The sequence below is a fragment of the Bradyrhizobium sp. 197 genome, from assembly GCF_023073375.1.
Lineage (GTDB): Bacteria > Pseudomonadota > Alphaproteobacteria > Rhizobiales > Xanthobacteraceae > Bradyrhizobium.
In genome coordinates, this window is the sequence record NZ_JADPJJ010000162.1 from 1 (window position 1) to 113,814 (window position 113,814).

Annotated in this window: 107 protein-coding genes, 1 tRNA gene and 1 pseudogene (1 of these 109 only partly in view); 81 read left to right on the plus strand and 28 right to left on the minus strand. The window is 63.4% G+C overall.

Annotated elements, in window-relative coordinates; all coding sequences use genetic code 11:
* Positions 1 to 176 precede the first annotated feature (176 nt).
* Together pepT and IVB27_RS35330 are read right to left on the minus strand one after the other, a co-directional pair.
* Complete coding sequence (pepT, locus tag IVB27_RS35325) at positions 177 to 1,427, minus strand: peptidase T (RefSeq protein WP_247447322.1); 1,251 nt, start codon at positions 1,425 to 1,427, stop codon at positions 177 to 179.
* A gap of 102 nt (positions 1,428 to 1,529) precedes the next feature.
* Complete coding sequence (locus IVB27_RS35330; RefSeq protein WP_247447323.1) at positions 1,530 to 1,844, minus strand: HU family DNA-binding protein; 315 nt, start codon at positions 1,842 to 1,844, stop codon at positions 1,530 to 1,532.
* Positions 1,845 to 2,094: 250 nt separating this feature from the next.
* On the opposite strand from IVB27_RS35330, the gene IVB27_RS35335 reads away from it, so the two are divergent.
* Positions 2,095 to 2,171 (plus strand) — tRNA-Asp (locus IVB27_RS35335).
* Between the two features lie 265 nt (positions 2,172 to 2,436).
* Here IVB27_RS35335 and IVB27_RS35340 read toward each other — a convergent pair.
* From IVB27_RS35340 to IVB27_RS35350, 3 genes are all read right to left on the minus strand, one after another.
* Positions 2,437 to 2,640, minus strand: coding sequence for a hypothetical protein (locus IVB27_RS35340; RefSeq protein ID WP_247447324.1), 204 nt, complete (start codon positions 2,638 to 2,640; stop codon positions 2,437 to 2,439).
* A gap of 144 nt (positions 2,641 to 2,784) precedes the next feature.
* Positions 2,785 to 4,080: a spinster family MFS transporter gene (locus IVB27_RS35345; protein ID WP_345946959.1), complete on the minus strand. Its 1,296-nt coding sequence runs from the start codon at positions 4,078 to 4,080 to the stop codon at positions 2,785 to 2,787.
* Between the two features lie 61 nt (positions 4,081 to 4,141).
* Positions 4,142 to 5,332 (minus strand): aromatic ring-hydroxylating dioxygenase subunit alpha, encoded by a 1,191-nt coding sequence (locus IVB27_RS35350; protein WP_247447327.1) that lies wholly within the window; start codon positions 5,330 to 5,332, stop codon positions 4,142 to 4,144.
* A 180-nt stretch (positions 5,333 to 5,512) separates the two neighbouring features.
* Here IVB27_RS35350 and IVB27_RS35355 point away from each other — a divergent pair, with 180 nt between their 5' ends.
* The 31 genes from IVB27_RS35355 (at position 5,513) to IVB27_RS35505 (ending at position 36,681) form a co-directional block, all read left to right on the plus strand.
* Entirely contained in the window at positions 5,513 to 6,028 is a 516-nt protein-coding gene (locus tag IVB27_RS35355) for a MarR family winged helix-turn-helix transcriptional regulator (protein WP_247447328.1), read from the plus strand.
* A gap of 222 nt (positions 6,029 to 6,250) precedes the next feature.
* Positions 6,251 to 8,500: a TonB-dependent siderophore receptor gene (locus tag IVB27_RS35360; protein WP_247447416.1), complete on the plus strand. Its 2,250-nt coding sequence runs from the start codon at positions 6,251 to 6,253 to the stop codon at positions 8,498 to 8,500.
* Between the two features lie 22 nt (positions 8,501 to 8,522).
* Positions 8,523 to 9,659 carry a PepSY-associated TM helix domain-containing protein gene (locus IVB27_RS35365; RefSeq protein WP_247447329.1) on the plus strand — a complete coding sequence of 379 codons (1,137 nt, stop codon included), beginning with the start codon at positions 8,523 to 8,525 and terminating at the stop codon, positions 9,657 to 9,659.
* 486 nt (positions 9,660 to 10,145) lie between these two features.
* Positions 10,146 to 10,511, plus strand: coding sequence for an NADH-quinone oxidoreductase subunit A (locus IVB27_RS35370; protein WP_247349320.1), 366 nt, complete (start codon positions 10,146 to 10,148; stop codon positions 10,509 to 10,511).
* A complete protein-coding gene (locus tag IVB27_RS35375; RefSeq protein WP_247349482.1) occupies positions 10,508 to 11,089 on the plus strand; it encodes a NuoB/complex I 20 kDa subunit family protein in 582 nt (193 codons plus the stop codon). The genes IVB27_RS35370 and IVB27_RS35375 overlap by 4 nt, the downstream gene beginning before the upstream one ends.
* A gap of 11 nt (positions 11,090 to 11,100) precedes the next feature.
* Positions 11,101 to 11,715, plus strand: a complete 615-nt coding sequence (locus IVB27_RS35380; protein WP_247349319.1) for an NADH-quinone oxidoreductase subunit C — start codon at positions 11,101 to 11,103, stop codon at positions 11,713 to 11,715.
* 2 nt (positions 11,716 to 11,717) lie between these two features.
* Positions 11,718 to 12,914 (plus strand): NADH-quinone oxidoreductase subunit D, encoded by a 1,197-nt coding sequence (locus IVB27_RS35385; protein WP_247349318.1) that lies wholly within the window; start codon positions 11,718 to 11,720, stop codon positions 12,912 to 12,914.
* Positions 12,914 to 13,876, plus strand: a complete 963-nt coding sequence (locus IVB27_RS35390) for an FkbM family methyltransferase (protein WP_247447330.1) — start codon at positions 12,914 to 12,916, stop codon at positions 13,874 to 13,876. The genes IVB27_RS35385 and IVB27_RS35390 overlap by 1 nt, the downstream gene beginning before the upstream one ends.
* Before the next feature lie 12 nt (positions 13,877 to 13,888).
* Positions 13,889 to 14,500 (plus strand): NADH-quinone oxidoreductase subunit NuoE, encoded by a 612-nt coding sequence (nuoE, locus tag IVB27_RS35395; protein WP_247349315.1) that lies wholly within the window; start codon positions 13,889 to 13,891, stop codon positions 14,498 to 14,500.
* Entirely contained in the window at positions 14,500 to 14,706 is a 207-nt protein-coding gene (locus tag IVB27_RS35400; protein ID WP_247447331.1) for a hypothetical protein, read from the plus strand. Before nuoE ends, IVB27_RS35400 begins: the two co-directional genes overlap by 1 nt.
* A gap of 15 nt (positions 14,707 to 14,721) precedes the next feature.
* Positions 14,722 to 16,047, plus strand: coding sequence for an NADH-quinone oxidoreductase subunit NuoF (gene nuoF, locus IVB27_RS35405; RefSeq protein WP_247447332.1), 1,326 nt, complete (start codon positions 14,722 to 14,724; stop codon positions 16,045 to 16,047).
* Positions 16,048 to 16,052: 5 nt separating this feature from the next.
* Positions 16,053 to 18,128, plus strand: a complete 2,076-nt coding sequence (nuoG, locus tag IVB27_RS35410) for an NADH-quinone oxidoreductase subunit NuoG (RefSeq protein WP_247447333.1) — start codon at positions 16,053 to 16,055, stop codon at positions 18,126 to 18,128.
* 4 nt (positions 18,129 to 18,132) lie between these two features.
* Positions 18,133 to 19,200 carry an NADH-quinone oxidoreductase subunit NuoH gene (nuoH, locus tag IVB27_RS35415; protein WP_007603555.1) on the plus strand — a complete coding sequence of 356 codons (1,068 nt, stop codon included), beginning with the start codon at positions 18,133 to 18,135 and terminating at the stop codon, positions 19,198 to 19,200.
* Between the two features lie 14 nt (positions 19,201 to 19,214).
* Complete coding sequence (gene nuoI / locus IVB27_RS35420) at positions 19,215 to 19,703, plus strand: NADH-quinone oxidoreductase subunit NuoI (protein ID WP_247349480.1); 489 nt, start codon at positions 19,215 to 19,217, stop codon at positions 19,701 to 19,703.
* A gap of 9 nt (positions 19,704 to 19,712) precedes the next feature.
* Complete coding sequence (locus IVB27_RS35425) at positions 19,713 to 20,351, plus strand: NADH-quinone oxidoreductase subunit J (RefSeq protein WP_007610978.1); 639 nt, start codon at positions 19,713 to 19,715, stop codon at positions 20,349 to 20,351.
* Positions 20,348 to 20,656, plus strand: a complete 309-nt coding sequence (nuoK, locus tag IVB27_RS35430; protein WP_015685769.1) for an NADH-quinone oxidoreductase subunit NuoK — start codon at positions 20,348 to 20,350, stop codon at positions 20,654 to 20,656. Before IVB27_RS35425 ends, nuoK begins: the two co-directional genes overlap by 4 nt.
* 65 nt (positions 20,657 to 20,721) lie before the next feature.
* Positions 20,722 to 22,821 (plus strand): NADH-quinone oxidoreductase subunit L, encoded by a 2,100-nt coding sequence (gene nuoL / locus IVB27_RS35435; RefSeq protein WP_247447334.1) that lies wholly within the window; start codon positions 20,722 to 20,724, stop codon positions 22,819 to 22,821.
* Positions 22,822 to 24,330 (plus strand): NADH-quinone oxidoreductase subunit M, encoded by a 1,509-nt coding sequence (locus tag IVB27_RS35440; protein ID WP_247447335.1) that lies wholly within the window; start codon positions 22,822 to 22,824, stop codon positions 24,328 to 24,330.
* A 22-nt stretch (positions 24,331 to 24,352) separates the two neighbouring features.
* On the plus strand, positions 24,353 to 25,789 hold the full coding sequence (nuoN, locus tag IVB27_RS35445) for an NADH-quinone oxidoreductase subunit NuoN (RefSeq protein ID WP_247447336.1): 1,437 nt from the start codon (positions 24,353 to 24,355) through the stop codon (positions 25,787 to 25,789).
* A gap of 1 nt (position 25,790) precedes the next feature.
* On the plus strand, positions 25,791 to 26,597 hold the full coding sequence (locus IVB27_RS35450; RefSeq protein ID WP_247447337.1) for a biotin--[acetyl-CoA-carboxylase] ligase: 807 nt from the start codon (positions 25,791 to 25,793) through the stop codon (positions 26,595 to 26,597).
* Positions 26,597 to 28,267 carry a ribonuclease J gene (locus tag IVB27_RS35455; protein WP_247447338.1) on the plus strand — a complete coding sequence of 557 codons (1,671 nt, stop codon included), beginning with the start codon at positions 26,597 to 26,599 and terminating at the stop codon, positions 28,265 to 28,267. Before IVB27_RS35450 ends, IVB27_RS35455 begins: the two co-directional genes overlap by 1 nt.
* A 69-nt stretch (positions 28,268 to 28,336) precedes the next feature.
* Positions 28,337 to 28,741 (plus strand): methylmalonyl-CoA epimerase, encoded by a 405-nt coding sequence (gene mce, locus IVB27_RS35460; RefSeq protein WP_007603572.1) that lies wholly within the window; start codon positions 28,337 to 28,339, stop codon positions 28,739 to 28,741.
* Positions 28,742 to 28,751: 10 nt separating this feature from the next.
* A complete protein-coding gene (locus IVB27_RS35465; protein ID WP_247349302.1) occupies positions 28,752 to 29,027 on the plus strand; it encodes a DUF1467 family protein in 276 nt (91 codons plus the stop codon).
* 32 nt (positions 29,028 to 29,059) lie between these two features.
* Positions 29,060 to 29,407, plus strand: coding sequence for a hypothetical protein (locus IVB27_RS35470; RefSeq protein ID WP_247349301.1), 348 nt, complete (start codon positions 29,060 to 29,062; stop codon positions 29,405 to 29,407).
* Between the two features lie 35 nt (positions 29,408 to 29,442).
* The gene (mtnK, locus tag IVB27_RS35475; protein ID WP_247447339.1) at positions 29,443 to 30,729 is read left to right on the plus strand and encodes an S-methyl-5-thioribose kinase; all 1,287 of its coding nucleotides are present in this window, start codon (positions 29,443 to 29,445) and stop codon (positions 30,727 to 30,729) included.
* Positions 30,730 to 30,858: 129 nt separating this feature from the next.
* Positions 30,859 to 32,448, plus strand: coding sequence for an ABC transporter substrate-binding protein (locus IVB27_RS35480; protein ID WP_247447340.1), 1,590 nt, complete (start codon positions 30,859 to 30,861; stop codon positions 32,446 to 32,448).
* Between the two features lie 60 nt (positions 32,449 to 32,508).
* Positions 32,509 to 33,432 carry an ABC transporter permease gene (locus tag IVB27_RS35485; protein ID WP_247447417.1) on the plus strand — a complete coding sequence of 308 codons (924 nt, stop codon included), beginning with the start codon at positions 32,509 to 32,511 and terminating at the stop codon, positions 33,430 to 33,432.
* Entirely contained in the window at positions 33,429 to 34,250 is an 822-nt protein-coding gene (locus IVB27_RS35490; protein ID WP_247349296.1) for an ABC transporter permease, read from the plus strand. Before IVB27_RS35485 ends, IVB27_RS35490 begins: the two co-directional genes overlap by 4 nt.
* Positions 34,247 to 35,227: an ABC transporter ATP-binding protein gene (locus tag IVB27_RS35495; protein WP_247447341.1), complete on the plus strand. Its 981-nt coding sequence runs from the start codon at positions 34,247 to 34,249 to the stop codon at positions 35,225 to 35,227. The genes IVB27_RS35490 and IVB27_RS35495 overlap by 4 nt, the downstream gene beginning before the upstream one ends.
* Positions 35,220 to 36,257 carry an ABC transporter ATP-binding protein gene (locus IVB27_RS35500; protein WP_247447342.1) on the plus strand — a complete coding sequence of 346 codons (1,038 nt, stop codon included), beginning with the start codon at positions 35,220 to 35,222 and terminating at the stop codon, positions 36,255 to 36,257. Before IVB27_RS35495 ends, IVB27_RS35500 begins: the two co-directional genes overlap by 8 nt.
* Before the next feature lie 205 nt (positions 36,258 to 36,462).
* The gene (locus tag IVB27_RS35505) at positions 36,463 to 36,681 is read left to right on the plus strand and encodes a hypothetical protein (RefSeq protein ID WP_247349293.1); all 219 of its coding nucleotides are present in this window, start codon (positions 36,463 to 36,465) and stop codon (positions 36,679 to 36,681) included.
* 111 nt (positions 36,682 to 36,792) lie between these two features.
* Here IVB27_RS35505 and IVB27_RS35510 read toward each other — a convergent pair whose 3' ends face one another.
* The 3 genes from IVB27_RS35510 to IVB27_RS35520 all read right to left on the minus strand — a co-directional run bounded on the left by IVB27_RS35510 (position 36,793) and on the right by IVB27_RS35520 (position 40,111).
* A complete protein-coding gene (locus tag IVB27_RS35510; protein ID WP_247447343.1) occupies positions 36,793 to 37,374 on the minus strand; it encodes a TetR/AcrR family transcriptional regulator in 582 nt (193 codons plus the stop codon).
* Between the two features lie 74 nt (positions 37,375 to 37,448).
* The gene (locus IVB27_RS35515) at positions 37,449 to 38,906 is read right to left on the minus strand and encodes an amidase family protein (RefSeq protein WP_247447344.1); all 1,458 of its coding nucleotides are present in this window, start codon (positions 38,904 to 38,906) and stop codon (positions 37,449 to 37,451) included.
* A gap of 581 nt (positions 38,907 to 39,487) precedes the next feature.
* Positions 39,488 to 40,111 carry a LysR family transcriptional regulator gene (locus tag IVB27_RS35520; RefSeq protein WP_247447345.1) on the minus strand — a complete coding sequence of 208 codons (624 nt, stop codon included), beginning with the start codon at positions 40,109 to 40,111 and terminating at the stop codon, positions 39,488 to 39,490.
* 128 nt (positions 40,112 to 40,239) lie between these two features.
* Between IVB27_RS35520 and IVB27_RS35525 the strand changes: the two genes are divergently transcribed.
* Both IVB27_RS35525 and IVB27_RS35530 read left to right on the plus strand, forming a co-directional pair.
* Positions 40,240 to 40,632 carry a RidA family protein gene (locus IVB27_RS35525; protein ID WP_247447346.1) on the plus strand — a complete coding sequence of 131 codons (393 nt, stop codon included), beginning with the start codon at positions 40,240 to 40,242 and terminating at the stop codon, positions 40,630 to 40,632.
* A gap of 39 nt (positions 40,633 to 40,671) precedes the next feature.
* Positions 40,672 to 41,376, plus strand: a complete 705-nt coding sequence (locus IVB27_RS35530) for an L-2-amino-thiazoline-4-carboxylic acid hydrolase (RefSeq protein WP_247447347.1) — start codon at positions 40,672 to 40,674, stop codon at positions 41,374 to 41,376.
* A gap of 322 nt (positions 41,377 to 41,698) precedes the next feature.
* Here the strand turns inward: IVB27_RS35530 and IVB27_RS35535 are convergent, their stop codons facing one another.
* From IVB27_RS35535 to IVB27_RS35550, 4 genes are all read right to left on the minus strand, one after another.
* Positions 41,699 to 42,727 (minus strand): ABC transporter permease, encoded by a 1,029-nt coding sequence (locus tag IVB27_RS35535; RefSeq protein ID WP_247447348.1) that lies wholly within the window; start codon positions 42,725 to 42,727, stop codon positions 41,699 to 41,701.
* Between the two features lie 12 nt (positions 42,728 to 42,739).
* Positions 42,740 to 44,242, minus strand: coding sequence for a sugar ABC transporter ATP-binding protein (locus tag IVB27_RS35540; protein WP_247447349.1), 1,503 nt, complete (start codon positions 44,240 to 44,242; stop codon positions 42,740 to 42,742).
* A 6-nt stretch (positions 44,243 to 44,248) separates the two neighbouring features.
* Positions 44,249 to 45,271 (minus strand): sugar ABC transporter substrate-binding protein, encoded by a 1,023-nt coding sequence (locus IVB27_RS35545; RefSeq protein WP_247349284.1) that lies wholly within the window; start codon positions 45,269 to 45,271, stop codon positions 44,249 to 44,251.
* Positions 45,272 to 45,406: 135 nt separating this feature from the next.
* A complete protein-coding gene (locus IVB27_RS35550) occupies positions 45,407 to 45,811 on the minus strand; it encodes a globin (protein WP_247447350.1) in 405 nt (134 codons plus the stop codon).
* 481 nt (positions 45,812 to 46,292) lie between these two features.
* Here IVB27_RS35550 and IVB27_RS35555 point away from each other — a divergent pair, with 481 nt between their 5' ends.
* The 10 genes from IVB27_RS35555 to IVB27_RS35600 all read left to right on the plus strand — a co-directional run bounded on the left by IVB27_RS35555 (position 46,293) and on the right by IVB27_RS35600 (position 57,085).
* Positions 46,293 to 46,667 carry a DUF2946 domain-containing protein gene (locus IVB27_RS35555; RefSeq protein ID WP_247447351.1) on the plus strand — a complete coding sequence of 125 codons (375 nt, stop codon included), beginning with the start codon at positions 46,293 to 46,295 and terminating at the stop codon, positions 46,665 to 46,667.
* Positions 46,668 to 46,751: 84 nt separating this feature from the next.
* Complete coding sequence (locus IVB27_RS35560; RefSeq protein ID WP_247447352.1) at positions 46,752 to 49,163, plus strand: TonB-dependent receptor family protein; 2,412 nt, start codon at positions 46,752 to 46,754, stop codon at positions 49,161 to 49,163.
* Positions 49,164 to 49,189: 26 nt separating this feature from the next.
* Positions 49,190 to 50,401 (plus strand): sialidase family protein, encoded by a 1,212-nt coding sequence (locus tag IVB27_RS35565; protein ID WP_247447353.1) that lies wholly within the window; start codon positions 49,190 to 49,192, stop codon positions 50,399 to 50,401.
* Entirely contained in the window at positions 50,398 to 50,895 is a 498-nt protein-coding gene (locus IVB27_RS35570; protein ID WP_247447354.1) for a TlpA family protein disulfide reductase, read from the plus strand. Before IVB27_RS35565 ends, IVB27_RS35570 begins: the two co-directional genes overlap by 4 nt.
* 28 nt (positions 50,896 to 50,923) lie before the next feature.
* Positions 50,924 to 51,445: a copper chaperone PCu(A)C gene (locus tag IVB27_RS35575; RefSeq protein WP_247447355.1), complete on the plus strand. Its 522-nt coding sequence runs from the start codon at positions 50,924 to 50,926 to the stop codon at positions 51,443 to 51,445.
* A 32-nt stretch (positions 51,446 to 51,477) separates the two neighbouring features.
* Complete coding sequence (locus IVB27_RS35580; RefSeq protein WP_247447356.1) at positions 51,478 to 51,996, plus strand: YcnI family copper-binding membrane protein; 519 nt, start codon at positions 51,478 to 51,480, stop codon at positions 51,994 to 51,996.
* Positions 51,996 to 53,549 carry a copper resistance CopC/CopD family protein gene (locus IVB27_RS35585; RefSeq protein ID WP_247447357.1) on the plus strand — a complete coding sequence of 518 codons (1,554 nt, stop codon included), beginning with the start codon at positions 51,996 to 51,998 and terminating at the stop codon, positions 53,547 to 53,549. The genes IVB27_RS35580 and IVB27_RS35585 overlap by 1 nt, the downstream gene beginning before the upstream one ends.
* 154 nt (positions 53,550 to 53,703) lie before the next feature.
* Positions 53,704 to 55,023 carry a proline--tRNA ligase gene (proS, locus tag IVB27_RS35590; RefSeq protein WP_247349275.1) on the plus strand — a complete coding sequence of 440 codons (1,320 nt, stop codon included), beginning with the start codon at positions 53,704 to 53,706 and terminating at the stop codon, positions 55,021 to 55,023.
* Between the two features lie 84 nt (positions 55,024 to 55,107).
* Positions 55,108 to 56,376 carry a lipoprotein-releasing ABC transporter permease subunit gene (locus IVB27_RS35595; RefSeq protein ID WP_524536539.1) on the plus strand — a complete coding sequence of 423 codons (1,269 nt, stop codon included), beginning with the start codon at positions 55,108 to 55,110 and terminating at the stop codon, positions 56,374 to 56,376.
* Between the two features lie 7 nt (positions 56,377 to 56,383).
* Positions 56,384 to 57,085 (plus strand): ABC transporter ATP-binding protein, encoded by a 702-nt coding sequence (locus IVB27_RS35600; protein ID WP_211398118.1) that lies wholly within the window; start codon positions 56,384 to 56,386, stop codon positions 57,083 to 57,085.
* Between the two features lie 141 nt (positions 57,086 to 57,226).
* Here the strand turns inward: IVB27_RS35600 and IVB27_RS35605 are convergent, their stop codons facing one another.
* Complete coding sequence (locus IVB27_RS35605; RefSeq protein WP_247447359.1) at positions 57,227 to 58,306, minus strand: alcohol dehydrogenase catalytic domain-containing protein; 1,080 nt, start codon at positions 58,304 to 58,306, stop codon at positions 57,227 to 57,229.
* Positions 58,307 to 58,413: 107 nt separating this feature from the next.
* On the opposite strand from IVB27_RS35605, the gene IVB27_RS35610 reads away from it, so the two are divergent.
* Positions 58,414 to 59,208 carry a helix-turn-helix transcriptional regulator gene (locus IVB27_RS35610; protein WP_247447360.1) on the plus strand — a complete coding sequence of 265 codons (795 nt, stop codon included), beginning with the start codon at positions 58,414 to 58,416 and terminating at the stop codon, positions 59,206 to 59,208.
* A 342-nt stretch (positions 59,209 to 59,550) separates the two neighbouring features.
* On the opposite strand, the gene IVB27_RS35615 is transcribed toward IVB27_RS35610, so the two are convergent.
* Positions 59,551 to 59,850, minus strand: coding sequence for a hypothetical protein (locus IVB27_RS35615; protein WP_247447361.1), 300 nt, complete (start codon positions 59,848 to 59,850; stop codon positions 59,551 to 59,553).
* A 577-nt stretch (positions 59,851 to 60,427) separates the two neighbouring features.
* Here IVB27_RS35615 and IVB27_RS35620 point away from each other — a divergent pair.
* From IVB27_RS35620 to IVB27_RS35630, 3 genes are all read left to right on the plus strand, one after another.
* A complete protein-coding gene (locus tag IVB27_RS35620; RefSeq protein WP_247447362.1) occupies positions 60,428 to 61,177 on the plus strand; it encodes a hypothetical protein in 750 nt (249 codons plus the stop codon).
* 84 nt (positions 61,178 to 61,261) lie between these two features.
* Positions 61,262 to 61,723: a YybH family protein gene (locus IVB27_RS35625; RefSeq protein WP_247447363.1), complete on the plus strand. Its 462-nt coding sequence runs from the start codon at positions 61,262 to 61,264 to the stop codon at positions 61,721 to 61,723.
* A 66-nt stretch (positions 61,724 to 61,789) separates the two neighbouring features.
* Complete coding sequence (locus IVB27_RS35630) at positions 61,790 to 62,305, plus strand: hypothetical protein (RefSeq protein ID WP_247447364.1); 516 nt, start codon at positions 61,790 to 61,792, stop codon at positions 62,303 to 62,305.
* 431 nt (positions 62,306 to 62,736) lie between these two features.
* On the opposite strand, the gene IVB27_RS35635 is transcribed toward IVB27_RS35630, so the two are convergent.
* Positions 62,737 to 64,056, minus strand: a complete 1,320-nt coding sequence (locus IVB27_RS35635; RefSeq protein WP_247447365.1) for an epoxide hydrolase family protein — start codon at positions 64,054 to 64,056, stop codon at positions 62,737 to 62,739.
* Positions 64,057 to 64,283: 227 nt separating this feature from the next.
* Here IVB27_RS35635 and map point away from each other — a divergent pair, with 227 nt between their 5' ends.
* Positions 64,284 to 65,033, plus strand: coding sequence for a type I methionyl aminopeptidase (gene map, locus IVB27_RS35640; RefSeq protein WP_247447366.1), 750 nt, complete (start codon positions 64,284 to 64,286; stop codon positions 65,031 to 65,033).
* A 10-nt stretch (positions 65,034 to 65,043) separates the two neighbouring features.
* Here map and IVB27_RS35645 read toward each other — a convergent pair whose 3' ends face one another.
* Positions 65,044 to 66,378, minus strand: a complete 1,335-nt coding sequence (locus tag IVB27_RS35645; protein ID WP_247447367.1) for an MFS transporter — start codon at positions 66,376 to 66,378, stop codon at positions 65,044 to 65,046.
* Between the two features lie 296 nt (positions 66,379 to 66,674).
* Positions 66,675 to 66,992 carry a DUF3551 domain-containing protein gene (locus IVB27_RS35650; protein ID WP_247447368.1) on the minus strand — a complete coding sequence of 106 codons (318 nt, stop codon included), beginning with the start codon at positions 66,990 to 66,992 and terminating at the stop codon, positions 66,675 to 66,677.
* Positions 66,993 to 67,246: 254 nt separating this feature from the next.
* Here IVB27_RS35650 and IVB27_RS35655 point away from each other — a divergent pair, with 254 nt between their 5' ends.
* The 16 genes from IVB27_RS35655 (at position 67,247) to fabZ (ending at position 88,312) form a co-directional block, all read left to right on the plus strand.
* Entirely contained in the window at positions 67,247 to 67,972 is a 726-nt protein-coding gene (locus IVB27_RS35655) for an outer membrane protein (protein ID WP_247447369.1), read from the plus strand.
* 469 nt (positions 67,973 to 68,441) lie between these two features.
* Entirely contained in the window at positions 68,442 to 71,945 is a 3,504-nt protein-coding gene (dnaE, locus tag IVB27_RS35660; RefSeq protein ID WP_247447370.1) for a DNA polymerase III subunit alpha, read from the plus strand.
* 114 nt (positions 71,946 to 72,059) lie between these two features.
* Positions 72,060 to 72,578, plus strand: coding sequence for a DUF2846 domain-containing protein (locus IVB27_RS35665; RefSeq protein ID WP_247447418.1), 519 nt, complete (start codon positions 72,060 to 72,062; stop codon positions 72,576 to 72,578).
* Between the two features lie 112 nt (positions 72,579 to 72,690).
* Positions 72,691 to 73,431 carry a carbonic anhydrase gene (locus tag IVB27_RS35670; RefSeq protein WP_247447371.1) on the plus strand — a complete coding sequence of 247 codons (741 nt, stop codon included), beginning with the start codon at positions 72,691 to 72,693 and terminating at the stop codon, positions 73,429 to 73,431.
* A 200-nt stretch (positions 73,432 to 73,631) separates the two neighbouring features.
* Complete coding sequence (locus tag IVB27_RS35675; protein ID WP_247447372.1) at positions 73,632 to 76,133, plus strand: caspase family protein; 2,502 nt, start codon at positions 73,632 to 73,634, stop codon at positions 76,131 to 76,133.
* Between the two features lie 222 nt (positions 76,134 to 76,355).
* Positions 76,356 to 77,345, plus strand: coding sequence for a 30S ribosomal protein S2 (locus tag IVB27_RS35680; protein ID WP_247349258.1), 990 nt, complete (start codon positions 76,356 to 76,358; stop codon positions 77,343 to 77,345).
* A 132-nt stretch (positions 77,346 to 77,477) separates the two neighbouring features.
* Positions 77,478 to 78,401, plus strand: coding sequence for a translation elongation factor Ts (tsf, locus tag IVB27_RS35685; RefSeq protein WP_247447373.1), 924 nt, complete (start codon positions 77,478 to 77,480; stop codon positions 78,399 to 78,401).
* A 60-nt stretch (positions 78,402 to 78,461) separates the two neighbouring features.
* Positions 78,462 to 79,178, plus strand: coding sequence for a UMP kinase (gene pyrH, locus IVB27_RS35690; RefSeq protein WP_247349256.1), 717 nt, complete (start codon positions 78,462 to 78,464; stop codon positions 79,176 to 79,178).
* A 66-nt stretch (positions 79,179 to 79,244) separates the two neighbouring features.
* Positions 79,245 to 79,808: a ribosome recycling factor gene (gene frr / locus IVB27_RS35695; protein WP_247349255.1), complete on the plus strand. Its 564-nt coding sequence runs from the start codon at positions 79,245 to 79,247 to the stop codon at positions 79,806 to 79,808.
* A gap of 93 nt (positions 79,809 to 79,901) precedes the next feature.
* Complete coding sequence (locus tag IVB27_RS35700; protein ID WP_247349253.1) at positions 79,902 to 80,660, plus strand: isoprenyl transferase; 759 nt, start codon at positions 79,902 to 79,904, stop codon at positions 80,658 to 80,660.
* Positions 80,657 to 81,499 (plus strand): phosphatidate cytidylyltransferase, encoded by an 843-nt coding sequence (locus IVB27_RS35705; RefSeq protein WP_247447374.1) that lies wholly within the window; start codon positions 80,657 to 80,659, stop codon positions 81,497 to 81,499. The genes IVB27_RS35700 and IVB27_RS35705 overlap by 4 nt, the downstream gene beginning before the upstream one ends.
* 4 nt (positions 81,500 to 81,503) lie before the next feature.
* Positions 81,504 to 82,727, plus strand: coding sequence for a 1-deoxy-D-xylulose-5-phosphate reductoisomerase (gene dxr, locus IVB27_RS35710; RefSeq protein WP_247349251.1), 1,224 nt, complete (start codon positions 81,504 to 81,506; stop codon positions 82,725 to 82,727).
* A gap of 44 nt (positions 82,728 to 82,771) precedes the next feature.
* Positions 82,772 to 83,923, plus strand: coding sequence for an RIP metalloprotease RseP (gene rseP / locus IVB27_RS35715; RefSeq protein WP_247349250.1), 1,152 nt, complete (start codon positions 82,772 to 82,774; stop codon positions 83,921 to 83,923).
* Between the two features lie 185 nt (positions 83,924 to 84,108).
* Positions 84,109 to 86,661, plus strand: a complete 2,553-nt coding sequence (gene bamA, locus IVB27_RS35720; RefSeq protein WP_247349249.1) for an outer membrane protein assembly factor BamA — start codon at positions 84,109 to 84,111, stop codon at positions 86,659 to 86,661.
* A 125-nt stretch (positions 86,662 to 86,786) separates the two neighbouring features.
* Entirely contained in the window at positions 86,787 to 87,854 is a 1,068-nt protein-coding gene (gene lpxD, locus IVB27_RS35725; protein ID WP_247349248.1) for a UDP-3-O-(3-hydroxymyristoyl)glucosamine N-acyltransferase, read from the plus strand.
* 41 nt (positions 87,855 to 87,895) lie between these two features.
* Positions 87,896 to 88,312, plus strand: a complete 417-nt coding sequence (gene fabZ, locus IVB27_RS35730; protein ID WP_249803886.1) for a 3-hydroxyacyl-ACP dehydratase FabZ — start codon at positions 87,896 to 87,898, stop codon at positions 88,310 to 88,312.
* A 10-nt stretch (positions 88,313 to 88,322) separates the two neighbouring features.
* Here the strand turns inward: fabZ and IVB27_RS35735 are convergent, their stop codons facing one another.
* Positions 88,323 to 88,646 (minus strand): KTSC domain-containing protein, encoded by a 324-nt coding sequence (locus IVB27_RS35735; RefSeq protein WP_247447375.1) that lies wholly within the window; start codon positions 88,644 to 88,646, stop codon positions 88,323 to 88,325.
* A 177-nt stretch (positions 88,647 to 88,823) separates the two neighbouring features.
* On the opposite strand from IVB27_RS35735, the gene lpxA reads away from it, so the two are divergent.
* The 3 genes from lpxA to lpxB are packed head-to-tail and all read left to right on the plus strand — an operon-like array spanning position 88,824 to position 91,677.
* A complete protein-coding gene (gene lpxA / locus IVB27_RS35740) occupies positions 88,824 to 89,618 on the plus strand; it encodes an acyl-ACP--UDP-N-acetylglucosamine O-acyltransferase (RefSeq protein ID WP_247447376.1) in 795 nt (264 codons plus the stop codon).
* A gap of 20 nt (positions 89,619 to 89,638) precedes the next feature.
* Entirely contained in the window at positions 89,639 to 90,496 is an 858-nt protein-coding gene (gene lpxI / locus IVB27_RS35745; RefSeq protein ID WP_247447419.1) for an LpxI family protein, read from the plus strand.
* Positions 90,493 to 91,677 (plus strand): lipid-A-disaccharide synthase, encoded by a 1,185-nt coding sequence (lpxB, locus tag IVB27_RS35750; RefSeq protein ID WP_247447377.1) that lies wholly within the window; start codon positions 90,493 to 90,495, stop codon positions 91,675 to 91,677. Before lpxI ends, lpxB begins: the two co-directional genes overlap by 4 nt.
* Here the strand turns inward: lpxB and IVB27_RS35755 are convergent.
* From IVB27_RS35755 to gltX, 10 genes are all read right to left on the minus strand, one after another.
* Complete coding sequence (locus tag IVB27_RS35755; RefSeq protein WP_247447378.1) at positions 91,674 to 93,959, minus strand: tetratricopeptide repeat protein; 2,286 nt, start codon at positions 93,957 to 93,959, stop codon at positions 91,674 to 91,676. The genes lpxB and IVB27_RS35755 overlap by 4 nt on opposite strands.
* Before the next feature lie 7 nt (positions 93,960 to 93,966).
* Complete coding sequence (locus IVB27_RS35760; RefSeq protein ID WP_247447379.1) at positions 93,967 to 94,215, minus strand: hypothetical protein; 249 nt, start codon at positions 94,213 to 94,215, stop codon at positions 93,967 to 93,969.
* Between the two features lie 264 nt (positions 94,216 to 94,479).
* Positions 94,480 to 95,247, minus strand: a complete 768-nt coding sequence (locus IVB27_RS35765) for an SDR family NAD(P)-dependent oxidoreductase (protein WP_247447380.1) — start codon at positions 95,245 to 95,247, stop codon at positions 94,480 to 94,482.
* Entirely contained in the window at positions 95,244 to 96,353 is a 1,110-nt protein-coding gene (locus tag IVB27_RS35770; RefSeq protein ID WP_247447381.1) for an ABC transporter ATP-binding protein, read from the minus strand. Before IVB27_RS35770 ends, IVB27_RS35765 begins: the two co-directional genes overlap by 4 nt.
* Before the next feature lie 10 nt (positions 96,354 to 96,363).
* Positions 96,364 to 97,221, minus strand: a complete 858-nt coding sequence (locus IVB27_RS35775) for a carbohydrate ABC transporter permease (RefSeq protein ID WP_247349472.1) — start codon at positions 97,219 to 97,221, stop codon at positions 96,364 to 96,366.
* Positions 97,214 to 98,062 (minus strand): carbohydrate ABC transporter permease, encoded by an 849-nt coding sequence (locus IVB27_RS35780; RefSeq protein ID WP_456652016.1) that lies wholly within the window; start codon positions 98,060 to 98,062, stop codon positions 97,214 to 97,216. Before IVB27_RS35780 ends, IVB27_RS35775 begins: the two co-directional genes overlap by 8 nt.
* Before the next feature lie 77 nt (positions 98,063 to 98,139).
* The gene (locus tag IVB27_RS35785) at positions 98,140 to 99,426 is read right to left on the minus strand and encodes an ABC transporter substrate-binding protein (protein WP_247447383.1); all 1,287 of its coding nucleotides are present in this window, start codon (positions 99,424 to 99,426) and stop codon (positions 98,140 to 98,142) included.
* A gap of 57 nt (positions 99,427 to 99,483) precedes the next feature.
* Positions 99,484 to 100,662, minus strand: a complete 1,179-nt coding sequence (locus IVB27_RS35790; protein WP_247447384.1) for an ROK family transcriptional regulator — start codon at positions 100,660 to 100,662, stop codon at positions 99,484 to 99,486.
* 284 nt (positions 100,663 to 100,946) lie between these two features.
* Complete coding sequence (gene gltA, locus IVB27_RS35795; protein ID WP_247349235.1) at positions 100,947 to 102,251, minus strand: citrate synthase; 1,305 nt, start codon at positions 102,249 to 102,251, stop codon at positions 100,947 to 100,949.
* A 158-nt stretch (positions 102,252 to 102,409) separates the two neighbouring features.
* Positions 102,410 to 103,837, minus strand: a complete 1,428-nt coding sequence (gene gltX, locus IVB27_RS35800; RefSeq protein WP_247447385.1) for a glutamate--tRNA ligase — start codon at positions 103,835 to 103,837, stop codon at positions 102,410 to 102,412.
* A 145-nt stretch (positions 103,838 to 103,982) separates the two neighbouring features.
* On the opposite strand from gltX, the gene IVB27_RS35805 reads away from it, so the two are divergent.
* The 13 genes and pseudogenes from IVB27_RS35805 to IVB27_RS35865 all read left to right on the plus strand — a co-directional run.
* The gene (locus IVB27_RS35805; RefSeq protein ID WP_247349233.1) at positions 103,983 to 105,659 is read left to right on the plus strand and encodes a glutamine--tRNA ligase/YqeY domain fusion protein; all 1,677 of its coding nucleotides are present in this window, start codon (positions 103,983 to 103,985) and stop codon (positions 105,657 to 105,659) included.
* A gap of 19 nt (positions 105,660 to 105,678) precedes the next feature.
* Complete coding sequence (locus tag IVB27_RS35810) at positions 105,679 to 106,065, plus strand: nuclear transport factor 2 family protein (RefSeq protein WP_247349232.1); 387 nt, start codon at positions 105,679 to 105,681, stop codon at positions 106,063 to 106,065.
* An 87-nt stretch (positions 106,066 to 106,152) separates the two neighbouring features.
* Positions 106,153 to 106,386, plus strand: coding sequence for a DUF2171 domain-containing protein (locus IVB27_RS35815; RefSeq protein ID WP_148753702.1), 234 nt, complete (start codon positions 106,153 to 106,155; stop codon positions 106,384 to 106,386).
* 95 nt (positions 106,387 to 106,481) lie between these two features.
* Positions 106,482 to 107,723, plus strand: a pseudogene (locus IVB27_RS35820) (ComEC/Rec2 family competence protein); the annotation flags it as partial.
* A gap of 362 nt (positions 107,724 to 108,085) precedes the next feature.
* Positions 108,086 to 108,271 carry a hypothetical protein gene (locus IVB27_RS35825; protein ID WP_247447386.1) on the plus strand — a complete coding sequence of 62 codons (186 nt, stop codon included), beginning with the start codon at positions 108,086 to 108,088 and terminating at the stop codon, positions 108,269 to 108,271.
* 253 nt (positions 108,272 to 108,524) lie between these two features.
* Positions 108,525 to 109,847, plus strand: coding sequence for a hypothetical protein (locus tag IVB27_RS35830; RefSeq protein ID WP_247447387.1), 1,323 nt, complete (start codon positions 108,525 to 108,527; stop codon positions 109,845 to 109,847).
* Positions 109,848 to 110,111: 264 nt separating this feature from the next.
* Entirely contained in the window at positions 110,112 to 110,672 is a 561-nt protein-coding gene (locus IVB27_RS35835) for a hypothetical protein (protein ID WP_247447388.1), read from the plus strand.
* A gap of 482 nt (positions 110,673 to 111,154) precedes the next feature.
* Entirely contained in the window at positions 111,155 to 111,490 is a 336-nt protein-coding gene (locus tag IVB27_RS35840) for a P27 family phage terminase small subunit (RefSeq protein ID WP_247447389.1), read from the plus strand.
* Positions 111,491 to 111,754, plus strand: a complete 264-nt coding sequence (locus tag IVB27_RS35845) for a hypothetical protein (protein WP_247447390.1) — start codon at positions 111,491 to 111,493, stop codon at positions 111,752 to 111,754. It abuts the gene before it with no gap.
* 262 nt (positions 111,755 to 112,016) lie between these two features.
* Positions 112,017 to 112,505: a hypothetical protein gene (locus tag IVB27_RS35850; RefSeq protein WP_247447391.1), complete on the plus strand. Its 489-nt coding sequence runs from the start codon at positions 112,017 to 112,019 to the stop codon at positions 112,503 to 112,505.
* Positions 112,505 to 113,179, plus strand: coding sequence for a hypothetical protein (locus IVB27_RS35855; RefSeq protein WP_247447392.1), 675 nt, complete (start codon positions 112,505 to 112,507; stop codon positions 113,177 to 113,179). Before IVB27_RS35850 ends, IVB27_RS35855 begins: the two co-directional genes overlap by 1 nt.
* Positions 113,180 to 113,250: 71 nt before the next feature.
* On the plus strand, positions 113,251 to 113,427 hold the full coding sequence (locus IVB27_RS35860) for a hypothetical protein (RefSeq protein WP_247447393.1): 177 nt from the start codon (positions 113,251 to 113,253) through the stop codon (positions 113,425 to 113,427).
* A protein-coding gene (locus IVB27_RS35865) for a hypothetical protein (RefSeq protein ID WP_247447394.1) crosses the window boundary here: on the plus strand, positions 113,424 to 113,814 show its 5' portion. 1,388 nt of this gene lie beyond the right edge of the window; 391 of the gene's 1,779 nt are visible here — the first part of the coding sequence; the start codon lies at positions 113,424 to 113,426; its stop codon lies off the right edge, out of view. Before IVB27_RS35860 ends, IVB27_RS35865 begins: the two co-directional genes overlap by 4 nt.

The following is a 113,814-nucleotide window of genomic DNA, read 5'->3' on the forward strand; positions in this document are numbered from 1 at the left end:
GAATCCCCTTCGTTGCACCCGATTCCCGGCAAGCTCAATTAGCCCAGTGCGCCGTTTCCAGATTCTAAATCAACGACTTGGGAATTCTTCACGGACGACGCGCGAAGCCGGTGCCGTAAAGGCTGCGGCCTGCGCTTGTGGCCGGGAGCAAGCCCGGCCACGGCGTCTGCGCGTATCTACGCTTTCTCCTCCCAGATCATCGCGAGATGCACGATGGTCTGCACGGCTTTCTCCATGTCCTGCCGGCTGACCCATTCGAGCCGCGAGTGAAACGCGTGCTCGCCGGCAAAGATGTTGGGGCAGGGCAGGCCCATGAAGGAGAGCCTAGAGCCGTCGGTGCCGCCGCGGATCGCGGTGCGCATCGGGCGCAGGCCGGCGCGGCGGATCGCTTCGATGGCGTATTCGAGGATGTGCGGGTGACGATCGATCACCTGCTTCATGTTGCGGTACTGCTCTCGCACCTCGAACCTGTAGGTCGAGCGCGGATAGTCCTTCATCACGTCCTTGACGATGTTATCGAGCAGGACTTCCTTCTCCTTGAGCCCTTCCTCGGTGAAGTCGCGCACGATGAAGGAGAGCGTTGCCTGCTCCAGTGCGCCCTCGATGCCGATCGGATGCAGAAAGCCCTGCTTGCCTGAGGTCGTCTCGGGCGAGCAGCCTTCCTTCGGGAGCCGCTCGACGATGGCCGCCGCGATCTTGATCGCGTGCTCCATCTTGCCCTTGGCATAGCCGGGATGGGCGCTGACGCCGTTGATGGTGATGACGGCGCCGTCGGCGGAAAAGGTCTCGTCCTCGACGCAGCCCGCGCTCTCGCCGTCCATGGTGTAGCCGAACTCGGCGCCGAGCTTCGTCAGGTCGACATTGTCGACGCCGCGGCCGATCTCCTCGTCGGGCGTGAACAGGATCTTGATGGTGCCGTGCTTCACGTCGCGGTTGTTGATGAAGAAATGCGCGGCATCCATGATCTCGGCGACGCCGGCCTTGTTGTCGGCCCCGAGCAGCGTGGTGCCGTCGGTGGTGATGATGTCGTTGCCGATCTGGTTCTTCAGCGCTGGATGCTCGGCGAAGCGGATCACCTGGCTGGTGTCGCCGGATAGAGTGATATCGCCGCCGCGATAGTTGTTGACCACCTGCGGCTTGACGCCCTTGCCGGTAACGTCGGGCGAGGTGTCCATGTGCGAGCAGAAGCAGATCACGGGCACCTTCTTGTCGGTGTTCGCCGGGATCGTTCCGTAGACGTAGCCGTAATCGTCGAGATGGGCATCGGCAACGCCCATGTCTCTAAGCTCGGCGGCGAGCACACGGCCGAGGTCTTTCTGCTTCTCGGTCGACGGCGAGGCCGGGGATTCCGGATCGGACTGGGTGTCGATGAGGACGTAGCGCAGGAAGCGCTCGGTCACGGTATGCGAAAAGGTGAGGGAGGACATTTCTGGTCAAACCGCCGGGTCAGGGGAGAGAGGCGGTATACCAGAAAAGTGGGCCGCGTTGCGGCGGGACGACGCTGCTCAGGCTTAACGAAAGGTGAGTGGTTAGATCGCCTCTTTCAGTTCCTTGACCGGGCGGAAGGCGACCTTCTTGCTGGCCTTGATATGGATCGGCTCGCCAGTCGCGGGATTACGGCCGGTGCGGGCGGCGCGCTTGCGGACCTGGAGGATGCCGAGCCCGACGATGCGGACGCGGTCGCCCTTCTTGAGGTGCTTGGTGATCAGGTCGACCATGTCGGTTAGGACCGCCTCGGCGTGCTTTTTCGACAGGTCCTGGCTCTCCGCAATGTCGGCGGCGAGGTGCTTGAGCGTGATGGTGGCGGGAGCAGCAGCCTTCTTCGTCGAGTCCTTCTTAGCCATGTCTGGCCTCCTCGATGTCTAGCCTCCTCGATTCCTGCCGGTGGTCGGGAAGACGGCCCCTGAACCCGCAAGTTCCCGGAGGCGTAGACGATTCGGGATCGGACTGACTACGCCGGCCCTCGCGGCCGAGGGTCACGTTCGTGCGCGCCCTCGACGGAAATCCGCTCGTTCAGGCTGCGGATGCAACGTCCTTGACTTCAACAGGTCCGGCCTTTAAGTCCCCCTCGTTCCGCAGACATTTGCGTGTCACGCGGGAGTAGCTCAGTTGGTTAGAGCGCCGGCCTGTCACGCCGGAGGTCGCGGGTTCGAGCCCCGTCTCTCGCGCCATTTTTTGGCAATCCTTTCATACCCTTACCTCCGAATCCTCTTCTTGCTTCGATGCCCGGTCGCTCGCGGCACGACTCCTGCGTGCTTTTTGGCCTTCGACCGGCGTAAAACTCCCGCGCTCGCGCGGCGCCCTGTTGCGGTTCAGGCGAGAAATTCAAGCACAGATGCGGCAGCTATTGACCCGATCCATGTCGGCGTCCTCACCCGTCGCCTGAATCAAAAAGGCCGCCCGGAGGCGGCCACTGGTCTGTCCGTAAGCCTCGCGTCAGCGGATATCTGACGTCCCGGCGCTCGTCACCACGACCGGTTTGCCGGCTTTGATCACGTGGGTGGACTGGGCGGTCTGGCTGTGATCGGCATTGGTGCGGGCTGCGATCCCGAAGCCGGCCACAGTGATGCCGGCCACCAGCGCCACCACCACGATCTTCATGTGGGTCGCACGATCAGCAGAGTGAATGGAGTGGTTCATCTGAGCCTCCCGACGGGCTTTGCCGCCGTCTATGGCTCTCCTTGTAGGGACCGTCTGTTTCCGGATGGTTTCGCGGGTTCCGCAAAATGGTTTCATCTAGCCACCCGGCGGGTTTCACCGGGCGGAGGTGTTCCAGGGCCTGCCTCAGGCTGCGGCCCGGCCGATATCGTCCCGGATGGTGTGGGCCGCCCAGACGAACAGGATCGCCCCCAGCGTGGTCGTGACCGCAGCCGAAAGCAGGGAATAGCGCACGGCGTCCGCGCCATAGCTGCCTTTGAGGGCGTCGTTGACCATGCCCACAGCGAGCGGGCCGACGCCCTGGCCGAAGCAGGTGGCGGTGAGCGCGATCAGGGCGGAGGCGAGTGCCCGCATGCTCGGCTTGGCCACCGTCTGTGCGATCGCGAAGATCGGCCCGAGATGGAAGCCGACCAGGAACGAGGTCAGCGCCAGCATGGCCACCATCATCGCAAAGTCCTGCGTCAGCATGCATACCGCGAACACGGGGCCGGCGAGGCCAGAGGTGATCGCGGGCGCCCACAGCTTCCAGCGATCGTCGCGGCGGCTGATGTTGGCCACCACGAAGCCGCCGAGCAGGGTGCCGGCCATGCCGGCGAGCCCCTTGAAGGTGCCGGCATAGGTGCCGATCTCGGCGCTCGACAGATGGTGCACGCGGGCCAGGAACGGCGGGATCCACGCCGCGGTCGCGTAGTTCGTGTAAGTGGTGAGACAGAAACCGATCAGCACGATGATGAAGCTTCGCTGGGATGCGAGGAAGCGCAGCGTCGGGCCGAGCGGCTCGGGCACGAAGCTCTCCTGCATGGCGCCGCGCTTCGGCTCGGAGATCGTCAGCCACAGGATCAATGCAAGCAGAATGCCGGGCACGCCCGCGGCGTAGAACGCCATCCGCCAGCCATAGTGCTGGTTGACGTAGCCGCCGACGAAATAGCCGAGGAAGACGCCGAGATAGGTGCCGACGGCGTAGATGCCGAGCGCGCGCGGACGCTCGTTCTTGGCGAAGAGATCGGCGACGATGGATTGCGAGGCGGGCGAGCCCGCGGATTCGCCGATGCCGACGCCGATCCTCGCCAGCGCCAGCGAGGTGACGCTCGAAGCCGCGCCGCACAGTGCCGTCATCGCGCTCCAGAACGCGAAGGCGGCGGCGACGATGTTGCGCCGGTTGAGCCGGTCGGCGACGCGCGCGATGGGAATGCCGAGCAGGGAGTAGAACAGCGCGAAGCCGAAGCCCGCGAGCAGGCCCATCATGGTGTCGCTGAGCTGAAACTCCTTCTTGATCGGCTCGATCAGGACGTTGAAGATCGTGCGGTCGAGGAAATTCAGCGCATAGATGATGGTGAGCAGGCCCAGCACGTAATAGCGCCGCGCCGAAGGCTTTGCCGCGGCGGCCGTTTGCACCGACATTTGTGACGTCACATCGACCATCGCTTCCCCCAATTAGTCTTTGTTATCGTTGTCGGTCCAGCTCCTATTTGGAGCCGGATAGTCAGCCTTCGCGGATGTAATTCCCCGCTTCGAATTCGACGGGATGCGCGCTTGTGTCGAAGGACGTTCCGATCGGATCGCGGCCTGCTTCCATCGCTTCGAGCTGGTCGCTCAGCATGCGTCGGATCATGAGGATGCCGCGGTCGCTCTGGCCGAAATGCTCCTCGGAATGGATGGTCTGCGGGCCCTGGCCGACCTGGGCCTCGTAATCGCCGGGGAACTGCTGGTGCTCGGTCTCGGTCATGTCCCACCAGAACTTTCCGTTGAATTTCGAGCGCATGCGGCCGATGTCGCCGGAGTTCTTGACGCGGCCGGCGACGTAGATGCGGAACGAGGTGTCGTCGATCGGCAGCGTCCAGCCGATCGATTCAACGCGGGCGAATTGCGCGACGCGCGGGTTCGGCACGACGCGCAAGGTAGGCAGCGCGGCCTCGGTAACGCGGTAAAAAACCTTGCCGTCATCCTGCTTGCGGATCGAGCGCACGGCGATGCCGCGCGGCGTCTTGTCGAATTTCACCTCCGGCATCGACGCCATCATGTTGGTGAATTGCGGCCCCGAGAACGAGCCGTGCAGCACCGGCACGTGGTAGGGATCGACCACGTTCTCGAAATGCTGGAGCCAGTTGCAGGGGATGATCGCAGGACCACCGCCGCCGATCGAGGAATCGTCGGCTTCGACGAACTCGCCGTCATCCATGGTCTCCAGGCATTCGTAAGCCGGCAGCACCGGGCGTTTCTCGGCCGGACCCATATAGGCGAAGATCAGCCCGTAGCGCTCCTCGACCGGATACCAGGGCTGGCGCACCTTGTCCTTGTACAGGCCGCCGTCGGGCTCGCAGGGCTGCTCCAGGCAGTGACCGTCGGTGTCGAACTTCCAGCCATGATAGCAGCAGCGGATGCCGTCCTCCTCGACCTTGCCGTAATAGAGCGTGGTGCCGCGGTGGCAGCAGCGGGCGTGCAGGAGGCCGACGCGGCCGTGCTTGTCGCGGAACAGCACCAGATCTTCGCCGAGGGCACGCACTTTCTTCGGCGTGTCGGTGGCATCACTGACAAGTCCGACCGGATGCCAGTAGCGGCGGAGCAGTTCGCCCATCGGCGTGCCGCGCACGACCGAGGTGAGCTCGGTACGTGTGAGCGCCGGCTTCATCGCATAGGCGGTGCCGAGATCGCGATCCCGCTGGGTGATGGTCATGCTGATCCTCCCGCTGTCGGCCGTGCTGGCCCGGCTTTTGACGCCTTGAACACCAGTGAAGGGCCGATCGATGACAATGTCAACGAATTTCCAAATGCCTCTTAGTCGCATTCGGATCAGGCTGGGGAGCTAGCGCTACCAACCCTTGGCACGCCGCGGCTTTCTTGGCAGAGGTGGATCATGAGCCAGACACCAGGCAGGGACGGGCGCACATCGTCCGATGCGGACGAAAGTCACTCGCCGGCGCCGATCACCGCGATGCTGTCGTCACGGCTGATGGTGCTGGCCAATCTGCTCAAGCGCGGTGCGATGCTGCGCTACAAGCGCCTAGCCGGATTGTCCTCCGTCGAGTTCGGCCTCGTCGCCTCGCTCGGGCGCCGGCCGCCGATGAGCGTGGCGCGGCTCGCCGAAGCCGTCGGGCAGGACAAGGGGCAGATCAGTCGCGCACTCGCGGAACTCGTCTCGCGCAAGCTGATCGCGAAGTCGGCAAACCCGAAGGACAGCCGCGAGGTGCTGGTCTCGCTCACACCGGCAGGGCTCGCCGCGCATGATGCGATCGTCGAAGGCGCGCAGGACCGTAATCGAAAATTGCTGGAACAGTTGAGCAAGGACGAGTTCGAGACGCTGTTGGCGCAGATCGACCGTCTCACGGCGACGGCAGAAAAGCTGCTCGAAGCCGAGAAAGTTTCGCGCTGATTGCGCGGCAATCTCCGGAATGCTGATTGCGCGGCAATCTCCGGAGATATTGGATCGCTTCTAAGAAATTTTCTAAGAATCCTTCTTTTCTAAGAATCGTTCTAAGAACTTTTCAATTAGGGATTTCGCGCGCGCTCACTTAAGCGTCGCCGCAGTGCCGTCACGTGGCTGACGGCATGACGCATGCAGATACGTTTGGGGTGGCGCGTGAACAGTCTTGGAATGCTGCGGTCGGCCGTATTGGCGACCGCATCCGCTTGGGTTTTGGTACCGCAGGCATCGCTTGCACAATCTTCTGCGCAGAGCGGCGCGCAGAACATTCCGTCGGTGACCGTCGCCGCGCCGGAAGGGCGCCGCCGTGCTGCCGCCGCCCAGCGTCGCGCGCCGCGATCATCCCAGCAGACTGCTGACCGAAGCAAGCCGCAGCCGCAGCGCAATATCGGTTTCGTCGAGACCCCGCTCGGCCCGGTGCACGGCTACGTCGCCGGTCGCAGTTCGTCGGGCACCAAGACCAACACGCCGATCATGGAGACGCCGCAGTCGGTCTCGGTGATCGGCGCCGAGCAGATCCGCGACCAGAAGCCGAACAAGCTCGACGAAGTGCTGCGCTACACCGCCGGCGTGCGCGCCGGAACCTTCGGTGCCGACACCCGCAACGATTGGTGGCTGATCCGCGGCTTCAAGTCCGACGATGTCGGACTGTTTCTCGACGGCATGCAGCTGTTCTACACGTCCTATGCGAGCTGGAAGCTGCAGCCGTCGAACATGGAGCGCGTCGAGGTGCTGCGTGGTCCGTCGGCCGTGCTCTATGGCGGGTCGAGCCCGAGCGGCATCGTCAACGTCATCAGCAAGATGCCGCCGACCGAGCCGGTCCGTTACATCGAGACCGGCGTCAACAATTTCGGTAATGCCTATGTCGGCTTCGATGTCGGCGGTCCTGTCGCGACGCAGTCCCAGGATGGCAAACTGTTCTACCGCGTCGTCGGCCAGGTCCAGAACGGCAATACGCAGGTCAATTTCACGCCCGACAACAACTACTTCATCGCGCCGTCGTTCACCTGGAAGCCGGATGCCGACACCACTTTCACGGTGCTGGCCTCGGCCTCGAAGCAGGACACCCGCGGCATCAACTTCCTGCCCTACCAGGGCACGGTGACCAACGCGCCGTTCGGCAAGATTCCGACCAGCTTCTTCGTGGACGATCCCAGCGTCGACAAGTTCACGCGCGAGCAGGAGATGCTCGGCTACCAGTTCGAGCGCAATCTCACCGACGATTTGACGTTCCGGCAGAACGCGCGATTTGCACATATCGACCTGACCTATCGCGGCTACATCGGTAATGGCTGGGACAATATCAATACGGCTACGATGGGTCGCTACAATTGGTATGCAAAGAACACCGCCAATCAGGCCAATCTCGACAACCAGCTCGAGTATCGCTTCAACAGCGGCCCGGTCAGGCACACGATGCTGTTCGGTGTCGATCTGAAGGGCTATCAGATCGATGACTATCAGGCCTTCAACTTCGGCACGGTTCCTCCGATCAACGTCTTCAATCCGGCCTATGGTATCGACATCCCGCTCGCGGGCGCGCCGTTCCGCAACTTCCTGCTCACGCAGAAGCAGGCCGGCACCTACGTTCAGGACCAGATGAAGCTCGGCAACTTCACGCTGGTGCTGAGCGGCCGCAATGACTGGGTCGAGACGACGCAGGCCGCCCGCGACACGGGCGCAAATATCGCCCAACGCGATGACAGCAGATTCAGCGGGCGCGCGGGGCTGATCTACAATTTCGACAACGGCATCGCGCCCTACGTCTCCTATTCGACGAGCTACAATCCGATTATCGGCCTCAACGCACAAAACCAGCTGTTCCTGCCGGAGACCGCCAAGCAGGCCGAGATCGGCGTCAAGGTCGCGCCGAAGGGATTCGACGGCTATTTCACCGCTTCGGTGTTCGACCTGAAGCGCCAGAACGTGGCTACCACCGATCCGTTGAATGTGCTGCTGCAAAACCAGACCGGAGAGGTGACCTCGCGCGGCATCGAGCTCGAAGCCGTGGCCAATGCCACGAAGGAGCTGAAGCTGATCGGCGCGTTCACGGCCTATCACCTGTTCAACAGCAGGGATCTCGACCCGTCGCTGGTCGGCAAGACGCCGACCAACACGCCTGAGTTGCTGGTATCGGGCTGGGCGGACTACACTTTCAAGGACGGACCGCTTGAGGGCGTCGGCTTCGGTGGCGGTGTGCGCTATGTCGGGTCTTCCTGGGCCGACGCCGCCAACACCCTCGAGGTTCCCGCGGTTGTGCTCGGCGATCTCGCAGTCCATTACGAATGGCAGAACTGGCGCACGGCTATCAACGTGATCAATCTGACCGACAAGATCTATGTCGCGAGCTGTGCCTCGGCGACGTCGTGCTTCTACGGCGACCGCCGGCGCGTCACCGCCAGCGTTTCCTACAAATGGTAGGCGCAGGCGAGGGGAGGGCTTCGTGAAGGCGCGCACGGTCAGGCTCTGGTCCGTGGTCCACACCTGGACCAGCCTGATCTCGACCGTCTTTCTGCTGCTGCTCTGCCTGACCGGCCTGCCGCTGATCTTTCATCACGAGATCGATGAGCTCCTGGGCTATGCCCCCCAGCCCGAAGCTCATGCGAGCGCGGCGCGTGCGACGACCCAGGCTGTCGCAGACGCCGCGCTCGCCGCCGATCCCGGCCGCGTGCTGCAATATATCTCCTGGGACAAGGACGAGCCCGGGATCGTCACGGCTTTCACCAACAGTGCCGTCGACGGGCTGCCCGATAATACCACCGTGCGCGCCTTCGATGCGGTCTCGACCAAGCTGCTCGGCCCGGTCGGCGTCGGGCCGATGCTGATCGTTCTGAAGCTGCACACCGACATGTTCGCGGGCCAGCCCGGAAAGCTGTTTCTGGGCGGGATGGGTCTGCTGTTCGCAATCGCCATCATCTCCGGCGTGGTGCTGTACTGGCCGTTCACTCGCCGTCTGCGCTTTGCCACTATTCGCGACCGCGCCTCAACTCGCGTGCGCTGGCTCGACTGGCACAATTTGATCGGCGTGGTGACGGTGGCCTGGGCGCTGGTGGTGGGCCTGACCGGCGTCGTCAACACCTGGGCCGAGCTGATGCTCAACCAGTGGAAGGCGACCGAACTCGCCAGCATGGTCGCGCCATATGCCGGCAAGCCGCCACCATCGCATCTGGCCTCGCTCGACGACGTCGTCGCACGCGCCAGACAGACCGCGCCCGGCATGGAGGTCGCCTTCATCGCCTTTCCAGGGACGCCCTTCACCTCGTCGCATCACTTCGCCGCCTTCATGCGCGGCGACACGGCGTTGACGGCGCGGCTGCTCAAGCCGGTGCTGCTCGACGGAGAGACGGGGCAGGTCGCCGACAGCCGCGCGTTGCCGGTCTATCTCCAGGCGCTCCTGATCTCGCAGCCGCTGCATTTCGGCGACTATGGCGGGATGCCGCTCAAGGTGATCTGGGCCGCGCTCGACCTGCTCACGATCGTTATGATCGGCAGCGGCCTCTATCTCTGGCTGGCGCGGCGGCGCAAGCGCGCGCCTGCCAAAACTGACGCATTCGCCAGACGAGCCCCGGTCCCGTCGTGATGCATGGCTCCCCTGACCGTACGCGCCGGTGGATACGTGTCTTTGCCGCACCTGTCCTGCTTGCGGCTGCGACCATCACCGGTCTGCTCGCTGCGCTGCTCTGGGGGACCGTCGGCCAGTACGTCGCCTGGGTGACCGTGGGAGCGCCTGTGCTGGTCATCGCCTGGGTTTGGGTGCGCCGCGGCAGCCAAAAACCCCGGCATTTTGACCGGATGTTGCGAGGCAAATAGCTGCCTCGGCCCGTGCGCGCAATCTCAGAACCGCTGCCCTGCAAAACCGTGGGCGCCCTTGCCCAACCCTTGCCGGGTTTTCTGATCTGCTCCATACCAGCGCGGGGTGATTCCGGAATTTCATCGTTCCGGGAGCGGGAAAGGGCCTAAAAAGAGCGTGTCTTGCGCCCATTGGTGCACTGCGCTAAGGCTCAGAACAATTCCAAACTGGACGAATCCGTGGCTGTCCCGAGGCTGCGGGAAAAAGGGCTCGTCGATGAGCGGCATTCTTCAGAACTATCTTCCACTCGTGGTATTCATAGGGGTAGCGGCCCTTATTGGCCTTGTGCTGTTGATCGCGCCCTTCATCGTCGCGTTCCAGCAGCCGGATCCGGAAAAGCTGTCGGCGTATGAGTGCGGTTTCAACGCCTTCGACGACGCCCGCATGAAGTTCGACGTCCGCTTCTATCTGGTCGCCATCCTCTTCATCATCTTCGACCTCGAGGTGGCGTTCCTGTTTCCCTGGGCGGTGGCGTTCGGCAAGCTTGGCGCGACCGGCTTCTGGTCCATGGTGGTGTTCCTCGGCGTGCTGACGGTCGGGTTCGCCTATGAATGGAAGAAAGGGGCACTCGAATGGGATTGAACCCTGCACCGTCCTCCGGTCCGGTCGTAGCGCCGGCCCCCAAGGGCATTCTGGATCCGTCGACCGGCAAGCCGATCGGGGCCCGTGATCCGTTCTTCCTCGAGGTCAATTCGGAGCTGTCCGACAAGGGCTTCTTCGTGGCCGCGACCGACGACCTCATCACCTGGGCGCGTACCGGCTCGCTGATGTGGATGACCTTCGGTCTCGCCTGCTGCGCGGTCGAGATGATGCAGGTTTCGATGCCGCGCTACGACATCGAGCGCTTCGGCTTCGCCCCGCGTGCCTCGCCGCGCCAGTCCGACGTAATGATCGTCGCGGGCACCCTGACCAACAAGATGGCGCCTGCGCTGCGCAAGGTCTACGACCAGATGCCCGAGCCGCGCTACGTCATCTCGATGGGCTCCTGCGCCAATGGTGGCGGCTATTATCACTATTCCTACTCGGTCGTGCGCGGTTGCGACCGTATCGTGCCGATCGACATCTACGTGCCGGGCTGCCCACCGACGGCGGAAGCGCTGCTTTACGGGGTGCTGCTGCTGCAGAAGAAGATCCGCCGCACCGGTACCATCGAACGCTAAGGTTTTACGTCATGGACGACGCCAAGCTCGACGCCCTGGGGCAGACGATCGTTAGCGCGCTTCCGGGCGCTGCCATCGGTCATTCGGTGGCCTTCAACCAGCTCACGGTCGATGTCGAAGCCAGCAAGATCGTCGAGGTGGTCAAGTACCTCCGCGACGATCCGAACTGCCGGTTCATCAACTTCACCGACATCACGGCGGTGGACTATCCTTCGCGTGAAAAACGCTTCGACGTGATCTATCACTTCCTGTCACCGGCCCTGAATGCGCGGATCCGGCTCAAGGCCCAGGCCGACGAGACCACGCAGGTGCCGTCGCTGATCGAGGTGTTCCCGGGCGCCGACTGGTTCGAGCGCGAAGCCTACGACCTCTATGGCGTGTTCTTCGTCGGACACCCCGACATGCGCCGCCTCCTGACCGACTATGGCTTCGAGGGCCATCCGCTGCGCAAGGACTTCCCGACCACCGGTTTCGTCGAGGTCCGCTACGACGACCAGGAGAAGCGGGTGGTGTACGAGCCGGTCAGGCTCAACCAGGAATTCCGCAAGTTCGACTTTTTGTCTCCGTGGGAGGGCGCCGACTATCCGGTCCTTCCGGGCGATGAAAAAGCAGGGCCGAAGGTCTGAACATGAACGAGCAACCCGAAAACCTTCGCAACTTTACGATCAACTTCGGTCCGCAGCATCCGGCGGCGCATGGTGTGCTGCGTCTGGTGCTGGAGCTTGACGGCGAAGTCGTCGCCCGCGTCGACCCGCATATCGGCCTGCTTCACCGCGGCACCGAAAAACTGATCGAGCAGAAGACCTATCTCCAGGCGATCCCCTATTTCGACCGCCTCGACTACGTCGCGCCGATGAACCAGGAGCACGCCTTCTGCATGGCGGCTGAAAAGCTGCTCGGCATCGAGGTGCCGCGCCGCGCTCAGTTGATCCGCGTGCTCTATTGCGAGATCGGCCGCATTCTGTCGCATTTGCTCAACGTCACCACGCAGGCGATGGACGTCGGCGCGCTGACCCCGCCGCTATGGGGTTTTGAAGAGCGCGAGAAGCTGATGGTGTTCTACGAGCGCGCTTCCGGCAGCCGCATGCACGCAGCCTACTTCCGCGTCGGCGGCGTGCATCAGGACCTGCCGCAGAAGCTGGTCGACGACATCGACACCTGGTGCGATCCGTTCCTGAAGGTGGTCGAAGATCTCGACCGGCTGCTCACCGCCAATCGCATCTTCAAGCAGCGCAACGTCGACATCGGCGTGGTGTCGCTGAAGGAAGCCTGGGAATGGGGCTTCTCGGGCGTGATGGTGCGCGGCTCGGGCGCCGCCTGGGATCTGCGCAAGTCGCAGCCCTATGAGTGCTACGCCGAGATGGATTTCGACATTCCGATCGGCAAGAACGGCGACTGCTACGACCGCTATCTGATCCGCATGGAAGAGATGCGCCAGTCCGTACGCATCATGAAGCAGTGCATCCAGAAGCTGAACGCAGCCGAAGGAAAAGGCCCGGTCGTCGTCGAAGACAACAAGGTTGCTCCGCCGCGCCGGGGCGAGATGAAGCGCTCGATGGAAGCGCTGATCCATCACTTCAAGCTCTACACCGAAGGCGTCCACGTGCCGGCCGGTGAGATCTATGCCGCGGTCGAGGCGCCCAAGGGCGAGTTCGGCGTCTATCTCGTCTCCGATGGCTCCAACAAGCCTTACAAGTGCAAGATCCGCGCGCCGGGCTTTGCGCATCTCCAGGCCATGGACCACATCTGCCGCGGCCATCTGCTCGCCGACGTCTCGGCCATCCTCGGCTCGCTCGACATCGTGTTCGGAGAGGTCGATCGGTGATGGCGCAGGCGCCAATCCAGTTTGACCGTGCCTCGGGGGCCCTTGAAGGGGCCAACCTGTGGGAGCGGACGGCTGCCTTGGCGCTGGTGACGGGATCGAAGATCTCGTCGCACTTCTCGCATATGGGCTACATCGCCTGCGCGAACCTGCTGCGGAAGACGCTGACCGAGCGCAATATCGCGATCAAGCTCAACCCCGACGCCGTGTTCGAATTCCCTTACGGCGACGGTTATTGGAGCAAGCTGCTCAATCGCTCCTACAATTACGAGGACGAACTGCAGCTGTTGTTCGCCGACTCCATCGACGTCGACTACACGCTGCTCGATTGCGGCGCCAATTACGGCTATTGGTCGGTGCTGGTGTCGAGCAAGCCGTTCGGCTCGCACAAGGCGATCGCGATCGAGCCGTCGGGCCAGAACTATCCGAAGCTCGCCAACAACGCCCGCGTCAACGGCAATCGCTTCGAGACCATGAAATGCGCGATCGGCGCGGCCCGCGGCACCGCGCGGCTGTCCGGCACCAAGCACGAGGCCTTCAGCATTGCCGGCGGTGCGTCGGCGGGCGGCGAGGATGTGCCTGTGATCGCGCTCGACAATCTCATCGACGACGGCAAGGTTGCCGCCAGCGGCAAGTACCTGATCAAGCTTGACGTCGAGGGCGTCGAGATCGAGGCGATCAAGGGCGGCGCCCGGCTGCTCCAGGCCGACAGCGTCATCATGTGCGAAGAGCACGGCAGCGACCGCTCGCATGCGGTGTCGCGCTACATCCTTGAACACACCCCGCTGAAGCTGATCGTGTTCGATCCGCGCAGCAACCGGATGGAGACCGTGACCGAACTGTCGATCCTCGATCGCATCAAGGTCTCGACCCACGTCGGCTACAACGTTTTCGGCACCGCAAGCGCATTCTGGCAGGACAGGATCGAAGCCCTGAACGCCAAAACCGCGCGCCGCATGCAGTGAGAGATTGAAGAGATGTCCGTTCGCCGATTAGCACCGAAGGAAGTCCAGCCCGCGAGCTTTGCGTTGACGGAGGAGAACCTCGCGTTTGCCAAGCAGCAGATCGCGAAATATCCGGCCGGACGCCAGGCTTCGGCGGTCATCGCCATCCTCTGGCGGGCGCAGGAGCAGCACGATGGCTGGGTCTCGGAAGCCGCGATCCGCGTCGTCGCCGACATGCTCGACATGCCCTATATCCGCGTGCTCGAGGTCGCGACCTTCTACACGATGTTCCAGCTGGCCCCCGTCGGCAAGAAGGCCCACGTCCAGGTCTGCGGCACCACGCCGTGCCGCCTGCGCGGCGCCGAGGATCTGATCCACGTCTGCGAGCACCGCATCCATCACGAGCCCTTCCATCTCTCCAAGGACGGCAATTTCAGCTGGGAAGAGGTGGAGTGCCTCGGTGCCTGCGTGAACGCGCCGATGGTGCTGATCGGCAAGGATACCTATGAGGATTTGACCAAGGAAAGCTTCGGCAAGGTGCTCGACGGCTTTGCTTCGGGCAATCCGCCCAAGCCCGGCCCGCAGAACGGCCGCCAGTTCTCGGCGCCGACGGGCGGGCCGACCACACTTAAGGAGGTCACCTGATGCGTGATCTCTCGTCGCCAGTCGTTGAAGGGAGCAGTGTTGTGAAGAAGTGGGGCTTCATCGCAATGCATTCCGCCGCGGCGGCCACATTCATTTTCCTGCTTCAGCGCTTCGCCCTGAACGCGCCGCTGGAATCCAGTCTGCTCTGGGCGTTGACCTTCGCCGTCTGCGCCGCCGGGCTTGCCTACAAGCAAGCCAACCGTTGATCGGAAAGCACTGACATGCTCGAGGACAAGGACCGCATCTTCAAGAACCTCTACGGCCTCCATGATTGGGGGCTCGAGGGCGCGCGGCGCCGCGGCGCCTGGGATGGTACGAAGAACATCATCGACAAGGGCCGTGACTGGATCATCAACGAGATGAAGGCGTCGGGGCTGCGCGGCCGCGGTGGCGCCGGCTTCCCGACCGGCCTGAAATGGTCGTTCATGCCGAAGGAATCGACCGACGGCCGGCCGAGCTATCTCGTCGTCAACGCCGACGAATCCGAGCCCGGTACCTGCAAGGACCGCGAGATCATGCGGCACGATCCGCATCTCCTGATCGAGGGCTGCCTGATCGCGAGCTGCGCGATGAACGCGCATGCCTGCTACATCTATGTCCGCGGCGAGTTCATCCGCGAGCGCGAGCATCTCCAGGCGGCGATCGACCAGGCCTACGAGGCCAAGCTGGTCGGCAAGGACAACGTCAACGGCTGGCCGTTCGACATCTACGTCGCCCACGGCGCCGGCGCTTATATCTGCGGCGAGGAAACCGCGCTGCTCGAGAGCCTCGAAGGCAAGAAGGGCCAGCCGCGTCTGAAGCCGCCGTTCCCGGCGAACGTCGGCCTGTACGGCTGCCCGACCACCGTCAACAACGTCGAGTCGATCGCGGTCGCGCCGGACATTCTGCGTCGGGGTGCGGCGTGGTTCGCCGGCATCGGCCGTCCGAACAACGTCGGCACGAAGCTGTTCTGCATCTCCGGCCATGTCGAGCGGCCCTGCAACGTCGAAGAGGCCATGGGCATTCCGTTCCGTGAGCTGATCGAGAAGCATTGCGGCGGCATCCGCGGCGGCTGGGACAACCTCAAGGCCGTGATCCCCGGCGGCTCCTCGGTGCGCATGGTGCCGGCCGAGCAGATCATCGACACGCCGATGGATTTCGACTCCTTGAGCAAGCTGCGCTCGGGCCTCGGCACCGCGGCCGTGATCGTGATGGACAAGTCGACCGATTTGATCCGCGCCATCGCCCGCATCTCCTATTTCTACAAGCATGAGAGCTGCGGCCAGTGCACGCCGTGCCGCGAGGGCACCGGCTGGATGTGGCGCGTCTTGAGCCGCATGGCCGACGGCCGCGCCCACAAGCGCGAAATCGACATGCTGCTGGAGGTTACCAAGCAGGTCGAAGGCCACACCATCTGCGCGCTCGGCGACGCGGCGGCGTGGCCGATCCAGGGCCTGATCGCGCATTTCCGTCATGAGATCGAAGCGCGCATCGACCAGTATTCGCATAAGGCCGACATCGACGATGCCGGCGTCCGCGATCCCGTGAACATGGTCGCGGCGGAGTAGAGAGAATGACCAAGCTCATCATCGACGGCAAAGAGATCGATGTCCCCGCCGAATACACGCTGCTTCAGGCGTGCGAGGCGGCCGGCGCCGAGATTCCGCGCTTCTGCTATCACGAGCGGCTGTCGATCGCCGGCAATTGCCGGATGTGCCTCGTCGAGGTGAAGGGCGGCCCGAAGCCGGTCGCAAGCTGCGCCTGGGGTGTGCGCGATTGCCGTCCGGGTCCCAAGGGCGAACCGCCGGAAATTTCCACGCGTTCGCCGATGGTGAAGAAGGCGCGCGAAGGCGTGATGGAATTCCTTCTCATCAACCATCCGCTGGACTGCCCGATCTGCGACCAGGGTGGCGAGTGCGATCTGCAGGACCAGGCGATGGGCTATGGTGTCGACACCAGCCGCTTCGCCGAGAACAAGCGCGCGGTCGAGGACAAATATCTCGGCGCGCTGGTCAAGACCTCGATGAACCGCTGCATCCAGTGCACCCGCTGCGTCCGCTTCTCGGCGGAAGTGGCCGGCGCCCCTGAAATGGGCGCGACCGGCCGCGGCGAGGACATGGAGATCACGACCTATCTCGAGCACGCGCTGACGTCGGAGTTGCAGGGCAATCTGGTTGACATCTGCCCGGTCGGTGCGCTGACCTCGAAGCCTTATGCTTTCGCCGCACGCCCGTGGGAGCTCGGCAAGACCCAGTCGATCGACGTGACGGACGGCATCGGATCCGCGATCCGCGTCGACACCCGCGGCCGCGAAGTGATGCGTATCCTGCCGCGCATCAACGAGGCCGTAAACGAGGAGTGGATCTCGGACAAGACCCGCCACGTCGTCGATGGTCTGCGCACCCAGCGCCTTGACCGGCCGTATATCCGCGAAGCCGGCAAGCTGCGGGCGGCGAGCTGGCCCGAAGCCTTTGCCGCGATCGCCGCGAAGGCGGCGCGCACCGACGGCAAGCGCATCGGCGCGATCGCGGGCGACCTCGCCGGCATCGAGGAGATGTTCGCGCTGAAGGATCTGCTGGCCAAATACGGCTCGGGCAATCTGGCGGTGCAGGGCGGCGACGCCTTCGACCCCGCGCTCGGCCGCGGCTCCTACATCTTCAATCCGACGCTGCTGGGCGTCGAGCAGGCCGACGCGCTGCTGATCATCGGCGCCAATCCGCGGAAAGAGGCGGCCGTGTTCAACGCCCGCATCCGCAAGCGCTGGCGCGCCGGCGGCTTCAAGGTCGGCGTGATCGGCGCCAAGGACGACCTGACCTACGATTATGACCATCTCGGCGCGGGCACCGAGACGCTCGGTGAACTCGCGGCTGGCAAGCACTCCTTCATGGACGTGCTGAAGAACGCCAAGAACCCGATCATCCTGGTCGGTGCGGGCGCGGCCTCGCGCCACGACGGCGCTGCCATTCTCGCCGCCGCCGCGAAGCTTGCGCTCGACGTCGGCGCGCTCAAGGACGGCTGGAACGGCTTTGGCGTGCTGCATGAGAGCGCTTCGCGCGTTGGTGCGCTGGATATCGGCTTTGTCGCCGGTCAGGGCGGGCTTAACGCGGCGCAGATGACGACGTTCGGGACGCTCGACCTGCTGTTTCTGCTCGGCGCCGACGAGATCAAGCCGTCGGACGGCACCTTCGTCGTCTATATCGGCACCCACGGCGATCGCGGCGCGCATCGCGCCGACGTGATCCTGCCGGCAGCCGCCTATACCGAGAAGTCCGCGATCTACGTCAACACCGAAGGCCGCGTGCAGATGACCGGCCGCGCCGCGTTCCCGCCGGGCGAGGCCCGCGAGGACTGGGCGATTGTCCGCGCGCTGTCGGAGGCGCTCGGCAAGAAGCTCGGCTACGACTCGCTTTCGGCCCTGCGCCAGGCGATCTTCAAGGCCGTGCCGCATCTAATCCGTCTCGACCAGATCGAGGCCGGCTCCGCCGACCAGATCAAGAAACTCGCGGGCAAGGGCGGCACGATGGAGAAGGCGCCGTTCAAGCCGCTGGTCGAGGACTTCTATTTGACCAACCCAATCGCGCGTGCGTCCGCCGTGATGGCGGAGTGTTCGCGGCTTGCCTCCGGGCAGATGCTGACCGCAGCGGAGTGAGCTGATGGAATTCTTCGAAAGCGCATTCTGGACCGGGTTCCTCTGGCCGCTGATCATCATGATCGCGGAGAGCGTCCTGGTGCTGGTCGTCCTGCTGGTGGCGATCGCCTACATCCTGCTCGCCGACCGCAAGATCTGGGCGGCGGTGCAGATACGCCGCGGTCCGAACGTGGTCGGTCCCTGGGGTCTGCTGCAGTCCTTCGCCGATCTCCTGAAGTTCGTGCTGAAGGAGCCGATCATTCCGTCCGGCGCCAACAAGGGCGTGTTCCTTCTTGCTCCCTTGGTGTCGTGCGTGCTCGCGCTCGCCGCGTGGGCGGTGATCCCGACCAATCTCGGCTGGGTGATTTCCGACATCAATGTCGGCGTCCTCTTTATCTTCGCGATCTCGTCGCTGTCGATCTACGGCATCATCATGGCGGGCTGGTCGTCGAACTCGAAGTACCCGTTCCTGGCGGCGTTGCGCTCGGCGGCGCAGATGGTGTCGTATGAAGTCTCGATCGGCTTCGTCATCATCACGGTGCTGCTCTGCGCCGGCACGCTGAACCTCTCGGCCGTGGTCGAGGCCCAGCATGTCCGCGGCCTCGCCAGCCTGATCGGGTTGCCGCAGCTCACCATCCTGAACTGGTATGTCTGGCCGCTGTTCCCGATGTTCGTGATCTTCTACGTCTCGGCGCTGGCGGAAACCAACCGTCCGCCGTTCGACCTGGTCGAAGCGGAATCCGAGCTCGTGGCCGGCTTCATGGTCGAATACGGCTCGACGCCGTATCTGCTGTTCATGCTCGGCGAGTATGTCGCGATTGCCACGATGTGCGCGATGGCGACGATCCTGTTCCTCGGAGGCTGGCTGCCGCCGGTGGACCTCCCGCCCTTCAACTGGGTGCCGGGGATCATCTGGTTCTCGCTAAAACTGTTTTTCATGTTCTTCCTGTTCGCGATGGCCAAGGCGATCGTGCCGCGCTACCGCTACGATCAACTGATGCGCCTCGGCTGGAAAGTGTTCCTGCCGCTGTCGCTGGCGATGGTGATCGTGGTGGCCGGAGTGCTGCATTTCGCCGGCATCGCGCCGAAGTGAGGGCCGTCATGGGTATCAACATCAACGCCACTGCACGGTCGCTTCTGCTGTCGGAATTCGTCTCGGCGTTCTTCCTCGCCATGCGCTATTTTTTCCAGCCGAAGCCGACACTGAACTATCCGTTCGAGAAGGGCCCGATCTCGCCGCGCTTCCGCGGCGAGCACGTGCTGCGCCGCTATCCGAATGGTGAAGAGCGCTGCATCGCCTGCAAGCTCTGCGAAGCGGTGTGCCCGGCACAGGCCATCACCATCGAGGCCGGCCCGCGCCGCAACGACGGCACCCGCCGTACCGTGCGCTACGACATCGACATGGTGAAGTGCATCTATTGCGGCCTCTGCCAGGAGTCCTGTCCGGTCGATGCGATCGTCGAAGGCCCGAATTTCGAGTTCGCGACCGAGACCCGCGAGGAACTATTCTATGACAAGGCCAAGCTGCTCGCCAACGGCGACCGCTGGGAACGCGAGATCGCAAAAGCGATCGAGCTCGACGCGCCGTACCGGTGAGATGAGAGCATGATCCTTCCCGCGCTGTTCTTCTATCTCTTCGCCGGCGTCTGTGTCGCCTCGGCGGTGATGGTGATTGTCTCGCGCAATCCCGTGCACTCCGTGCTGTACCTGATCCTGGCCTTCGTCAACGCCTCCGGCCTGTTCGTGCTGATGGGCGCCGAATTCCTGGCGATGATCTTGATCGTCGTCTACGTCGGCGCCGTCGCCGTGCTGTTCCTGTTCGTGATCATGATGCTCGACGTCGATTTCCTCGAGCTGCGCGAGGGCTTCATCGAGTACCTGCCGGTCGGCCTCGTGATCGGCGGCATCTTCCTGTTCGAGCTGCTGCTCACGGTCGGCTTCTGGGTCATCAACCCCGGCGTTGCCAAGACGATCACGGCGGCGATCCCGACCAATGTCTCGAACACCGAGGCGCTCGGCCTGGTGCTTTATACGAAGTACATCCACTACTTCCAGCTCTCGGGCATGGTGCTGCTGGTTGCCATGATCGGTGCCATCGTGCTGACGCTGCGGCACAAGGCGAGCGTCAAGCGGCAGGACATCAACGTTCAGAACGCCCGCACGCCCGAAATTGCGATGGCGATACGCAAGGTGGCGCCGGGGCAGGGGCTCCAGGACTCTGACGCGGCGGAGTGGGTGAAATGACGATCGGGCTCGGACACTATCTTGCGGTCGGCGCGATCCTGTTCACGCTCGGGATTCTCGGCATCTTCCTGAACCGCAAGAACATCATCGTCATCCTGATGTCGATCGAGCTGATCCTGCTCGCGGTCAACATCAACCTCGTGGCGTTCTCGACCTTCCTCGGCGATATCGTCGGGCAGGTCTTCGCGCTTCTTGTGCTCACCGTCGCGGCCGCCGAAGCCGCGATCGGTCTCGCCATCCTGGTGGTCTATTTCCGCAACCGCGGCTCGATCGCGGTTGAGGACGTCAATCTGATGAAGGGCTAACGCGCATGATCCGGAAAAGTGGATACCGGTTTTCCGGTCAGATCATGCGCAAAGAGAAATAAGTCATGGTCCAGGCTATCGTCTTTCTGCCTCTGCTGGGGGCCATTCTGGCTGGCCTGATCGCGCTGTTCGGCGCGCATGCCCGCAACCCCTCGGGCGACACGGTCGAGCACCACGATGATCACGGACACGGCGCACAGGCGCATGCGTCCGATACGATCAACGAGGATGCGTCGGTCATCCAGGAGTCCCATCACGAGCCCGGCGACGGTCACGACGACCATCACGGCTCCGAGCCGCCCGCGGCGGGCTCGCGCGGCGCCGAGCTGATCACCACGGCGTTCCTGTTCGTGTCGGCGGCGCTGTCCTGGATGACGCTGGTCGACGTCGGCTTCATGCACCACGACATGCGCATTCCGCTGTTGCCGTGGATTCTCTCCGGCGATCTCCAGGTCTACTGGACGCTGCGGGTCGACACGCTCACCGCGGTGATGCTGGTGGTGGTCACCACCGTGTCCTCGCTCGTGCACCTCTATTCCATCGGCTACATGGACGAGGACCCGAACCGGCCGCGCTTCTTCGGCTATCTCAGCCTGTTCACCTTCGCCATGCTGATGCTGGTGACCGCGGACAACCTCGTGCAGCTGTTCTTCGGCTGGGAAGGCGTGGGTCTGGCGAGCTATCTCCTGATCGGCTTCTGGTACCAGAAGCCGTCGGCGAACGCGGCCGCCATCAAGGCCTTCGTGGTCAACCGCGTCGGCGATTTCGGCTTCGCGCTCGGCATTTTCGCGATCTTCCTGCTGGTCGGCTCGACCGATTTCGAGACCATCTTCCATGCAGCTCCGAGCCTGACCGGCAAGACCATCGACTTCCTCGGCTGGCACGCCGATGCGCTGACCCTGACCTGCCTGCTGCTGTTCATGGGCGCGATGGGCAAATCGGCGCAGTTCCTTCTGCACACCTGGTTGCCGGACGCGATGGAGGGCCCGACCCCGGTGTCGGCGCTGATCCACGCGGCGACCATGGTCACCGCCGGTGTGTTCATGGTGGCGCGCCTGTCGCCGCTGTTCGAGCTCGCGCCGAACGCGCAGGCCGTCGTGATGTTCTTCGGCGCCACCACGGCGTTCTTCGCGGCGACCATCGGCCTCGTCCAGAACGACATCAAGCGCATCGTCGCTTACTCGACCTGTTCGCAGCTCGGCTACATGTTCGTGGCGATGGGAGCAGGGGCCTATTCGGTCGGCATGTTCCATTTGTTCACGCATGCCTTCTTCAAGGCGCTCTTGTTCTTGGGCTCCGGCTCGGTGATCTACGCGATGCATCACGAGCAGGACATCCGCAACATGGGCGGCCTCTGGCGCAAGATCCCCTACACCTACGCGGTGATGGTGGTCGGCACGCTCGCGCTCACCGGCTTCCCGCTGACCGCCGGCTATTTCTCCAAGGACGCGATCATCGAGTCCGCCTACGCCTCGCACAATCCGTTCGCGATGTACGGCTTCGTGATGACGGTCGTCGCGGCCGGCCTGACCTCGTTCTATTCGTGGCGCCTGATCTTCAAGACCTTCCACGGCGAGCCCCAGGACGAGCATCACTATGAGGCTGCGCATGAAGCGCCGATCTGGATGCTGATCCCGATCGGCGTGCTCGCGGTCGGCTCTATCTTGGCCGGCTTCCCGTTCAAGGAGCTGTTTGCCGGTCACGGCATCGAGGAGTTCTTCCGCGAGTCCGTGAAGATGAATCCGCACATCATCGAGGGGATGCACCACACCCCCGAGACCATCGCCTTCCTGCCGACGGTGATGATGGTGCTGGGCTTCCTGGTGTCGTACCTGTTCTACATCCGCCGGCCCTATCTGCCGGTCGAGCTCGCGAACACGCAGCCGATGCTGTACAAGTTCCTGCTCAACAAATGGTACTTCGACGAGCTCTACGATCTCATCTTTGTCCGTCCGGCGAAGTGGATCGGCTATCAGCTCTGGAAGAAGGGCGACGGCTTCATCATCGACGGCCTCGGCCCCGACGGCATCTCGGCCCGCGTGCTGGATGTCACCCGCAACGTCGTGAAGATCCAGACCGGCTATCTCTACCACTACGCGTTCGCCATGCTGATCGGTGCCGCCGGCCTGATCACCTGGTTCATGTTCGGCTTTGGAGGCCAGTAAATGACGACCTGGCCAATTCTATCCGTCACGACGTTCCTGCCGCTGGTCGGCGCGCTGATCGTCTATCTCAGCCGCGGCGATGACGAGGCGGCCCGGCGCAACTCGCGCTGGATCGCGCTCTGGACCACGCTGATCACCTTCGCGGTATCGGTGATCCTGGTCATGCGGTTCGACGCGTCGAACGCCGACTTCCAGTTCGTCGAGAAGGCGAACTGGCTCGCCACCGGCATCACCTATCACATGGGCGTGGACGGCATTTCGCTGCCGCTGGTGATCCTGACCACCGCCATCATGCCGTTCTGCATCATCGCGAGCTGGAAGGCGATCACCAACCGCGTCCGCGAATACATGATGGCGTTCCTGATCCTGGAAACGCTGATGATCGGCACCTTCTCGGCGCTCGATCTCGTGCTGTTCTACCTGTTCTTCGAAGGCGGCCTGATCCCGATGTTCCTGATCATCGGGGTCTGGGGCGGTCCGCGCCGGGTCTACGCGTCCTTCAAGTTCTTCCTCTACACGCTGCTCGGCTCGGTCCTGATGCTGCTCGCCATCATGGCGCTGTACTGGAACGGCGGCACCACCGACATCCCGACCCTGATGCACACGGCCGTGCCGCGCTCGTTGCAGACCTGGGCCTGGCTGGCCTTCTTCGCCTCGTTCGCGGTGAAGATGCCGATGTGGCCGGTACACACCTGGCTCCCCGACGCGCACGTCGAGGCGCCGACCGCAGGCTCCGTGGTCCTCGCCGCGATCCTGCTGAAGATGGGCGGCTATGGCTTCCTGCGCTTCTCGCTGCCGATGTTCCCCTTGGCGTCGCATGATTTCGCGCCGCTTGTGTTCACGCTCTCGGCCATCGCCATCATCTACACCTCGCTGGTGGCGCTGATGCAGGAGGACATGAAGAAGCTGATTGCGTACTCCTCAGTGGCGCATATGGGCTTCGTTACCATGGGCATCTTTGCCGGCACGATGCAGGGCGTCGCCGGTGGCGTGTTCCAGATGATCTCGCACGGCATCGTCTCCGGCGCGCTGTTCCTCTGCGTCGGCATCGTCTACGACCGCATGCATACCCGCGATATCGCGGCCTATGGCGGCCTCGTCAACCGGATGCCGCTCTACGCGCTGACCTTCATGGTCTTCACCATGGCCAATGTCGGTCTGCCCGGCACTTCCGGCTTCGTCGGCGAGTTCATGACGCTGCTCGGCACCTTCAAGGTCTCGATCCCGACCGCGTTCTTCGCCACCTTCGGCGTGATCCTGTCGGCCTGCTACGCGCTCTGGCTTTACCGCAAGGTGGTGTTCGGAGCGCTGGTCAAGCCGTCGCTGATGAGCATGAAGGATCTCACCTTCCGGGAGTGCCTGATGCTGTTCCCGCTGATCGCGCTGACGATCCTGTTCGGCATCTACCCGAAGCCGGTGCTCGACATGTCGGCGGCCTCGGTCCAGCAACTCGTCAACAATTACAACACCGCTGTGACGGCCGTGAAGGCCGCCGCACTGCTCCAGTGAGCGGGCAGGTCAGGATATCGCCATGAGCTTTGAGACTGCAGGTTATCAACTGGCGCCGGTGCTGCCCGAGCTCGTGCTTGCGATCGGGGCCATGGCGCTGCTGATGCTGGGCGCCTATCGAGGGCAGGAGACGACCAAGACGGTCACGACGCTTGCGGTGCTGCTCCTGATCGTGGTCGGCGTGCTCGAATACATGCTGCCCGCGGGCAAGCAGGTGACATTCGGCGGCAGCTTCATCGTCGACGATTTTGCCCGCTTCATGAAGATACTGGCCCTGATCGGCTCGGCGGTGACGCTGGTGCTGTCGACCGAGTTCCTGTCCGACCCGTCGCGCCGCATCTTCGAATACGCGATCCTGGTGCTGCTCTCGACTCTCGGCATGATGGTGCTGATCTCGGCCGGCGATCTGATCTCGCTCTATCTCGGCCTCGAATTGATGTCGCTCGCGCTCTACGTCGTGGCGGCCTCGAACCGCGACAACGCCAAGTCGACCGAAGCCGGCCTGAAGTACTTCGTGCTCGGCGCGCTATCCTCGGGCATGCTGCTGTACGGTTCCTCTCTGATCTATGGCTTCACCGGTACTGTGACCTTCACCGGCATCGCGGCGGCTGCGACCGTCTCGAATGTCGGCCTGGTGTTCGGCCTGGTGTTCCTGCTCGCCGGCCTCTGCTTCAAGGTCTCGGCGGTGCCGTTCCACATGTGGACGCCTGATGTTTACGAGGGCGCGCCGACCCCGGTCACCGCCTTCTTCGCCTCGGCGCCGAAGGTCGCAGCACTCGCGGTCTTCACCCGCGTCACGCTCACCGCATTCCCGGGCATCGTCTCGCAGTGGCAGCAGATCCTGGTGTTCGTGGCAATCGCCTCGATGGCGCTGGGCTCGTTCGCCGCGATCGGCCAGAGCAACATCAAGCGCCTGATGGCCTATTCCTCGATCGGCCATATGGGCTTTGCCCTGGTCGGTCTTGCCGCAGGCACGGTCGAGGGCGCGCAGGGCGTCTTGATGTACATCGTTATCTATGTCGCGATGACGCTCGGTTCGTTCTCGGTCATCCTCGCCATGAAGCGCAACGGCCAGCCCGTCGAGCAAATCAGCGATTTCGCCGGTCTGTCGCGGACCAATCCGCTGCTCGCCTTCATGTTCGCGATGCTGCTGTTCTCGCTCGCCGGCATCCCGCCGCTCGCCGGCTTCTTTGCCAAATGGTACGTCTTCGTCGCCGCCATCAAGGCGAATTTGTTCACGCTCGCTGTCGTCGGCGTGCTGACCAGCGTGGTGGGCGCCTACTACTATCTCAGCATCGTCAAGACGATGTATTTCGACGAGCCGGCCGGGCAGGTCGATCCTGTCAGGGTCGAAGTGCGGACGGTGCTGGCGGTCGCGGGCCTGTTCAACATTCTCTTCGCGCTGTTCGCGGGCCCGGTGGTGAGCGTCGCCTCCGCCGCGGCAAAGTCGCTGTTCTAGGATGGCATTCGCGCTCGGTCCCAGCGCTCTGTCGGCGGGCTACAAGCTCGCGGCTTTCGAACGGACCGGCTCGACCAATACCGAGGCGATCGAGCACGCGAGGGGCGGCGAACGTGGCCCGATGTGGTTCGTCACGTCGGAGCAGACCGCCGGCCGCGGCCGACGCCAGCGTGCCTGGATCGCGCCAAAGGGTAACCTCGCCGCCAGCGTCCTCGAAGTCCTGGACGTCGCCCCTTCCGTCGGGGCGACGATCGGCTTTGCGGCCGGGCTGGCCGAGGAGGCCGCCCTGGAAAAGGTGAGCCTGGAGGCTGCACTGCGCCTCGGCGAGGGTCGTCCCCGCTACACACTGAAATGGCCTAACGACGTGCTTGCCGGCGGCAAGAAGCTGGTCGGTATCGGCCTTGAGGCCGAAGTCGTCGGTGAACGCCTTGCCATCGTCGTCGGCATCGGCACCAACGTCGTCGCCGCGCCCGAGGGCACGCCGACGCCGGCGGTGTCGCTCGCCGCGCTCGGCGTCCAGATCAGTGCGGAGGAGCTGTTCTCGGCACTCTCTGACGCCTGGGTGGAGTTCCGCGGCATCTGGGACAATGGTCGCGGCTTTGCCGAGATCCGCAAACTATGGTTGGAGCGCGCCGCCGGCCTCGGCGAGCGGGTTGCGATCCACACGGGAGTGATGACGCTGGAAGGCATTTTTGACACGATCGACGACGCCGGCTGCCTGATCGTCCGCACCGCGGAGGGCCGGCGCGTGCCGGTGGCCGCGGGCGAGGTGTTCTTTGGCTCGGCCGCCTCCGTGGGAGCTGCGTGATGGCGAAGCCTGAAGAACTGGTATTTGCACCGCTCGGCGGTGTCGGCGAGATCGGCATGAATTTGTCGATCTACGGCCTCGGCAACCGCCAGCAGCGCGCCTGGCTGGCGATCGATCTCGGCGTCTCCTTCGGCGACGAGGAGCATCTGCCGGGCATCGACCTGATCATGCCCGACATCAGCTTTCTGGAGAAGGAGCGCAAGAACCTGATGGGCCTGGTGCTGACCCACGCCCATGAGGACCATTTCGGCGCCATCATCGACCTGTGGCCGAGGCTGAAATGCCCGATCTATGCGACGCAGTTCAGCGCCGCGCTGTTCGAAGCCAAATGCGCCGCCGAGCGCAATGCGCCGAAGATCCCGGTGACGGTGGTGCCGTCCGGCGGGCGCGTCGATATCGGTCCGTTCAACGTCGAGTTCATCCCCGTCGCGCACTCGATTCCGGAGTCGCATGCGCTGGCGATTCACACCGAAGTCGGCACGGTGCTGCACACCGGCGACTGGAAGATCGATCCGACCCCGATCATCGGCCGCCCGACCGACGAAAAGCGGCTGCGCGAGCTGGGCGATCAGGGCCTGCTCGCCTTGATCGGCGATTCCACCAACGCCGTGCGCGACGGCCGCTCACCCTCGGAAGCCGAGGTTGCGAGATCCATCACCGAGCTCGTCAAGGCCGCCAAGGGCCGCGTCGCAGTCACGACCTTTGCTTCCAATGTCGCGCGCCTCAAGGCGGTCGCCATCGCTGCGAAGGCCGCCGATCGTGAGGTCGTCGTGGTCGGCCGCGCCATGGAGCGCGTGGTGCAGGTCGCGCGCGAGACCGGCTATCTCGACGGCGTGCAGAGTTTCCGCTCCCCCGAGGTCTACGGTCATCTGCCGCAGGACAAGGTGCTGGCGCTCTGCACCGGCAGCCAGGGCGAGCCCCGTGCCGCGCTGGCGCGCATCGCCAATGACGACCATCCCGAGATCACGCTCAACCGCGGCGATAGCGTGATCTTCTCCTCGCGCACCATTCCCGGCAACGAGAAGGCGGTCGGCGCCATCATCAACGGCCTGGTTTTGCAGGGCGTGGAGGTCATCACCGACCGCGACCAGCTGGTCCATGTCTCCGGTCATCCCCGCCGCGACGAATTGCGCGACATGATCGCCTGGACCAGGCCGCAGCTCCTGATCCCCGTCCATGGCGAGGCCCTGCACCTGAACGAGCACGCCAAGCTCGCGCGCGCCGCCGGCGTGCCGCGCGTGCTGGTCTGCCGTAACGGCGATCTCGTCAAGCTCGGCCCCGGCGATCCCGGCATCATCGGGCAAGTGCCTGCGGGCCGTCTCTACAAGGACGGCACGATTCTGGAGGACTCCAAGTCCCGCGCGGTGGTCGAGCGGCGCCGCTTGGCCTTCTCCGGCTGCGCCTTTGTGGCTATCGCCATGACGCAGCAAGGCGAGCTCGTCGACGATCCCGAGGTCGATCTGATCGGCATCCCCGAGAAGAACAAAGCGGGCGAGCCCTTCGACGACATCGTCTTCGATGCCGTGGTCTCCACCATCGAAGGCCTGCCGAAGGCGCGCCGCCGCGACGCGGATGCGCTGGCGGAGTCGGTGCGACGCGCTGTCCGCTCCGTGATCAACGAACATTGGGGCAAAAAGCCCCCCTGTCTGGTACATGTGCTGACAGTATAAAGTTTGAGCATGATCTCATCGGAAAACCGCTTCACACTTTTCCGGATCATGCTCTGAGGGAGAAGAAACATGCTGGGCCGGCTCAACCATGTCGCGATCGCGACCAAGGACGCCGTCAAGGCCGCCAAAATCTATGGCGCCGCATTCGGGGCCCAGATATCGGAGGCCGTCGCGCTGCCCGAGCATGGCGTCACCACCGTGTTCGCGACCCTGCCCAACACCAAGATCGAGTTCATCGAGCCGCTCGGCGAGGCCTCGCCGATCGCAAAATTCCTGGACCGCAACGCCGACGGCGGCATCCATCATGTCTGCTACGAGGTGGTGGACATCATCGCCTCGCGCGACACGCTGGTGAAAGAGGGCGCACGCGTGCTTGGCGACGGCGTGCCGAAGATCGGCGCCCACGGCAAGCCGGTGCTGTTCCTGCATCCGAAGGATTTTTCCGGCGCGCTGGTCGAAATCGAGCAGGCGTAAGGCCGAAGCCATGGCGATCCAGCTCTCAACCGCGCTCGCGATCTACTTCGTCATCTGGTGGATTGCACTGTTTCTGACGCTGCCGTTCGGCGTACGCAGCCAGCACGAGGACGGCGTGGGCACGCCAGGCACCGATCCCGGCGCACCGATCCTGACCGGCATGCGGCGCAAGCTGATCTGGACCACGATCATCTCGGCCATCATCTACGGGATCGGCATAGCGGCCTATCACGCCGGCTATCTCTCGATCGAACGTCTGTCGAAATTGATGGGAATGCCGTTTTAGAATTTTCCGGTTGCGTGGGTTTGGGGGGACGAATGATTTTTCAGAGGATCGTCATCGCGCTGTTGGTGCTGATCGTCGCCGGTCTCGGTGCGATCGGCTATTTCGAGTGGAAGATGGCCGCGCAGGTGCGCACCCTGAAGGCGTTTGTCGAGGGCTACGTCTTCAACGACGCGGTGATGGCCTGCGAGCAGGCCAAGAGCTCGACGCCGTTCAAATGGAACGGGGGCAAGAGCACCTCGGTCATCGGCCTGAACTCGGTCAAGCTCGACAAATACAATGTCAGCGCCAGCTACACGCTGGTGGCGGACAACGTCTATTGCGATTACGATCCGGTCAAAAGAAAGGCCGAGATCGGCTCAAGCTTCCTGGAGCGGGAGTAGCGATCCGGCCATGACAAGCATGGGATGGGATCGTCATGGCGCAGGCGGAGGGGTACCGGATTCTGCATGAGGCTGACTTGCGGGACTATCTCGCAGGCGTTCCGGACCTCAAGGCGCTTCTCGGCGGCGAGGCTGCCTCCTGGTCGATCACCGAAGTCGGCGACGGCAATCTCAATCTCGTCTTTATCGTCAAGGGCGGCCGCAGCGGTGTCGCCGTGAAGCAGGCGCTGCCCTATGTCCGCCTCGTCGGCGAGAGCTGGCCGCTGCCGCTGTCCCGGGCCCATTACGAATATCTCGCTCTGTCCCGGCAGGCCCAGCTCGCGCCCGGCCTCGTGCCGGCATTGCTGCATCACGACGAGGCGCTGGCGCTGACGGTGATGGAGCTGCTCGAGCCCCACATCATCATGCGCAAGGGGATGGTCGCGGGAACGCAATATCCGGGCTTCGCCAATGACATCACCACCTTCATGGCCCGGACCTTGTTCTTCACCTCCGACCTCGCGCTGTCGGCGGCCGACAAGAAGGAGGCCATCGCGGACTTCGCCGGCAACCATGCGCTGTGCAAGATCACCGAGGATTTGATCTTCACCGACCCGTACCGCGTGGCCGTACAGAACCACTGGACCGTGCCCTACCTCAACACACTAGCCGCGAGCCTGCGTGCTGATTTGGAATTGCATGTCGCGATCTCCCGGCTGAAGCTGAAATTCATGGCGAGCCCCGAGGCGCTGATCCACGGGGACCTTCACACCGGCTCGGTCATGGTGACGGAGGGCCAAACGCGGGTGATCGATCCCGAGTTCGCGTTCTATGGTCCGATGGGGTTTGATGTCGGCGCTGTGCTGGCAAACCTGCTGATGGCCTATTTCGCGTCATCAGGCCACGAGCGCTCGCCGGGGGACCGCCGCGCCTTTGAAGGCTGGGTGCTCGAGACCGTCGAGCAGGTCTGGAACGAGTTCGCCCGCAAATTCCTCGACCTCTGGCGCGCTGGCGCGGCAGGAGATGCCTATCCGGCCTCGCTCTTCGCAGGAGAGAAGGGCGCCGCGCGGCTTGAGGCCGAGCGGCAGGCCTACATGCAGCGGCTGTTCGCCGACACGGTCGGCTTCGCCGCGGCAAAAACCATCCGCCGCATCTTCGGTCTCGCCCACAATATCGATTTCGAGCTGATCGAGGATCCGCGCAGGCGCGCGATCAGCGAAGCACGCGCCGTGAGGCTGGCAAGGACGATGATGCTCGAGGCGGGGGCATTTCCGACCATTGTGGACGTCACTGCTGCAGCGCGAAAATTGCGCGACTGGCAGCCGGAGCTCGCGACTGGCTAGGGCGCGTACTCACAAATCGGGGCCCGAGCTCTGCGCCCGCATACGTCAACCCCTTCAAGGCGCTTGCGCTCGACGTGCCGCGGATGGTCAACTCTCGAACCGGAGCACGCCTGCGTTGTTGGGGGACACATGATCTTCAGGATAGTGGCAATCGTCGCTGGTTTTGGACTGGCGCTCGTCGCCTCGGCGGAGGCCCAGACACCGCGAAAGGGCGGAACAATCCGCATGACCGCGCCTTATGGTTCGAGCTTCACAAGCCTGGACATTCATACGACGCAGCGCGCCCAGGACGAAATCTACGCCAAGGCTCTGCATCGGTCGCTCTACATCTGGAATTCCACGGAAGGCAAGCCGGTTCTGGAGCTTGCCAAGGAGGACGTCGTCTCGGGCGGAGGTCTCGTTCACACCTTCAAGCTGCGCGACGACGCCTATTTCCACAACGGCCGCAAGATGACGGCCGACGACGTCATCTGGACCTACAACCGCATCATGGACGGCACCAAGGCCTATCCCGGCGCGCGCTATGTCCGCGTGATCGAGGGCGCGGCCGCGGTCGAGAAGGGCCAGGCCAAGGAAATCTCCGGCCTGAAGAAAATCGACGACTTCACACTTGAGATGAAGCTGACCGAGAAAGTCGATCCAGGCTTCTACTTCTGGAACGCGATAACTTCGATCTATCCCGCCGACGAAGCCGCCAAGGAGAGCTTTCTCCAGAAGCCGATCGGTCTTGGGCCCTTCAAGTTCGTCGAGCACGTGCCGGGATCGCGCATCGTTCTGGAGCGGTGGGACCGGTTCTACAAGCCCGGCAAACCCTATGCTGACAAGATCATCGTGTCGGTCATGGGCGAGGCCGCGGCACGCGATGTCGCCTTCCGAAACAAGGAGATCGACACCTCGGTGCTGGGACCTGCGCAATATGTGGCCTATCAGAACGACGCCGACCTCAAGGGCACCGTCGTCGAGGTCGCCGAGGTCTTCACCCGCTACATGGGGATGAACCCCGCGTTCAAGCCGTTCGCCGACAAGCGGGTCCGGCAGGCGATCAACTATGCGATCGACACCGACCTGATCATCAACAAGCTGGTCAAGGGCAAGGCCTATCGCGCCACCAGCTGGCTGCCGCTGACCTCGCCCGCCTACGACAAGGCCATGAAGCCCTACGCCTTCGATCCCGCCAAGGCCAAGCAGCTGCTCGCTGACGCCGGCTATCCCTCGGGCTTCGAATTCGAATGGACCACCAGCCAGAATGAAAGCTGGGGTCTGCCGATCGTCTCGGCCGTCATCCCGATGCTGGACAAGGTCGGCATCAAGGTGAAAGTCAAGCAGGTCGAGACCGCGGTACTGGCGGAGGTGGTTCGCAGCGGCGATTACCAGGCCTTCATCTATTCCCAGGCGAGCGGCCCGGATCCGCAGGCCGCCCTCAAATGCTTCCACTCGGCGACGCCGCAACCAGCCTGCAACTACATGAACTTCAAAAATGCCGACTTCGACAAGATGGTCGATGAGGCCGGACAGGCCGACGATCCCGCCAAGCGCGCCCAGCTGCTGCAAAAGGCCAACGCCCTGCTCTACGAAGAGGCGCCGGTCTGGTTCTTCAACTACAACAAGGCGGTCATGGCGGTGCAGCCGTGGCTCAAGGGGATTCAGCTGAACGCGACGGAGCTGACCCATCAGAACGTCGAAGACCTCTGGGTCGACGAGACCTCGCCCGCGAAGTGACACGCGCTCTCGGGCTCCCTCCATCGCAACGAACGATGGAGGGAGAGAGGAAAAGTGCCGATGCTCCCCTTCCTGTTCCGTCGTCTCCTGCAAACCATTCCGACCGTGCTCGCCGTCGTGCTGCTGGTCTTCGTGCTGTTCAGCGTCGTTCCCGGCAGCATCGTCTCGTCCATGAGCGACGACAGCGATCCACAGGTCGAGCTGCGCATGAAGAAGCAGCTCGGCCTCGACGATCCCGTCTATGTGCGGTTCGGCGCCTACATCGCCAAGCTCGCGACAGGTGATTTCGGAACATCGTTCCGGACCCGCGAACCTGTCACGACCATGATCGCCAAACGGATGTGGCCGACGCTGCAACTTATCTTCGCCGCCATGGCACTTGCCGTGGTGATCGGCGTGCCGCTGGGCTTCATCGCAGCGCTGAAGCCTGGCGGCATCGTCGACACGCTCGCAATGGTCGTGGCGGTCTCGGGCCTTTCGATCGCCAAATTCTGGCTCGGACTGGTGCTGATGTACTTCTTTGCGTTGAAGCTCGGCTGGCTGCCGAGTTTCGGCTATGGTGATGGCGGACTGAAATATCTGATCCTTCCTGCCGTGACGCTCGGCGTCTCGCCGATGGCGCTGTTCGCCCGGACGACGCGCGCTGCGGTCCTCGAGATCATGACCGCAGATTTCGTGCGCACTGCGCGCTCGAAGGGCATGAGCGAGACACGGGTCGTGAAGTGGCACGTGATGCGCAATGCGCTTGTCATCATTCTCACCACCGTCGGCCTGCAGTTCGGCGCGTTGATGGGGCAGGCGGTGGTCGTCGAGAAATTGTACTCCTGGCCCGGCATCGGCTCGCTGCTGGTCGACAGTGTCCTGCAGCGCGACATTCCGGCCGTCCAAGGATCCATTCTCGTGGTGGTATTGGCCTTTCTCGCGATCAATCTGCTGATCGACCTGCTCTACGGCGTGATCGATCCCAGGATCAGATACGCATGAAGCTGCGCGCCAATCTCATCATCGGCGGCGCGCTGTTCGCGCTCGCCATCCTGGTCGGCCTGCTCGCGCCCTGGCTGGCCCATACCGATCCCGTCATGGACGCCAATTTGTTGAATGCGGAAGAGCCCCCGAGCTGGACCTGGTGGTTCGGCACCGACGACCAGGGCCGCGACATCTATTCCCGCGTCGTCTACGGCGCGCGCGTCTCGCTGACGGTCGGCATCGTCTCGCAGCTCATCAACAGCGTCATCGGCGTCGCGCTGGGCCTGAGCGCCGGCTATTGGGGCGGCTGGTGGGACGATGTCGTCAACGGCCTGACCAATGTCATGCTCGCGATCCCATCGCTGATCTTCGCGCTGGCCATCATGGCGGTGCTTGGTCCCGGCCTGACCAGCCTGCTGATCGCACTCGGCTTGACCAACTGGTCTTTCACGTGCCGGATCGCACGGGCCTCGGCGCTGTCGCTCAGGAGCCAGGGCTATGTGCAGGCCGCGACCGTGCTCGGCTACGGTGATTTGCGCATCATGACCACGCAGCTGCTGCCGAACATGCTCGGACCGATCGTCGTCATCGGCACGCTCGGCATGGGCAGCGCGGTCCTGTCCGAAGCCGCATTGTCGTTCCTCGGCCTCGGCGTGCGCCCGCCGTTTCCGAGCTGGGGCAGCATGTTGTCGGATGCCCGCGACCAGATCACGACGGCGCCGTGGCTATCGGTCTTTCCCGGTCTTGCCATCTTCCTGACGGTGCTCGGCCTCAACCTGCTCGGCGACGGCCTGCGCGACATTCTCGATCCACAATCGCGGAGCCGGCGCACATGACCGGGGTGCCGCTGATCGAGGTTGAGGATTTGCGTATCGATCTCAACGATGGATCGAGGCGCGTTGCGGCGGTCGAGGGCATTTCATTCCGCATCGATCGCGGCGAGACGTTCGGCCTTGTCGGCGAATCCGGCTGCGGCAAGAGCATCACGGCGCTCGCTTTGATCGGCCTGTTGCGGCAGCCGTTGTCGATCGGCGGCGGCGCCATCCGGTTCGAGGGCAGGGAGATCCAGCAACTTTCAGCCGGCAGGCAACGGGAGCTGCGCGGCAATCGCATCGCCATGATCTTCCAGGAGCCGATGACGGCGCTGAACCCGGTCTCGCCGGTGGGCCGGCAGATCGCCGAGATGTTCGTGCTGCACAAGGGCAAGAGCTGGCGGGAAGCCAACCAGCTGGCCGTCGAGGCGCTGGCGAGCGTCCGCGTTCCCGCGCCGGAACGACGCGTGAAGGATTACCCGCACCAGCTGTCGGGCGGCATGCGTCAGCGCGTGATGATCGCCATTGCGCTCGCATGCGGTCCGGATCTGCTGATCGCCGACGAGCCGACCACCGCGCTCGACGTCACCGTGCAAGCCGAAATCATCGAGCTGATGCGGAATTTGTGTGCCGAGAGAGGAACGGCAATCCTGATGATCAGCCACGATCTCGGCCTGGTCGCCAATGTCTGTCGCCGCGTGGCCGTGATGTATGCCGGCCGCATCGTCGAGGAGCGCGGCTCGGCCGATATCTTCCGGGCGCCCTCGCACCCCTATACGCGAGGCCTGGTGGCCTCGCTGCCGCGGCTCGGCAGCCGCGCCGCGCTTGGCCGCACCAGGCTGAAGGAGATCGCGGGCGTCGTCCCGGCCATCACGAATTTCCCGCATGGCTGCCGGTTCAATCCGCGCTGCGCGCATGCGACCGATATTTGCCGGACCACCGTGCCGGGAACGGATTTGCTGGAGGCCGGCGGTCTGGTCAGGTGTCATCACCATGCATGAGCCGCAGGGAAGGCCAGACGACGATGTCATTCTCAGCGTCGAGGATCTTGCGGTCCATTTTCCGCTCGGAGGCGGCCTGCTGGGGCGCGGCCGTCGGCTGCTCCGCGCCGTCGACGGTGTCGATCTCAGGCTGAAGCGGGGCGAATGCCTCGGCCTCGTCGGCGAGTCCGGCTCCGGCAAGTCGACGGTCGCATTGTCGATCCTTGGTCTCCAGACCCCGACGCGCGGCCGCATCGTGGTGGACGGGCAGGTCGTGACGGGCCGGCCATCCGGCGATCGAAAGGCGCTGGCCCGCATCGTGCAAATGGTGTTTCAGGACCCCTACGCCTCGCTCAATCCACGCCAGACCGTTCGTCGCACGCTTGAAGATCCCCTGCGCGTGCATGGCGTGACCGCCGCAAGCGAGATCGGGGACCGCGTTGCGATCATGCTGCGGCATGTGGGCCTGCGGCCCGAACAGGCCGACCGCTACCCGCATGAATTCTCCGGCGGCCAGCGCCAGCGCATCGGCATTGCGCGCGCCCTGATCCTCAATCCCAAAATCGTCATCTGCGACGAGCCCGTGTCGGCGCTGGATGTCTCGATCCGTGCGCAGATCATCAATCTGCTGCTGGAACTGAAGGAAACGCTCGGCTTGTCGTTCATCATGATCAGCCACGACCTCGGCGTGGTCGAACACATGAGCGACAGGGTCGCCGTCATGTATCTCGGCCGCATCGTCGAGAACGGCGACTGGCGCGAAATCTTCGAACGGCCCGCGCACCCCTATACGCAAGCCCTGATCGCCGCCATTCCCGATCCGCTGCGCCATGCACCGCTGGCAACGACAGGCGGGGATCTTCCCAATCCCCTCAATCCGCCGAACGGATGCGCGTTTAGTCCGCGTTGTCGCTACGCCGAGGACGTATGTCGGAGCGAACCCGGTCCGGTGCTGGAAACGCGAGCCGACGGGCATGAGGTCCGGTGCTGGCGTGCTGACGAGATTGTTGGTCAGACGCAATTGGCTTCGACCGAGGGCGGGCATCCCTAAGGATGAAAGGCGCGTCCGTCGTGCTCAAAAGGGTCGCTCTAGTGGCCCGCTAGTTACTTCCGGTCTGTCCTGACAGCCTGACGCTTTGGGGCCCGCCCATGGGCAATCGCGTGGGGTTGATTCTTGGGGCGGTCCAATCGCATATCGCCCTATTTTCATGTGTGCTACCAGATTGGATAGCAAAATGTAGCAGGAAAGGCAGATCATGACTGATGATCAGGTCAATCTCGTCGTTCAGCACCTTTGCGAGCAATTGCACTTGGCGTTCCGATTGAAGGGCAGCGAAGCACATCCACCAAACGCCAAGGATATTGGATTCGATCCGGCCTCTGTGAGAACCGTATTGCTGACCGGCTTGCGCTCGGCGGGTGTCACGACCCACCACGAGGCGGTCGGGAAGAGCGAAGAGCCGCCATGGTCCTAAACACAAAACGCGGGACAGAAGCCTCGCGCCAATGTCTCAGTTGGGTCAGGAGCGGACCTCGGGGATTTGAGGGATAACAATGGAAAAGCTAAGCCGTTCCGGCCTTCTAATTTATGAAGACGGAGTTCGTGCCAAGTGCAACGCGGCCTCAACGCCGCCTTCCAGGATCTGCTCCGCCCGGGCACCATCCGGCACGGCCCGCGCGAACTGGAGGGTGCCGACCATGAGGCCGAAGATGGCCGTCGCGCGGCGGCCACTCGCTGCAGAACCGGCGTCAGGAAGCAGTGCCGCGAGAGTCGAAACGTAGCTTCGCAGTCCTTTCTCGTAGTCTCGCCGCGTGGACAGGGGCTGGCGGGAGATTTCGGGGAGCAACGCCGCTGAGGGGCACCCACCCGCCGGGTCATCGAGGTGAGCGCGGTTCAGGTACCTCCGGATCGCGCCCTCAAGGTCCAGGCCATTCCGCTGATCCTCATCGAGGCGATGTTGCTGGTCGGCGAGCGCGCTCCCCAGCGCCTCGCGAACGAGCGCGTCTTTGGATTCGAAGTGAGGAGAGAATGCCCCTTTGGTCAGGGCGGCTTCGCCCATGATCCCGGCGATCCCGGCGGCGGAGATGCCGTCTCGGCGCACACACTTCGACGCCACATCGACGATGTGCCGTCGCGTCGCTGCCTTATGACCTTTCTCGAAACGCATCTTCTCTCCACTCCACTATATCCCGCAACCGTTAGGCAGCAGCTTCGCCAAGCGAGGGGGCCACGGCCACGGCGTCAGATCGCAGTCGACTTGGCGCCCAAGACGCCTTCGATGCCGCGGGCAAGGTTCAGAAGCGCCCGGTCGCTCCCAAAGGGAGCGTCCAGTTCAAGACCAATCGGTAGCCCAGCGCGAGACAAGCCGACGGGAAGGCTGATACCCGGTAGCCCCACGCTGCTCGCCGACACGGTGTGGTTCGCCAAAGCGAGGTAGCTGACTTCCTGCCCCGCGATATGGACGGTCGACTGCTCCTCGATCAAAGGCGCCGTGCAGGGCGTGGTCGGTTGCAAAATGACCAGCGCCCCATGAGAGACGAACGCCGTGTTGAGGCGGCGCTGGATTTCCGGCCGGCTCACGTCGAGCGCCGTCCGATAGGCCTCTGCCGATGTAGAACCTGCACCACCCGGCAGTACGATGTGCCCCCACGCCTGCCGAAGTTGGGGCTTAAGGCCGTCGTAAATGGCCTCGAACGTGGTCGGAATGTCATGGCGGCGAAGAAACTCCGAAATTGCGCCCATCGTCTCATGAGCGAAGATGCCCCATGTCGCGATTTGGACGAGGGAGTTGAAATCGTCGCCAAGGTCTACTTCAATGACCTCGGCGCCGGCGTCCTGCAGTTGCTGAACCACCTCGCGGAAGCGGGTCTCGACTTCCGAATCCACCAGATCCAGGAACTGTCGCGGCGCGAAGGCCAGCCGGACTCCATTCAGGCCATAGCCGCCGTCGGAGGACTCGTCACCAGTCACGACCTGATCCACCAGAATGCAGTCCTCAACGCTTCGGGTGAATACCCCCGTCGTGTCGAGCGTATGGGAGATTGGCGCAACGCCGTAGCGCGGCCAACGCCCGGTGGTTGGCTTGAATCCCACGACGCCACAGAACGATGCGGGCACCCGAATTGACCCAACGGTGTCACCGCCCAAGGACGCGGGAACGAGGCCGGCGGCCACCGATGCGGCAGAGCCGCTCGAGGAGCCGCCGGACACGCGATCTCGTGCATGCGGATTATTCACCTGGCCGTAACGTGCGTTGTGACCGGTCAAACCGTAAGACATTTCGACGAGGTTATTCTTGCCGAAGATCAAGGCGCCCGCACCCTTAATGGCTCGTACAGCGTCCGCATCTTCGCGCGGTACGAAGTGAGCGAGGCTATCGAGACCTAGGCTAGTAGGCAGCCCTTTCGTCAAATAGCTATCCTTCACCCCGAGCGGCACGCCAAGCAGCGCGGCCGCCGATCCGGCCGCACGCGCTTTGTCCGCATCCCTCGCGGCCGCCAGCACGGCGGCCTGGTCGATGGTGATGAAGGCGTTGAGATCGGCAAGCAACTGGGCGCGCTGCAGGAGCGCCGCGGTATAGGCCTCCGACGTGATCTCGCCGTTACGAACCGCTGCTGCGGCGGCTGCGAGCCCAAGAAAGGTGAGATCTGGGGTTGCTTGCGATGCGATGTGGCGTGAAGTGGCAACGGTGTCGTCCATGAAATCCTCGCGAGGAGCTGAGAAGCAGCATCTCACTCCCGCCGAGGGAGGCGCAGATGGATGCCATTACGACCATAATATAACATTACGATCGTACTTCAATGGCCATTCTCGCGGCAATGCCGCGTCACCGAACACATAAGCGTGAGGCGTTAATGCGCGACCGATGAAGCCAGCAAACGCCGTTTCGACGAGGGACCGTTAGCGAGCGCAGGGCTCCGACACGCTATCTCGAGCAATCCGGCGCGCGCGACTGCCCGCCTGGTGCCGCCGCAATCGGCGGCGTCTAGTCAAGCACATGACTTCTGCTTTGGGTCATGAACGACAAAGCTCGAACTGAGCACCATAGGTCTGCTTTCGGGCAAATTGCCACCAATCCGCTCGGTAGCAGGCTGGGTTGATCCTGACCGCCGAGCCGTCATTCAAGCTCCCGATGAGGAGGCGAGTGCAGCTCGAACGACCGAGCTGGGCTTGAGCTTAGCGCTCGCCAGACATGCGATCGCCGCGTGATGATGTTCTGATCCTGTTTTGCCCGACCTGTCCAACTTCGTCGCGGCGAGACTATGGATTGCCAGTCGAGCCTATCGTCTGATGCCGACCAGACGAGGGCGGCGGTTTGCGAGCGGATTCTCGGCCGGCAGGCCACGCAGCCAGTCGCGGAAGCTGATGATTTCGGGGCAATCCGCCGTGCCTTCAGGCGCGATCAGCCAATCGCCCAAGACGGATCCCGCATCGACCCGGTCGCAGCGATAGCCCGGATGGCGGCTGAGACCCCGGGCGATCAGCAGGTCGACCTTGCCCTCGACCAATTCGTGTAGGCCGGCGGGCTGGAGCACCCGCAAACCGATCTCCGAATGCGCGCCGCGAAACTCCGCCAATTCGAGGCGACGCAGGTCGAAGCCGCCATGAACGCCCAACTGCAGCAGTACCGCACCCGCCGGTTTCAATTGCGAGGTCGCCTCCGCGATGTGGCGAAAGCCTTCGGAGACTCCGGGCAGATAGGCCTGACCGGCCGCGGTGAGGATGAGCTGCTTATGCAGCCGCTCGAACAGCTGCACGCCGAGGCGCGCCTCCAGCGCTTTCACCTGCTGCCCCACGGCGGCGGGCGTCACGTGCAGCTCGTGCGCGGCCAGCTTGAAGCTGAGATGGCGGGCAGCGGCTTCGAAGGCGCGGAGCGCGTTGAGGGGTGGAAGGGTGTAGGTCATCGTGCTCCACTTTGACACTGATGGGCCGCGGCCTTGCAATAGATTTTCTTGCGTTGAACCGCAGCAACAATGCTTTGCACGGCGGCGATGTCGCCGCATAGGGTCGGCCCGCAAACCGGAGAAACCCTATGCCGCCAGTTCACGCCGTCAGCCACAATCCCGCAACGGTCCATGCTCCCGCCGGTGGTTGCAGCTTGGGAGTTGAATTGACGCAGCACCGCCGCCTCTTGTTCATCAGCGGCCAGGTGCCTGAGAGAACCGACGGCACCGTGCCCGACGGTTTCGAGGCGCAATGCGAGCAGGCCTGGCGCAACGTGATGGAGGTGCTCGCCGCCGCAGGCCTTGGCGTCGAGCATCTGGTGAAGGTGACCACGTTCCTGACCGACCGCAATCATGTCGTGACCAACCGCACCATTCGTCGCGCGATGCTCGGGGACCACCAGCCCGCGCTGACGGTCGTGATCGTCGAGACCGTCGACAGCAAATGGCTGCTGGAGATCGAGGCGATCGCCGCGGAGTGAAACCGACTTCGCGAATGAGCCAATCATATCGGGTGTCCAATGGCTGAAAACATGCATCCCTTCTACGAGACGCATCGGAGCGCTATGGAAGCGGCCATGCGCCAGCGGCTCGACCTTGCCGATGCGATGTTGCGCGAGCGCGCGCATCTCACCGAGATCGACGGGATCAGGCAGAAGGTGATGGACGAATTCGAGATCGTGCTCACCCAGATGCCCTATGTCGGCGGCGCGGCCAGTCGTATGAGCGATTTCTTCATGCGCCTGATGGGCTTCATGGCCATCAGTCGGGTACTGCGGCGGCACGGCGTGCCGCTGCCTGTGATCGGCGAGATCGAGCGGGAAACCTACAGGGCGCAATTGCTGACCGTATCAGAAGCGGAACGTCTCGCCTCGGGGCGTCAATTCATGTCGCCGGAGAACCAGGCTTTGCTGCGCGAGCAGGCGGCCACAAGCATGACTGACAGCCATCAGAACGAGTTTCCGGAAGATTTCGCCTACGATTTCGTCGAGCCGGGTCCGAAAGACAATTTCGAGTTCGGGATCAACTACAAGGCCTGCGGCTTCTGCAAATTCGCGGCGCGCCATGGCGACAAGGACATTCTGCCGAACATCTGCGGCCTCGATTTCGTCGCCTACGCAGCGCGAGGCATCCGGCTGGAAAGGACACAGACGTTAGCGGGCGGTGCGAGCCACTGCAATTTCCGGTTCTCGCAGCTCGCGCTGGAAGAGAAGTCGGACAGTTAAGCCGCCTCTCATGCTCTGCGATCGAGGGGAGGCTGGATTGCCCTGCTATCACATCGTCATTGCGAGCGTAGCGAAGCAATCCAGAATCTTTCCGTGGCGGCAGTCTGGATTGCTTCGCTGCGCTCGCAATGACGGAGCTTGGGCGTGACTCTGAGCCCACCGAAGCCAAGCGCCACAATGACATCGTGCGCCTGTTTTGCCCGACGAGTCAAACGTCGGCGCGGTCGCAATCACGCAATTGCGAATATTGTAAGCGGCTGAACTTCCTCACAGTTTCTACTGTGCATGGGGTTGTTTTCGCGCTTTTTGTTTTGATGGCTGTCTACTCCGCCGCCTTTTCCCTCAGCCGCTGCGCGTAGACGTTGATGATCAGGGCCAAGAGCAGGATCAGGCCGCGGATCAGGATCTTCAAAAAGCTGTCGATGTTAACGTGGTCGAGGCCGTTGTTGAGCACGCCAAGCACGAACAGCCCGACGATGGTGTTGCCGATGCCGCCGCGGCCGCCGAACAGGCTGGTGCCGCCGACGACGACGGCAGCGATGGAGTCGAGCAGGTAAGTGTCGAACTCGTTCTGCTGCGCGCTGCCGAAATGGGCGACACCGAGCATGCCGCCGATGCCGGAGCAGACCGCCGAGATCACCATCACCGCGCCGAGAATGAGCTTGACGTTGAGGCCGGCATATTCGGCGGCCTCGCGATTTCCCCCGACCATGTAGACGTAGCGGCCGAAGCGCGTGTAGGTCAGCACCAGATGGCCGCCGAGCAGCATGATCGCGGCGACGATGACGATCCAGGGAATGCCGCCGATCGATCCGGAGCCGAGCGTGGTGATCACGTCAGGCACCTTGTAGGCGATCTGGCCGCGCACCAGCAGCGCGGAGATGCCGGCCGCGATCTGCATCATCGCCAGGGTCATGATGAAGGAGGGGATGCCGATCACGGTCAGCCCCAGCGCATTGACGAGGCCGAGAGCCGCGCAGAGCAGAATGGCCAGCAGGATCGCCGCGGCGCCGGGGAGGGGAATGTTGGGAATGTTGACGTAGGATTCCTGGAGCGTGAAGTAGGCGACCGCGATGCCGGTGACGTTGGCGATGCTGGCGATCGAGAGGTCGATCTCCGCGCAGAGGATCACGAAGGTGAGGCCGACGGCGATGACGCCCGTGACCGATACCTGCGTCAGGATGTTGCCGAGATTGTCCAGCGTCGCGAAGGAGGGGCTGGCGAGGGCGAAGAAGCCGGACAGGAAAATCAGCGTCAGGAACGGCGCGATGTTGCGCATCTGCGAGCGCAGGAAGGGTGCTAACCCGCGCGCCCGTTGCCTCGCCGCCGGTGCCGTCTCACTGCTCGCCATGGTGTTTCTCCGTCACGCCGCTTCCAGCAGGCGGTCCTTGCTGACCGGCTCGTTCCTGAATTCCCGCACCAATGCGCCGCGCTTGAGCACGAGGATGCGGTCGGCCAGCGACAGCACCGTTTCCGGCTCGGTCGACAGCACGATGATCGCGAGCCCTTTGGCGCGGAGGTCGCGGACGATGTTGATGACGTCGTTCTTGGCGCCGACATCCATGCCGCGGGTCGGCTCGCACAGCACCAGCAGTTTTGGCGGATAGGTCAGCCATTTCGCCAACGCGACCTTCTGCTGGTTGCCGCCGGAGAGCATGCCGAGATCGAGGCCGACCACCGGCGGCCTGATCTGGAGCTGCTCGACCTGGCGCTGGGCGATATCGCGCTCCTGCGCCGGCTTGAGCAGCAGCGCCGAGATGCGATCGAGAATGCTGATCGAGATGTTCTTGTAGACCGGCTCCTGATGGAACAGCATTGCGCGCCGGCTCTCCGGCACCAGCGCCACGCCGGCGCGCCGCGCCGCTGCCGTGCTGGCGAAGGTTTTTGGCTTGCCCTCGACGGCGAGCGTGCCGGCATCCGGCTTCAGCTTGCCGAACAATATGCGCGACAGCTCCTGCTGGCCGCAGCCCATGAAGCCGTAGATTCCCAGCACTTCGCCGGCACGCGCCTCGAAGGAGATGTCCTTCAGGCTGCGGGCCAGCGACAATTGATCGACCTTCAGGACCACCGAGCTGTCCGCCGGCCGCGGCAGCATCAGATCGTCGCTATAGCTATGCTCGAGCGCTTCGCCGCCGCGGCCGATCATAGCCTCGATCAGCGCGCCCTTGCTGGTCGCAGCGCTTGCCGTCTCCGCGACCTTTCGCCCGTTGCGGAACACGGTCACCGTGTCGGACACGCGCAAGATGTCCTCGATGAAATGCGAGATGAAGACGATTGCCGTGCCTTCCGCGCGCAGGCGCCGCAGCGTTGCGAACAGCCGTTCGACCTCGGGCGGGGAAAGAGCGGAGGTCGGCTCGTCCAGGATGACGATGCGCGCGCCGGAAAACAGCACGCGCGCGATCTCGATCAATTGCTGAAGCCCGATCGGGAGGTCGCCGAGCCGTGACATCGGGTCGACGTCGATGCCGAAGCGGGCGAGCTGTTCGCCGGCCTCGCGCGCCATCCGTCGCCATTGTACCAGGCCGAGCCGGTTGGTCGGTTGGTTACCCAAAAACACGTTCTCGGCGACCGTGAGGTCGGGGGCGACAGATAGCTCCTGGTGCACCATGGCGATGCCGGCGGAGTGCGCATCGCGGGCCGAGCGGAAATGCGTCTCCTGTCCGTCGATCAGGAAGCGGCCGGAGAATTCAGTGTGCACGCCGGCGATGATCTTCATCAGCGTGCTTTTTCCCGCGCCGTTCTCGCCGACGAGACCATGGATCTCGCCGGGTGAGAGCGCAAAATCGACACCACGAAGCGCTTCGACACCGCCGAAGCTCTTCGTGATGCCCTGCAATTCCAGGATGGGCTGACGTCCCTCAGGCATGGAGGGTCAGATCAGGAAGTGATCCTCCATCCACTGCATACCGGGTGCGTTGGCCTTGGTCACGACTGGACCGTCGGTGACGACGTTCTTGGGAATGCCCTGTCCGCTCTTCTCCCCGCCGACCACGGCGGAGACGCCCGCGACGATCGCGCCGCCATGGATGCGGCAGGACGGATTGCGCACGGTGGCGAACATGCGGCCTTCGCTGACCGCCTGGATCGCCGGCGGCATCGCATCGACGCCGCCGATCAGGATATTGGTGCGGCCCCGCGCTTTCATGATGTTGGCGGCGGCAAGCGCCATGTCGTCATTGTGGAAGAACGCTGCGTCGATCTGCGGGTACTTGGTCAGATAGGTTTCCCAGAGACGTGCGGTCTTGGAGACGTCCCAATCTGCGGGCTGAGTATCCAGCACCTCGATGCCAGGGAATTGCTTCACGACATTGTTGAAGCCCTTGGCACGGCCCTGCGCGCCGGTATGGCCGAGCGCGCCCTGCGTCATGATGATCTTGCCCTTGCCGCCCATGGCGTTGCACAGCGCCTGCGTCACGGACGCGCCCATGAATTCGTTGTCAGGGGCGAGGAAGGAGTGGACGTTGATCTGGTCGAGGGGAGCAATCAGCGTGTCCATGTCGATCACGGGCGTGCCGGCGTCGATCATCTTCTGCACGGGCTGGGTGAGGGTGCCGATGCCAAAAGCCTGGATGGCGACGAAATCCCATTTCTGCGAGGCCATGTTGTCGATCGCCGCGCGCTGCTTCACCGCATCGAGCTGGCCGTCGAACCAGGTGACCTCAACATTGAACAGCTTGCCCCAGAACTCCGCGGCCTGCTTGCCCTGCGCGCACCAGGTCGCCTGGAGGCCCGCATTGGAGAACGCCGCCTTCAGCGGCTTCTCGCTTCGTCCGACTTCGGCTGCAAGGGCGGGGTTTATGCCCATGCCGCCGAGGATAGCAGCCCCGGCGCCGGCGGTTGCCGCCGCTTGAAGAAGATCGCGCCTCGTCGTCGAGAAATCTTTCGTCCCGGACATCGCTCGCTCCCATATATTTATCGTCGGCGCGTCATTGATTGCGCGACCGATACGGAAAGTGTCTCACAAGAGTTGATGGCACTCAATCTGCAATCACGCGAGATCGCCGCAACCGGTGTTGGTGCAGCGCAAGCGTCAGGCCTGAACGGCGGCGAATGCGTCGATCTCGATGAGCAGTCGGTCCCAGGCCTGCGCGACATCCGGCGACCATTCATCGCCGAGCAACCCGCGCAGCGTATCCCTGATCACGGCAAAGAAGGCGATGAACAGCTCGCGCGGCGTGCCGTAGCCATCGTGCGAGGCGACCTCGCACGCGATCAGCCGGAAATGCCCGCGACGATCACCGGCGAAGTCGAGAATCGCCTCGATCGTCAGCGCGAGCATCGATCCCATCACGAGGTCGCTGCCTTGCGTGCGGAACATCGCCCGCGTTTCGGGATGCTCTTCGAACAGACGTTGATAGACGAGCGGCGTGAGATCCGCGCAGCGCAAGGCCGCGAGTTCAAAGCCCCGTTCGATCGGATTGGGAGGATTATTCACCGGCGCCGTGGCCATGCTGACAAAAAAAGAGCGGGGCCCTAGCCCCGCTCGAAAATTGTGTCGACCCTATTATCCCCGATTCTAAGATTTGATCTTGATTGGCGGGGCGACGCTGCGTTTTGCGCGTCAGGGGCTCCTCCCGAGACTTGGACCACCAGACTTCGACCTCACGGCCAGCCTGAGCAAGAGGGATGCTAGATCAACTTTTCTCACTTGTCATCATTTTCGGCAACGAATGTTCAAAATTCGAGCAATTAACGAAATGATCGGGCTTCCGGTCTTGTAAGCATATGACAAATATAAGAAATCTGTGGAGGGGGCAGGGTTGCGGGACTGCCTCGAATGCCGCAGATCCCCTCTCGTGGGGCGGCCCGACCACAGTTCTCCAGAAATTTGCGCTGTACCAAGAAGGCGGCGGAACCGGCCTCGACTCGGCTCTCCGCGCGGTGTTTAGTTGATAGACGAACGAATGGTTCGGCGGATGCGCGCACGGCTGCAAAAATTCTTACCCCTGGTCCTGCTCGCTTTGGCGATGCAGGTGCTGGCGCCGATCGCTGCCTGTTTGGCGGCCGGCCAGGCCATGGCCAATCCGCTCTCTGCAGCCGTCATCTGCCACAGCCCGAGCGAGCAGGGCGGCCTGAGCGACCAGAACGGTGCACCGGCCGCGCATGGTGGCGCCTGCGCGCTGTGTTGTCTGGCGCAGGTGGGCGCGTCACCCGATTCGCCGCCGCACGCCGCGCTCTCCATTCCCTTCCGCCACGCCGAGCGCGTGGTGTGGCACGTGGCGGATGTATCCGCCGTCGCCGTCTATAGGGACTCAAACGCCCAGGCACGCGCGCCGCCTCAATCTTCCTGACGACCCAAGGTAACGCCGCGGCCCGTCCGCTGGCGATTGATGTTGTCATTGGCCGGCGATAGCTGCCGGCGTCAGGAATGCCCCATGTTACGTTGTCATGCCCGCCGTGGCGTGAGCCTCGTTGCCGTTCAGGCCGCGCTGCTTGCGTCGTCGAGCGGAGTCTTTGCCCAAAACAGCAATACCGTGCTTCCCGCGGTGACCGTTGAGGCGCCGCAGGCCGCCCGGCCCAAACCAGCGGTAACCCGGCCATCACGACTACGCTCCGCTTCGGCGGGCCGCGCGGCGAGGCCTGTTGCGGCGAACGCGAACGTCAGCGCACCGACCCAAAGCAGGACAGTGACTGCCGGTGCAGCCCGAGATGGTCTCAATCAGGCGCCTGCCGGACAGACCGCGACGACCATCGATCGCAGCCAGTTCGACAATCGCCCGTCGTTTTCGGTCAGCGACGTCTTGCGGGATAGTCCGGGCATCTCGATCAAGCAGGGGAATGGCCCCCGCGATTTCGGCATCTCGATTCGCGGCTCCAACGCCCGGAACGGCTTTGGCATCCGCAATCTCGTGATCTTCGACGACGGTTTTCCGGTGACGCAGCCGGACGGCCTGTCGCGGAGCGACCTGATCGATCCCCATGCCTATGGTGCGATCGACGTGATCCGCGGCCCTTCGTCGGCGCTCTACGGCAATTATGCGACCGGCGGCGCGCTCAATTTTCGAACGCGGCGGGGCGGCACGATCGACGGCGTCGAATATGGCGTCGACGGCGGCAGCTACGGTTATCGCAACAACTACCTGGCAGCCGGCAAGAAGGTCGGGAATTTCGAGGGCTCGCTGTTTGCAAGCGACACGCGGGGCGACGGCTACATCGGCAATAGCTGGTTCAACACGCAGACCGTCAATTTCCTCGGAACGCTGAAGGCGACGCCGGACGATCGCTTCACGGTCAAGATCATCAACAACGACCTCAGCGCGCGGCTGCCAATCCGACAGTCGCTGAACCAGTACTATCAAAATCCCTTCCAGCAAGGCTGCGCGACCGGCGCCGCGGCCGCGGCCGGATGCGGTACGGTCACGCTGAACAACAACGGCTTCAACGCGACCGCCGGAACCGACAAGGAGACGGCCGTGCAGGCCGGGCTCGGCCGCAACGACCGCCGCACCATCGTCGGCGGCCGGTGGGAGCACGATTTTGACAACACCACGACCTGGCGCAACCAGTTCGTGTTCGACGACAGGAACATCAGTCAGCCCACCGGCACGACCAGCGCGATCGGCGACTTCCCGTCGTATAATTACATGAGCGATCTCACCAAGCGGGGCGAAATTCTCGGCCTGGAGTCGACCGCGTTCTTTGGCGCTTTCTACAACACCCTGACGGCGTCGAGCGACACCCGAAGCGTGATGCCGGGGGGCAATGCCACGCTTGGCAGGATCACGAACAATCTCTACAGCGAAACGTCGAACTACGGCGTGCGCGCGCGAGAGGAGCTGAGGCTGACACCATCGCTGCTCGCCGTTGCCGGCATCGGCTGGGAGCAAACCGTCCTGAAGGGCATAAACACGGCCTACAGCTACACTGGTCCGACAGGCGTCCTGGATCCTCTGAAGATTACGGCCGCGGACAGGCAGTTCCAGAATACGTCGCCCGAGCTGGCGTTGCTTTATACAGTCAACAGCGAATGGCTGCTCCGGGGACGGGTCGCGACGGGGTATGGCACTCCGCAGGTTTCGAACCTGTTCGTTTTGGCGAGCGGGCTGTCGGGCAACAATACCCAACTCCAGACCCAGAAAAACCTGGGCTACGATCTCGGTTTCGACTGGACACCGAGCAACACGCTCAAGGTCAGCGCGACTGGGTTCTACGAATTTTTCCGCGACGAACTTGTATCGCAGGCAACTCCAGCCAATTCAGCCAACACAAGCTATACATTCAACGCGCCGCGCTCCGAACATCGCGGCATCGAGCTCGCCGCCGACTGGAAGTTCTATCCGGGCTGGCGGTTCATGGCGGCGTACACCTATCTCGACGAGGTCTACACCGAGTATGTGGAGAACATCACCAATGTCGCGGTGTTCAGCTTCAACCGGGCAGGCAACAAGATCCCCGGAATCTCGCCTAACGAGCTGACGGCCAGGATCGGCTACGACGAATTTGCGGGGCCACTGACGGGGCTGGGAGGTTTTGTCGAAGTCCAGTGGAAGGACTCCTTCTACATGGACAATGCAAATCTGCTGAAAGCGCCAGGTTATGAGCTGGTCAATGTGAACGTCCACTACAAGACCGATCTGGTGTCGGATACCTTCAGATCCCTCAACTTGTTTCTCGAAGTCAGGAACGTGTTCGATCGCACCTACGTTGCGTCGGCAAACAACATCGCCAACACGGTGACCGGGGCCGGCCTTCAAAATCCTGCGAGCGTGCTCGCAAACACAACGGGATCGATCTATGCGGGCTCGCCGCGCACGTTCGTTGCAGGTATGAAGGTGGCGTTTAGATGATCCGGGCTCTTGAAGGGAGTAGGGCCATGATCCGAAGTGGCCTCCTCGGCATAGCCGCCCTTGCGTTCTTGCAAGGTACGGTGCTCGCGCAGATGCATACTCAGCATGCCTCCGAAGCGGCCTGTGAGGAGCCCACGTTGCGTTGCGCAACCAAGGCGACGCCTGCATTCGGCCCGGACGGAACGCTGTGGCTCGCCTGGATGGCGGGCGGGCAGGTTTCGGTTGCGAGTTCGCAGGATGCAGGGCGGAGTTTTTCGCCTCCTACCCAGGTCACGACGACGCGGCTCAACCTAGACTGGGGGCCGGATGCCCGGCCGAAGATCGTGGTCGATCGCAAGGGCGGCATCGCCCTCGCATTCTCGATCTTCAGGGACGAGGCATTCAACGGTCAGGTGCTCTACACGCGCTCGGCCGATGGCGGGAGGAGCTTTGCGGAGCTGAAGCCGATCACCGCAAACAACGAGAGCCAGCGTTTTGAGGCGCTGGCGCTCGATCAGGATGGCACTGTCTTCGCGGCCTGGCTCGACAAGCGCAATCGCGTCCCGGCGAAGGAGGCGGGACGGAAGTACGAGGGCGCAGGGCTGTTCTTTGCGTCGTCGCGCGATGGCGGCGCCACCTACGCAGAGGCCAGTCTCGCGCGTGACAACACCTGCGAATGCTGCCGATTGGGGTTGACGTTCGCAGCACCGGGGCGGCCGGTCGTGATCTTCAGAAACATCTTCGACGGCGGCGTGCGCGATCATGCGGTCATGACCTTCACCGACGTCTCGACGCCAGGTGAAATCCATCGGGTCAGCAATGACGACTGGCAGATCAATGCTTGCCCGCATCACGGGCCGAGCCTCACGGTTGCACCGAACGGGACCTATCACGTCGCCTGGTACACCAACGGGAAGGTGCGAAAGGGATTGTTCTACGCCCACTCGCGCGACGAAGGCCGCACGTTCTCTGCGCCCTTGGCGCTGGGGCGGCCTGATCGCAGTCCGACGCGCCCGTTCGTGCTTGCGGGCCCGGCGGGAACGGTGATGGTCTGGAAAGAGTTCGATGGCGAGAAGACCTCGGTGCAGATGACGATCTCGCACGACGATGGCGAGACGTGGTCGGCACCGAGAACGATATCGAGTACCACCGACACCTCCGACCACCCCTTGCTCGTTTCCAACGGCCGGCAGACCTACCTGTCATGGATGACGAAGGCGGATGGCTATCGGATTGCAGCAATCGAGGACCAGCCATGAGACGTCGATTTGCCGGCCTGCTGGGCCTGGGTCTCCTGATCGCCTCAGCGTCTGCGCCAGGGGCAGCCCCGGCTCTGAAACCGTTCGAGCGCGGCACCTGGCAAAGCGTGCTGAGGGGCCATGCGGGTCGCCCGACGCTCGTGCATTTCTGGGGCGTAACCTGCGGGCCCTGCAAGGTCGAGCTGCCGCTGCTCGGGCAGTTTGCGAAGGATCATCCTGGGATCGACGTCGTCACGATCAGCGCGGATCTCGTGCCGAACTTGCCGGCGGCGACGCAATCGATGCTCGACAGAGCGGGGCTGTCCTCGACCGAAAACTTCATCTTCAACGACGGCTTTGTCGAGCGTTTGCGGTTCGAGATCGATCCTGCTTGGCAGGGCGACATTCCCCGGACAATGCTCATCTCTCGGGATGGAACCATTACGACGATCGAAGGCTCGGCCGAGATGACCGACCTCGAAAAATGGTCGGCGCAACAGCTCTCCACACACTGAAATTCAATCTGCAAACGGGAAGACCAATATGAAGACCATGTTGAAAGATGTGCTGTTCGCGGCGTTCGCTCTCGCGCTCTGCGCGGCGCCAGCGGTGGCCGACGACGTCAAGGCGGGCGATCTCGTCATCTCGCAGGCGTGGAGCCGGGCGACACCGGGCGGCGCCAAGGTCGCCGGCGGTTATCTGACCATCGAGAACAAGGGCACGACCGCCGACAAGCTGGTCAGCATTTCCGCCGATATCGCGGGGAAGGCTGAGGTCCATGAAATGGCGATGGATAACGGCGTGATGAAGATGCGCCTGCTCGACAAGGGCCTCGTGATTGATCCCGGCAAGACGGTGAAGTTCGCCCCCGGCGGCTACCACCTCATGCTTCAGGAGCTGAAGGGCCCCTTCAAGCAGGGCGACAAGGTGCCGGTGACGCTTCAGTTCGAGAAGGCCGGCAAAGTTGCCGTCTCCCTCGACGTCCAGGGCGTCGGCGCCCAGGCGCCCGGCGATAGCGGGCAGATGATGAAGAAAATGCCTGATCATTCGGGAATGAAGATGTGACGAGCATGATCCGGACCTTCGGGAGACCGAACATGTCGACGCGAATCTGGCTGATTTTTCTGAGTGCATTTGCGGCAACGCCGGCGACCGCGCACGTCTTCCTCGAAGCCAAGCAGGCGACTGTGGGGGGATCGTACAAAGCCGTCTTCGCCGTGCCGCACGGTTGCGCGGGCTCGCCGACGGTGAAGATCCGGGTGCAGATCCCCGAGGGCGTGATCGCGGTGAAGCCGATGCCGAAGGCCGGCTGGAACGTCGATGTCGTCGAGGGCAAATATGCCGGCGAATACGACTATCACGGCACCAAGCTCTCCTCCGGCGTCAAGGAGGTGACTTGGTCGGGCGGCAAGCTGCCGGACAAGAACTATGACGAGTTCGTCATGCACACGGCCCTGACCGACACGCTCAAGCCGAACACGATTCTGTACTTCCCCGTCGTCCAGGAATGCGAGACCGGCGTCAGCCGCTGGATCGAGATTCCAGCGGAGGGAGCGGGGCATTCGCGCGAGGGCAAGTCACCGGCGCCGGGCGTAAAACTCCTGCCAAAACCCTGATGCGCCTGCTCGCCGCGCTGCTCCTCTTTGTCGGCTTCGCGACCGGCGCCTCGGCGCACGCGGCCCTCGTCGCGGTCGAGCCGCCGAGCGGCAGCATGCTCGCGAGCGCGCCGAAGACGGTGGAGCTGCGCTTCAACGAGGCGGTGACGCCGGGCGCGATCCAACTGATCGACGGCGCGGGCAGGGCGCGGGGTGATGTGCGCGTCAGCGCATCGGGCGAGACGATCTCGATTGCGACGCCGGCGGACCTGCCGCAGGGCACGGCGGTCGTCAGCTATCGCGTGATCTCGCAGGATGGCCATCCCGTCGCGGGATCGGTGATCTTCTCGATCGGCCGGCCGACGGGGACGCAACCTCCGGCAAACGCGGATAGCGGATTGAACGTGCTGATCTGGCTGACGCGGGTCGGTCTCTATCTTGGCCTGTTCGTCGGCGCCGGCGGCGTGTTCTTTGCGCGCTGCGTTGCGTGGTCGATGACCGGCGTGGCCGTGCCGCGCATAGCGCTCGCGATCGGCCTTCCGAGCGCGGTTGCGTCCCTTGGTGCGCTGGGTCTCGATCTTCTTGGGCTGCCGCTGGCGGCTCTCGCGACGATTGCTCCCTGGAAAGTCGCATTTGAGACTAGCGCCGGCCCCGCGCTGCTTGTTGCCATCGCTGCGATGCTGTTCGCGTTAATGGCGCTGCGCGGTACGGGGTATGCACGCGCTCTTGCTCTCATCGCCTTCGTCGGCGTCGGTCTGTCGCTCGCCATGACCGGGCACGCTGCTACGGCACCGCCCGAGGCGCTCACGCGGCCTGCTATCTTCCTGCATGGCCTCGCCGTTGCCTTTTGGATTGGCGCGCTGGTCCCGCTCGCTGCACTTGTGTCGAAGTCGCCAGCCGCGGCATTGCCTGTCGTGAACCGCTTTTCCCACATCGCCGTCCCGGTCGTTGGCGTTCTCGCATTGACCGGCCTCGCGCTCGCCTTCGTCCAGCTTGAAAAGCTGTCTGCATTGGTCGAGACCCGCTACGGCCTGATCCTCTCGATCAAGCTGGCGCTGGTCCTGGTGCTGCTGGCGCTTGCCGCGCTCAACCGCTTTCGCCTGACCCCGGCGCTCCCCGGGGATCACAAGGCCGCGCCAGCCCTCAAGCGCTCGATCCTGTTCGAATGCGCCATCGCGCTCGGCATCTTTGCCGTCGTCGCGGGCTGGCGCTTCACGTCGCCGCCGCGGACGATCGTTCCGGAGACGCCGCTCGCCATCCACATTCACACCGACAAGGCGATGTTCCAAGTCCTGGTCTCGCCGGGTAAGGCCGGGCTCGACGATTTCGTGCTCCAGCTCAAGACCGGCGACGCGACGCCGCTGACCGCCAAGGAAGCGACGTTGACCCTGAGCCTGCCTGAACGGGGCATCGAGCCGATGGAGCGGAACGCTTCGCTAGGACCCGATGGCTACTGGCACGTGCGCAAGGTCGAGCTTCCCTTTGCCGGCCGCTGGCATATGCGGATCGACGCGTTGGTGACCGATTTCGAGATGATCACGCTGGAGGACGAACTCGAGGTGGGGGCGCCCTGAATCCGGCTCTTCGACAGTTCAAGCTGAACCTGAAGTCGACGGAAAAATGACAGGAATTCCGTTGCCTTAGCGGCTTTTCCTCATTCCCGGTCTTGTGTTTTGGCTCCCAATCCGGTTTCACTGCAAGCCGTCACCTGATTCCTCGAGTATTGCCATGCGGTTGTCGCGGTTCTTTCTGCCGATCCTGAAGGAAAATCCGAAAGAGGCGGAAATTGTTTCGCATCGGCTGATGCTGCGCGCCGGCATGATCCGGCAGGAGGCCGCCGGCATCTATGCCTGGCTGCCGCTCGGCTTTCGTGTGCTGAAGAAGATCGAGCAGATCGTGCGCGAGGAGCAGGACCGCTCCGGTGCGCTGGAGCTGTTGATGCCGACGCTCCAACTCGCCGACCTCTGGCGCGAGAGCGGCCGCTACGATGCCTACGGTCCGGAGATGCTGCGCATCGCCGACCGCCACAAGCGTGAGCTGCTGTACGGGCCGACCAACGAGGAAATGATCACCGAGATCTTCCGCGCCTACGTGAAGTCCTATAAGAGCCTGCCGCTCAATCTCTATCATATCCAATGGAAATTCCGCGACGAGCAGCGCCCGCGCTTCGGCGTGATGCGCGGCCGCGAGTTCCTGATGAAGGACGCTTATTCGTTCGACCTCAACGAGGCCGCGGCGCGCGTCGCCTATAACAAGATGTTCGTGGCGTATCTGCGCACCTTCGCGCGGATGGGGCTGAAGGCAATCCCGATGCGCGCCGAGACCGGCCCGATCGGCGGCGATCTCAGCCACGAGTTCATCGTGCTGGCCGAGACCGGCGAATCCGGCGTTTTCATCAATCGCGACGTGCTGGACCTGCCGGTGCCGGGCGAGGACGTCGACTATGAGAGCGATTTGACGCCGATCATCAAGCAATGGACCTCGGTCTATGCGGCGACGGAAGACGTTCACGACGCCGCGCGCTTTGAGCAGGAAGTGCCCGCGGACAAGCGGGTGAACACCCGCGGAATCGAGGTCGGGCAGATCTTCTATTTCGGCACGAAGTATTCCGACGCGATGAAGGCGCTGGTTGCGGGCCCCGATGGTGTCGACGTGCCGATCCACGGCGGCTCCTATGGTGTCGGCGTCTCGCGCCTGCTCGGCGCTATCATCGAGGCCTGCCATGACGATGCCGGCATCAAATGGCCCGAGGCCGTGGCCCCGTTCCGGGTGTCGATTCTCAACCTCAAGCAGGGCGATGCCGCGGTCGATGCGGCCTGCGAGAAGCTGTATGCGGAGCTTTCCGCCAAGGGCGTCGACGTGCTCTACGACGACACTGACCAGCGCGCCGGAGCCAAATTCGCCGCCGCCGACCTGATCGGGATCCCCTGGCAGATCATGATCGGGCCGAAGGGGCTCGCCGACGGCAAGATCGAGTTGAAGCGGCGTGCCGACGGCTCGCGCGAGAATATGTCGCCTGCGGACGTGGTTGCGCGCCTGGCCGGCTGAATAGTGTTCACCGCGCGGTAATGGGCCGGCAATCCGGCCACAATTGACCCCGAATCATGGGATTATCAACCGATGGATGAACCCATGACCAAGACTGCACAGACCGCGCCTTTTGCGCCATTCGAGTGGATGCTGTCGGCGCGCTATTTGCGGGCGCGCCGCAAGGAGGGATTCATCTCGGTCATTGCCGGATTCTCCTTTCTCGGGATCATGCTGGGGGTGGCGACGCTGATCATCGTCATGGCCGTCATGAACGGCTTCCGCAAGGAACTGCTCGACAAGATCCTGGGGCTCAACGGCCACATCCTGGTCCAGCCGCTGGAATCGCCGCTGACCGACTGGAAGGACGTCGCCGACCGTCTCAGCCAGGTCCAGGGCATCCGGCTCGCCGCGCCCGTGGTGGACGGCCAGGCGTTGGCGTCATCGCCGTGGAACGCCTCGGGCGTCCTGGTGCGCGGCATCCGCTCCGACGATCTCAACAACCTCACCTCGATCGCCAAGAACATCAAGCAGGGCTCGCTCGAGGGTTTTGACGACGGGCAGGGGGTCGCGATCGGCCGGCGACTCGCTGACCAGTTGTCGCTGCACGCTGGCGACAGCATCACGCTGGTGGCGCCGAAGGGCGCGGTCACCCCGATGGGCACGACGCCGCGCATAAAACCGTACAAGATCGCCGCGGTGTTCGAGATCGGCATGTCCGAGTATGATCTCGGCTTCGTGTTCATGCCGCTCGCGGAGGCGCAGGCCTATTTCAACCGCAGCAACGACGTCACCTCGATCGAGGTCTTCACCACCAATCCGGATCAGATCGTAGCGTTTCGCCAGGCCGTGACGGAGGCGGCGGGCCGGCCGGTGTTCCTGGTCGACTGGCGCCAGCGCAACTCGACCTTCTTCAACGCGCTCCAGGTCGAGCGCAACGTGATGTTCCTGATCCTCACCATGATCGTGCTGGTCGCGGCGCTCAACATCGTCTCCGGCCTGATCATGCTGGTGAAGGACAAGGGCAGCGACATCGCGATCCTGCGCACGATGGGAGCCTCGCAAGGCTCGATCATGCGCATCTTCCTGATCACGGGCGCCTCGATCGGCGTGGTCGGTACGATGGTCGGCTTCTTCGTCGGGCTGGTGATCTGCCTCAACATCGAGTCGATCAGGCAATTCCTGTCCTGGCTGACCAGCACCGAGCTGTTTTCGCCAGAGCTCTATTTCCTGTCGAAGCTGCCCGCCGAGATCGACATCGGCGAGACCTCGGCCGTCGTCATCATGGCGCTGACGCTGTCGTTCCTGGCGACGCTGTATCCGTCCTGGCGGGCCGCACGCCTCGATCCCGTCGAAGCGCTGCGGTACGAGTGAGGGGCTGATGGAGCAGCAGGGGGCGGAAGATGTACCGGTCATTTATCTCCACGAGATAAAGCGGCAGTACTTGCAGGGCGAGGTGCCGCTGACGATCCTGGACGGCGCCAAGCTCGCGCTGTGGGCGGGTCAATCCGTCGCGCTGGTGGCGCCGTCGGGCTCGGGCAAGTCGACGCTGCTGCACATTGCGGGGCTGTTGGAGGCGCCCGATTCCGGCGAGGTCTACGTCAATGGCGCGCCGACCTCGCAACTGCCCGACATCGAGCGCACCCAGCTTCGCCGCACCGATATCGGCTTCGTCTACCAGTCCCACCGGCTGCTGCCGGAGTTCTCGGCGCTGGAGAACGTCATGATGCCGCAGATGATCCGCGGCCTGAAGAAGTCCGAGAGCGTCAAGCGCGCCAAGGAGATTCTTGGCTATCTCGGCCTCGGCGAGCGCATCACGCACCGTCCCTCCGAGCTGTCGGGCGGCGAGCAGCAGCGCGTTGCGATCGCGCGCGCGGTGGCCAACGCGCCGCGGGTGCTGTTCGCGGACGAGCCGACCGGCAATCTCGATCCGCACACCGCGGACCACGTCTTCCAGGCCCTGATGCAGCTCGTCAAGGCGACCAAAGTTTCGATGCTGATCGCGACCCACAACATGGAGCTGGCCGGCCGCATGGACCGGCGCGTGTCGCTGTCGAACGGCCAGGTCATCGAGCTCGAGTAACGTCATCGAGCTCGAATGAAAAACGCGAAAACAATGCACAGTAGCCGGGCGTGGCCGGCTACGTCAGGCGTGACTTCCTCCAGCCATTTGACATGTCGGGCATATCAGCCGCGGCGGCGCATCGCCGCCGCGGAAGGCGATTTACGGCCGGATCACTGTTAATTTGAACGGACCGCCATTGGCTGCGGCGTGTTCGACCGCCTCGTTGGCATGGTCGAGATCGAAGGCCGTGGTCTCGTATTCGTCGAGCCGCAGCAGTCCGGCGCGCACCAGCGCGATCAGGCGGCTTGCTGCATCCGGCGGGTACATCCAGACGCCGTGGATGCTGATGCAGTTGCGCATGATCCAGGGGTAGGGCAGCTCGAGGCCCGCGCCGCCCGCCATGCCGACGCCGCCCATCAGCACGACGCGGCCGTAAGCGCGCACCGTCATGATCGCCGCGCGCACGACGGTCGTGCTCACCGAGGGCGGCATGATGTCGAACACGCAATCGATCGGCCCGGGAGCCGCACGCTTCATGTTCTCGCAGTCGTCGTCCTCGTTGCCGGTGAGTTTGACCGGCCTCACGCGGTCGCCAAAGCGCCCGACGAGATCGGCCAAAATCTTGTCGTTGCGGCCGGGGGCGACCACGCAAGCCGCGCCCATCGCGAGCGCGACCGAGACCGCTGCGCTGCCGAAATTTCCCGTGGCCCCGCTCACCAGCACGGTCTCGCCGGGCTGAAGGTTGGCGGCGACGAAGCCGCCATAGGGCACCAGCAGCGTCCCCAGCGCACACCATTGCGTGGCTTCGTCGGACGTGATTTGGCCAAGGCGCTTCACGTTCTCCGTTGGCACGCGCATCTGCTCGGCAAACGAACCGTGGCGAAAGTGCTTTTGCAGGCGCATGGCGCCGGCACCGGGGGCAGTCAGCCCCTGCAGGGCGACGTCGGGCGCTGCGGCGTCATCGCGCGAACGCACCGTCGGATCGCAGAACACCCAGTCGCCCACGCTGAGCTTCGTCGCGTCCGGGCCGATCGCACGCACCCGTCCGATGCCGCCAGGACCCGGGATGATCGGCAGGTCGAGCGCATAGTTGCGCATCCCGCTGAAGACCTCGTTCATGTAGGACAGCACACGCGTGGCCACGACGTCGACGATCACCTCGCCGGTCCCGAGCACAGTGTCCGGGGCTTTCTCGATCGCAAGCGGGGATCCAAAGGATTTCAGTACGGCAGCTTTCATGATCTCACCTCAAAGCAGGGTGAAGCCGATATGCGCCGCCTTTCCAGGCGCAGGAAGGCCTGGTATTATCCTAGTATTGTCCAGGCCCTCCATCGAGGCATGTCATCATGGCCGATCCACGCCGCGTCGAATTCGGCGACTTCCTCAGGTCCCGCCGCGAAAAGCTGTCGCCGAAGACCGTCGGGCTTCCCGCTGGCCGGCGGCGCCGCACCGCAGGGCTCCGTCGCGAAGAGGTCGCGCAGCTCGCCGGCATCGGCGTCGACTGGTACATCCGCCTCGAGCAGGGCCGCACCGTCAGTCCGTCGGTGACCACCGTCGACGCGCTTGCCCGCGCGCTGCGCCTCAGCAAGACCGAGCATGCCCATCTCAAGGCGCTGGCGCGCGACGGTGACAAGCGCGCGTTCACGCGCGAGATCGTGCCGGCGCCCGTTCGGCGGATGATCGAGAGCCTGACGCAGCCCGCCTATGTCACGGGACGGCGCTGGGACGTGCTGGCCTGGAACGAAGCGGCCGAGGAGGTCTTCGGGTTCGGACAATTGCCCGAGCAGGACCGCAACACGCTGCTGCTGGTGATGACGAACAAGCAGACGCGAAAGTTCTATGGTGCCGGCTGGAACGACGTCGCCAAGAGCATGGTCGCGATGTTTCGCGCCACCCACGACGTCTGGGCGGGCGATCCCGCCTTCACGGAGTTGCTCACGCGGCTGCGCGAGGGCAGTCCGGAATTCGTCAAATGGTGGGAAGCGCACGACATCCGCAGCACCGCCGCGGGCCTCAAGACCATGAACCACCCGACCAGGGGCGTGCTCCAGTTCGAACACACGAGCTTTCAGGCCAACGATGATCCCGCGCTGAAGCTGGTGATCTACACGCCAGTCCAAAGCGCGATGAGATTGGGATGAATCGTCATCGCGCTTTAGGTTATTGTTTGAACATGATCTTTCCGGAAAACCGCTGCACACTTTTCCGGATCATGCTCCAGGGCGTAGAACGCAAAGGCCAAGACCTTCGACGCGCAGGCTCGCGCGCTGCGTCTCAGCAAGACCCAGCATAGGCATCTGAAGGCACTGGCGCGCGGCGGCGACAGGCGCGCGTTCACGCCCGAGATCGTACCGCCGTCCATTCGGCGGATGATCGAGAGCCTGAATCAGCCGGCCTGCGCCACCGGGCAGCAGATTGGGGAGGCCGCCGGCATATGTCCAGCGGCCTCCGCGCTTAATGTAGTTTGCGGGGCGGCGCCCCGACTAGAGATCGATGCTAACGGCAATGTTACGGCTCTGTAGTTCGGCAATCTTCATTCCGTCAGCTTGCACCTGCGCAAACTCCGGGTCCTTTGCCACGGCCTCCTGCACTTTGCCGTAAACCTCCCAACTGGAGTAGCGCGTCGCAACCAGCAACTCTCCTGTCCAGGCACCAGTGTGGAAACGGGAGAGCCGAAGAAATTCGGCACCATGTTTTTCAAAGATTTTCTTCGCCCGCCTGATAATCTGGACCATTTCCTCGGCCTTGTCGGTCTTGAAGCGAGTAAATTGAACGATCGGCATGGGGCTACCTCCATAGTTGTGTAAAATTTCCAAGAGGCATGTATCGAGCAACGTGTGAGGAGTGAACCTCCAGTTCAATCTCGATAAAGGTTCGTCTTCAGCGGCTTGATTCTGGTTCAGGCTTCGTAAGCGGAAGCAACTCTGCCCTTTCTCGGTGGATGGACTCGGATCGTCACTGGCAGGCAATTTTTCGCGCGGAGTGGTGTTCGCGGCGAACCTGAGAATTGCCGAGTTTAATCGACGTAACGCCTTCGAGTGCCAGAGGGGCTGTTCGAACGTCGCGATCGCGGCGAAGCGCGTTATGCACGCTGGTGGGCGGAGTTGCAGATTGAACCGTCGGACCCGTGGTGCTACGTTTCAGCCACGTCATTCCGTTTTCGGTTTGATGCGACGGGCTATCGGGCTTACGGACTGCCGCCCGTTCATTTGAAATTGGAATACTTGAGCCAATAGCGCCCCGCCTCCGGCCCCCCTTTTGAGTGCGGTCGGACAATGTTTTTTCATTGGCCTCCGTTCTTCCCATTGACTCGGAGGCGGGTTCTTTCAGTCGAGCTTTGCAACAAAGTCGATCTTCGACATGTGCATTCCGATAAGCCACGCGGATCGCGCCGCAATAGATCATCATCCGAACGCGGGGCGGAGCAGGCATTGCCTGATTGTTGCATTTCTCTGTGCCGCCCCCTTGTTTCAGTCCACGCTGCAGGCATGGGAACAATGCTCGGCGCGCGACGTCTTACAGAATCAACTGAAGCTCGGCAAAGTTCGTGCAGTTGATCAGCCGCAAAAACTCATCGGGGCCGCCCGCGATGTTCCGACATGGAAGACGATAGCGGTCGGCACCTTTGCCAATTCCATTGCGTTGCGCAATGCATTGAATTCCGTAGGTTGCAGTATTGGCGCGCTGGCCGCGGAAGTTCTCGCTCGACCGGCCTTCACCGTCAGTTCCAACAAGACAGGCGTGGAGCTTGTAGTGGTGTCTGCGATCGAGCTTGGCTTCAAAACCGATAGCGTGCCGCTGGCCGTCATTTACGCGCGGGCCCGGCAACTTGGCTTTGAACTTGCGGCAGCGGAGATCGGTCCGCAATTGCGCCTTCAATATTTTGATCAGCCAATGGGCGAATTTCTCATCGTGGGAATGCAGCCAATCAAGACGTGGAGTGGAGAGCCGGTGGTTCTTAACGTGGCGAATGGCGGAGCCGGATTGATCCTGATCGGCCAGGACGGCAAGGACGACGCTGAAATACCGGCGACCTCTCGTTTTCTTTTCGTGCGGTCGCCCGAACTCAGCGGCGGGCTCGATACAGCGGCCGCTCTCCTGCCACCATGAGGACGAACCAACAAATTCGAGCAAACAGTGGGTGTCCGCAACTGCCTCTCGTCTGGAGAGGCATCAACAGTAGGGAGTAGCATCATGCGCAGATTTGGATCTGTATTTATCTCGCTGTTACTATCAGCAATTCCTGCGACTGCGTCAGATCAGAATCTCAAAGAAGAAATTGGAAAGATAGGTTCTGCCTACGAGCAGTACTTCAACAACAAGGATGCCGCCGGGATTACTTCACTTTATACGAAGAGCTATATGCGTGTTACTGAAGACGGAGTCGTGGATAATACCAAGTACTATGAGAACGCGTTCAGAGCGGGAGTTAGTCGTCTCGAGGTAAAGATGACCGAGGTTGAGTCATTGTCAGAAAGCACGGCTCTGGTAACCGGCGAATCTCGCGTTACTGGCAAGAGCGAGACAGGTGCTCCCATAGACTTCACCGTTATTTGGACCGCTCTCGATGTTCGTGAGGACGGGCAATGGAAGATTCGCATGCTCACGTCGATTCCCAAGCCGCCGCCGCCCCAGCCGCAGCAGGCAGCAAAGTAACTCAAGGCATAGCCTGCTTTGCTCGCAATAGTTCTCTGCACCACCTTAACTTAAAGGGAGCTAACGATGGTCATTGTACACGCAAACGTCGCATTGCTTTCAGTCGCGGTCGTTCTGATAACTACGGGTGTCCAGGCTCAGAGTATGCCGCCGGAAGGCGCCGTCTCGGTCATATTTACCGCCACGCCGATTCCTGCTCCCAAGCCGATGCCGATCGGCGGCGGCAGAGAGTTTGTTCTCATGAACCAAGCCATGGCAGCCTCAAACGAGGCGGGAAATCCTGTACTCAACAACATGGGCGGACGTTGTCAGCTCAGCCGCCTAACGGATCCATCGGCGAAGACCGCCGAAATTCATGGGTTCTGTGCTTACGTGGACAAGGACGGCGATCAAGTGTTCGAGCAATGCGACTGGATGCCCGCATCCCCCAACAATTGCAACATAACTGGGGGGACCGGCAAATTCGAAGGTCTTCAAGCCGCGCTCGTCGTCACCATCGACCCTCTCAAGAGCAACTTCGATGGCATCAGTCAGGTCATTGGCCACAAGAAGGGGACGTACAAGTTCGTCAAGACGAACTAAGCCCGCCATGTCGATGCCGAACTTTGTTGTGTCTGGCTTTCCGTCCGGCATTGGTGTGATTTCGCGGACATGCAGGGAGCGGGGCGCCGGCATCGCCATGACCATGTCAGGGGCGATGCGGCCGCGCCAGACCCCGTACTTGCCGGCCTGCAGCGGAAACCCTGCGGTCTCCTCCGCTTTGCTTACGCGCAGCTTACATGCCTACAATTTCGCGTGTGTCGCGCGTACGATGCTCTTGTCAATTGAGCAGGTGCGGTTGGACCCACCTGCCTTTTCCGGTCAAAGCCGCGCCACCTTGCCCGTCGCGCAGCGCCTGGAGCAACTTTTGGCGATCGATCCGAAACCGTTGGCCATCGCTCGACCGGGCGCGTCGAGAGCATTGGCAACGTGCCGTCGCCCCGGTTCATGTCCCGGTTCATGGATTGAACTGCCTAGCGTAGCGATCTGAACGCTGCCCGCATCTCGGCGGCGAAGAGCTGCGGCTGCTCCCACGCCGCGAAGTGGCCGCCCTTGTCGACCTCGTTGAAATAATGGAGCGTCGGATAGGCGCGCTGGGTCCATGTCTTCGGCGCGCGATAGATCTCGGCAGGGAATACGGTCACCGCGACCGGCACCGTGATCTCCGTGGTCTTCTGCGCGGCGGAGCTGAAGTTGTTGTTGTTGTTTTCCCAGTAGAACCGGCTGGCCGACGCGCCGGTATCGGTGAGCCAATAGAGCGAGATGGCATCCAGGATTTCGTCCTTGGTCAGCACGCGCTCGGGCTCGCCGCCGCTGTCCGTCCACTCGGCAATCTTCTCGTACATGAAGGCAGCGAGTGTCGCGGGCGAGTCGCAAAGCCCGTAACCGATCGTCTGCGGGCGCGTCACCATCATCGCGCCGTAGGCCGCGCTTCGCGCGAAGAACTTGCTCAGGGTCTCGAAGGCCACGCGTTCCGGCTCAGGAAGGCCTGCAGGCGGCGGATCGCCGGCATTGATGCCCCTGACGTATTCGGCAGGCACAGTCGGCGGCATGTTGACGTGGATACCCAGAAGGCCAGCAGGTTTCTGACGGGCGAGCGCGTCGGAGATCACCGATCCATGGTCGCCGCCTTGGGAGACGTATCTGACATATCCCAGCCGCTTCATGAGCACGTCCCAGGCGCGCGCTACGCGGTCCGGGCCCCATCCGAGTTCGCGTGGTTTCGCCGAGAAACCGTAACCGGGAATCGAGGGGATGACGACGTGGAAGGCGTCCTCGGCGCGCCCACCGTGCGCTACGGGATCGGTCAGCGGTCCGATGGTCTTGAGCATTTCGAGGATCGAACCCGGCCAGCCGTGCGTGATGATGATGGGCAGCGCGTCGGGATTGCGTGACCGGACATGGATGAAATGGATGTCGAGGCCATCGATCTCGGTGATGAACTGCGGCAGTGCGTTGAGCTGCTTTTCGATCTTGCGCCAGTCATAGGACTTGGCCCAGTAGCCGCAAAGAGATTGCAGCCGCGCGAGTTGCACGCCTTGCGATGTGTCGGGCACCGTCTCCCGGTCGGGCCAGCGCGTTGCTCCGATGCGCCGGCGCAGGTCATCGAGCGCCGAGTCGGGGATGCTGATATTGAATTTGCGGATGCTGGCGCCGCCGGCAGGGCTTGCGGTGCTTTCTGCGGCCTGAGCGGATGACGCGATCGAAGTGAGCGGGAAGGTGAGGCCAATGGTACCGACCAGCGACGATGCAACGAAGTCTCGCCGGCCGATTCCGTTGTTCGCGATAGACATGAACATTCTCCAGTTCTCTCGTCTGTGTTGTCGAGAGCGACAGGGGGATAGCATCGCTGAAATGTCATATGAACGGCGATTGCGAGGTCCGGTGCGTCACGTCGTGCGTTTTCGAAAGACCGGGCCGTCCGGCAAGAAGCATTTGCGCCGACGCGATTTGGCATGGGTCCTTCCGTTTGCAAGCCGGCTTCACAAGCGCTATGCCCCGGCTTTCGGAAGAGCCTGATATGACAATCTCGGATGACAACGACCTCACCAGCCTGAAAGAGATCGGACGCATCGTCGCCAACACTCTCGAGGCGATGGGCAAGGCGCTCGAGCCGGGCATGACCACCTCCGAGCTCGACCAGATCGGACGAACACTGCTGGAGGCTGCCGGCGCACGTTCGGCTCCGGAGCTGGCCTACGACTTTCCCGGGGCGACCTGCATCAGCGTGAACGAGGAGATCGCTCACGGCATTCCGGGTGAGCGACGGATCGCGCGCGGCGACCTTGCGAACATCGACGTGTCTGCCGCGAAGAACGGCTTCTTTGCGGATACGGGAGCGTCATTCGCCGTTCCGCCCGTAACCCGCGTGGTCGAACGTCTTTGCAGGGATGGAAGGCGCGCGATGTGGACGGGCCTGCGGCAGGTTGGAGCCGGCAAACCGATTGCCGGCATCGGTCAGGCCATCGGGACCTTCGCGCGGAAGAACGGTTATAGCCTGGTCAGGAACCTTGCTAGCCACGGTGTCGGCCTGTCGCTCCACGAGGAGCCGACGGAGATCGCGACATGGCCCGACCGCTCCGAACGCCGTATCATGAGCGACGGCCTGGTGTTCACGGTCGAGCCATTCCTGTCCCTGGGCGCCGAGTGGGCACAGGATGGCGATGATCCGTGGACGCTCTACAGCAGCCCCGAAGCGGCGACTGTTCAATACGAGCACACCGTGATCGCCACCCGAAGCGGACCTTTGATCGTTACGATGGCTGGTTGAGGAGGCGTCCTCAAGCCACCGGATCACTGGCGGCATCCGAACGGCTTCGATCATCCGGCGCCAACGGTGGCGCCAGTTTCGCCGGAGGATTCTCCGGTGCGGCCGCGTTGCTTCCCGAGCTGACATCGACCGGAGCAGATTCGGCTTCAGCAGATCTGGCGTCGCGATAGGCGACGATCCAGATCAGGAAACCCAGAACCGCCAGCGCGGCGCCGACTGGGCCGGTGGAGGTCCAGCCCAGCCCCTCGCGAATGGCGATGCCGCCGAGGAACGGGCCGAGCGCATTGGCGGTGTTGAATGCCGAATGGTTGAGGGCGGCCGCAAGCGCCTGCGCGTCTCCGGCGACGTCCATCAGCCGCGTCTGGAGAATGGCGCCGAGCGAGACGCTGGCGCCGATCGCGAAGACGTCTGCCGCCAGCAGCCAGGGATTGCCGGCGGCAAGCGGAAACACCAGCAGCGCAACTGCCGAGAATAACAGGATGACGCCCGCGGTCGGCATCAGCGCGCGGTCGGCAAAGCGCGGCACGAACAGATTGCCGAGCGTGGCGCCGATGCCGAACACGGCCAGAAAAAGCGGAATGACCGCGGGGCTGACCTTGGTCACCTCGATCAGCGTGGTCGCCAGGTAAGTGTAGACGGCGAACATGCCGCCGAAGCCTATGGCGCCGATCGCCAGCGTGATCCAGACGCGGCCGCTTCGCAGCGCTCCCAGCTCTCGCAGCGGATCGGACCGGCCTGCCTGGTCGCGTGGCGCGAACAGGGCGCACAGCAGGACCGTGAGCAGCGCCAGCACCGACACGAGACCGAAGCTCGCGCGCCAGCCGACGGCCTGCCCAATCAGATTGGCCAGCGGCACGCCGATGATGGTGGCAGTGGTCAGGCCGAGCATCACCTGGCCGATCGCCTGCGCGCGGCGATGTTGCGGAACGAGGGAGGCCGCGACCAGCGCGGCGATGCCGAAATAGGCCCCGTGGGGCAATCCCGAGAGGAAACGCGCTGCGATCATCCAGCCAAAGCCCGGCGCCAGCGCGGTGAGGGCATTGCCGAGCGCGAACACGGCCATCAGGACCAATAGCTGCGCGCGCCGCGCCAATCGCGCGCCGAGCACGGCGATCAGTGGCGCGCCGAGCACGACGCCGAGTGCGTAGGCGCTGATTGCGTGTCCCGCGGTCGGCTCGTCGATCCCGAGGTCGGCGGCGAAAAACGGCAGCAGGCTCATCGATGCGAATTCGGTGGTTCCGATCGCAAAGCCGCCCATCGCGAGCGAGAACAGGACGATGGCGAGATGAGGGGGTGCTGAGGCCGCGGTCGCGCGGGGCGAGGTCGCTCGGTGCGATGTCGTCATGTGTCCTGCAATGGTGGCGTCAACGGGAACCAGCCCAGCAAACGTCGCCACCCCTGCAAGATTTCTCTGTCGTACTTAAACCCGGATCAGTCGGCGTCAACACCGGAAGCTGAACGCTGGGCAGGCCGCATATCAGCGTCCCGATTTAATTGAGGCGCCTTGCGCGGCGAGGGGGCTTCTTCTGCGCAAAATACCGGTTCGCAGTGCGCGTCGCCGACAGACCCACGGCCAAATACCTGCACTGCTCGAGGGAGGCGTAGCGGCAATCAAGGAGCGCGAAGCGAGTGCGACGCAGCTTAGCGCAGGAAATAGCCCGGCGGATAACCAGGCGTCTGCGCGTGCGGCCTGTTCTGGTAGGCGTAGGGATCATCGCTCTGGCCTGCGAAATACGGGTTCGCGATACAGGTGAGGGCGCGGCCCGACGAACTCGCCTGGCACTGCGCGTAACTGTCGAACGTGCAATTGCTGAGCCCCGGCCATTCATCGCCGGTGAGACAGAAGGCATGGTGAGTTCCGAACGCATGCGCCGGCGTGCTTCCGCCGGGCGCAAACGCAAATGTGGCGAGCGCGAGCGAAAATATGGCAGAAATGGGGAAAGCAATTCGTCTGCGCATTTCAATTCTCCAATCACGCGAATGTGCGCGCGATATTGTTACGCGTGCATGCCGTATATGTCGTGTAACCGACATTGGAACTCGTGAAAACTCTTGTTTCAAAGGGTTTCCAGCGCGCCCTGATAAATCTTCATTAATGAAGCGCAGCCCTTTGGGGCGGACTGTGGCGTCGAGGTTACAGCAATTCCGTCGAGCGCTGGTATGAACGACGACACGGCCCGGGGGCCTCACGACAAAACTGGAACGGGAATCAAATGAACAAGAATCTGTTGCTTGCTGCTGTGAGCCTTGTCGCGCTCGGCGCGGCTGCGCCGGCGGTGGCTGCTGACCTCGCTGCGCGGCCTTACACCAAGGCGCCCGCGATGGTTGCCGCGATCTACGACTGGAGCGGCTTCTACATCGGCGTCAACGGCGGCGGCGGTTCCTCGCACGCGACGTGGGATCTGGTGGGCTTCGGCCGCGATGGTTCGCATGACGCGACCGGGGGCACGGTTGGTGGCCAGATCGGCTACCGCATGCAGTCGGGCCAGTGGGTGTTCGGCGTGGAAGGCCAGGGCAACTGGGCTGACTTCTCCGGCAGCCACGTTGGAGCGATCTCCGGCTTCACCAACAACGCAAAGATCGACTCGTTCGGTCTGATCACCGGTCAGGTCGGCTACGCTTGGAACAACGTGCTGCTCTACGTAAAGGGTGGTGCGGCGGTGGTTGGCACCAAGTACGACGCCTCTTTCGGCGGCGTGTCGCTTGCATCGGCCAGCGACACTCGTTGGGGCGGCACGGTCGGCGCGGGCCTCGAGTTCGGGTTCGCTCCGAACTGGTCGGTTGGCGCCGAATACAACCACATCTTCCTGGGTGGCAACGATCAGAACCTGACCGGCGGCATCGGTGTTCTGCCGGTCCACGTCAAGCAGGACGTCGACATGGGCCTCGTCCGCCTGAACTACAAGTTCGGCCCCGGCCAGATGCTCGGCCGTTACTGAGCTTGATCGCTCCATCGAGCGGTTGATGAAAGCCCCGGCCTTGTGCCGGGGCTTTTTTATTGTTTGAATTCAGCGAGTTAACCATCGCTTTTCAAGATGGCGCAGACGGCTTGACTCCCAGGAACAAAATGAGAACAATGTTCTTCATACGTTCTGGTGATGGAGCAAGCCATGTTCAGGATTTTCGTCGAAGAAGCCGCCGCACTCGCCTCGATCGCGCTGTTCGTCGGGATGATCGCAATCTGGGCGCAGGTGATTCCGCAGCTCTAGACCCGCGGTTTTGTAAACCGGTGCTCGGCTCACGGGTGCCCCTTGGGGAAAAGCGGGACGACGCGACCGATCGGCCGCTCCGGCGTGGACTCTGAAGCGGTGAGACCCCACCATTGTGAGGCGAGTCGGCTTGGCGAATGCATGATGCCTCCGGTGCCGGCGACCGCTCCATCCATCTGCAAGAGGCCGTCACGCGACCATGCCGAGCGCCGGATTTGTCCACCTTCACGTTCACTCGGCCTATTCGCTGCTCAAGGGCTCGATCAAGATCGCCAAGCTCGCCGAGCTTGCGAAGAAAGACCATCAGCCGGCCTTGGCGCTGACCGATACCGACAACATGTTCGGTGCGCTGGAGTTCTCCGACAAGATGGCGGGCTCCGGCATCCAGCCGATCGTCGGCTGCGAGATCTCGATCGATTTCGGCGACCAGGATCCCAGTGCGCGCAACGCGCTTCTGCCCTCGCGCGTGGTACTGCTGGCCGCGCAGGAGCGCGGCTACCGCAGCCTGATGCGGCTGAACTCGCGCGCGTTCCTGGAGACGCCCGACACCCATGCCTCCCACATCAAGTTTGACTGGCTGGAGGGCGAGACCGGAGGCCTGATTGTGCTGACGGGCGGTCCGGATGGGCCGATCTCGCTGGCGCTTGCCGCGGGGCAGGCCGAAATTGCCGCCTCGCGCTGCGAGCGTCTGGCCAGCCTGTTTGGCGACCGCCTCTACGTCGAGCTGCAGCGCCACAACACCGAGAAGGAGCGGAGAGTCGAAAGCAGCCTGATCGACATCGCTTACGTCAAGGGCCTGCCGCTGGTTGCGACCAACGAGCCGTATTTCGCCGCGACCGACGATTACGAAGCGCATGACGCGCTGCTCTGCATCGCCGGCGGGCGGCTGATCGCAGAGACCGAGCGCGAGCAGCTCACGCCCGACCACCGCTTCAAGACCCGCGCCGAGATGGCGGTGCTGTTCGCCGACATTCCGGAGGCGCTGGCCTCGACGGTGGAGATCGCCGAGCGCTGCTCGTTCCGCCCGATGACGCGCAAGCCGATCCTGCCGTTCTTCACGGTCGGCGCTGCCGCAAGCTCCGATGCCGCCGCGGTCGAGGCGGCCGAATTGAAGCGGCAGGCCGAGGAGGGGCTCGGCAACCGTCTGCAAGTGCACGGCCTGTCGCCGGGCACCACTGACGAGGACTACAAAAAGCGCCTGGCGTTCGAGCTCGACGTCATCATGCGCATGAAATACGCGGGCTACTTCCTGATCGTGGCCGACTTTATCAAATGGGCAAAGGGCCAGGGCATACCGGTCGGGCCGGGCCGCGGCTCCGGCGCAGGCTCGCTGGTCGCCTGGGCGCTGACCATCACCGACCTCGACCCGATCAAGTTCGGCCTGCTGTTCGAGCGCTTCCTCAATCCCGAACGCGTCTCGATGCCGGATTTCGACATCGACTTCTGCCAGGACCGCCGCGGCGAGGTGATCAAGTACGTCCAGGAGCGCTATGGTCGCGATCAGGTCGCGCAGATCATCACCTTCGGAACGCTGCAGGCGCGCGGCGTGCTGCGCGACGTCGGCCGCGTTCTGCAGATGCCTTACGGTCAGGTCGACAAGCTCACAAAACTCGTGCCGCAGAATCCGGCCGCGCCTGTCACGCTGGCTGCCGCGATCGAGAGCGAACCAAAACTCCAGGCGTTCCGCGACGAAGACCCGGTGGTGGCGCGCGCCTTCGATATCGCCCAGCGCCTCGAAGGCCTGACCCGCCACGCCTCGACGCATGCCGCCGGCATCGTGATCGGCGATCGCCCGTTGAGCGAGCTGGTGCCGATGTACCGCGATCCCAAGTCGGACATGCCGGTCACCCAGTTCAACATGAAATGGGTCGAGCCCGCGGGCCTCGTGAAGTTCGACTTCCTCGGCCTGAAGACGCTGACCGTGCTCGACGTCGCGATCAAGCTGCTCAAGCCGCGCGACATCCATGTCGATCTCGCCACGCTGCCGATCGACGATGCCGAAAGCTACCAGATGCTGGCGCGCGGCGAGGTGGTCGGCGTGTTCCAGGTTGAAAGCCAGGGCATGCGGCGCGCGCTGGTCGACATGCGCCCCGACCGGTTCGAGGACATCATCGCGCTGGTCGCGCTCTACCGCCCGGGTCCGATGGCGAACATCCCGACCTATTGTTTGCGCAAGCACGGCGACGAGGAGCCGGAATATCTGCACCCCGTGCTGGAGCCGATTCTCAAAGAGACTTTCGGCGTCATCATCTACCAGGAACAGGTGATGCAGATCGCGCAGGTGATGTCGGGCTATTCGCTCGGCGACGCCGACCTGCTGCGCCGCGCCATGGGCAAGAAGATCCGCGCCGAAATGGAGAAGCAGCGCGAGATCTTCGTTGCCGGTGCGGTGAAGAACGGCGTGCCGAAGGCACAGGCCGACACCATCTTCGAGCTCCTGGCGAAATTCGCCGACTACGGCTTCAACAAGAGCCACGCGGCGGCCTATGCGCTGGTGTCCTACCACACCGCCTACATGAAGGCGCATTACCCGGTGGAGTTCATCGCGGCGTCGATGACGCTCGATCTCAACAACACCGACAAGCTTTCCGAATTCCGCTCGGAGGCGCAGCGCCTCGGCATCAAGGTCGAGCCGCCGAACATCAATCGCTCAGGCGCGACCTTCGAGGTCGGCGACAAGACGATCTACTACGCGCTCGCCGCGCTGAAGGGCGTCGGCATTGCCGCTGTCGAGCAGATCATCGAGGAGCGGACGAAGAAGGGACTGTTCACCTCGCTCGCCGATTTCGCCGCGCGGGTCAATCCGCGCGCGATCAACAAGCGCGTCATCGAAAGTCTTGCCGCGGCCGGCGCCTTCGACATGCTGGAGCCGAGCCGGGCGCGCGTCTTCGCCGGTGCGGACGCGATCCTCGCCGCCTGCCAGCGCGCGCATCAGGCCGAGACGATCGGCCAGAACGACATGTTCGGCAGCTCGGCCGATGCGCCGACCGTCATGCTGCCGCAGATCGAGCCATGGTTGCCGGCCGAGCGGCTGCGCCGCGAATATGACGCGATCGGCTTCTTCCTGTCGGGACATCCGCTCGACGATTACGCCACCGTGCTGAAGCGGCTGCGCGTACAGTCCTGGGCCGAGTTCTCGCGCGCGGTGAAGACCGGCGCCACCGCCGGCAAGGTCGCGGCCACCGTGGTGTCGCGCATGGAGCGGCGCACCAAGACCGGCAACAAGATGGGCATTATGGGCCTGTCCGATCCGACCGGACATTTCGAGGCGGTGCTGTTCTCGGAAGGCCTCGCGCAATATCGCGACGTGCTGGAGCCGGGCGCTGCCGTGCTGCTCCAGCTCGGTGCCGAGCTCCAGGGCGAGGACGTGCGCGCCCGCGTGCTGCATGCCGAGCCGCTGGACGACGCCGCGGCCAAGACCCAGAAGGGCCTGCGCATTTTCGTGCGCGACACCAAGCCGCTGGACTCGATCGCCAAGCGTCTCGCCGGACCCGACATGGCGGCGTCGAACGGCGCGGCACCGAAAGTCGGCAGTCCCGGCACCGCGCCGCGCTCCAACGGCGACGGTGAGGTCTCGCTGGTGATGATGCTCGACCTCGAGACCGAGGTCGAGATGAAGCTGCCCGGCCGTTTCAAGGTCTCGCCGCAGATCGCGGGCGCCATCAAGGCGGTGGCGGGTGTCGTGGACGTGCAGCAGCTCTAGCAACACGCACGAAGTTGCAGCCGGTTGCATGTTTTGCGCGGGTGATGCTGCGGTCCCGTTGCAACCTGTCGCTGATTCCGGTTAGCATGCTCCCGGGGAAAATCTGGGGGCGTGATGCTATTGCGTGGGCTGGTGTTGCTCGTGGCTGCGGCATTGCTGTGCGGCTGTGAGACGGCGAGAAGTGGGCTCGGGTATTCGGAGGCGGTACGAAAGCTGGGTCCGCCGAAAGCCGGGCAGGCACGCGTCGTCGTGTTTCGCGAGAAGGGCTTCGGCGGCATCGGCGATCCGGACTGGGCATTTTCCCTCGACGGTACGCCGATCAAGGGCCTGAAGACCGGGACATATGTCTATGTCGATCGCCCGGCGGGCCAACACCAGTTCGTAGCAGAGGAGGCGGCGCTCGGCGTGACGCGCGTGGACTTCTCGGCTCAGTCCGGCCAGACCGTGTTCTTCGTTGCGCGCTTCAGTCAGCGCAAGAGCGCCATGATCGCGAACGCGAGCACTGGGCTGCTGGGCTGGGGTCTCACACTTGCGATGACGTCCGGCTATAAAAATCAGGGACCGCTGGATTTCCTTCCCCTGGACGAACCGGCTGCGAGGACGACGATCGCGGAGCTTCGCTTGGCGGAATAGGCCCGCGCGAAACTCGGGCGCCGGCCCGCACCGTCATTTGTGGTTTCGTCACATCGTTGCGGCTATGATTGCACCGATACCGTTGGTCCATCGCGCCGGGAGGAAACGTAACATGTGCGACAAATGCAATGAATCCCTACAGGAGAAGATCGTACCATCGCGGCGGTCCGCGATGTTGTTTGGTGCCTCGGCCCTCGGCCTCGTCTTGACCGGCAGGGCCTTCGCCAAGGAAACGAAAACGCCGCCCAAGCCGCAGAACGTGCTGTCGCCCGACGCATCATTGAAGCGCTTGGTGGAAGGCAATGCGCGCTATGTCGACGGCGTGGCGCGGCGTCATGATTTCAAGCACGAGCGCGAGGCGCTGGCGGGCGGGCAGAACCCGTTCGCGGCCGTGCTGAGCTGTGCCGATTCGCGCATCGCGCCGGAATATGCCTTCGACACCGGCCGCGGCGATCTGTTCGTCTGCCGCGTCGCCGGAAATTTTGCCGGCACCGAGACCATCGCCAGCATGGAATATGCGGTCGCCGTGCTCAACGCGCCGCTGATCCTCGTTCTCGGCCATGACGCTTGCGGCGCCGTCGATGCGACGCTGAAGGCGATCAAGGACAACAAGCCGCCGCCGGGCCACATCCCCTCGCTGGTCGATGCGATCGCGCCTGCCGCCAAGGCTGCGATGCAGCAAGGCGGGAACGTCCTCGACAATGCGATCCGGCAGAACGTGATCGACAACGTCGCGAAGCTGAAATCGGCGGCGCCGATCCTCAATGCGGCCGTGGAGCAGGGCAAGCTCAAGGTCGTGGGCGGCATCTACCGGCTCACGACGGGAACGGTCGAACTGATCGCGCAGGGCTGACGCGCTGATCGCCTCGCGCCGGTCCACCGTCGCGAGGCTGATGCGAGTCTGACGCAGGAGCTTGGCGCCGGCAACGGGCGCCATGCCTCCGCCTCAATCCAAGCCCTTCGTTATTTGGGCCTTTCGTTCAAGTGCCATTCAGCTGACCACGCGTTTGATGCGTGGCGGCACCTCAACAACAAAAAGCGGGCAAGCAAGCGATGCATGGGACGCTCAGAGCCTTCATCTGCCTTCTCCTGCCGATCGCGGTTTTTGCCGCGGGCGCGCCGGATCCGGCGCGCGCTCAGCAGCAGGAAAAGCGCATCGCGCTCGTGGTCGGCAACGGCGCCTATGCCAAGTCGCCGCTGGCGACGACCGCGAACGATGCCGGCCTGATCGCGCAGACGCTGCAAGCGGCGGGCTTCGACGTTGTCGGCGCCCGCGATCTCGACGGCGACACGCTGCGCAAGAGTTTTCGCGACTTCATCCAGAAGGCGCAGGCCTCCGGCCCCGGCACCGTCGCGATGATCTATCTCGCCGGCTACGGCGTGCAGCTTGCGGGTGAGAACTATTTCATCCCGGTCGATTCCAACATCACCCGTGACACCGACATTCCGACCGAAGGCCTGCGCATCAGCGACTATGCGCGGCAGCTCGCTTCCGTTCCGCTCAAGGCCAACATCGTCGTGCTCGACGCAGCGCGGGCGCAGCCCTTCGTCGAGGGCGGCCAGCCGATCGCGAGCGGGCTTGCGTTGGTCGAGCCCGATCCGAACATGCTGATCGCCTTCAATGCCGCGCCCGGCACGGTGGCGCCGGAGGAGCCGGGGCCATACGGCATCTACGCGCAATCGCTGGCGGAGATGATCCGCACCGGCGGCCTGCCACTGCCTGATGTGTTCGATCGCGTTCGCCTGCGCGTCAACGAGGCCAGCAAGGGCGCGCAGGTACCCTGGAACGAGCAGAAGATATCGGCGCAGTTCTCGTTCTTCGAGCGCGGCCCCGACGCACCGCCGCAGGAGGCCGCGCCCGACCAGGTCGCCGCGATGCGTAACAAGCCGATCCGCGACCTCGGCGTCCAGGATGCCTATGCCGCCGCGCTCGCGCGCGACACACTGCCGGCCTATGAGGAGTTTCTCGGCGCCTATCCGAATGATCCGATGTCCAAGCGCGTGATGGCGATCGTCGCGGCGCGCCGCGAGGCGATCACTTGGCGGCGGACCTATCGGACCGATACGCCGGAAGCCTATTGGTCGTATCTGCGTCGCTATTCGCGAGGGCCGCATGCGGCCGACGCGCGCCGTCGCCTGGCGATCCTGACCGCGCCGGTCGAGCCGCCGCCGAGCTTTGCGATGATCGACTATGACGTACCGCCTCCGCCGCCGGAGGAGATCGTCTATGTCGACCGTCCGGTGCTGTATTTCAGCGATCCCGATTTTGGCTTCGCGCCGCCGCCGCCGCCGCCGATCTACTATCTGCCGCCGCCGCCGCCGGATTTCGTCGTGCTGTCGCCGCCAATGCCGGTGCTCGGCCTGTTCGTGCTGCCGCAGCCGGTTTTCGTGCCGATCCCGGTGTTCGTCAGACCGCCGATCTATGTCGCGCCGCCGCCGAACAACATCATCTACCAGAACATTCACAACACCACGGTCATCAACACCGTCATCAACCGGCCGCAGGCATTGCCGGCGGGTGCGGGGCCGGGGCCCGGACCGGGCAATCTCGCACCAGCCGTTGCCGGCCGCGCCAGCCCGGCCGGTCCCGCCGTGCCGCAGGCGGTCGCGCAGCGCGCCGCCCTGATTCAGCAGGGCAAGGCGCCGATGCCGCCGAGCGCGACGATGCAGCCGACGGCAAGGCCAAGGCTAGCTCCGGCGACGCCGGCCAATGTCGCGCCGACCGCGGCACCGATCGGAGCGCCAACCGCTGCTCCATCGGCCAGGCTGCCCCAGGCCAATACACTGCCGGTTCCAGGGAGCCATGGCGGGCCGCCGACGCCACCAGCGGGGGCAGGGCCTCTGCCGGGCGGCAGACCTGTACCTCCGACGGCGACTGCACCCGGCGCGCCGCTGCCGACGCATCCGGGGGCGCCGCCGACTGCTGGTCCCGGTACCGCTCTGCCGGCTCATCCCGGTGCGCCAACCGCCGCGGCGCCGCCGACGGCTAAGCCCATCACTGCAAATCCGGCCGCTGCGGCCGGCCAATCGCCGAAGCCGCCGGTGGCCCAGCCCGCGCCCGGGACCAGGCCCGGGGAGCATGGCAAGTCCGCGACCCGTAACCCGGCTGGCACGCCGCCTGCTGCCCGCACGCCTCCCGGCGCAGCTGGACGACCGGTCACCCCGCCGCCCTCTGCCGCGCGCGAGCCGATCAGGCCCCAGAATCAGCCGTCGGCTACTCCCGCGCAGGCCGCCCGGCCGTCGGCATCACCACCGCGGCCTCAGGCCGTGGCGAGGCCGACTCCACCGCCGGCCGTGGCGCGTCCGGCCCCGCCGCCTCCGCCGCGTGTTGCATCGCCGCCGCCGGCCCGGGTGGCTCCCCCCGTCGCGGCCGCTCGGCCAGCGCCGCCGCCAATGGCCCGACCCGCGCCGCCGCCGCCGGTAGCCCGGCCGGCGCCACCGCCGCCGCCCCGGATGGCCGTCGCGCCACCGCCGCGCCCGGCAGCACCTCCGCCGCGTCCCGCGGCCCCGCCGCCGGCGGCAAAGAAATGCCCGCCGAACCAGCCCAGATGCTAGTCGCGGGCCAAGGCGCAGCGTGGTCTTTACGGAAGAGGGCCTCTCGCGGGCGAAAACCGCCGCAGAAAGGCCCTTATTTCCTTGCTTCTGATTGGAATCGCGCTATACAGCGCGCCATCTCACACGGAAGCATGGCTCACAAGGCCGTCCGGTGGCAGCCGGGGCGACAACGCTCCGTTCTGCTCACACGCTTCCGGAGGAACCAACCGGAGAATTAGAACGATGGCACTACCCGATTTCACTATGCGTCAGCTCCTCGAAGCCGGCGTGCACTTTGGTCACCAGTCTCACCGCTGGAATCCGAAAATGGCCCCTTTCATTTTCGGCGCTCGCAACAACATCCACATCGTCGACCTCGCGCAGACCGTGCCGTTGCTGCATAACGCCTTGCAGGCGGTCAGCGACACTGTCGCCAAGGGCGGCCGCATCCTGTTCGTCGGCACCAAGCGCCAGGCGCAGGACGGCGTCGCCGACGCTGCCAAGCGCTGCGCGCAGTACTTCGTCAATTCGCGCTGGCTCGGCGGCACGCTGACCAACTGGAAGACGATCTCGGGCTCGATCAAGCGCCTGCGTCATCTCGACGACGTGCTCGCCGGTGGCGATGCCTCCTCCTACACCAAGAAGGAGCGCCTGACGCTTCAGCGCGAGCGCGACAAGCTCGACCGTTCGCTCGGCGGCATCAAGGACATGGGCGGTCTGCCCGACCTGATCTTCGTGATCGACACCAACAAGGAAGACATCGCGATCCAGGAAGCCCAGCGGCTCAACATCCCGGTCGCCGCGATCGTCGATACCAATTCGGACCCGAAGGGCATCACCTATGTGGTGCCGGGCAATGACGACGCCGGCCGCGCCATCGCGCTTTATTGCGATCTGATCGCGCGTGCGGCGATTGACGGCATCTCGCGTGCCCAGGGCGATTCCGGCGTCGACGTCGGCGCTTCGGTTCGGCCGGCCGCCGAAGAGCTGCCGGTCACGAGCGGCTTCCAGGGCCTCGCCGGTCCGCGCGGCACCTCCGACGACCTCAAGAAGCTCCCGGGCGTGTCGGGTGCGATCGAGAAGAAGTTCAACGACCTCGGCATCTTCCATTTCTGGCAGCTCGCCGAGCTCGATCACGACACCGCGCACAAGATCGGCGAAGAAGTCGGTCTGCCGAGCCGGGCCGATGCCTGGGTGGCCAAGGCCAAGGCGCTGACCGCGGAAGCGGAATAGTCAAAAGAGCGATGGGTTGGCCGGATAAGCTCCGGCCACCATTTCAGTTGACGCGAATTCCTGAGATGGACCGCGGCGGGGCAATTGAATGCCACGCCGCGGCGAACCGGCAGGCAAAAAGGATTTTCAACGATGGCAACGATCACAGCTGCGATGGTCAAGGAGCTGCGCGAGTCGACCGGCGCGGGCATGATGGACTGCAAAGCCGCGCTGACCGAAAACGACGGCAACATGGAAGCGGCGCAGGATTGGCTGCGCAAGAAGGGCCTGTCGAAGGCCGCCAAGAAGTCGGGCCGTGTCGCCGCCGAAGGCCTGATCGGTGCGCTCACCAAGGGCACCAAGGGCGTCGTGGTCGAGGTCAACTCCGAGACCGACTTCGTCGCGCGCAACGGCCAGTTCCAGGGCCTCGTCAAGATGATCGCCCAGGTCGCATTCGACGTCGGCGCCGATGTCGAGAAGATCAAGGCCGCCAAGGTCGGCGACGTCACGATCGAAGCCGCGATCAATGACGCGATTGCCACCATCGGCGAGAACATGACGCTGCGCCGCGCAGCTTCGCTCGAAGTGAGCCAGGGCGTGGTGTCAAGCTACGTCCACGGCGCGGTCGTCGAGGGCGCCGGCAAGATGGGCGTGATCGTGGCGCTGGAATCGCCGGGCAAGGCCGATGAACTCGCAACGCTGGGTCGCCAGATCGCGATGCATGTCGCGGCCGCCAATCCGCTGGCGCTCGAACCGTCCGGTCTCGATCCGGTGGTCGTTAAGCGCGAGAAGGACGTGCTCGCCGACAAATATCGCCAGCAGGGCAAGCCCGAGAACGTGATCGAGAAGATCGTCGAGTCCGGTCTCAAGACCTACTACAAGGAAGTCTGCCTGCTCGAGCAGGCCTTCATCCACGACACCGGCAAGTCGGTGGCGCAGGCGGTGAAGGAAGCCGAAGGCAAGGTCGGCGGCGCGGTGAAGATCGCGGGCTTTGTGCGCTATGCTCTCGGTGAGGGAATCGAGAAGCAGGAAAGCGACTTCGCGGCCGAGGTCGCCGCGGTCAGCGGCAAGAAGTAAGCGCCGGAACGTTCCTTCCGGCGTGCCGCCGGAGGCGGCGCCCGGACAAGGAAAGTGCTCATGACTGATCCGGTCTATCGTCGCGTCGTGATCAAGCTGTCCGGCGAATATCTCGCGGGACAGCAGGGTTTTGGCATCGACCAGCCGACCATCGACCGGGTCGCGGACGATCTGATCGCCGCCCGCCAACTGGGCACCGAGGTTGCGGTCGTGATCGGCGGCGGCAACATCTTTCGCGGCGTCGAGGTGTCCTCGCGCGGCGTGTCGCGCCCGACAGGCGACACCATGGGCATGCTCGCCACCATGATGAACTGCCTCGCGCTGGAGGCGACGATCGAGCGCAAGGGAACGCCGGCGCGCACGCTGTCGGCCTTCGTCATGCCCGAGATTTCCGAGCTTTTCACCCGCACCGTGGCGCACAAATACCTCGCCGAGGGCCGGATCGTGCTGCTCGGCGGCGGAACCGGCAATCCGTTCTTCACCACCGACACGACCGCAGTGCTGCGCGCCGCCGAAATCGGCGCCGAGGCGGTGCTGAAGGCAACCAATGTCGACGGCGTCTACTCGGCCGACCCGAAGAAGGATCCGACGGCGACGCGATTCGACCGTCTGACGCATTCGCAGGCGATCGAGGGCGGCTACAAGGTGATGGATGCGACCGCCTTCGCGCTTGCCCGCGAGACGTCGCTGCCTATCATTGTGTTCTCGATCGCGGAGCCGGGTTCGATCGGCGCTATACTGCGTGGCGGCGGCCACGGAACCATTGTCGCCGGCTGACGGCTCGTCGTTGCGCCCTGAGAGAAGGGTGCGGAGAGGTCGCCGGGATTTTGAAGGAGAAACGTGATGGCCACGGATAATTTCGACCTCAACGAAGTGAAGCGCCGCATGCAGGGCGCCGTCCAGTCGCTCAAGCACGAACTTGGCGGCCTGCGCACCGGCCGCGCCTCCGCCTCGATGCTCGACCCGGTGCAGGTCGACGCCTATGGCACCCACATGCCGCTGAACCAGCTCGCCACCGTCAGCGTGCCGGAGCCGCGCCTGATCTCGGTGCAGGTCTGGGACAAGTCGATGGTCAAGGCGGTGGAAAAGGCGATCGTCGATTCCAATCTCGGCCTGTCGCCCGCGACCGAAGGCCAGGTGCTGCGCCTGCGCATTCCCGAGCTCAACGAGGAGCGCCGCAAGGAGCTCGTCAAGGTCGCGCACAAATACGCGGAAGCCGCCAAGGTCGCTGCGCGCCATGTCCGCCGCGACGGCCTCGACGTTCTCAAGAAGCTCGAGAAGAATCACGAGATGTCCGAGGACGATCAGAAGCGTCACTCGGACGAGGTGCAGAAGGCGACCGACGGCACGATCTCCGAGATCGACCAGTTGCTGGCTGCCAAGGAAAAAGAAATCCTCACCGTCTAAAGCGCGATGGATCGCGCTTTAGGTTATTGTTCGCGCATGATCATTTCGGAAAACTGCTTCGCACTCTTCCGGATCATGCTTTAAGGCAGCCTCATGTCCAACGCCGCCGCGCCAGCAACGGAAGGACCCGATCGGTCCGAGGCGCCTGCGCATGTCGCCATCATCATGGATGGCAACGGGCGTTGGGCGGCCGCGCGCGGCTTGCCGAGGGCGGAAGGCCATCGCCGCGGCGTGGAGGCCCTGCGCCGAGTGGTTCGCGCGTCGCATGAACTCGGCATCCGCTATCTCACCATCTTCTCCTTCAGCTCGGAAAACTGGTCGCGCCCGGCGAGCGAGATCGGCGATCTCTTCGGCTTGTTGCGCCGCTTCATCCGCAACGATCTGGCGAGCCTGCATCGCGACGGCGTCAAGGTCCGCATCATCGGCGAGCGGGACGGGCTGGAGGGCGACATATGCGCACTCCTCAACGAGGCCGAGGAACTGACGCGCGACAACACGCGCCTCACGCTCGTCGTCGCCTTCAACTACGGCTCGCGGCAGGAGATTGCGAAGGCGGCACAGAAGCTCGCGCGCGAAGTCGCAGAGGGGCGGCGCGATCCCGACACGATCGATGCCGAGACCCTGGGGGCGCATCTCGACGCGCCCGACATTCCCGATCCCGATCTCATCATCCGCACCAGCGGCGAGCAGCGGCTGTCCAACTTCCTGATGTGGCAGGCCGCCTATAGCGAGCTTGTCTTCGTGCCGATTCACTGGCCCGATTTCGACAAGGCGACGCTGGAAGGCGCCATCGCCGAATTTGCCAGGCGCGAACGCCGTTTCGGCGGCCTGGTCGCGAAAACCGCCTCGTGAGCGAACCCGACGCCGCCCCGGCCGGCTCTCAGCCTGCCCAGAGCAATCTCGTGATGCGGGTCCTCGCAGCACTGGTGCTGGCGCCGCTCGCCATTGCACTCGCTTATGCCGGCGGTTGGCTGTGGGCGCTTCTCGTCACCCTGGTATCGATCGGACTGTTCGCGGAATGGCTGATGGTGGTGGGCGCGGGATCGGTCGCGTTGACCGCCGCAGGGACCATCGTCATCGCCTTGATGGGATCCTGCGTCGCCTTCGGCGCGCTGAAGACCGCAATCATCACCGGCCTCATTGGCGGTGCGATCGTCACGGCGATCGCGCGGGGCAAGTTCGTCTGGGCGGCCTCCGGATTCGCCTATGCATCGGCGGCGCTGCTGGCCTCGATCCTGCTGCGGCAGGATCTCGTGAACGGCTTCGCCGCGCTGATGTTCGTGCTGCTGGTGGTGTGGGCGACCGATATCGGCGGCTATTTCGCCGGCCGAAGCATCGGCGGACCGAAGCTGTGGCCGCGGGTGAGCCCGAAGAAGACCTGGTCAGGGGCGCTCGGCGGCTTTGCCGCGAGCCTTCTGGTTGCGGCCGGCTTTGCCGCTTGCGGGCTCGGAAAGATGGTTCCATTGCTGCTCGTCAGCGCCATCCTGTCGGTCGTGTCGGCCTCTGGGGACCTCTTCGAATCCGCGGTGAAGCGGCGCTTCGATGTCAAGGATTCCAGTCACTTAATTCCCGGCCATGGCGGGCTATTGGACCGTCTGGACGGTTTTGTCGCTGCCATCCTGGTGGCATGGATTATCGGTTTCCTCCGCCATGGTGTGCATAGCGCCGGAAGCGGTCTTATGGTTTGGTGAGGACATGAGCGCGGTTCCATTGCGTAACAACAAGACTGCGGCATCGACCGTCCGCAGCGTCACGGTTCTCGGCGCCACCGGCTCGATCGGCGACAGCACGATGGATCTGCTGCGCGCCTCTCCCGAGCGCTACCGGGTCGAGGCGCTGACGGCGAACAGCAATGTCGCAGCGCTGGCAAAGCTCGCGAAGGAGTTTTCCGCGCGCTTCGTCGCGATCGCCGACACCTCAAAGTTTGCCGAGCTCAAGGCTGCGCTCGCGGGCACCAGCACCGAATGCGGCGCCGGCGAAAGCGCTGTGATCGAGGCCGGCGCGCGTCCGGCCGATTGGGTGATGGCCGCCGTGAGCGGCGCTGCCGGATTGAAGCCGGCACTGGCGGCGGTCGATCGCGGCGCGCATGTCGCGCTCGCCAACAAGGAATGTCTCGTCTGCGCCGGCGATTTCTTCATGCAGCGCGCGGCGAAAGCGGGCGCCTGCATCCTGCCGGCCGATTCCGAGCACAACGCGCTGTTCCAGGCGCTCGGCTCAGGCAATCGCGACGAGCTCGTCCGTGTCATCATCACGGCCTCCGGTGGCCCGTTCCGGACCTGGAAGTCGGCCGACATCGAGCAGGCAACCCTCGAGCAAGCCCTGAAGCATCCGAACTGGAGCATGGGCCAGAAGATCACGATCGATTCCGCTTCGATGATGAACAAGGGGCTCGAGGTGATCGAGGCTTCCTATCTGTTCGCGCTGAGTCCGGAGGAGATCGACGTCCTCGTGCATCCGCAGTCGATCATCCACGGCATGGTCGAGTTTTCCGATCGTTCGGTCGTGGCCCAGCTCGGTGCACCCGACATGCGCACGCCGATCGCGCATTGTCTCGGCTGGCCCGACCGCATCAAGGGGCCTGCTGCCAAGCTCGATCTGGCCAAGATCGGCCAGCTGACCTTCGAGGCGCCGGATTTCGAGCGCTTCCCCGGGCTGCGCCTGGCCTTCGATTCGCTTCGGACCGGGAAGGGCGCCACCACCGTCTACAACGCCGCCAACGAGGTCGCGGTCGCCGCCTTCATCGCCGGCAAGATCCGGTTCGGCGCGATTGCCAGGCTGGTGGAAGCGACGCTGGACGACTGGATCCGGAGCGGGAACCAGGCCCCGCTGACGTCAGCCGACGATGCAATCTCTGTTGACCATGTTGCGCGAAATAGAGCTGCCGCCCTATTGCCTCAAATTGCCTTAAAGGCATCCTAGATGGTTCGCGGCCGGGGCCTTGCGGCGCTGGATGAGGGAATTCGATGATCGACTTTTTCGTCCATAGTTTCAATACGTTGAGCCATGGACTCCTTGGCTATGCGGTTCCCTTCCTGTTCGTCCTGACCATCGTGGTGTTCTTCCATGAACTCGGCCATTTTCTGGTCGCGCGCTGGGCGGGCGTTCGCGTGTTAACTTTTTCGCTCGGCTTCGGACCTGAGCTGGTCGGTTTCAACGACCGCCATGGCACCCGCTGGAAGATCTCGGCGATCCCGCTCGGCGGCTATGTCAAGTTCTTCGGGGACGAGAGCGAGGCTTCGACGCCGTCGTCCGAGAAGCTAGCGGCCATGACGGCCGAGGAGCGCGCCGGCAGCTTCCATCACAAGAAGGTCGGCCCGCGCTCCGCCATCGTTGCCGCCGGACCGATCGCCAATTTCATTCTGGGCGCGCTGATCTTCGCCGGCATGGCGTTGTATTACGGCAAGCCGAGCACGATCGCGCGGGTCGACGGTGTCGTCGCCGACGGCGCTGCGGCGACAGCCGGCTTCAAGATCGGCGACGTCGTCGTCCAGATCGACGGCAAGCCGATCGAGAGCTTTGCCGACATGCAGCGAATCGTTGCGATGAACGCCGGTTCGGCGCTTGCCTTCGAGGTCAAGCGGGACGGCAGCATCGTGTCGCTGACCGCGACCCCGGCACTGCTGGAGCGCAAGGATCCCTTCGGCAACAGCCATCGCCTGGGCGTGCTCGGCATCGAGCACAAGTCTCAGGCGGGCGAAGCCTCGACTTCGCCGGTCGGCGTCGGCGAAGCGCTCAAGATCGGGGTTGAGCAGGTCTGGTTCATCATCACCAGCACCTTCAAGTTCCTGGGCGCGCTGTTCGTCGGAAACGGCAATCCGAACGAGGTGAGCGGTGTGCTCGGCATTGCGAAGATGTCGGGGCAGGCGGCCAGCGCCGGGTTCCAATTCGTGATCAACCTGTGCGCGGTGCTGTCGGTGTCGATCGGCCTGTTGAATCTGTTCCCGATCCCGCTGCTCGATGGCGGTCACCTCATGTTCTATGCGGCGGAGGTGGCCCGTGGGCGGCCCCTGTCCGAGCGGACTCAGGAGATGGGATTCCGAATCGGGCTGGGTTTGGTGCTGATGCTGATGGTGTTTGCCACCTACAACGACATCCTGCGGATGGCCGCATCCTGATAGGGCTTTTTTGTGGCGTTGCTGGGCGTTGCTCTTGGGCAACGTCTTGGAATGAAAATGAAATTACGGCGCGCTCGGCCGTTTGCGGCGTCGTTTAAATTGGCTACAAGCGGCTTGAACTTGGGGAATCTCCAGACCGGCGTTGGGGTTGGGTCTGGTGCGGAATGATAAGGGCGCGCTGCGCAATGAAGTTTGGACTGCGACTCCGGGGGGGCTTGCTCGCAACCCTGATCATGTTCGGCGCGCCGGTGCTTGCCCCGGTTGGGGCTGCTTTTGTGTCTTCGTCTGCGCTCGCTCAGACCGTGCAGTCGATTTCCGTTGAAGGAAATCGCCGTGTCGAGGTGGAGACGATCCGCTCCTATTTCAAGGCGGGTCCCGGCGGTCGCCTGGATCAAGGGGCCATCGACGACGGCCTCAAGGCGTTGATCGAGACCGGTCTGTTCCAGGACGTCAGGATCAACCGCGGTGCCGGTGGCCAGATCGTCGTCTCCGTGGTGGAAAACCCGGTGATTGGCCGCATTGCCTTCGAGGGCAACAAGAAGATCAAGGACGAGCAGCTCACTGCCGAAGTCCAGTCCAAGGCCCGCGGCACCTTTTCCCGGGCCATGGTGCAGTCCGACACGCTGCGAATCGCTGAAATCTATCGCCGCTCCGGCCGCTACGACGTTCGCGTCACCCCTGAGATCATCGAGCAGCCCAACAACCGCGTCGATCTCATCTTCACGGTCGAGGAGGGCTCCAAGACCGGCGTCAAGTCGATCGAATTCGTCGGCAACAGCGCGTTCTCGTCCTACCGGCTGCGCGACGTCATCAAGACGCACGAATCGAACCTGCTGAGCTTCCTCGCCAGCAGCGACATCTACGATCCCGATCGCGTCGAAGCCGACCGCGACCTGATCCGCCGCTTCTATCTCAAGAACGGCTTCGCCGACGTCCAGGTCGTGGCCGCGCTCACCGAATACGATCCGGAGAAGAAGGGCTTCAACGTCACCTTCAAGATCGAGGAAGGCTCGCAATACCGCGTCGGCGCGATCGACTTCCGTTCCAGCATTCCGAACTTCGATCCCACCTCGATGCGCAACTATTCGCGCATCAATGTCGGCTCGCTCTACAACGTCGAATCGGTCGAGAAGTCGGTCGAGGAGATGCAGATCGAGGCCTCGCGCCGCGGTTATGCCTTCGCCGTGGTCCGTCCCGGCGGCGACCGCAACTTCGAGGCGCACACCGTGTCGGTCGTGTTCAACATCGACGAGGGCCCGCGCACCTATATCGAGCGCATCAACCTTCGCGGCAATACCCGCACGCGCGACTACGTGATCCGTCGTGAGTTCGACGTCTCTGAGGGCGATGCCTACAACCGCGCGCTGGTCGACCGTGCCGAGCGGCGCTTGAAGAACCTCGACTATTTCAAGAGCGTGAAGATCACGACGGAGCCCGGTTCGTCGAGCGACCGCGTGATCCTGCTCGTCGACATGGAAGAGAAATCGACCGGCGACTTCTCGGTCTCGGGCGGTTATTCCACCACCGACGGCGCGCTGGCCGAAGTCTCGGTTTCCGAACGCAATTTGCTCGGCCGCGGCCTGTTCGCCAAGGCGTCGGTGACCTATGGCCAGTACGCCCGCGGCTATTCGCTGTCGTTCGTCGAGCCCTATCTGCTCGACTATCGTGTTGCGCTGGGTCTCGACTTCTATCAGCGCCAGCAGCTGTCCAACAGCTACATCTCCTACGGCACCAAGACGCTGGGCTTCTCGCCGCGCCTCGGTTTCGCCTTGCGTGAAGATCTGTCGCTGCAGCTGCGCTACTCGATCTACCAGCAGGAAATCACGCTGCCGTCCTACCTCGCGAACTGTAACAACGTGCAGACGCTGCCTGATGGCACTCCGAATCCTGCCTTCAATCCGAGTCCGGCCTTTGCCAACTCCATTGGCATGAGCCTTGCCTCGACCAACGGCCTCGGCTGCTACAGCGACGGTGAAGCTTCGCTGCCGGTGCGCAAGGAGCTTGCGGGCGGCAAGACCCTGACCTCGGCGCTCGGCTACACGCTGACCTACAACACGCTGGACAACAACAAGAACCCCACCGACGGTCTGCTCGTCGATTTCCGGCAGGATTTCGCCGGCGTCGGCGGCGACGTCTCCTACCTGAAGTCCGTCATCGACGCTAAGTACTACGCTCCGCTGGTGTCTGACGTCGTCGGCCTCGTCCATTTGCAGAGCGGCATGCTGAACAAGATCGGCTCCAACGACCTGCGCATGCTCGATCATTTCCAGATGGGCCCGAACCTCGTCCGCGGTTTCGCCCCGAACGGCATCGGCCCGCGCGACATCAACCCATACGACACGCAGGACGCCCTTGGCGGCACCAAGTATTGGGGCGCTTCGGTCGAATTGCAGATGCCGTTCTGGTTCCTGCCGAAGGAAGTTGGTCTGAAGGGCGCGGTCTATGCCGATGCCGGCGGCCTGTATGACTATAAGGGGCCGACGACGTGGGGAGTGACTGGCGAAACGACCACGCCGTTTAACTCCGGCTGCACGGCTTCGACCACCAATCCGGCGACGCCAGGTACCTGTACCGGCCTGATCTACGACGACAGCAAGGTGATCCGATCGTCGGTCGGTGTCGGCCTGATCTGGCAGTCGCCGTTCGGTCCGCTGCGCTTCGACTACGCCTTGCCGCTCAGCAAGGGCAAGTACGACCGTACGCAGGAGTTCCGGTTCGGCGGCGGCACCTCGTTCTAATTCGATCAGCACGGCACGATCCGGATCACTGGAGCCGGTTTCCGAAAGGGATCGTGCCGATTTAAGAGATGAGGCATGATGCGGTCTTGCCGCTTCATGCCGAAGCCGGACCGCGATGGGGTGGAATGGCGCAGCCGACCTTCTTCACAAAACCGCCTGCCTCAGCGTTGGCTGACATTGCCACGCTGACCAAGGCGGAGCTGGTCGATCCCGCCAAGGGCGGCCAAATCATCACGGGTCTGGCTTCGCTCGACGAAGCCGGCCCGATGCACCTGACGTTCTTCGACAATCTCAAATATGCCGACGAGCTCAAGGCGACCAAGGCCGGAGCTTGCCTGGTGAGTCCGCGTTTCGAGGCCAAGGTGCCCGCGCATGTGGCCGTGCTGCGGGCGACGCAGCCGTTCCGGGCCTTCGTCAGGATCGCGCGGGAGTGGCATGGCGACGCGCTCCGGCCGCAATCCTGGACCGGTAACGACGGCATCGCGCCGTCGGCGATCATCGACCCCACGGCCCGGCTCGAGGACGGCGTGATCGTCGATCCCCTGGCCGTGATCGGCCCGGACGTGGAAATCGGCAGCGGCACGGTGGTCGGTGTGGGGGCCGTGATCGGCCCCGGAGTCAAGATCGGCCGGGACTGCAATGTCGGCGCGCGCACCGCCATCCAGTGCGCCCTGATCGGCAATGACGTGCTGATCCACCCCGGCTGCTCGATCGGCCAGGACGGCTACGGCTTCATCTTCTTCGGTCCCGAGGGCCATCTGAAGGTACCCCAGACCGGCCGCGTGCTGATCCAGAACAATGTGGAGGTCGGCGCCGGCACCACCATTGATCGCGGGTCCTTGCGCGACACCGTGATCGGGGAAGGCACCAAAATCGACAATCAGGTCCAGATCGGCCACAATGTGACCATCGGCCGGCACTGCCTGCTGGCAGCCCAGATCGGCCTCGCCGGCAGTCTGACCCTCGGTGACAACGTGGCGCTGGGCGCGAAGGTGGGTATCAACAATCACGTCAAGATCGGGGATGGAGCTCAGGTGACTGCCATGAGTGGCGTCAAGGACGACGTTCCTCCCAACGGACGTTGGGGTGGTTTTTTTGCCAAGCCGACCAGGCAGTGGTTCAAGGAAATCTTGGCGGTGGAGCGCTTGGCGCGCGACGGCAAGGCCGAGCCGAAGCAGGAGGAACGGGAGTGACGGACGAAGCACCGGTCAGGTTCGAGCTTGTGGACATCAATATGATTCTGCAAACGCTCCCGCACCGTTTTCCGATGTTGCTGATTGATCGCGTGATCAACATCCGCACCGATTACAGCGGCATCGGCATCAAGAACGTCACCTTCAACGAGCCGCAGTTCCAGGGCCATTTCCCGGATCGTCCGGTCTATCCCGGCGTGATGATGATCGAGGCGATGGCGCAGACCGCGGGCGTAATCGGCATCAAGTCGGTCGAGGGCACCGAGAAGCCGCGGGCGGTTTATTTCCTCACCATCGACAAGTGCAAGTTTCGCAAGCCCGTGCTGCCCGGCGACACCATCGAGTATCACATGCGCTCGGTCGGGCGCCGCAAGGCGATGTGGTGGTTTCACGGCGATGCCAAGGTCAACGGCCAAGTGGTCGCGGAAGCCGACGTCGGCGCCATGCTGACCGACTGAACGGTCTGGTTCATGCGCGGCAGTCGTAGCGGCTGCCGGCTGCCTCGCGCTTGATATTCCGGTTGAAGAACTGGCCCATGGACGGAGCGCCCAGGAGGCTGTCGACGGTCTCGGCCGCGACGGCGCAATAGCGGTCATACCTGCCGTCGACCGCGACTACGAGGTTCTGCTGCGCCCGGTCGTAGCAGACGCGCTGAAGCACCGTGCTGCGGCTGATGTCGCGGCATTCGAACGTCGCGAGGTCGGTGGGGCGAAGTTCGCCGGTCTCGACGGTCTCGGAGACGATCGGTGCGGCCGCGAGCTGTGCGAGCAGAAGTGCCAGGGCCCTGACCACGATAGCTGAAGCTCCGCGTGAACTTGTTGACGAGCCGGGAAGGTTGCCTCATCCGGCACTTGAAACACGGCGAGATGATACGTCACTGGACAGATCGGGCATAGTCGCGCTAACCACCGGAAAATCGAATGACTTCAGAACGCATAACCAGCCCTTCTTGACGAGTTTGATTGCTTGATGAGCAAGATTGATCCCACCGCACGGGTCGAGGACGGCGCCGTGATCGGCGAGGGCACCGAGATCGGACCTTATTGCATCATCGGCGCCAATGTCGTGATCGGCGCGAACTGCAAGCTGATCGGACATGTGCATATCACCGCGCAAACCACGATCGGCGACGATTGCACCATCTATCCCTTCGCCTCGCTCGGCACGCCGCCGCAATCGCTCAGCTATCGCGGCGAATTGACGAAGCTCAAGATTGGCTCGGGCTGCACCATCCGCGAATCCGTGACCATGAACGCCGGCACCGTCACAGGCGGCGGAATCACAGAGGTCGGCGACCGCAACTATTTCATGAATTGCAGCCATGTCGGCCACGACTGCCATGTCGGCAACGACGTGATCTTCGCCACCTCGGCGACGCTCGGCGGTCATTGCGAGATTGGTGATTTCGTCTTCATCGGCGGTCTGTCCGCGGTGCATCAGTTCACGCGCATCGGCCCGCAGGTGATGGTCGGCGGCGTGTGCGGCGTGCGCGACGACGTCATTCCGTTCGGGCTGGCCAACGGCCAGTATGCGGCGCTGGAAGGCCTCAACCTAATCGGCATGAAGCGGCGCAAGTTTACCAAGCAGCGGCTTGCGACCGTGCGCGCGTTTTACCAGAAACTCTTCCATGGCCCCGGCACCTTTGCCGAACGCTTGGAGACGGCGCGGCCGCTCGCCGGTGAAGATCCGGCGATCGCCGAAATCCTCGACTTCATTGGCAAGGGCAAGCATCGCCCGCTCTGTCTTCCCGCCATCGCGAAGTGAGTTCTGGGATGGCCGCGGGCATGACATCGGCGGCTTCGGAGATTTCGTCACCGGTCGGCGTGGTCGCAGGCGGCGGCGCGATGCCGTTCGCGGTTGCCGACTCGCTCGCCGCCCGCGGCATCACACCGGTGCTGTTTCCCCTTCGGGGGGCCTGCGATCCGGCGCGAGTGGAGAAATTCCGTCACCGCTGGATTTCGGTTGGCCAGCTTGGCCGCGCCATGCGGCTGTTTCGCGAAGAAGGCTGCCGGGACCTGATCTTCATCGGCACGCTGGTAAGGCCTTCGCTCTCGGAGGTCCGGGTCGACTTCACAACGCTCCGGCTGCTCGGCAATGTCATCCGCGCCTTCCGCGGTGGCGACGATCATTTGTTGTCCGGCGTCGGGCGCATTCTCGAGCAGGGCGGCTTTCGCATGGTCGGGATCCGGGATGTCGCGCCCGACCTGCTGATGCCCGAGGGCTGCATCAGCCGCGCCTGGCCGAGCGACACCGGCAAGACCGACATCGAGCGCGGACGCGCGGTGCTGACCGCGCTCGGTCCGTTCGACATCGGCCAGGCCGCGGTTGTGATCGACGGCCATGTCGTGGCGGTCGAGGATATCGAGGGCACCGATGCGCTGCTCGCGCGCGTGGCGCGCCTGCGCGAAGAGGGCCGCATCCGCGCTGCCACCGGGCGCGGCGTGCTGGTGAAGGTCCCAAAGAGCGGGCAGGATTTGCGCTTCGACCTGCCGACGATCGGCCCGCGCACCCTCGAGGGCGTCGCCGTCGCGGGGCTCGCCGGCATTGCCGTCGTCGCCGGCAATACCATCGCCGCCGAGCCGCAGGCGATGATCGCGTTCGCCGACACAAAATATCTCTTCGTCATCGGCCTGCCGGCATGATGCAAGGCCGCGATCCCACGCGCAAGATATTCCTGATCGCCACGGAGGAATCCGGCGACCGGCTCGGCAGCGCCTTGATGAAGGTGCTGCGCCAGCGGCTCGGCGACGGCGTGCAGTTCGTAGGCGTCGGCGGCCGCACCATGGCCCGCGAGGGGCTCGAGACGCTGTTTCCGATCGAGCAGCTCTCGATCGTCGGTTTCGCCGCGGTCGTGCAGCAATTGCCAAAGATCCTGCGGCTGATCCGCGAGACCGTGGAGGCTGTGACCGAGTCCGCGCCGGACGCGCTTGTCATCATCGACAGTCCCGATTTCACCCACCGTGTCGCCCGCCGCGTGCGGGCGCGCAATCCAGCAATCCCGATCGTCGACTACGTCTCGCCGCAGCTCTGGGCCTGGCGGCCGGGACGGGCGCGGACCATGCTCGGCTATGTCGACCATGTGCTCGGCCTGTTGCCGTTCGAGCCGGAGGAATATCGCAAGCTCGGCGGACCGCCATGCAGCTATGTCGGCCATCCCCTGATCGAGCAATTGCCGTCGCTGCGACCGAACGCGGAGGAGCAGAAGCGCCGCGACGGTGAGCTGCCGGTTTTGCTGGTGCTGCCCGGCAGCCGCCGCAGCGAGATCCGGCACCATCTTGACGTGTTCGGCGCGACGCTCGGCCGATTGCAGACGGAAGGCCGCGCGTTCGAACTGATGCTGCCGACCACGCCGCATCTCGAAGCGACCGTCCGCGAAGGCATCGCGAACTGGCCGGTCAAGCCGCAGATCGTGGTTGGTGAAAACGAGAAGCGCGCCGCCTTCCGGATCGCGCATGCAGCGCTCGCGAAATCCGGCACGGTGACGCTGGAGCTGGCGCTGTCGGGCATTCCGATGGTGACGGCCTATCGCGTCAGCGTGATCGAAGCCTTCATCCTGCGCCGCGCGATCCGCGTCTCCTCGGTGATCCTCGCCAATCTCGTGATCGGCAAGGATGTCATCCCGGAGTTTCTGCAGGAGGAGTGCACGCCGGAGAAGCTGGCGCCTGCGCTGTCGGAGCTGTTGACGGATTCGCCGCTGCGCAAGCAGCAGGTCGAAGCGTTCGTCCAGCTCGATCAGATCATGGCGACCGGCAACAAGCCGCCGAGCGTGCTTGCCGCCGACATCGTGCTGGCGACGATGCGCAAGGGCCGCCGGACAGGCTAGTCTTTGATGTTCTTTTCGACAGTTTCCATGAGCGGAGCATTGAGTCCAAGACTGCGCAGTTGTTGAAAGTCGGTGCGGATTGATTGCTTGAAGTCGGCTGCATCGGGACCTGAGATGAGACCCTGATAGATTTCAAGAGCTTGCTGCGTCTTCCCGGACAGCATCAAGGCATGCGCCTTGTTTATTTGCACCCAGCTCAGTTCGGGAAATGAAGGAATGACAAAATCTGCTATGCGAACAGCTTCGTCGTAGTCACGAACGAAAACGAATTTGTAGGTCAGGTCACCGAGAATCTTGGCCGCTTGAAATCTCGTTGCTGCCGGCATCCGATCTCCCGCGTTCGCAACCGCCATCGCTAAACGCACCACCCGCTGACATGATTGCTGTGCTTCCGACTTCTTGGACTCGTCGCTGGTTCGGTCGCCCGCCAGCCAGAGCACCACACAGTAATCCGCTTGATTCCTGGCTGCGTCGAAGATGCGGTTGGCACGCTGATTAACTGCCATTGCCTGTCGATACGAATCGGCCGCTTCCTGGAAGCGCTGGGATTGCGAAGTCCGTATCGCAAGCAGGAAGAGAACGTCGCCGATGTGGTCCTGTTCCATGGCCCAGTCGAGAGGCGAACTATCAATTGTCCATTCCTTTGTTGCCTCCGTGTAGGCCGCAAGCGCGGCTTCCAGGTCGGCTGTACCTGGGCGCAAGCGTCCCAGGCGTAGCCGTACGTTGCCCAGGTTCGTCTGGGCTCTTGCCCAGACCAGTCCGGATCGTTCCTGCGTGATCTCCTGGAGAGCTGCGCGATAGGAGATCGCCGCCTCGTCGAGCAGCTTTACCCCGGAGTCGTCCTTCGCAAGGTCGGACAGCGTGCCAGCAAGATTATAGGTCGTCGTCGCCCAGTCGTAAGGATATCGCTCCCTCGTCTTGACCGCTAGCGAAGCCCGATACGCGTCGATTGCGGAAGCGAGCATTTTCTGGTCGCCATTCCGGGTTGCCAATTTGGACAGCGCCGAACCTAGGTCATTCTGGATCGTCCCCCAGGCCGCCGGATCGCGCTCCCGGGTAACCTCCTGCAGAGCGAGATCGAAAGACTTCAAGGCCAATTCGAAGCTCTCGGTGCCGCTCTCGGTTTCGGCAATCCTCAGATAGGCGGCCGCAAGATTTGTCTGAATGCCGCCCCACTGCAGCGGAGCCTTCTCTCGCGAGCACTCCTTGAGTACTTCCTGGTAGGCGGCGATCGCCTCCTCCATTCGCCCGGACCCGGGAGAGCGCTCTTCGAGTTGGGCGAGCGCGCTTCCCAGGTTGCTTTGTATGTTGGCCCAGTCGAGAGGAGACTTGTCTCGCGTAATCACTTGAAGGGCATCGCGGTAAGCTTCAATGCTTTGGAGAAGGATGGGCTCGGCGCCACTGCTGCGTTGCGCAATTGTGTCAAGAGACAGGCCAAGATTGTGCTGGTTGCGGGCCCAGTCCCGAGCCATCTTGTCGCGAGGCAGCCGTTCCAGCAGCGCTCTGCGCCGCTCTATGGACTGGTGCAACGCCTTGTCGTCGCCGAACTCTTCGCCCTGCAGATAGAGCGCATCGGCCTCGCGCTCGAGATAGTCCAGCGCCTTGGGACTGTCGAATACGGGTGCATACATGTTGCCCGCGGAGGCAAAATGCGTCGCGGCTTCGACGTAACGTAACCGCGTCATGGCGACCTCGCCTCGGCTTGCAGCCGTTTCAGCAACATCGGCGGCGAGATTGCGGGTCGCATTGAGCAACGCTGCCCGTTGGAGGTCCTCGACCTTGGCGAGCAGGGCCTCGGCCCCGGCTAGGTCCCCGGTGTCGATGGCCTTCCGGGCATCGTTCTTCAGGGTGGAGGTCTCTGAAGAGTCCGTCGGCCTGGTGAGGGCCTGGTCTCTCAGCAGTTTGTATTGGCTGGCGATCTGCACCAATGTGGGTGCGAGCTGGTCCGGTGACAGGTTTGTTTCGCCCAAAATGAAGAGAGCCGAGCGAATTTGTCGTTCGTTCAGATCGAGCTTCTTCTGAAGTTCAGCGAGCCGGGTGATTTGTTCTGCGTTGAACTGCCTTAGGTCTGCATTGTTCTGCCTCAGGTCTGCATTATTCTGTTTCAGATCCTGGGCATCTTCCTTGTATTTCTTGACGAGATCATCGACGCCGATGTTGATCACGGAATTCACAATGTCGCGGCCGGCCGCCACACTTCCAAAGTTGGCCTGAACCTGAGCTTGGACGGTGTTCGCGATCAGAAGCGTGATGGCTACAACGACGAATGTGCCACGAAACATTGCTGCCTCATTGCTTACTGCTGCAATCTGAGTCTTTCGGTCCGTTCATCACGATGGTGGCGCCGCTGATGTTTCCGCCCGCCGCTACGCTGCCGCAGTTCGCGGAGACAGGCGCAACATCGTGGGCGGCTTGTTTGGGTTGCAGTTGGACGTAGGCCGTCCATAGGCCCGCTATGGCGACCACGGCTCCCCCGCCGAGCCAAGCCAGGACGTCCCGATTCTTCTTGACTAGAAAGAACCGCCAAAGCGTATCCATGGAGCATCCCCGTGGTTGGTTCTCGATCCAGCTCCCCATCCGGCTCACGCGCCGGCGGCTCTTATCCAGCTTCAATGGTATTGGTCAGTCCACGGTTTTCATCCCGCGCAAATTCTGCTGTGTTTCAATCTGTCGTTCTAATGATTAGTCGCACTCTATCTACAGTTTAGATGTGGTCTATGGCATTTTCAATGAGCAGTTTCGATCCTAGCAGGATGGTATGAAGCGTCGCAGGAGCCGCAACGAACAGTTCGCCTGGAGCGGCTAGCCAATCCCGCCGTCGACCTGAAAACACTGGCGCGTGATGCGCTGGCTCTCGTCGGAGGCGAGGAACAGCGCCATATTGGCGATGTCGTCGGGCGTCACCGCATCGGGAATGGCCTGGCGCGTGCGCAGCTCGGCGATGGTCTGCTCGTCCGGATACCACAGCCGGCGCTGACGCTCCGTGATCACCATCCCCGGCGCTATCGCGTTGACGCGGATGCGGTCGGGACCGACCGACCGGGCTAGCGAATTGGTGAAGCCGACGATCGCGGCCTTTGCCGCAGCATAGACCGGCAGCGCCGGCGCGCCGCGCATCCAGGCAATCGACGACATGTTGATGATCGATCCGCCGCCGCGCGCCTGCATCTGCGGCACCACGGCTTGAGCCGCAAAGAAGACGTGCTTGAGGTTGACGCCGATCGTCCAGTCGAATTCGGCGGGCGTCACCTCGGCCAGTACCTGGCGTTTATCGTTGGCGGCGTTGTTGACGAGGACCGCGGCATCGCCGAGCGATCCGTGGACCTGCGCCATGGCGCCGCGCAAGGCGTCGATGTCGAGGAGATCGCACGGCACGAACAATGGTACGGTGCCGGACGCCGCCGCCACCTCCGCGACCAGTGCTTCGCCGGCGCTCGCATCGAGGTCGAAGAAGGCAACGCGTGCCTTCTGGGCTGCGAAGGCACGCACGAAGGCGGCACCGATGCCGCTGGCGCCACCGGTGATCAACACCACGCGGCCGGCAAGGCTGGAATAGGTGGTCCTGGTCATGCGATCAGCCGCTCCGTTTCGGGGTCGAACAGGCAAATGCGCCGCGTGTCGAGCGCGAAGGAGGCAGTCGCCCCGGGCGTGGGCCGGATATCCGGCGTGATGCGCGCCAGCGCAGGCTCGCCGCCAAGCCGCAGCAGCACGATCGTTTCGGCTCCGGTCGGCTCGACCATTTCCACCGGCGCGTCGACGACGACGGGCGGATCGCCGGAAAACACGCGATTGCCCTCGGCGATGCATTCCGGCCTGATTCCGACCACCACGTCACGGCCGACGAAGCGCGCTGCCGCGTCGTATTGGCCAAGGCGGAGGCGGACCTCGTCCGGCCTTCCTGCGCCGATCACGGCCACAGGCCCGCCGGCATCGGCCTCGAGCCGAGCCGGCATCGTGTTCATCGGCGGTGAGCCCATGAAACGGGCCACGAACAGATTAGCGGGATAGCGATACACGGTATCGGGGTCGGCAAACTGCTGCACCACGCCCCGGTGCATCACGGCGATGCGCGTCGCCATCGTCATCGCCTCGATCTGGTCGTGGGTGACATAGATGATGGTGGCGCCGATGCGCTGATGCAGCCGCTTGATCTCCATCCGCATCTCGACGCGCAGCTTGGCGTCGAGATTGGAGAGCGGCTCGTCGAACAGAAAGAGCAGGGGATCGCGGACCAGAGCCCGACCCATCGCCACGCGCTGGCGTTGGCCGCCGGAGAGCTGCGACGGCTTGCGGCCGAGCAGCGGCTCGATCTGGAGCAGGCGGGCTACGTTCGCCAGTGCCTTCTCCTGTTCAGCCTTCGGTACGTGGCGGCATTCCATGCCGAAGGTGATGTTCTGGCGCACCGTCATCGACGGATAGAGCGCATAGGACTGGAACACCATGGCGATGTCGCGGTCTTTTGGCGGGATGTCGTTGACGACACGTCCGCCGATTTCCACGGTGCCTGCGCTCGGGCGGTCGAGCCCGGCGACGATGTTGAGCAGCGTGGACTTGCCGCAACCGGACGGGCCGACCAGCACGGTGAACTCGCCGCTCTCGATGTCGAGGTCGATCCCCTTCAGCACTTCCAGATTGGCGTAGCGCTTCGACAGGGAGCGAATGCTTAGTGCTGCCATGACAATCCAATCATTTCACGGCCCCGGCAGTCAGGCCGCGCACGAAATACCTGCCGCCGAGGAGATAGATCAACAAAGTGGGCAGCGCCGCGATGATCACCGCAGCGCTCTGTACGCCGTGCTGCGGGATATCTGCGATCGCGGCAGATAGCGCGATGAGGGCAGCCGTGACCGGCTGTTGCTGGCCGGTCGTGAATGTCACGCCGTAGAGGAACTCGTTCCAGATGTGCGTGAACTGCCAGATCACGGTGACGATCAGAATCGGAGACGAGAGCGGCAGAATGATGCGCCAGAAAATGCGGAAGAACCCGGCGCCATCGATGCGCGCGGCGCTGATCAGTTCATGTGGGATGGCGACGTAGTAGTTCCGGCAGAACAGCGTGGTGAAGGAGAGCCCCTGGATCGTGTGAATCAGCACGAGACCCGTCAGCGTGTTGATGAGACCGATATCCCGCAACACGATGGTCCAGGGAAGCAAGCGCATCTGCTGGGGAAGGAAGAGGCCAAGGGTCACGATGCCGTAGATCCAGCTATCGCCGCGAAATCGCCAGAGAGACACGGCGTAACCGGCGATAGCACCGAGCAGGGTAGAGAAAATCGTCGCGGGAATCGTGACGAGCGCGGAATTCAACATGTACGGCCGGAGGCCGGCGCAGGTCTCGGCGACGCAGAAACCGCTCCAGGCAACGGCGTAGTTGCTCCAGGCCCATTGTTTCGGCCAGCCGATCATCGAGGCCTGTGCGATCTCCTCGTTGCTACGGAGCGAGTTCAGCACGACAACAGCCAATGGCGCGAGCCATGCTGCAGCGATCGCCAAAACGAGCAGATAGATCAACATTCGGCTTGGTGCGAAGGCTCGATCACGCATGGGTCGTCCGCCGTCGCTCAAAATAACGCCACGCTGCATACGGCAGCAGCACCGCGAGAAGAATAAGCAACATGAGCACCGCCGCCGCCGCACCCCGGCCGAGCTGGCCACGTTGGAACATCAGATCGTAGACGACGAGTGCCGGCAGCTGGGTCGCGATTCCGGGCCCGCCGTTGGTGAGAGCGCGGACGAGGTCGAAGGCCGAAATCGCGAACTGCAGCTGGATCACGGCGACGGTGATGGTTATCGGCCATAGCGTCGGCAAGATGACCCGCCGATAGATCCGGATAGGTCCGGCGCCATCGATCTGCGCGGCCTTGATAATGTCCGCGTCGACGGAGCGAAGGCCGGCAAGGAACAGTGCCATGGCGAAGCCCGAAGATTGCCAGATCGCAGCGATGACAATGGTCCAGATCGCCATGTCGCGGTCTAGCAGCCAATCGAACCGGAACGAGGTCCAGCCGAGGTCGTGAGCGAGCTTCTGGATACCAAGGCCGGGATTGAGCAGCCAGCTCCAGACCGTGCCGGTGACGACGAACGACACCGCCAGGGGATACAGGAAGATGGATCGCAGCACGTTCTCGCCGCGAATGCGCTGATCGAGAAGGATCGCGAGCATGAGGCCGGTGATCAAGCTCAGCACCACGAAAGCGCAGCCAAACAACAGCAAGTTGTCGAACGCGATCTGCCAGTTCCGCGACGACAAGACCGCCGTGTAGTTGCGCAAACCCACCCAGCCCGAAACTGGGACAAGGGTGGAGGGCGTGAACGATACCCAGATCGTCCACAGCGAGAACGAGACGAGATGCCCCGCCGCCAGCAGCAGCGGCACCCAGATCATCAGGTATTCGGGCAGCCGGCGCACCAGGTCAGAGGTCGCCGGCCAGCCCGGCCGCGTCGCTGGAGAGACGGTGTCGGTCAACGCGCGCCCTCGACGGCCTCTGCAAGACGGGTGACCGCCTGCTCCGGTGTAACCGTCTTGTTCTTCACATACTCCGTGATCACGTCGATCATCGCTGCGGTCATGCCGTTTTCCTGCGCCATGTTGTGCGCGAGACTGAGGACCGCTTGATTGCTGGCGATAGCGTCTTTCAGGGCTGCTGCGGTCCGCCGTTGACCGTCCGACCAGCCTTCACCGGAAAGATCGACATCTGTGCGCACGGGTATCGATCCCGTGATCTGTGAATACATCGTCTGGATTGCTGGATCCATGACGAGTTGGGCCATCAGCGCCTGACCCGCCTGCAGATCTGGCTCCTTGCGCTGCCAGAATATGAAGGCATCGGCATTCAACAGGAAAACCGGCTTGGAATTGTCGCTCGGGCCCGGGGCGATGATGAAGTCGTCGAACTTGAAACCGGCATTGCGCAATACGCCCTGCGCCCAGCCGCCCATGATCATCATGCCCATGTCGCCGTCGATGAAGCGCTTCAGGTTGGTCGAAAAGTGCTGGGCGCCGACGTTCGGGTCCATCCAGTCGGCGATCTTGCGCACCTGTGCGAAGGCAGCCTTTATCTCGGGACCCTCCAAGGCCTTCTTGTCGAGATTCATGATGGCTGCGCGGTATGAGGCGGGACTGATGCCGGCCAGAGCGGCCTCGAATTTCTGTCCATCGTCCGGGCGCGTACCACCGTTGGCGATGGGATAGGCGACACCGCCCGCCTTCATCTTCTCGGCAAGGTCGTTGAAGTCAGCCCATGTGACGGGGATCTTGTCGGCCTTGGCTTTGTCCATCGCGCGCTTGGAGAGAAACAGCATGTTGGTGCTGTAGATCTGCAGCGGCAGTGCGATCCATTTGCCCCCCGGCTTATGCAATCGTGCAAGGTCTGGAGCGACGACCTTTTCGTAGCCGGCGGCGGCAACAAGGGCGTCGAGATTGACGGTTGGGGCAATCTTCGACCAGGCTGCAATCTCGGGACCTTTGAGCTGCGAACAGGCCGGTGGATCGCCGGCCATGATCTGAGCGCGCAGCTTGTTCATCATCTCGGTGGTGAATCCGGGGACCGGCGAGTGCTGCCAAATCCCGCCCTTCTCCTCGAATTTCTTGCCGAGCGCCGTGATGGCCGCCCCGTCGCTACCTGCGGACCATTGTGAGATCGCAGTCAGGCGCGGCTTGACCGCGCCTTGCGCGCGGGCAAATGCCGGGAGCGCAAGCGCGGCAGCAGATCCAGCGAGCAGACGGCGCCTTGTTGTCGTGATCGGCATGGCAAGTTCCTCCCGGTGTGAACTCTTTCGCGCGAGAGCCGCGCGGTATCAGGTATCTCAGGCGGCCTCGGTCGATGCGGCCGGCATGCCGCCGCGGCAAGCGAGGCAGAACGCCGCGAATGCCAGCGCCGCCCGCGGATCATTGCCATTCGACGGCGGCACGAAAGCAAGCGACACTTGCGCATCCTTGCGACCGCCCAACAGGCAGACGTCGATCCCGTCGACGAGAGCGTTGCGATCGTCCTCGATGAGAAGCGACGGCCAGCCGCTGATCGCGACGCCGTGGCATAGCTTCACGTTCAGCGTGTTGCCGATCGCGAGGCCAAGCCGAAACAGCCGCCGGCGCAACTCCTGCCGCACGCGCGGCGAAAGCGGCATTGCGGTCAGCCATTCGCTGCCGAGTTGAAGCAACTCGGCCTCCGCGACGCCAAGAAGCTCGGCCAAGGCTGGAAGCGACGTATAGGCCTCGACGCAGCCATGATGACCACAGCGGCAACGGGGTCCGTCGGGCTCGAACACCATGTGGCCGAGCTCGACCGGCTGGAGCGCATCGTCCTCGACCGGATCATCCATCCAGGTCCCCGCGACGCCCTGGCCGACGAAGACGAAGAGATGCGCGCCGCTGAATGGATAATTCTCCGTACGGCAGCGGTGAAAAATGGCGTGCGCGACCACCGAATTGGTGAACTCGACCGGCACGCCGGCAAACGTCTCGCCGAGCATCTCGCTGATACGCCCGACGTCGCAGGGAATGATCGGATTGGTCGATGCGCCGAACCGGCCAAGGCCCGGAATGGAGACGCCGATCTGCGCGAGGGGGATGCGCCGGCGCCGCGTCCAGTCGCGCAGCAATGTCATCGCCTCGCCAAACGCCCGGCCGACGGTCGCGACGGTCGGCGTCTTCGGTAGCGGCACGTGTCCGGTGTAGTGCAGCTCACCCGACAGGCCCCCAACACCGACGCTGAGACGCTGGGTGCTCAGCTCGAAGGCCGCGAGCGCGACCGAGCCGTCGAGCGACACGAGGCCCGTCGGGCCGCCGACATAAGGGGCAGGGCGCCGCACCTCCTCGATCAGGCCTTCGGCCTTGAGATCAAACAGAATGCGCGACAGGCTCGCTTCCGAGAGGCGCACGGCCCTGGCCAGCGGCGGGCGAAACGAGCCGCCCGACTGAAGCAGATGAGTCAAAATGGCAGCACGCGTCTGCCGCCGACTTCTCGGCTGCTCCGGCATTTCCATCCCTGTCGTTATTCTTACTTAGGGTAAGGATTTGCGCGCGGAGCGCTTCAACTGTCAAGGCACTTGCGGCTCGATGCATGGACTTGTTGTTGTGCGCGGCAGCAAGATGGGGAGCGGTCCAACCCGTTTCGTAGCGTGGGCAGAGCGAAGCGTGCCCACGCTGTCTATGCCGGTCGCGGAAAGATGGTGGGCACGCTCCGCTTTGCCCACCCCAAGGTGAGCGCCAAACAAAAACGGCGCCATCGCAGACGATGGCGCCGTTTCAAACGTCGTGAGGCTAAGACTTACTTCCGATCCTTGATCGCGACGTAGTCGCGCTTGGTGACGCCGGTGTAGAGCTGGCGCGGACGGCCGATCTTCTGCTGCGGATCCTCGATCATCTCGCTCCACTGGCTGATCCAGCCGACGGTGCGGGCGACCGCGAACAGCACGGTGAACATCGAGACCGGGAAGCCCATCGCTTTCAGCGTGATGCCCGAATAGAAGTCGACGTTCGGGTAGAGCTTGCGGTCGATGAAGTACTGGTCGCTGAGCGCGATCCGCTCCAGTTCCAGCGCCACCTTGAGCATCGGATCGTCACCATGGCCGGTCTCCTTGAGCACGGCGTGACACATCTTCTGCATGATCTTGGCGCGCGGATCGTAGTTTTTGTAGACGCGGTGACCGAAGCCCATCAGGCGGACTTCAGAGTTCTTGTCCTTCACCTTGGCGATGAACTCGGGAATGTTGTCGACCGAGCCGATCTCGGCGAGCATCGCGAGCGCGGCTTCGTTGGCGCCTCCATGCGCCGGGCCCCACAGGCAGGCGATGCCGGCGGCGATGCAGGCGAACGGGTTGGCGCCGGAGGAGCCGGCGATACGCACCGTCGAGGTCGAAGCGTTCTGCTCGTGATCGGCGTGCAGGATGAAGATCTTGTCCAGCGCGTCAGCCAGCACCGGGTTGATCTTGTACTCCTCGCACGGCACCGCGAAGCACATGTGCAGGAAGTTCTCGGCGAACTTCAGCGAGTTCTTCGGGTACACGAAGGGCTGGCCGACCGTGTACTTGTAGGCCATCGCCGCCAGCGTCGGGATCTTCGCGATCATACGCATGGAAGCGATCATGCGCTGCTTCGGATCGTTGATGTCGGTTGAGTCGTGATAGAACGCGGCGAGCGCGCCGACCGCGGCCACCATGATCGCCATCGGATGGGCGTCGCGGCGGAAGCCCTGGAAGAAGCGGGCCATCTGCTCGTGGACCATCGTGTGATGGATCACGCGGTCGTCGAAATCTTTCTTCTGTGCGGCGGTCGGCAGCTCCCCGAAGAGCAAGAGGTAGCAGGTCTCGAGGAAGTCGCCGTTCTCGGCGAGCTGCTCGATCGGATAGCCGCGGTATTCCAGCACGCCCGCGTCACCGTCGATATAGGTGATTTTGGACTGGCAACTCGCGGTCGAGGTGAAGCCCGGATCGTAGGTGAACAGGCCGGACTGTGCGTAGAGCTTGCCTATATCGATGACATCAGGCCCGACGCTGCCGCTATGGATCGGAAGATCGAAATTCTTGTTTCCGACCGTCAGTGTGGCGGTCTTGTTGCTTGGTTTTGCGTCCATCAGAGGTCCCCGATGTATGGTGAAACGGGCCGGACCCGGAAGGCCCCTAAGCAGATGTTGGGGCAGGCCGGATGTTCCAGAAGGTACGGGTGAGATGGGTATATTATTGCTGTGTGCGCTGCAAGATGGCGCCACGCATGGTCGACTTACGTCGTAGACTAGGCCTTGGCTTGGTCCTTGAGCCGGCCCAGGCTCTCCTGGCGTCCCAAGACGTCCAAAACCTCGAATATACCAGGCGACGTCGTTCGTCCGGTCAGCGCCGCCCGCAGCGGCTGGGCGACCGCGCCGAGCTTGAGACTATTTTCCTCGGCAAAAGCACGCAGCGCGGCTTCCGTGGCGGCGCCGCTCCACGTCTCGACTTTCTCCAGCGCGGAATGAAGCTGGCCGATCAGCTTGCGGTTTTCCGGCGTCAGCAGCGCCGCCGCCTTCGGATCGAGCTCCAGCGGCCGGTCGGCGAAGATGAAATAGGAGCTGTCGATCAGCTCGATCAGCGTCTTGGCGCGCTCCTTCAGGGCCGGCATGGCCTTCAAGAGCTGCGCGCGCGTGGTGTCATTTAACTTGGCCTTAAGCTCGTCGCGGCTGGGCACGACGTGGTCGAGCACGTCCTCGAACATCTTCACGAGTGATTGATCGTCGGCATTGCGGATGTAATGCCCGTTGAGGTTTTCCAGCTTGGCGAAATCGAAGCGCGCCGCGGCGCGGCCGACGCTGGCGAGGTCGAACGCGGCGACCATCTCCTCGGTCGAGAAAATCTCCTGGTCGCCATGGCTCCAGCCGAGCCGCACGAGGTAGTTGCGGAGTGCGGCCGGGAGATATCCCATGGCGCGGTAGGCATCGACGCCAAGCGCGCCATGGCGCTTCGACAGTTTTGAGCCGTCCGGGCCGTGGATCAGCGGGATGTGGGACATCCTCGGCAGCGTCCAGCCCATCGCATCGTAGATCTGCTTCTGGCGGGCCGCGTTGATCAGATGGTCGTCGCCGCGGATGACATGGGTGACGCCCATGTCGTGGTCGTCGACCACTACCGCGAGCATGTAGGTCGGATTGCCATCGCCGCGCAAAAGCACGAGGTCGTCAAGGTTCTCGTTCTGCCAGACCACGCGGCCCTGGACCTGGTCCTCGATCACGGTCTCGCCGGTCTGCGGCGCGCGCAGCCGGATCGTCGGCTTTACGTTGCTTGGAGCCGTCGCCGGATCGCGGTCGCGCCATAGGCCGTCATAGAGGCGGGTGCGGCCTTCCGCGCGCGCCTTCTCGCGCATCGCGGTGAGCTCCTCGGCGGTGGCGTAGCAGCGATAGGCCTTGCCGCCGGCGAGCAGCTGCTCGGCGACCTCGCGGTGGCGGGCGGCGCGGCTGAACTGATAGATGACGTCCCCATCCCAGCCGAGCTCCAGCCATTTCAAGCCGTCGAGAATGGCGCCGATCGCAGCCTCCGTGGAGCGCTCCCGGTCGGTGTCCTCGATCCGGAGCAACATCTTGCCGCCGTGCTTCTTCGCATAGAGCCAGTTGAACAACGCCGTGCGGGCGCCCCCGATATGGAGGAAGCCGGTCGGCGAGGGAGCGAAGCGGGTGACGACGGAATCGGTCATTCTTGGCAGGGCCTATGCATTGGGAGGCGGTGGTATATAGCAGGACCGGGGCATAACTAAAGCCCGGCAGCGGACCGCTTAAGGCCTTGGCTCAGCGTCCCGAATTTGGCAGAAGGGCCGCTGATTTCCCTACAGGATTTTCGTAATGACAGAACCGGTGGCGACTGAGGTTGGGCGCGATTTCATTCGTGACATCATCCAGGCCGACCTCGATCAGGCCAAATACAAGGAGATTGTGACCCGGTTCCCGCCGGAGCCGAACGGTTATCTCCATATCGGCCACGCCAAGTCGATCGCGCTCAATTTCGGCATCGCCCAGGAGTTTCCGGGCCGCTGCCATCTGCGCTTCGACGACACCAATCCGGTCAAGGAAGAGCAGGAATATATCGATTCCATCCAAGCCGACGTGCGCTGGCTCGGCTTCGACTGGGGCAAGAACCTGTTCTTCGCCTCGGACTATTTCGACCGCCTCTATGAATGGGCGGAGCAACTGATCCGCGACGGGCTGGCCTATGTCGACGACCAGACCCAGGAGGAAATTCGCGTTGCGCGCGGCACGCTGACCGAGCCCGGCAAGAATTCGCCCTTCCGCGATCGCAGCGTGGATGAAAACCTCGACCTGTTCCGCCGCATGAAGGCGGGCGAATTCCCCAACGGCGCGCGCGTGCTGCGGGCCAAGATCGACATGGGTGCGGGCAACATCAACCTGCGCGACCCCGTGCTGTACCGCATTCTGCATGCGCATCATCCGCGCACCGGCACCAAGTGGAGCATCTATCCGAGCTACGATTATGCCCACGGTCAGTCGGACGCCATCGAAGGCATCACGCACTCGATCTGCACGCTGGAGTTCGAGGATCACAGGCCGCTCTACGACTGGTTCATCGAGAAGCTGCCGGTGCCGTCGAAGCCGCACCAGTACGAGTTCGCGCGGCTGAACCTGACCTACACGCTGCTGTCCAAGCGCGTGCTGACCCAGCTCGTCCGCGAGGGGCATGTCGCGGGCTGGGACGATCCGCGCATGCCGACCATGGCGGGGATGCGCCGCCGCGGCGTGCCCCCGGCGGCCCTTCGTGAATTCGTCAAGCGCATCGGCGTGGCCAAAGCCAACAGCGTCGTTGACGTCGGCATGCTCGAGTTTTGCATCCGCGAGGAGCTGAACCGCACGTCGCAGCGGCGTATGGGGGTGCTGCGGCCGCTGAAAGTGGTGATCGAGAACTACCCGGAAGGACAGGTCGAGGAGCTCGAGGCGATCAACCATCCCGATGATCCCAGCGCCGGCACGCGCAAGATCACGTTCGGCCGTGAGCTCTATATCGAGCAGGACGATTTCATGGAGAACCCGCCGAAAAAGTTCTTTCGGCTGTCGCCGGGCAACGAGGTGCGGCTGCGCTACGCCTATTTCGTCAAGTGCACCGGCGTGATCAAGAACGATAACGGCGAGGTGGTGGAGCTGCGCTGCACCTACGATCCCGCGACCAAGGGCGGCAACGCGCCCGACGGCCGCAAGGTCAAGGCCACCATGCACTGGCTGTCGGCGGCAGCGTCGAAGCCGGCCGAAATCCGCATCTACAACCAGCTCTTTGCGAACCCGAGCCCGGACGCCTCGAATTTTGCTACCGATCTCAATCCGCAGTCGCTGGAGATTCTCGCTGATGCGCGAGTCGAGGCATCGGTTGCCGAGAGCAATTCCACCGAGCCAATGCAGTTCGAGCGCCAGGGCTATTTCATCCGCGACAAGGACTCGACGCCCGGCAAGCCGGTATTTTCCAGGACCATCGGTTTGCGCGACACGTTCGCGAAGGAAGTCGCCAAGGGATGACGAGGGTTGAGGGACGACAATGAGCAACGAAGCCGACGCCATCGTATCCGCCATCATCGCGAAATGGCGCGCCGGCTTCGCCACACTCGATGCGGCGGCGCTGTCATCGCTTTATGCGAAGAACGCGTTCTTCTTCGGCTCCAACCCGAAGCTCTACCGGGGCAGGGGCGGCGTTGCCGATTATTTCAACGGTCTGCCGCGCTGGCGCAGGCCGAGCGCAGTGTTTTCCGAGGTGAAGTCGGTGCAGGCAGGTCCTGACCTGATCAATATGGCCGCAACCATCTCGTTCGACCTTGCCGGCGAACGTCCCGATTTCTCGGTCAAGATGAGCTGGGTCATCATTCGCGAGGACGGCGACTGGAAGATCGTCAATCACCACGCCTCCTCGCAGGCGCCGCTGATCTGACGAGCGGGGGGCACACGGCTTCGTCATTCTCGTGAGAGAACGAACATGCGCCCCGCGCGTTGGGGTGGGTCCAACAAGGAACCCACCATGCAGAACATCGCAGAGCATATGGAAGTCATCGGTGCCGACGGCGTCCACGTCGGCACCGTCGACAAGGTCGAAGGCAATCGCATCAAGCTGACCAAAAAGGACAGCGGCGAGGGCAGCCACAAGGGCCATCATCACTTTATCGACAAGGGCCTCGTCGCCGATGTCGAGGGCAACAAGGTCCGGCTGTCGGCCAAGGCGGATGTCGCCGTGACGATGGAAGAGGAAAAGTAGCGGCTCGGCCCTTTCGTTCCTGATCCGTACCGCTATCCGCCCGCCTGCACGTTCCGGTAGCTTCGGCCTTCGTTGCGTATCGTCAGGTGCAGGGAATGGCGGAGCCGGGCCGGCCGGTACGGTCGCAGGGGATCGCGGGGACTTGGCCCGCGGGCCGCGTTGCGTCCGCGGGCGGCCTTGCGCCTGCGGGTCTCGACCTCTGGACATCGCTGGTCGAGATCCTGCGCGCATGGGTACGCGCCGAGGCTGGCGCCGGGCGGCTGTTGCCGTGGGTGCCCGTGGCTTTCGGCTGCGGCATCGCGCTTTATTTCTCCGCCGATCATGAGCCGGTGCTGTGGGTCGTTGCCACGACCGCCGTCGCGCTCATGCTTGGCGCGGCTCTGTTGCGGCGGAGCCGGCTGTTCGCGCCGGCGATTATGATCGCGGCGGTCGCGGCCGGCTTTACCGTCGCGACCTGGAAGACGGCGCGCATCGCCCACCCGGTGCTGGCAAAGTCGCTCTACTCGGTGTCGTTGTCGGGCTTCGTCGAGGCTCGCGACATCCGCGAGCGCACCGACCGTTTCGTGCTGCGCGTTACCGCGATGGAGGCGCAGCGCAGCGACGTCAGGCTCGAGCGCGTTCGCCTGTCGGTCCGCAAGGGCACCGCGCCGGAGGTCGGCAGCTTCGTGCAGTTGAAGGCGCGGCTGATGCCGCCGCTCGCGCCGGTGCGGCCCGGCAGCTACGACTTTTCGCGTGACATGTTCTTCCAGGGCATCGGAGCCTCCGGTTTTGCAATGGGCGCAATCACGGTGGCGGCGCCGCCTGAGACTGGCGGCTTGCGGCTGCGTTACGCAGCCTTCATGCAAAGCCTGCGCGATGCGATCGACGCGCGCATCCGCGCCACGCTCGACGGCGACAGCCGCGCGATCGCGACTGCGCTGCTCACCGGCCGGCGCGATGCGATCACCACGCCCGTCAACGACGCGATGTTCATCTCCGGCCTCGGTCACGTGCTCTCGATCTCCGGTTATCACATGGCAGTCGTTGCCGGTGTCGTGTTTTTCGCGGTGCGCGCGCTGCTGGCTCTGATCCCGGGACTGGCGGCCGGCTTCGCCATCAAGAAATGGTCGGCGGCCGCGGCACTGGTCGCCGCTGCGTTCTACCTGCTGCTGTCGGGCGCGGAGGTCGCAACGCAAAGATCGTTCTTCATGACTGCAGTGGTGCTGATCGCGGTGATGGTCGATCGCCGCGCCATCACCTTCCGCACGCTGGCGGTGGCCGCCCTGATCGTGCTGGCAGTCGCGCCGGAGGCGCTGGTGCATCCGAGTTTTCAGAGCTTCTATGCTGATGGTCTAGGTAGGGACCGCGCGGCCTGAATACTCAACGACTTCAACGACCTGGTAGACTCATGTTGACGTCGCGCCCAGAACAAAAACTGCTCAAAACGGGGCAAAAACCCCGGATTGGCGGCGCAGAGTCCCGGAAAAAGTACCGGAATGGTTCTGGGTGTTCTGTGTGCGTTCGAGAAGGCCCGGCGCCGGGTTCGGGCCGCCTGCCCGAACACAAGCGCAGGGCCTAATTTCTTTGGCCGGAGCCCTGCACACTTTGCGCCCCCGGCCGCCATATATCTTGCTTCTCCCAGTGATTTTGGAGCGGCCCGTTTAGCGGCGGGCCGCGAGAGTCGTACTGCTAATTTGAACCCACTCAATGGAGGAACGTCATGGGCAATCGAGCAAAACGACGGGCGTGGGTGCATCGAGTCATGTCCGACCCGCGCCTGACAGAAAGCCACAGGCGGCTCGCCCTGACCGTCGCCGAGATGGACCGCCGCGGATTCACGTTCTGCGAGTTAGACGGCGAACTCTTTTTCGAACCGAAAGAGCACTACGCGGCGAGCCTCAAATAGCCATTCCGCCGGCTCGCCTCCCAACCTCCAGGAACCACATTCTTGAAAATCATTGAATTCAGACCCTCCCGCAGTAGCGGGAAACAACTTGGCACGTTTGACGCCGAGATAGCTCCCGGTGTGCGGGCTCTCGATCTTAGTCTGATCCGCAAGCCTGACGGCTCCTATCGGGTATTCGGCACGAACGTCCGGCTTGATATCGGCGTTGCGAACGATCTCGCCAGAGCAGCGGTAGCGATGGGGGGCAGTAGCCGTGGCGGACAATAAGATCCACAAGACGGGCGGCTTGCTGGATCAATACAACCTGCTTGGCGCCATCATCGACTCGCATTGGGCAACGCGCCTCGACCATAAGGTGGCGCGCCATGTCATCGACCGTTACTACCCGAAGCATGGTAACGGACGCGCCAGCCTCCGCTATCTTGAGCGGGCCACGGGCTCCAGCCGTTCCAATATCACAACATCCCTGCGTCGATTGGCCGAGAACGGTGCAATCATTATCACTCGCCAAGGGCAGGGAACCCGGCCAACCGAATATGCCCTCAACTTTGATTTGTCTGCCAGTGTACCTGTGGACGTGACCTCTACCGATGATGTTCCTAGCGGTACTGTGGATGTGACCTCTAGTGGTCACGCAGACAATACCACTAGCAACTCTAGTGTACCTGTGGACGTGACCGAATCCTATCTACTGAATCCGGCCTACAAGGCCGAGATACAGATAGATAGAGTTGACCCCACCGCGCCTACGGCGCCGCCGCTTGCGGATGGCCTTGCGGCCACCGCTGCGGGCGGGACGGCGGTGGAAGAGCGCGCGCCCGCCAAGCCGACGTTTGAGCTTTGCTACCGCACCTATGCTTTCCTCAAGGGCAAGAAGGAAGCAAAGGCGGCATGGGATGCGCTCCCAGCCGAGGTGGACCGCACTGCCGTGATCAAGGCCGCCGCAGCATGGCAGGCGTCATGGGAGGCCCAAGGTAAGCCGGATGCGCCGCGATACGCCCTGGCGCGGTGGTTGAAGGATGAGCGCTATGATGAGGACGCGCCGAAGGGCTACGAACCGAGGGAACGTACGGCCAAGCCTGCCAAGGCCAGCCCCACAACATCAACCACTGCAAAGCCCGCCAAGCCAGCCGTGCGCACCACCGTGCGCCTAACGTCAGCAGACGTTGTGAAGGCGGGAAGCACCACCGAGTTGCGGATTACTGCAACGGACAGTGACGGCTTTAAGCATGAGCGTATCCTGTTGTTGGAGGACGACGACGCAGAGTCGCAATTCGAGGGCCAGCGCCAATTCGCCAGGCTCGTGCATGCGGCCGGCCTTGAGCAAATCGAGGACGGCGCGGAGCTACTGGGCCGTACTGTCATCCTGACCGGGAACAACGACGCATTCGCAGCACCGACAACCCGGCCCGACGACGAGCCGCCGCTGCCAACCAAGCCCGAGCCGGTGAGGTACGCAAAGCCCTCCGCCGCACCACCGGTGTCGCGTGCGCGCGAGCTAACCCCCGCTGAGGAAGCGGAGCGCGCGGACTATGACGCTTGGTACGAGGCCAGCCTTAGGGACGACGCCGCATGATCGGGTAGGGGCCATCGCACTCTCTCCCACCACCCGCCAGGGACCGACGCCCCCAAGTCCCCTTCCATATGGCCAAAATGAAAACCCAAACATGGTCCGGGGTAGGGCCATCTCAATCTCTTGCACCATCGGCCACCCACGCCGGCCGTCTAAATCCGCAACCACAATCGCCCCGAAAAAAGGTTCCTGATTATTCGATCGGCGCGCAGATGCCGACGCTCAAGGCCAAAACGGCCAGGTACGTCACGTTATGAGAGCCCACATATGACACCCGCCAACGACAACGACCAACCCATCGCAGCCGACCGCATCATCGAGACTCGCCCGCGCCCTGACGAGCTCAACCGGATTCTCCATCTCCGCTTTCCAGGTTACGGGCCGGCCTATGGCGTCCAGCTCGACGAAGCAGCTCGGAAGACGTTCAACGCGGACCATTCTAAATGGTTGGGCTTGGACGGCCGCTGGCATCCGTGCGGCGAGCAATACCGCCAGCCTCGGGGCAAGCGCCGTCAGCCAAAAGCAAATGATGCGCTGGCGCATCATTTCGAATCAAGCGAAGCCGCCACCCAACCCGTGCGCGATGGGTGGATATTCACCGAGGCTGTGGCCTGCCGGTGGCGCGAATACGCGCCGGCCGTTGCTGAAGGCGCGCTGGATATCGTCGGCAAGGTAGTCCCGGCGACGTCTGGCAGCCGCCTGATGCAGTTTGGCGCGGTGGAGGACGCCATCATCCGCGCCATAGACGCGAAGCGTCTGCTGGCCGCTAATGACAATGTGCCGACGGAGATTCGCCGAAACCGGCCGAGCCTAAGGCAGGCTGCGTAAATCCAGATTTCGCCATAGTTGGGAACGTATCACGTTGAAGGCCGCAGCGATGCTGCCCGACGTGACGTGCACCTCCAGCGCCGGTTCGATCCCAGCGCACCTTTTTTTACCGGCCTGAGCCGTGAAGCCGCTGCATGCGGCATATCCCTCACCCCTCTAATTGCAAATCCTAAATCGGAAAGGATGGCGGCCACCATGGCCAGTTTGAATGACGCACTTGCTGCAATCGAGCAGCACCTCGCGTTTCCACGCTCAAGATGTGTGGGCGTCGCACGCCGATTGCAGGAGGCTGGGCAACTGCCGATCCGGCATGTTGCGGGCCGGTTATGGGCCAACAGCAACGTTTTGACGTTGAGCGCAGGCTAGCGCCGGGTAGGGGGAGGGGTGTTCGCTCGTTCTCCCAGATCGCGCGCTGCAGACCGGCGCCCTCCTGCAGCGCGCGTGGGCGCTGCCCCAGCGTTTTAAAAATTATGGAAGTCATCATGGCCACACCAAAGCCACCTGACCACCTATCGCGTGCAGCTAAAGCCTGGTGGCGCCAGGTCCACTCCGATTACGACCTGGATGACCACCATCGCCACCTACTGCGATTGGCCTGCGAGAGTTTGGACCAATCTGAAGAGGCGCGTGCAGCCATTGCGGAGCACGGCGCGGTGGTTTTAGACCGCTTCAACTGCCAAAAACCAAGCCCGTGGGTTGATATTCAGCATAAAGCGCAGAACCGATTCCGGATTCTTTGCCGGGAGCTTGGGCTTGATGTGCAACCGGGCGACGGGCCTCGAATGCCGAGGGATGCGTCCTATGGAAACCGCAGATAAATGCCGGTTCGCAAGCGCAACAACAAGCGACGCAACACGGGCACGCTCGACGATTGGGAGTGGGCGCTCGAAATGGGCTGGCCCTGCACAGGCGATTTGGATGGAATCTGCGAACTCGACGAGACCGGCCATCCTGACCGAGAGGCGGCGCGCGACGCTTGGCAGAGGTTCGGGGCGGAGATCATGACCAGATGGCGCGCGGAACATCCGAATGGTTCGCGGTATGCCTGCTGGGGACTCGAACAGTTCGGCGAGCCGACCTGATGCCCGCGCGGTCGAGACGAGATCGGCGGCGCAGAACGTCGCACATAACCAGCGAGGCCGTTGCCCTATTTCGGCAGGGCATTCGCGCGCCTCAGGACCAGGCCATTAGGAACGCACTTGCAGCGACTCTCGGCCGCTCGAAATTCCGGGCCAGCCCGCTAGATCGAGTGCCGCGATCCTTGCTCGGCTGCGACACCGAGCCGGTTGAGGTTGTGCTGGGGCTTCGGGCGGAGCTGCTGAAGGATATCGGGGAGAAAGTCACTTGACCTTGCGGACCAAACCAAAACGCAACCCCGTTCTGCATTTGGTAATGCCGGGCCTTGAGGTTGCGCGCGAGATGCCGCTGCCGCGCGAGACCGTGACCGCTTTCCTGCGGCGCTCTGGTTGGGCAACGCGAGACCGCAAGTATGGCTGGCAGTTCCGCAAGGGCCTGCCGACTATCCTTGAGATCAATGGCGAGGCGGTGCTGCGCAAAGACTGGCGACGTCGGCGCATTCGCGCCAGCGACTCTGTGCGCTTGGTGTCCTATCCGCTCGGTGGGGGCGGCGGCAACTCGGCCAAGCAGGTCATTGGCTTGGTGGCGTTGGTCGCGGTGGCCGCGTTTGCTGGTCCATTGGGTGGTGTGATTGCAAGCGCTCTCTCGCTTTCGGCAGGTGTAGGCACCGTCATCGGCGCGGGCCTCGCCATTGGCGGCTCGCTGCCGGTTAGCGCAGTACGGATGGTCAGTTTTCATTTCGAGGGTATTTATTAATGTCGGCAGCTAATATCGTTGTGGGGTCAGACGGTGCGCATCTCATTTCAGATGCGCTGGTTTGGAATGTCGAGGACCAGACGATCACCGCACTCTGTAACAAGGCGATCCTGCTCCCGCAATTTCAGGCCGCGGCAACGATCCGCGCCGAGCAGTTTGTTGTTTTCCAGGCCGTGTCGCTCGCTTTGTCGACGATGACTGCAAGCGGCTTTGACGAGTTCAAGGGCGCTATCGGGCCGACGCTGATGGAGCTGAATGATCGGATGGCCGCAATGGGCGCAGCAAGCCCGTTCGAGGTATCGGTCGCGGGAATTTCGGAACAGCATGGTCCCTCCGGTTTCCGGATCACGACGCTGCAGGCCGGCGACGAGCACCTCGAACCATGGCGGGTGATTGACATGCCGCGCGGGTTTAATCCGTGCCCGTGCAACACCGAGGCGGATGAGCAGGAGATCCGGGTTGCATTGGCCGCTGCGCCTCGAAACCTTGAGAGCCACGCAATTGCGGCGCTGAAAACGCAGCGTGATATCGCTATCCGGGACTTCGCTGAGGGCCGGACTCCGTGTTGGGTGGGTGGCTTCGCGCAACTGACGACAATCGCCACCAACGGCATTAGCACGCGGATCATTCACCGCTGGCCGAATGATGTTGTCGGGGCGAAGTTGGCGGCGTGATTCTCGGAGGTCGAGGTCGCGCTCGAATTGCGGGCGCAGCTGCTGAAGAATATTAGAACAGAGATTTGAAAATGACTGATCTCCACAACATTCCATTGGATCCGACCGAGCCGCCACCAGGTGCGGTCGACGGTTTCGTTTTCAGGCCGGTCGGAAGTGACGTCGTGCAGGTCTGGCAAAAAATCAACGGCCAGCACATGCGCATTGACGATGCAACTGCACCTTCTGAAGGGAAAGCATCAGAATGACTGCTCTCTATAGCTACTCGACCGGCACCGTCTCTGTTGCGGCAGACGGAACCACTGTCACCGGCGTCGGCCCGATCTGGACCGGCACCAATGCCCGCCCTGGCGACATTCTACAGATCGGCGATTTCCAGTCGATCATTACCGACGTCACCGACATGACGCATTTGGTCATCCCGCCATGGGGCGGCGGCGTGCAATCGGCCGCTGCCTACAAGATTTGGCAGGTCTCGCCACAGCGATTTGCAGGCGCACAGGCGATGCAGAGCGTCAACGACCTGGTCGCGGCACTCGACACGTCGGGTTTTTTCGTTTTCGTTGGCACGACTGAAACAGTGCCTGACCCGTCGCTCGGCGATGACGGCCAGTATGCGTTCCAGCCAACAACCG

Coding starts and splice junctions, on each gene's coding strand:
- pepT (WP_247447322.1), bottom strand. CDS start 1,427: ATGTCCTCCCTCACCTTTTCGCATACCGTGACCGAGCGCTTCCTGCGC.
- IVB27_RS35330 (WP_247447323.1), bottom strand. CDS start 1,844: ATGGCTAAGAAGGACTCGACGAAGAAGGCTGCTGCTCCCGCCACCATC.
- IVB27_RS35340 (WP_247447324.1), bottom strand. CDS start 2,640: ATGAACCACTCCATTCACTCTGCTGATCGTGCGACCCACATGAAGATC.
- IVB27_RS35345 (WP_345946959.1), bottom strand. CDS start 4,080: ATGGTCGATGTGACGTCACAAATGTCGGTGCAAACGGCCGCCGCGGCA.
- IVB27_RS35350 (WP_247447327.1), bottom strand. CDS start 5,332: ATGACCATCACCCAGCGGGATCGCGATCTCGGCACCGCCTATGCGATG.
- IVB27_RS35355 (WP_247447328.1), top strand. CDS start 5,513: ATGAGCCAGACACCAGGCAGGGACGGGCGCACATCGTCCGATGCGGAC.
- IVB27_RS35360 (WP_247447416.1), top strand. CDS start 6,251: ATGCTGCGGTCGGCCGTATTGGCGACCGCATCCGCTTGGGTTTTGGTA.
- IVB27_RS35370 (WP_247349320.1), top strand. CDS start 10,146: ATGAGCGGCATTCTTCAGAACTATCTTCCACTCGTGGTATTCATAGGG.
- IVB27_RS35380 (WP_247349319.1), top strand. CDS start 11,101: ATGGACGACGCCAAGCTCGACGCCCTGGGGCAGACGATCGTTAGCGCG.
- IVB27_RS35385 (WP_247349318.1), top strand. CDS start 11,718: ATGAACGAGCAACCCGAAAACCTTCGCAACTTTACGATCAACTTCGGT.
- IVB27_RS35390 (WP_247447330.1), top strand. CDS start 12,914: ATGGCGCAGGCGCCAATCCAGTTTGACCGTGCCTCGGGGGCCCTTGAA.
- nuoE (WP_247349315.1), top strand. CDS start 13,889: ATGTCCGTTCGCCGATTAGCACCGAAGGAAGTCCAGCCCGCGAGCTTT.
- IVB27_RS35400 (WP_247447331.1), top strand. CDS start 14,500: ATGCGTGATCTCTCGTCGCCAGTCGTTGAAGGGAGCAGTGTTGTGAAG.
- nuoF (WP_247447332.1), top strand. CDS start 14,722: ATGCTCGAGGACAAGGACCGCATCTTCAAGAACCTCTACGGCCTCCAT.
- nuoG (WP_247447333.1), top strand. CDS start 16,053: ATGACCAAGCTCATCATCGACGGCAAAGAGATCGATGTCCCCGCCGAA.
- nuoH (WP_007603555.1), top strand. CDS start 18,133: ATGGAATTCTTCGAAAGCGCATTCTGGACCGGGTTCCTCTGGCCGCTG.
- IVB27_RS35425 (WP_007610978.1), top strand. CDS start 19,713: ATGATCCTTCCCGCGCTGTTCTTCTATCTCTTCGCCGGCGTCTGTGTC.
- nuoK (WP_015685769.1), top strand. CDS start 20,348: ATGACGATCGGGCTCGGACACTATCTTGCGGTCGGCGCGATCCTGTTC.
- nuoL (WP_247447334.1), top strand. CDS start 20,722: ATGGTCCAGGCTATCGTCTTTCTGCCTCTGCTGGGGGCCATTCTGGCT.
- IVB27_RS35440 (WP_247447335.1), top strand. CDS start 22,822: ATGACGACCTGGCCAATTCTATCCGTCACGACGTTCCTGCCGCTGGTC.
- nuoN (WP_247447336.1), top strand. CDS start 24,353: ATGAGCTTTGAGACTGCAGGTTATCAACTGGCGCCGGTGCTGCCCGAG.
- IVB27_RS35450 (WP_247447337.1), top strand. CDS start 25,791: ATGGCATTCGCGCTCGGTCCCAGCGCTCTGTCGGCGGGCTACAAGCTC.
- IVB27_RS35455 (WP_247447338.1), top strand. CDS start 26,597: ATGGCGAAGCCTGAAGAACTGGTATTTGCACCGCTCGGCGGTGTCGGC.
- mce (WP_007603572.1), top strand. CDS start 28,337: ATGCTGGGCCGGCTCAACCATGTCGCGATCGCGACCAAGGACGCCGTC.
- IVB27_RS35465 (WP_247349302.1), top strand. CDS start 28,752: ATGGCGATCCAGCTCTCAACCGCGCTCGCGATCTACTTCGTCATCTGG.
- IVB27_RS35470 (WP_247349301.1), top strand. CDS start 29,060: ATGATTTTTCAGAGGATCGTCATCGCGCTGTTGGTGCTGATCGTCGCC.
- mtnK (WP_247447339.1), top strand. CDS start 29,443: ATGGCGCAGGCGGAGGGGTACCGGATTCTGCATGAGGCTGACTTGCGG.
- IVB27_RS35480 (WP_247447340.1), top strand. CDS start 30,859: ATGATCTTCAGGATAGTGGCAATCGTCGCTGGTTTTGGACTGGCGCTC.
- IVB27_RS35485 (WP_247447417.1), top strand. CDS start 32,509: ATGCTCCCCTTCCTGTTCCGTCGTCTCCTGCAAACCATTCCGACCGTG.
- IVB27_RS35490 (WP_247349296.1), top strand. CDS start 33,429: ATGAAGCTGCGCGCCAATCTCATCATCGGCGGCGCGCTGTTCGCGCTC.
- IVB27_RS35495 (WP_247447341.1), top strand. CDS start 34,247: ATGACCGGGGTGCCGCTGATCGAGGTTGAGGATTTGCGTATCGATCTC.
- IVB27_RS35500 (WP_247447342.1), top strand. CDS start 35,220: ATGCATGAGCCGCAGGGAAGGCCAGACGACGATGTCATTCTCAGCGTC.
- IVB27_RS35505 (WP_247349293.1), top strand. CDS start 36,463: ATGACTGATGATCAGGTCAATCTCGTCGTTCAGCACCTTTGCGAGCAA.
- IVB27_RS35510 (WP_247447343.1), bottom strand. CDS start 37,374: ATGCGTTTCGAGAAAGGTCATAAGGCAGCGACGCGACGGCACATCGTC.
- IVB27_RS35515 (WP_247447344.1), bottom strand. CDS start 38,906: ATGGACGACACCGTTGCCACTTCACGCCACATCGCATCGCAAGCAACC.
- IVB27_RS35520 (WP_247447345.1), bottom strand. CDS start 40,111: ATGACCTACACCCTTCCACCCCTCAACGCGCTCCGCGCCTTCGAAGCC.
- IVB27_RS35525 (WP_247447346.1), top strand. CDS start 40,240: ATGCCGCCAGTTCACGCCGTCAGCCACAATCCCGCAACGGTCCATGCT.
- IVB27_RS35530 (WP_247447347.1), top strand. CDS start 40,672: ATGGCTGAAAACATGCATCCCTTCTACGAGACGCATCGGAGCGCTATG.
- IVB27_RS35535 (WP_247447348.1), bottom strand. CDS start 42,727: ATGGCGAGCAGTGAGACGGCACCGGCGGCGAGGCAACGGGCGCGCGGG.
- IVB27_RS35540 (WP_247447349.1), bottom strand. CDS start 44,242: ATGCCTGAGGGACGTCAGCCCATCCTGGAATTGCAGGGCATCACGAAG.
- IVB27_RS35545 (WP_247349284.1), bottom strand. CDS start 45,271: ATGTCCGGGACGAAAGATTTCTCGACGACGAGGCGCGATCTTCTTCAA.
- IVB27_RS35555 (WP_247447351.1), top strand. CDS start 46,293: ATGCGCGCACGGCTGCAAAAATTCTTACCCCTGGTCCTGCTCGCTTTG.
- IVB27_RS35560 (WP_247447352.1), top strand. CDS start 46,752: ATGTTACGTTGTCATGCCCGCCGTGGCGTGAGCCTCGTTGCCGTTCAG.
- IVB27_RS35565 (WP_247447353.1), top strand. CDS start 49,190: ATGATCCGAAGTGGCCTCCTCGGCATAGCCGCCCTTGCGTTCTTGCAA.
- IVB27_RS35570 (WP_247447354.1), top strand. CDS start 50,398: ATGAGACGTCGATTTGCCGGCCTGCTGGGCCTGGGTCTCCTGATCGCC.
- IVB27_RS35575 (WP_247447355.1), top strand. CDS start 50,924: ATGAAGACCATGTTGAAAGATGTGCTGTTCGCGGCGTTCGCTCTCGCG.
- IVB27_RS35580 (WP_247447356.1), top strand. CDS start 51,478: ATGTCGACGCGAATCTGGCTGATTTTTCTGAGTGCATTTGCGGCAACG.
- IVB27_RS35585 (WP_247447357.1), top strand. CDS start 51,996: ATGCGCCTGCTCGCCGCGCTGCTCCTCTTTGTCGGCTTCGCGACCGGC.
- proS (WP_247349275.1), top strand. CDS start 53,704: ATGCGGTTGTCGCGGTTCTTTCTGCCGATCCTGAAGGAAAATCCGAAA.
- IVB27_RS35595 (WP_524536539.1), top strand. CDS start 55,108: ATGACCAAGACTGCACAGACCGCGCCTTTTGCGCCATTCGAGTGGATG.
- IVB27_RS35600 (WP_211398118.1), top strand. CDS start 56,384: ATGGAGCAGCAGGGGGCGGAAGATGTACCGGTCATTTATCTCCACGAG.
- IVB27_RS35605 (WP_247447359.1), bottom strand. CDS start 58,306: ATGAAAGCTGCCGTACTGAAATCCTTTGGATCCCCGCTTGCGATCGAG.
- IVB27_RS35610 (WP_247447360.1), top strand. CDS start 58,414: ATGGCCGATCCACGCCGCGTCGAATTCGGCGACTTCCTCAGGTCCCGC.
- IVB27_RS35615 (WP_247447361.1), bottom strand. CDS start 59,850: ATGCCGATCGTTCAATTTACTCGCTTCAAGACCGACAAGGCCGAGGAA.
- IVB27_RS35620 (WP_247447362.1), top strand. CDS start 60,428: ATGTGCATTCCGATAAGCCACGCGGATCGCGCCGCAATAGATCATCAT.
- IVB27_RS35625 (WP_247447363.1), top strand. CDS start 61,262: ATGCGCAGATTTGGATCTGTATTTATCTCGCTGTTACTATCAGCAATT.
- IVB27_RS35630 (WP_247447364.1), top strand. CDS start 61,790: ATGGTCATTGTACACGCAAACGTCGCATTGCTTTCAGTCGCGGTCGTT.
- IVB27_RS35635 (WP_247447365.1), bottom strand. CDS start 64,056: ATGTCTATCGCGAACAACGGAATCGGCCGGCGAGACTTCGTTGCATCG.
- map (WP_247447366.1), top strand. CDS start 64,284: ATGACAATCTCGGATGACAACGACCTCACCAGCCTGAAAGAGATCGGA.
- IVB27_RS35645 (WP_247447367.1), bottom strand. CDS start 66,378: ATGACGACATCGCACCGAGCGACCTCGCCCCGCGCGACCGCGGCCTCA.
- IVB27_RS35650 (WP_247447368.1), bottom strand. CDS start 66,992: ATGCGCAGACGAATTGCTTTCCCCATTTCTGCCATATTTTCGCTCGCG.
- IVB27_RS35655 (WP_247447369.1), top strand. CDS start 67,247: ATGAACAAGAATCTGTTGCTTGCTGCTGTGAGCCTTGTCGCGCTCGGC.
- dnaE (WP_247447370.1), top strand. CDS start 68,442: ATGCCGAGCGCCGGATTTGTCCACCTTCACGTTCACTCGGCCTATTCG.
- IVB27_RS35665 (WP_247447418.1), top strand. CDS start 72,060: ATGCTATTGCGTGGGCTGGTGTTGCTCGTGGCTGCGGCATTGCTGTGC.
- IVB27_RS35670 (WP_247447371.1), top strand. CDS start 72,691: ATGTGCGACAAATGCAATGAATCCCTACAGGAGAAGATCGTACCATCG.
- IVB27_RS35675 (WP_247447372.1), top strand. CDS start 73,632: ATGCATGGGACGCTCAGAGCCTTCATCTGCCTTCTCCTGCCGATCGCG.
- IVB27_RS35680 (WP_247349258.1), top strand. CDS start 76,356: ATGGCACTACCCGATTTCACTATGCGTCAGCTCCTCGAAGCCGGCGTG.
- tsf (WP_247447373.1), top strand. CDS start 77,478: ATGGCAACGATCACAGCTGCGATGGTCAAGGAGCTGCGCGAGTCGACC.
- pyrH (WP_247349256.1), top strand. CDS start 78,462: ATGACTGATCCGGTCTATCGTCGCGTCGTGATCAAGCTGTCCGGCGAA.
- frr (WP_247349255.1), top strand. CDS start 79,245: ATGGCCACGGATAATTTCGACCTCAACGAAGTGAAGCGCCGCATGCAG.
- IVB27_RS35700 (WP_247349253.1), top strand. CDS start 79,902: ATGTCCAACGCCGCCGCGCCAGCAACGGAAGGACCCGATCGGTCCGAG.
- dxr (WP_247349251.1), top strand. CDS start 81,504: ATGAGCGCGGTTCCATTGCGTAACAACAAGACTGCGGCATCGACCGTC.
- rseP (WP_247349250.1), top strand. CDS start 82,772: ATGATCGACTTTTTCGTCCATAGTTTCAATACGTTGAGCCATGGACTC.
- bamA (WP_247349249.1), top strand. CDS start 84,109: ATGAAGTTTGGACTGCGACTCCGGGGGGGCTTGCTCGCAACCCTGATC.
- lpxD (WP_247349248.1), top strand. CDS start 86,787: ATGGCGCAGCCGACCTTCTTCACAAAACCGCCTGCCTCAGCGTTGGCT.
- fabZ (WP_249803886.1), top strand. CDS start 87,896: ATGATTCTGCAAACGCTCCCGCACCGTTTTCCGATGTTGCTGATTGAT.
- lpxA (WP_247447376.1), top strand. CDS start 88,824: ATGAGCAAGATTGATCCCACCGCACGGGTCGAGGACGGCGCCGTGATC.
- lpxI (WP_247447419.1), top strand. CDS start 89,639: ATGACATCGGCGGCTTCGGAGATTTCGTCACCGGTCGGCGTGGTCGCA.
- lpxB (WP_247447377.1), top strand. CDS start 90,493: ATGATGCAAGGCCGCGATCCCACGCGCAAGATATTCCTGATCGCCACG.
- IVB27_RS35755 (WP_247447378.1), bottom strand. CDS start 93,959: ATGTTTCGTGGCACATTCGTCGTTGTAGCCATCACGCTTCTGATCGCG.
- IVB27_RS35760 (WP_247447379.1), bottom strand. CDS start 94,215: ATGGATACGCTTTGGCGGTTCTTTCTAGTCAAGAAGAATCGGGACGTC.
- IVB27_RS35765 (WP_247447380.1), bottom strand. CDS start 95,247: ATGACCAGGACCACCTATTCCAGCCTTGCCGGCCGCGTGGTGTTGATC.
- IVB27_RS35770 (WP_247447381.1), bottom strand. CDS start 96,353: ATGGCAGCACTAAGCATTCGCTCCCTGTCGAAGCGCTACGCCAATCTG.
- IVB27_RS35775 (WP_247349472.1), bottom strand. CDS start 97,221: ATGCGTGATCGAGCCTTCGCACCAAGCCGAATGTTGATCTATCTGCTC.
- IVB27_RS35780 (WP_456652016.1), bottom strand. CDS start 98,062: ATGATCTGGGTGCCGCTGCTGCTGGCGGCGGGGCATCTCGTCTCGTTC.
- IVB27_RS35785 (WP_247447383.1), bottom strand. CDS start 99,426: ATGCCGATCACGACAACAAGGCGCCGTCTGCTCGCTGGATCTGCTGCC.
- IVB27_RS35790 (WP_247447384.1), bottom strand. CDS start 100,662: ATGGAAATGCCGGAGCAGCCGAGAAGTCGGCGGCAGACGCGTGCTGCC.
- gltA (WP_247349235.1), bottom strand. CDS start 102,251: ATGGACGCAAAACCAAGCAACAAGACCGCCACACTGACGGTCGGAAAC.
- gltX (WP_247447385.1), bottom strand. CDS start 103,837: ATGACCGATTCCGTCGTCACCCGCTTCGCTCCCTCGCCGACCGGCTTC.
- IVB27_RS35805 (WP_247349233.1), top strand. CDS start 103,983: ATGACAGAACCGGTGGCGACTGAGGTTGGGCGCGATTTCATTCGTGAC.
- IVB27_RS35810 (WP_247349232.1), top strand. CDS start 105,679: ATGAGCAACGAAGCCGACGCCATCGTATCCGCCATCATCGCGAAATGG.
- IVB27_RS35815 (WP_148753702.1), top strand. CDS start 106,153: ATGCAGAACATCGCAGAGCATATGGAAGTCATCGGTGCCGACGGCGTC.
- IVB27_RS35825 (WP_247447386.1), top strand. CDS start 108,086: ATGGGCAATCGAGCAAAACGACGGGCGTGGGTGCATCGAGTCATGTCC.
- IVB27_RS35835 (WP_247447388.1), top strand. CDS start 110,112: ATGACACCCGCCAACGACAACGACCAACCCATCGCAGCCGACCGCATC.
- IVB27_RS35840 (WP_247447389.1), top strand. CDS start 111,155: ATGGCCACACCAAAGCCACCTGACCACCTATCGCGTGCAGCTAAAGCC.
- IVB27_RS35845 (WP_247447390.1), top strand. CDS start 111,491: ATGCCGGTTCGCAAGCGCAACAACAAGCGACGCAACACGGGCACGCTC.
- IVB27_RS35855 (WP_247447392.1), top strand. CDS start 112,505: ATGTCGGCAGCTAATATCGTTGTGGGGTCAGACGGTGCGCATCTCATT.
- IVB27_RS35860 (WP_247447393.1), top strand. CDS start 113,251: ATGACTGATCTCCACAACATTCCATTGGATCCGACCGAGCCGCCACCA.